Annotated in this window: 108 protein-coding genes, 2 tRNA genes and 2 pseudogenes (1 of these 112 running past the window's edge); 50 read left to right on the top strand and 62 right to left on the bottom strand. The window is 40.8% G+C overall.

The genetic code is table 11. The features are described 5' to 3' along the window. A protein-coding gene (locus Aba26S_RS05370) for a sulfate ABC transporter substrate-binding protein (RefSeq protein WP_005242651.1) crosses the window boundary here: on the bottom strand, nucleotides 1–161 show its beginning. The gene continues 847 nt to the left of window position 1, outside the view; only the first 161 of its 1,008 coding nucleotides appear in the window; the start codon lies at nucleotides 159–161; the stop codon falls past the left edge of the window. A 253-nt stretch (nucleotides 162–414) separates the two neighbouring features. On the opposite strand from Aba26S_RS05370, the gene pabC reads away from it, so the two are divergent. The 3 genes from pabC to tmk are packed head-to-tail and all read left to right on the top strand — an operon-like array spanning nucleotide 415 to nucleotide 2,907. Then, nucleotides 415–1,227: an aminodeoxychorismate lyase gene (gene pabC, locus Aba26S_RS05365; RefSeq protein ID WP_043970504.1), complete on the top strand. Its 813-nt coding sequence runs from the start codon at nucleotides 415–417 to the stop codon at nucleotides 1,225–1,227. A 1-nt stretch (nucleotide 1,228) separates the two neighbouring features. Further along, on the top strand, nucleotides 1,229–2,308 hold the full coding sequence (gene mltG / locus Aba26S_RS05360; protein ID WP_043970502.1) for an endolytic transglycosylase MltG: 1,080 nt from the start codon (nucleotides 1,229–1,231) through the stop codon (nucleotides 2,306–2,308). After that, nucleotides 2,308–2,907, top strand: coding sequence for a dTMP kinase (gene tmk / locus Aba26S_RS05355; protein WP_016652038.1), 600 nt, complete (start codon nucleotides 2,308–2,310; stop codon nucleotides 2,905–2,907). The genes mltG and tmk overlap by 1 nt, the downstream gene beginning before the upstream one ends. Nucleotides 2,908–3,160: 253 nt before the next feature. Here tmk and nadB read toward each other — a convergent pair whose 3' ends face one another. Further along, the gene (nadB, locus tag Aba26S_RS05350; protein ID WP_043970498.1) at nucleotides 3,161–4,792 is read right to left on the bottom strand and encodes an L-aspartate oxidase; all 1,632 of its coding nucleotides are present in this window, start codon (nucleotides 4,790–4,792) and stop codon (nucleotides 3,161–3,163) included. Nucleotides 4,793–5,173: 381 nt separating this feature from the next. Between nadB and Aba26S_RS05345 the strand changes: the two genes are divergently transcribed. The 11 genes from Aba26S_RS05345 to Aba26S_RS05295 all read left to right on the top strand — a co-directional run bounded on the left by Aba26S_RS05345 (nucleotide 5,174) and on the right by Aba26S_RS05295 (nucleotide 14,510). Beyond that, nucleotides 5,174–6,550 (top strand): Do family serine endopeptidase, encoded by a 1,377-nt coding sequence (locus Aba26S_RS05345; protein ID WP_043970496.1) that lies wholly within the window; start codon nucleotides 5,174–5,176, stop codon nucleotides 6,548–6,550. Between the two features lie 131 nt (nucleotides 6,551–6,681). After that, complete coding sequence (locus Aba26S_RS05340; protein WP_043970493.1) at nucleotides 6,682–7,137, top strand: thioesterase family protein; 456 nt, start codon at nucleotides 6,682–6,684, stop codon at nucleotides 7,135–7,137. A 163-nt stretch (nucleotides 7,138–7,300) separates the two neighbouring features. Next, complete coding sequence (lepA, locus tag Aba26S_RS05335) at nucleotides 7,301–9,118, top strand: translation elongation factor 4 (RefSeq protein ID WP_005242499.1); 1,818 nt, start codon at nucleotides 7,301–7,303, stop codon at nucleotides 9,116–9,118. Between the two features lie 74 nt (nucleotides 9,119–9,192). Beyond that, entirely contained in the window at nucleotides 9,193–10,056 is an 864-nt protein-coding gene (gene lepB, locus Aba26S_RS05330; RefSeq protein ID WP_005242498.1) for a signal peptidase I, read from the top strand. Nucleotides 10,057–10,080: 24 nt separating this feature from the next. After that, nucleotides 10,081–10,458 (top strand): DUF4845 domain-containing protein, encoded by a 378-nt coding sequence (locus tag Aba26S_RS05325; RefSeq protein WP_005242492.1) that lies wholly within the window; start codon nucleotides 10,081–10,083, stop codon nucleotides 10,456–10,458. Next, a complete protein-coding gene (gene rnc / locus Aba26S_RS05320) occupies nucleotides 10,427–11,122 on the top strand; it encodes a ribonuclease III (RefSeq protein ID WP_005242490.1) in 696 nt (231 codons plus the stop codon). Before Aba26S_RS05325 ends, rnc begins: the two co-directional genes overlap by 32 nt. A gap of 4 nt (nucleotides 11,123–11,126) precedes the next feature. Further along, nucleotides 11,127–12,152 (top strand): GTPase Era, encoded by a 1,026-nt coding sequence (era, locus tag Aba26S_RS05315; protein ID WP_005242488.1) that lies wholly within the window; start codon nucleotides 11,127–11,129, stop codon nucleotides 12,150–12,152. Nucleotides 12,153–12,163: 11 nt separating this feature from the next. Further along, entirely contained in the window at nucleotides 12,164–12,349 is a 186-nt protein-coding gene (locus tag Aba26S_RS05310) for an NF038104 family lipoprotein (RefSeq protein ID WP_005242486.1), read from the top strand. A 9-nt stretch (nucleotides 12,350–12,358) separates the two neighbouring features. Next, on the top strand, nucleotides 12,359–13,066 hold the full coding sequence (locus Aba26S_RS05305; RefSeq protein ID WP_005242484.1) for a DNA repair protein RecO: 708 nt from the start codon (nucleotides 12,359–12,361) through the stop codon (nucleotides 13,064–13,066). A gap of 54 nt (nucleotides 13,067–13,120) precedes the next feature. Further along, nucleotides 13,121–13,849 carry a pyridoxine 5'-phosphate synthase gene (gene pdxJ, locus Aba26S_RS05300; protein WP_043970491.1) on the top strand — a complete coding sequence of 243 codons (729 nt, stop codon included), beginning with the start codon at nucleotides 13,121–13,123 and terminating at the stop codon, nucleotides 13,847–13,849. Between the two features lie 4 nt (nucleotides 13,850–13,853). After that, nucleotides 13,854–14,510: a tRNA-(ms[2]io[6]A)-hydroxylase gene (locus Aba26S_RS05295; RefSeq protein WP_043970489.1), complete on the top strand. Its 657-nt coding sequence runs from the start codon at nucleotides 13,854–13,856 to the stop codon at nucleotides 14,508–14,510. Between the two features lie 105 nt (nucleotides 14,511–14,615). Here Aba26S_RS05295 and Aba26S_RS05290 read toward each other — a convergent pair. From Aba26S_RS05290 to gloB, 10 genes are all read right to left on the bottom strand, one after another. Continuing rightward, a tRNA-Asn gene (locus Aba26S_RS05290) sits at nucleotides 14,616–14,691 on the bottom strand. Between the two features lie 9 nt (nucleotides 14,692–14,700). Continuing rightward, a tRNA-Asn gene (locus Aba26S_RS05285) sits at nucleotides 14,701–14,776 on the bottom strand. 142 nt (nucleotides 14,777–14,918) lie between these two features. Continuing rightward, the gene (locus Aba26S_RS05280; protein ID WP_043970487.1) at nucleotides 14,919–16,145 is read right to left on the bottom strand and encodes a multifunctional CCA addition/repair protein; all 1,227 of its coding nucleotides are present in this window, start codon (nucleotides 16,143–16,145) and stop codon (nucleotides 14,919–14,921) included. Nucleotides 16,146–16,241: 96 nt separating this feature from the next. Next, entirely contained in the window at nucleotides 16,242–18,512 is a 2,271-nt protein-coding gene (locus tag Aba26S_RS05275; RefSeq protein ID WP_043970485.1) for an NADP-dependent malic enzyme, read from the bottom strand. A gap of 191 nt (nucleotides 18,513–18,703) precedes the next feature. After that, nucleotides 18,704–21,580 carry an EAL domain-containing protein gene (locus Aba26S_RS05270; RefSeq protein ID WP_043970483.1) on the bottom strand — a complete coding sequence of 959 codons (2,877 nt, stop codon included), beginning with the start codon at nucleotides 21,578–21,580 and terminating at the stop codon, nucleotides 18,704–18,706. A gap of 112 nt (nucleotides 21,581–21,692) precedes the next feature. After that, a complete protein-coding gene (locus Aba26S_RS05265) occupies nucleotides 21,693–22,412 on the bottom strand; it encodes a 16S rRNA (uracil(1498)-N(3))-methyltransferase (protein ID WP_043970481.1) in 720 nt (239 codons plus the stop codon). Between the two features lie 22 nt (nucleotides 22,413–22,434). Continuing rightward, the gene (gene metF, locus Aba26S_RS05260; RefSeq protein ID WP_043970480.1) at nucleotides 22,435–23,271 is read right to left on the bottom strand and encodes a methylenetetrahydrofolate reductase [NAD(P)H]; all 837 of its coding nucleotides are present in this window, start codon (nucleotides 23,269–23,271) and stop codon (nucleotides 22,435–22,437) included. Between the two features lie 73 nt (nucleotides 23,272–23,344). Further along, nucleotides 23,345–24,727, bottom strand: a complete 1,383-nt coding sequence (ahcY, locus tag Aba26S_RS05255; RefSeq protein ID WP_005242458.1) for an adenosylhomocysteinase — start codon at nucleotides 24,725–24,727, stop codon at nucleotides 23,345–23,347. 303 nt (nucleotides 24,728–25,030) lie between these two features. Beyond that, on the bottom strand, nucleotides 25,031–25,237 hold the full coding sequence (locus Aba26S_RS05250; RefSeq protein WP_004654498.1) for a hypothetical protein: 207 nt from the start codon (nucleotides 25,235–25,237) through the stop codon (nucleotides 25,031–25,033). 297 nt (nucleotides 25,238–25,534) lie between these two features. Then, nucleotides 25,535–26,266, bottom strand: coding sequence for a hydroxyacylglutathione hydrolase (gene gloB / locus Aba26S_RS05245; protein WP_043970479.1), 732 nt, complete (start codon nucleotides 26,264–26,266; stop codon nucleotides 25,535–25,537). A gap of 364 nt (nucleotides 26,267–26,630) precedes the next feature. On the opposite strand from gloB, the gene Aba26S_RS05240 reads away from it, so the two are divergent. Both Aba26S_RS05240 and Aba26S_RS05235 read left to right on the top strand, forming a co-directional pair. After that, nucleotides 26,631–27,617 carry a hypothetical protein gene (locus Aba26S_RS05240; protein ID WP_005242453.1) on the top strand — a complete coding sequence of 329 codons (987 nt, stop codon included), beginning with the start codon at nucleotides 26,631–26,633 and terminating at the stop codon, nucleotides 27,615–27,617. Next, a complete protein-coding gene (locus Aba26S_RS05235; protein ID WP_043970478.1) occupies nucleotides 27,611–28,498 on the top strand; it encodes a histone deacetylase in 888 nt (295 codons plus the stop codon). Before Aba26S_RS05240 ends, Aba26S_RS05235 begins: the two co-directional genes overlap by 7 nt. On the opposite strand, the gene Aba26S_RS05230 is transcribed toward Aba26S_RS05235, so the two are convergent. From Aba26S_RS05230 to Aba26S_RS05185, 10 genes and pseudogenes are all read right to left on the bottom strand, one after another. Next, nucleotides 28,484–29,110: a LysE family translocator gene (locus tag Aba26S_RS05230; protein ID WP_043970474.1), complete on the bottom strand. Its 627-nt coding sequence runs from the start codon at nucleotides 29,108–29,110 to the stop codon at nucleotides 28,484–28,486. The genes Aba26S_RS05235 and Aba26S_RS05230 overlap by 15 nt on opposite strands. 139 nt (nucleotides 29,111–29,249) lie before the next feature. Continuing rightward, nucleotides 29,250–29,945 (bottom strand): methionine ABC transporter permease, encoded by a 696-nt coding sequence (locus Aba26S_RS05225; RefSeq protein ID WP_005242445.1) that lies wholly within the window; start codon nucleotides 29,943–29,945, stop codon nucleotides 29,250–29,252. Continuing rightward, on the bottom strand, nucleotides 29,942–30,970 hold the full coding sequence (locus tag Aba26S_RS05220) for a methionine ABC transporter ATP-binding protein (protein WP_005242442.1): 1,029 nt from the start codon (nucleotides 30,968–30,970) through the stop codon (nucleotides 29,942–29,944). The genes Aba26S_RS05225 and Aba26S_RS05220 overlap by 4 nt, the downstream gene beginning before the upstream one ends. 72 nt (nucleotides 30,971–31,042) lie before the next feature. Then, the gene (locus Aba26S_RS05215; protein ID WP_043970472.1) at nucleotides 31,043–31,918 is read right to left on the bottom strand and encodes a MetQ/NlpA family ABC transporter substrate-binding protein; all 876 of its coding nucleotides are present in this window, start codon (nucleotides 31,916–31,918) and stop codon (nucleotides 31,043–31,045) included. Nucleotides 31,919–32,528: 610 nt separating this feature from the next. Next, a complete protein-coding gene (gene purD / locus Aba26S_RS05210; protein ID WP_043970470.1) occupies nucleotides 32,529–33,815 on the bottom strand; it encodes a phosphoribosylamine--glycine ligase in 1,287 nt (428 codons plus the stop codon). A 202-nt stretch (nucleotides 33,816–34,017) separates the two neighbouring features. Continuing rightward, nucleotides 34,018–35,592 (bottom strand): bifunctional phosphoribosylaminoimidazolecarboxamide formyltransferase/IMP cyclohydrolase, encoded by a 1,575-nt coding sequence (purH, locus tag Aba26S_RS05205; RefSeq protein WP_043970553.1) that lies wholly within the window; start codon nucleotides 35,590–35,592, stop codon nucleotides 34,018–34,020. Nucleotides 35,593–35,674: 82 nt separating this feature from the next. Next, a complete protein-coding gene (gene fis, locus Aba26S_RS05200) occupies nucleotides 35,675–35,944 on the bottom strand; it encodes a DNA-binding transcriptional regulator Fis (RefSeq protein WP_001086304.1) in 270 nt (89 codons plus the stop codon). Between the two features lie 374 nt (nucleotides 35,945–36,318). Beyond that, nucleotides 36,319–37,179, bottom strand: a complete 861-nt coding sequence (locus Aba26S_RS05195) for a DUF3426 domain-containing protein (protein WP_005242426.1) — start codon at nucleotides 37,177–37,179, stop codon at nucleotides 36,319–36,321. A 14-nt stretch (nucleotides 37,180–37,193) separates the two neighbouring features. After that, the gene (gene prmA, locus Aba26S_RS05190; protein ID WP_005242424.1) at nucleotides 37,194–38,099 is read right to left on the bottom strand and encodes a 50S ribosomal protein L11 methyltransferase; all 906 of its coding nucleotides are present in this window, start codon (nucleotides 38,097–38,099) and stop codon (nucleotides 37,194–37,196) included. 231 nt (nucleotides 38,100–38,330) lie between these two features. Further along, a pseudogene (locus Aba26S_RS05185) lies at nucleotides 38,331–38,627 on the bottom strand (hypothetical protein); the annotation flags it as partial. A 251-nt stretch (nucleotides 38,628–38,878) separates the two neighbouring features. Here Aba26S_RS05185 and mnmG point away from each other — a divergent pair. From mnmG to Aba26S_RS05170, 3 genes are all read left to right on the top strand, one after another. Continuing rightward, a complete protein-coding gene (mnmG, locus tag Aba26S_RS05180; RefSeq protein WP_043970467.1) occupies nucleotides 38,879–40,759 on the top strand; it encodes a tRNA uridine-5-carboxymethylaminomethyl(34) synthesis enzyme MnmG in 1,881 nt (626 codons plus the stop codon). Between the two features lie 111 nt (nucleotides 40,760–40,870). After that, on the top strand, nucleotides 40,871–41,203 hold the full coding sequence (locus tag Aba26S_RS05175) for a multidrug efflux SMR transporter (protein ID WP_043970466.1): 333 nt from the start codon (nucleotides 40,871–40,873) through the stop codon (nucleotides 41,201–41,203). Nucleotides 41,204–41,377: 174 nt separating this feature from the next. Continuing rightward, nucleotides 41,378–41,719: a DUF5713 family protein gene (locus tag Aba26S_RS05170; protein ID WP_043970464.1), complete on the top strand. Its 342-nt coding sequence runs from the start codon at nucleotides 41,378–41,380 to the stop codon at nucleotides 41,717–41,719. A gap of 67 nt (nucleotides 41,720–41,786) precedes the next feature. Here Aba26S_RS05170 and Aba26S_RS05165 read toward each other — a convergent pair whose 3' ends face one another. The 4 genes from Aba26S_RS05165 to Aba26S_RS05150 all read right to left on the bottom strand — a co-directional run bounded on the left by Aba26S_RS05165 (nucleotide 41,787) and on the right by Aba26S_RS05150 (nucleotide 46,132). Further along, complete coding sequence (locus Aba26S_RS05165; protein WP_043970462.1) at nucleotides 41,787–42,410, bottom strand: sterol desaturase family protein; 624 nt, start codon at nucleotides 42,408–42,410, stop codon at nucleotides 41,787–41,789. Between the two features lie 96 nt (nucleotides 42,411–42,506). Further along, entirely contained in the window at nucleotides 42,507–43,508 is a 1,002-nt protein-coding gene (locus Aba26S_RS05160) for an AraC family transcriptional regulator (RefSeq protein WP_043970460.1), read from the bottom strand. A gap of 168 nt (nucleotides 43,509–43,676) precedes the next feature. Continuing rightward, nucleotides 43,677–43,904 (bottom strand): DUF6500 family protein, encoded by a 228-nt coding sequence (locus tag Aba26S_RS05155; protein ID WP_005242407.1) that lies wholly within the window; start codon nucleotides 43,902–43,904, stop codon nucleotides 43,677–43,679. A 155-nt stretch (nucleotides 43,905–44,059) separates the two neighbouring features. Continuing rightward, a complete protein-coding gene (locus Aba26S_RS05150; RefSeq protein ID WP_043970458.1) occupies nucleotides 44,060–46,132 on the bottom strand; it encodes a TonB-dependent siderophore receptor in 2,073 nt (690 codons plus the stop codon). Nucleotides 46,133–46,416: 284 nt separating this feature from the next. Between Aba26S_RS05150 and Aba26S_RS05145 the strand changes: the two genes are divergently transcribed. The 4 genes from Aba26S_RS05145 to Aba26S_RS05130 all read left to right on the top strand — a co-directional run bounded on the left by Aba26S_RS05145 (nucleotide 46,417) and on the right by Aba26S_RS05130 (nucleotide 51,876). Next, complete coding sequence (locus tag Aba26S_RS05145) at nucleotides 46,417–48,618, top strand: TonB-dependent siderophore receptor (RefSeq protein ID WP_043970456.1); 2,202 nt, start codon at nucleotides 46,417–46,419, stop codon at nucleotides 48,616–48,618. Nucleotides 48,619–48,932: 314 nt separating this feature from the next. Beyond that, complete coding sequence (locus tag Aba26S_RS05140) at nucleotides 48,933–49,118, top strand: hypothetical protein (protein ID WP_005242401.1); 186 nt, start codon at nucleotides 48,933–48,935, stop codon at nucleotides 49,116–49,118. 326 nt (nucleotides 49,119–49,444) lie between these two features. Further along, nucleotides 49,445–50,764 (top strand): NCS2 family permease, encoded by a 1,320-nt coding sequence (locus tag Aba26S_RS05135; RefSeq protein ID WP_005242399.1) that lies wholly within the window; start codon nucleotides 49,445–49,447, stop codon nucleotides 50,762–50,764. Nucleotides 50,765–50,877: 113 nt separating this feature from the next. Then, entirely contained in the window at nucleotides 50,878–51,876 is a 999-nt protein-coding gene (locus Aba26S_RS05130; protein ID WP_043970455.1) for an adenosine deaminase, read from the top strand. Between the two features lie 44 nt (nucleotides 51,877–51,920). Here Aba26S_RS05130 and Aba26S_RS05125 read toward each other — a convergent pair whose 3' ends face one another. Next, a complete protein-coding gene (locus Aba26S_RS05125) occupies nucleotides 51,921–52,475 on the bottom strand; it encodes a cytochrome b (RefSeq protein WP_005242394.1) in 555 nt (184 codons plus the stop codon). 224 nt (nucleotides 52,476–52,699) lie between these two features. Here Aba26S_RS05125 and Aba26S_RS05120 point away from each other — a divergent pair, with 224 nt between their 5' ends. Continuing rightward, nucleotides 52,700–53,083: a hypothetical protein gene (locus tag Aba26S_RS05120; protein WP_005242392.1), complete on the top strand. Its 384-nt coding sequence runs from the start codon at nucleotides 52,700–52,702 to the stop codon at nucleotides 53,081–53,083. 388 nt (nucleotides 53,084–53,471) lie between these two features. Further along, complete coding sequence (gene rnhB, locus Aba26S_RS05115) at nucleotides 53,472–54,038, top strand: ribonuclease HII (protein WP_043970453.1); 567 nt, start codon at nucleotides 53,472–53,474, stop codon at nucleotides 54,036–54,038. A 57-nt stretch (nucleotides 54,039–54,095) separates the two neighbouring features. On the opposite strand, the gene csrA is transcribed toward rnhB, so the two are convergent. The 3 genes from csrA to alaS form a co-directional block, all read right to left on the bottom strand. Continuing rightward, nucleotides 54,096–54,359, bottom strand: a complete 264-nt coding sequence (csrA, locus tag Aba26S_RS05110; protein WP_043970450.1) for a carbon storage regulator CsrA — start codon at nucleotides 54,357–54,359, stop codon at nucleotides 54,096–54,098. Between the two features lie 236 nt (nucleotides 54,360–54,595). Beyond that, nucleotides 54,596–55,876, bottom strand: coding sequence for an aspartate kinase (locus Aba26S_RS05105; RefSeq protein ID WP_005242387.1), 1,281 nt, complete (start codon nucleotides 55,874–55,876; stop codon nucleotides 54,596–54,598). 66 nt (nucleotides 55,877–55,942) lie between these two features. Then, nucleotides 55,943–58,633 carry an alanine--tRNA ligase gene (alaS, locus tag Aba26S_RS05100; RefSeq protein WP_171248919.1) on the bottom strand — a complete coding sequence of 897 codons (2,691 nt, stop codon included), beginning with the start codon at nucleotides 58,631–58,633 and terminating at the stop codon, nucleotides 55,943–55,945. Nucleotides 58,634–58,890: 257 nt separating this feature from the next. On the opposite strand from alaS, the gene Aba26S_RS05095 reads away from it, so the two are divergent. The 6 genes from Aba26S_RS05095 (at nucleotide 58,891) to Aba26S_RS05070 (ending at nucleotide 64,332) form a co-directional block, all read left to right on the top strand. Continuing rightward, nucleotides 58,891–59,916, top strand: a complete 1,026-nt coding sequence (locus Aba26S_RS05095; RefSeq protein ID WP_043970447.1) for a type I glyceraldehyde-3-phosphate dehydrogenase — start codon at nucleotides 58,891–58,893, stop codon at nucleotides 59,914–59,916. A 39-nt stretch (nucleotides 59,917–59,955) separates the two neighbouring features. Beyond that, a complete protein-coding gene (locus Aba26S_RS05090; RefSeq protein ID WP_043970445.1) occupies nucleotides 59,956–60,279 on the top strand; it encodes a hypothetical protein in 324 nt (107 codons plus the stop codon). Between the two features lie 139 nt (nucleotides 60,280–60,418). Continuing rightward, nucleotides 60,419–61,222, top strand: a complete 804-nt coding sequence (locus Aba26S_RS05085; RefSeq protein WP_043970443.1) for a shikimate dehydrogenase — start codon at nucleotides 60,419–60,421, stop codon at nucleotides 61,220–61,222. 168 nt (nucleotides 61,223–61,390) lie between these two features. Then, the gene (locus Aba26S_RS05080) at nucleotides 61,391–62,557 is read left to right on the top strand and encodes an ATP phosphoribosyltransferase regulatory subunit (protein ID WP_043970442.1); all 1,167 of its coding nucleotides are present in this window, start codon (nucleotides 61,391–61,393) and stop codon (nucleotides 62,555–62,557) included. A 58-nt stretch (nucleotides 62,558–62,615) separates the two neighbouring features. Then, nucleotides 62,616–63,935 carry an adenylosuccinate synthase gene (locus Aba26S_RS05075; RefSeq protein WP_005242374.1) on the top strand — a complete coding sequence of 440 codons (1,320 nt, stop codon included), beginning with the start codon at nucleotides 62,616–62,618 and terminating at the stop codon, nucleotides 63,933–63,935. A 79-nt stretch (nucleotides 63,936–64,014) separates the two neighbouring features. Further along, on the top strand, nucleotides 64,015–64,332 hold the full coding sequence (locus Aba26S_RS05070; protein ID WP_005242372.1) for a putative quinol monooxygenase: 318 nt from the start codon (nucleotides 64,015–64,017) through the stop codon (nucleotides 64,330–64,332). A gap of 337 nt (nucleotides 64,333–64,669) precedes the next feature. Here the strand turns inward: Aba26S_RS05070 and Aba26S_RS21250 are convergent, their stop codons facing one another. Beyond that, a complete protein-coding gene (locus Aba26S_RS21250) occupies nucleotides 64,670–65,671 on the bottom strand; it encodes a YafY family protein (RefSeq protein WP_005242370.1) in 1,002 nt (333 codons plus the stop codon). A 213-nt stretch (nucleotides 65,672–65,884) separates the two neighbouring features. Here Aba26S_RS21250 and Aba26S_RS05060 point away from each other — a divergent pair, with 213 nt between their 5' ends. The 4 genes from Aba26S_RS05060 (at nucleotide 65,885) to Aba26S_RS05045 (ending at nucleotide 69,638) form a co-directional block, all read left to right on the top strand. Next, complete coding sequence (locus tag Aba26S_RS05060) at nucleotides 65,885–67,435, top strand: circularly permuted type 2 ATP-grasp protein (protein ID WP_043970439.1); 1,551 nt, start codon at nucleotides 65,885–65,887, stop codon at nucleotides 67,433–67,435. Between the two features lie 73 nt (nucleotides 67,436–67,508). Then, nucleotides 67,509–68,111: an alpha-E domain-containing protein gene (locus Aba26S_RS05055; RefSeq protein WP_043970436.1), complete on the top strand. Its 603-nt coding sequence runs from the start codon at nucleotides 67,509–67,511 to the stop codon at nucleotides 68,109–68,111. Further along, complete coding sequence (locus Aba26S_RS05050) at nucleotides 68,108–68,887, top strand: transglutaminase family protein (RefSeq protein ID WP_005242364.1); 780 nt, start codon at nucleotides 68,108–68,110, stop codon at nucleotides 68,885–68,887. The genes Aba26S_RS05055 and Aba26S_RS05050 overlap by 4 nt, the downstream gene beginning before the upstream one ends. A 16-nt stretch (nucleotides 68,888–68,903) precedes the next feature. Then, nucleotides 68,904–69,638 (top strand): proteasome-type protease, encoded by a 735-nt coding sequence (locus tag Aba26S_RS05045; protein WP_005242361.1) that lies wholly within the window; start codon nucleotides 68,904–68,906, stop codon nucleotides 69,636–69,638. Between the two features lie 51 nt (nucleotides 69,639–69,689). On the opposite strand, the gene Aba26S_RS05040 is transcribed toward Aba26S_RS05045, so the two are convergent. The 14 genes from Aba26S_RS05040 to ppsA all read right to left on the bottom strand — a co-directional run bounded on the left by Aba26S_RS05040 (nucleotide 69,690) and on the right by ppsA (nucleotide 83,225). Continuing rightward, on the bottom strand, nucleotides 69,690–70,160 hold the full coding sequence (locus Aba26S_RS05040) for a DoxX family protein (RefSeq protein ID WP_043970434.1): 471 nt from the start codon (nucleotides 70,158–70,160) through the stop codon (nucleotides 69,690–69,692). Nucleotides 70,161–70,221: 61 nt separating this feature from the next. Continuing rightward, the gene (gene alr / locus Aba26S_RS05035) at nucleotides 70,222–71,295 is read right to left on the bottom strand and encodes an alanine racemase (protein WP_043970432.1); all 1,074 of its coding nucleotides are present in this window, start codon (nucleotides 71,293–71,295) and stop codon (nucleotides 70,222–70,224) included. Between the two features lie 57 nt (nucleotides 71,296–71,352). Next, complete coding sequence (gene dnaB / locus Aba26S_RS05030; protein WP_005242346.1) at nucleotides 71,353–72,798, bottom strand: replicative DNA helicase; 1,446 nt, start codon at nucleotides 72,796–72,798, stop codon at nucleotides 71,353–71,355. A gap of 168 nt (nucleotides 72,799–72,966) precedes the next feature. Then, nucleotides 72,967–73,266 carry a TM2 domain-containing protein gene (locus tag Aba26S_RS05025; protein WP_005242342.1) on the bottom strand — a complete coding sequence of 100 codons (300 nt, stop codon included), beginning with the start codon at nucleotides 73,264–73,266 and terminating at the stop codon, nucleotides 72,967–72,969. Nucleotides 73,267–73,381: 115 nt separating this feature from the next. Continuing rightward, entirely contained in the window at nucleotides 73,382–73,828 is a 447-nt protein-coding gene (gene rplI, locus Aba26S_RS05020; RefSeq protein WP_004654410.1) for a 50S ribosomal protein L9, read from the bottom strand. Nucleotides 73,829–73,840: 12 nt separating this feature from the next. Next, entirely contained in the window at nucleotides 73,841–74,068 is a 228-nt protein-coding gene (gene rpsR / locus Aba26S_RS05015) for a 30S ribosomal protein S18 (RefSeq protein WP_000090661.1), read from the bottom strand. Nucleotides 74,069–74,079: 11 nt separating this feature from the next. After that, nucleotides 74,080–74,463, bottom strand: a complete 384-nt coding sequence (gene rpsF / locus Aba26S_RS05010) for a 30S ribosomal protein S6 (RefSeq protein WP_004638540.1) — start codon at nucleotides 74,461–74,463, stop codon at nucleotides 74,080–74,082. A 361-nt stretch (nucleotides 74,464–74,824) separates the two neighbouring features. Further along, nucleotides 74,825–75,703 (bottom strand): heme o synthase, encoded by an 879-nt coding sequence (gene cyoE / locus Aba26S_RS05005; protein WP_005242339.1) that lies wholly within the window; start codon nucleotides 75,701–75,703, stop codon nucleotides 74,825–74,827. A gap of 10 nt (nucleotides 75,704–75,713) precedes the next feature. Beyond that, nucleotides 75,714–76,043: a cytochrome o ubiquinol oxidase subunit IV gene (locus Aba26S_RS05000; protein WP_005242336.1), complete on the bottom strand. Its 330-nt coding sequence runs from the start codon at nucleotides 76,041–76,043 to the stop codon at nucleotides 75,714–75,716. Beyond that, complete coding sequence (cyoC, locus tag Aba26S_RS04995) at nucleotides 76,043–76,663, bottom strand: cytochrome o ubiquinol oxidase subunit III (RefSeq protein WP_005242334.1); 621 nt, start codon at nucleotides 76,661–76,663, stop codon at nucleotides 76,043–76,045. The genes Aba26S_RS05000 and cyoC overlap by 1 nt, the downstream gene beginning before the upstream one ends. Nucleotides 76,664–76,667: 4 nt before the next feature. Continuing rightward, nucleotides 76,668–78,659: a cytochrome o ubiquinol oxidase subunit I gene (cyoB, locus tag Aba26S_RS04990; RefSeq protein ID WP_043970428.1), complete on the bottom strand. Its 1,992-nt coding sequence runs from the start codon at nucleotides 78,657–78,659 to the stop codon at nucleotides 76,668–76,670. 3 nt (nucleotides 78,660–78,662) lie between these two features. After that, a complete protein-coding gene (gene cyoA / locus Aba26S_RS04985) occupies nucleotides 78,663–79,718 on the bottom strand; it encodes a ubiquinol oxidase subunit II (RefSeq protein WP_005242332.1) in 1,056 nt (351 codons plus the stop codon). Between the two features lie 298 nt (nucleotides 79,719–80,016). Further along, nucleotides 80,017–80,778 (bottom strand): RDD family protein, encoded by a 762-nt coding sequence (locus Aba26S_RS04980; RefSeq protein ID WP_043970426.1) that lies wholly within the window; start codon nucleotides 80,776–80,778, stop codon nucleotides 80,017–80,019. Between the two features lie 68 nt (nucleotides 80,779–80,846). After that, nucleotides 80,847–83,225 (bottom strand): phosphoenolpyruvate synthase, encoded by a 2,379-nt coding sequence (gene ppsA, locus Aba26S_RS04975; protein WP_043970423.1) that lies wholly within the window; start codon nucleotides 83,223–83,225, stop codon nucleotides 80,847–80,849. 158 nt (nucleotides 83,226–83,383) lie between these two features. Here ppsA and Aba26S_RS04970 point away from each other — a divergent pair, with 158 nt between their 5' ends. Beyond that, a complete protein-coding gene (locus tag Aba26S_RS04970) occupies nucleotides 83,384–84,220 on the top strand; it encodes a pyruvate, water dikinase regulatory protein (RefSeq protein WP_005242327.1) in 837 nt (278 codons plus the stop codon). Nucleotides 84,221–84,494: 274 nt separating this feature from the next. Then, complete coding sequence (locus Aba26S_RS04965) at nucleotides 84,495–86,573, top strand: GGDEF domain-containing phosphodiesterase (protein WP_043970550.1); 2,079 nt, start codon at nucleotides 84,495–84,497, stop codon at nucleotides 86,571–86,573. A 72-nt stretch (nucleotides 86,574–86,645) separates the two neighbouring features. On the opposite strand, the gene Aba26S_RS04960 is transcribed toward Aba26S_RS04965, so the two are convergent. After that, a complete protein-coding gene (locus tag Aba26S_RS04960) occupies nucleotides 86,646–87,647 on the bottom strand; it encodes an LLM class flavin-dependent oxidoreductase (protein WP_171248921.1) in 1,002 nt (333 codons plus the stop codon). A 138-nt stretch (nucleotides 87,648–87,785) separates the two neighbouring features. Continuing rightward, nucleotides 87,786–88,298 carry a hypothetical protein gene (locus Aba26S_RS04955; RefSeq protein WP_043970420.1) on the bottom strand — a complete coding sequence of 171 codons (513 nt, stop codon included), beginning with the start codon at nucleotides 88,296–88,298 and terminating at the stop codon, nucleotides 87,786–87,788. 245 nt (nucleotides 88,299–88,543) lie between these two features. On the opposite strand from Aba26S_RS04955, the gene Aba26S_RS04950 reads away from it, so the two are divergent. Continuing rightward, entirely contained in the window at nucleotides 88,544–89,257 is a 714-nt protein-coding gene (locus Aba26S_RS04950; protein ID WP_043970418.1) for a pseudouridine synthase, read from the top strand. Here Aba26S_RS04950 and Aba26S_RS04945 read toward each other — a convergent pair whose 3' ends face one another. From Aba26S_RS04945 to Aba26S_RS04935, 3 genes are all read right to left on the bottom strand, one after another. Beyond that, the gene (locus Aba26S_RS04945; RefSeq protein WP_005242317.1) at nucleotides 89,258–89,701 is read right to left on the bottom strand and encodes a GNAT family N-acetyltransferase; all 444 of its coding nucleotides are present in this window, start codon (nucleotides 89,699–89,701) and stop codon (nucleotides 89,258–89,260) included. 97 nt (nucleotides 89,702–89,798) lie between these two features. Further along, nucleotides 89,799–90,107 carry a type II toxin-antitoxin system RelB/DinJ family antitoxin gene (locus Aba26S_RS04940; RefSeq protein ID WP_043970416.1) on the bottom strand — a complete coding sequence of 103 codons (309 nt, stop codon included), beginning with the start codon at nucleotides 90,105–90,107 and terminating at the stop codon, nucleotides 89,799–89,801. A 61-nt stretch (nucleotides 90,108–90,168) separates the two neighbouring features. Beyond that, a complete protein-coding gene (locus tag Aba26S_RS04935; RefSeq protein WP_043970414.1) occupies nucleotides 90,169–91,125 on the bottom strand; it encodes a pseudouridine synthase in 957 nt (318 codons plus the stop codon). 115 nt (nucleotides 91,126–91,240) lie between these two features. On the opposite strand from Aba26S_RS04935, the gene tsaE reads away from it, so the two are divergent. From tsaE to Aba26S_RS04900, 7 genes and pseudogenes are all read left to right on the top strand, one after another. After that, nucleotides 91,241–91,717 carry a tRNA (adenosine(37)-N6)-threonylcarbamoyltransferase complex ATPase subunit type 1 TsaE gene (tsaE, locus tag Aba26S_RS04930; protein ID WP_005242311.1) on the top strand — a complete coding sequence of 159 codons (477 nt, stop codon included), beginning with the start codon at nucleotides 91,241–91,243 and terminating at the stop codon, nucleotides 91,715–91,717. Continuing rightward, nucleotides 91,707–93,677: a DNA mismatch repair endonuclease MutL gene (gene mutL, locus Aba26S_RS04925; RefSeq protein WP_043970412.1), complete on the top strand. Its 1,971-nt coding sequence runs from the start codon at nucleotides 91,707–91,709 to the stop codon at nucleotides 93,675–93,677. Before tsaE ends, mutL begins: the two co-directional genes overlap by 11 nt. A gap of 6 nt (nucleotides 93,678–93,683) precedes the next feature. Beyond that, nucleotides 93,684–94,628, top strand: coding sequence for a tRNA (adenosine(37)-N6)-dimethylallyltransferase MiaA (miaA, locus tag Aba26S_RS04920; protein ID WP_043970410.1), 945 nt, complete (start codon nucleotides 93,684–93,686; stop codon nucleotides 94,626–94,628). Between the two features lie 92 nt (nucleotides 94,629–94,720). Then, entirely contained in the window at nucleotides 94,721–95,233 is a 513-nt protein-coding gene (gene hfq, locus Aba26S_RS04915; protein WP_005242305.1) for an RNA chaperone Hfq, read from the top strand. 80 nt (nucleotides 95,234–95,313) lie between these two features. Then, nucleotides 95,314–96,171 carry an EamA family transporter gene (locus Aba26S_RS04910; protein WP_043970408.1) on the top strand — a complete coding sequence of 286 codons (858 nt, stop codon included), beginning with the start codon at nucleotides 95,314–95,316 and terminating at the stop codon, nucleotides 96,169–96,171. Between the two features lie 33 nt (nucleotides 96,172–96,204). After that, the gene (locus Aba26S_RS04905) at nucleotides 96,205–96,792 is read left to right on the top strand and encodes a TetR/AcrR family transcriptional regulator (RefSeq protein ID WP_043970405.1); all 588 of its coding nucleotides are present in this window, start codon (nucleotides 96,205–96,207) and stop codon (nucleotides 96,790–96,792) included. A 78-nt stretch (nucleotides 96,793–96,870) separates the two neighbouring features. Then, nucleotides 96,871–97,497 (top strand): annotated as a pseudogene (locus tag Aba26S_RS04900) (NAD(P)H-dependent oxidoreductase). A gap of 62 nt (nucleotides 97,498–97,559) precedes the next feature. On the opposite strand, the gene nfsB reads toward Aba26S_RS04900, so the two are convergent. The 6 genes from nfsB to Aba26S_RS04870 form a co-directional block, all read right to left on the bottom strand. After that, nucleotides 97,560–98,213 carry an oxygen-insensitive NAD(P)H nitroreductase gene (gene nfsB / locus Aba26S_RS04895; protein WP_043970404.1) on the bottom strand — a complete coding sequence of 218 codons (654 nt, stop codon included), beginning with the start codon at nucleotides 98,211–98,213 and terminating at the stop codon, nucleotides 97,560–97,562. A 219-nt stretch (nucleotides 98,214–98,432) separates the two neighbouring features. After that, nucleotides 98,433–98,768 (bottom strand): hypothetical protein, encoded by a 336-nt coding sequence (locus tag Aba26S_RS04890; protein ID WP_052500214.1) that lies wholly within the window; start codon nucleotides 98,766–98,768, stop codon nucleotides 98,433–98,435. A gap of 70 nt (nucleotides 98,769–98,838) precedes the next feature. Continuing rightward, nucleotides 98,839–99,675 carry a S1 family peptidase gene (locus tag Aba26S_RS21340; protein ID WP_228267634.1) on the bottom strand — a complete coding sequence of 279 codons (837 nt, stop codon included), beginning with the start codon at nucleotides 99,673–99,675 and terminating at the stop codon, nucleotides 98,839–98,841. A 32-nt stretch (nucleotides 99,676–99,707) separates the two neighbouring features. Continuing rightward, the gene (locus Aba26S_RS21335; protein ID WP_227541465.1) at nucleotides 99,708–100,250 is read right to left on the bottom strand and encodes a hypothetical protein; all 543 of its coding nucleotides are present in this window, start codon (nucleotides 100,248–100,250) and stop codon (nucleotides 99,708–99,710) included. 178 nt (nucleotides 100,251–100,428) lie between these two features. After that, complete coding sequence (locus tag Aba26S_RS04875; protein ID WP_005242295.1) at nucleotides 100,429–101,145, bottom strand: UDP-2,3-diacylglucosamine diphosphatase; 717 nt, start codon at nucleotides 101,143–101,145, stop codon at nucleotides 100,429–100,431. Nucleotides 101,146–101,233: 88 nt separating this feature from the next. Further along, a complete protein-coding gene (locus Aba26S_RS04870) occupies nucleotides 101,234–101,743 on the bottom strand; it encodes a peptidylprolyl isomerase (protein ID WP_004654349.1) in 510 nt (169 codons plus the stop codon). A gap of 167 nt (nucleotides 101,744–101,910) precedes the next feature. On the opposite strand from Aba26S_RS04870, the gene Aba26S_RS04865 reads away from it, so the two are divergent. After that, complete coding sequence (locus Aba26S_RS04865) at nucleotides 101,911–103,638, top strand: glutamine--tRNA ligase/YqeY domain fusion protein (protein ID WP_043970401.1); 1,728 nt, start codon at nucleotides 101,911–101,913, stop codon at nucleotides 103,636–103,638. 440 nt (nucleotides 103,639–104,078) lie between these two features. On the opposite strand, the gene Aba26S_RS04860 is transcribed toward Aba26S_RS04865, so the two are convergent. The 5 genes from Aba26S_RS04860 to Aba26S_RS04840 all read right to left on the bottom strand — a co-directional run bounded on the left by Aba26S_RS04860 (nucleotide 104,079) and on the right by Aba26S_RS04840 (nucleotide 110,288). Then, nucleotides 104,079–104,786 (bottom strand): glutamine amidotransferase, encoded by a 708-nt coding sequence (locus Aba26S_RS04860; protein WP_043970399.1) that lies wholly within the window; start codon nucleotides 104,784–104,786, stop codon nucleotides 104,079–104,081. Between the two features lie 116 nt (nucleotides 104,787–104,902). Then, nucleotides 104,903–105,715 (bottom strand): ethanolamine ammonia-lyase subunit EutC, encoded by an 813-nt coding sequence (gene eutC / locus Aba26S_RS04855; protein WP_043970398.1) that lies wholly within the window; start codon nucleotides 105,713–105,715, stop codon nucleotides 104,903–104,905. Between the two features lie 10 nt (nucleotides 105,716–105,725). Then, nucleotides 105,726–107,111, bottom strand: a complete 1,386-nt coding sequence (locus Aba26S_RS04850; RefSeq protein WP_043970396.1) for an ethanolamine ammonia-lyase subunit EutB — start codon at nucleotides 107,109–107,111, stop codon at nucleotides 105,726–105,728. 23 nt (nucleotides 107,112–107,134) lie between these two features. Further along, complete coding sequence (gene eat / locus Aba26S_RS04845) at nucleotides 107,135–108,565, bottom strand: ethanolamine permease (RefSeq protein ID WP_043970390.1); 1,431 nt, start codon at nucleotides 108,563–108,565, stop codon at nucleotides 107,135–107,137. A gap of 211 nt (nucleotides 108,566–108,776) precedes the next feature. Next, entirely contained in the window at nucleotides 108,777–110,288 is a 1,512-nt protein-coding gene (locus Aba26S_RS04840; RefSeq protein WP_043970388.1) for an aldehyde dehydrogenase family protein, read from the bottom strand. A 127-nt stretch (nucleotides 110,289–110,415) separates the two neighbouring features. Here Aba26S_RS04840 and Aba26S_RS04835 point away from each other — a divergent pair, with 127 nt between their 5' ends. Next, nucleotides 110,416–111,594 carry a transcriptional regulator gene (locus Aba26S_RS04835; protein WP_043970386.1) on the top strand — a complete coding sequence of 393 codons (1,179 nt, stop codon included), beginning with the start codon at nucleotides 110,416–110,418 and terminating at the stop codon, nucleotides 111,592–111,594. Nucleotides 111,595–111,624: 30 nt separating this feature from the next. On the opposite strand, the gene Aba26S_RS04830 is transcribed toward Aba26S_RS04835, so the two are convergent. Next, nucleotides 111,625–112,590 carry an alpha/beta hydrolase gene (locus Aba26S_RS04830; RefSeq protein ID WP_043970383.1) on the bottom strand — a complete coding sequence of 322 codons (966 nt, stop codon included), beginning with the start codon at nucleotides 112,588–112,590 and terminating at the stop codon, nucleotides 111,625–111,627. 194 nt (nucleotides 112,591–112,784) lie between these two features. Here Aba26S_RS04830 and Aba26S_RS04825 point away from each other — a divergent pair, with 194 nt between their 5' ends. The 3 genes from Aba26S_RS04825 to Aba26S_RS04815 all read left to right on the top strand — a co-directional run. Then, on the top strand, nucleotides 112,785–114,497 hold the full coding sequence (locus Aba26S_RS04825; RefSeq protein WP_043970381.1) for an AAA family ATPase: 1,713 nt from the start codon (nucleotides 112,785–112,787) through the stop codon (nucleotides 114,495–114,497). Nucleotides 114,498–114,510: 13 nt separating this feature from the next. After that, nucleotides 114,511–114,873, top strand: coding sequence for a 5-carboxymethyl-2-hydroxymuconate Delta-isomerase (locus Aba26S_RS04820; protein WP_043970378.1), 363 nt, complete (start codon nucleotides 114,511–114,513; stop codon nucleotides 114,871–114,873). 239 nt (nucleotides 114,874–115,112) lie between these two features. Further along, nucleotides 115,113–115,343 (top strand): hypothetical protein (locus tag Aba26S_RS04815; protein WP_043970375.1); only part of this gene is annotated, 231 nt, incomplete at its 3' end.

Raw genomic sequence — 115,343 nt, 5'->3', positions numbered from 1 at the left:
TGTCCTGTACGTTGTTTCCAGAATGTACCAAATTGTTTATTGAAATCTGTATAAAGTTCACGAGTTGGATCATAAGACACATTTAAAAATTCTTGTGCAGCAAATGAAGAAACTGAGAGTAGTGCGGCAATGATGCCAACTTTAACTTGAGATAAACGCATGAAAGACCCCTTAAAAACTAAATCACTGTTTGGAATATGTACGCAGCATAACGTCAGTTTTTTTGCAAAAAAAATAATTAAAATCGAATTTGATATGAAAAAAATGCAATTGCATAAAACAGCTAAGCTTTGCTGAATTATTGATATAGATTTGTTTTTTTTGGCGAAAATTAAATTAACATCCTTGTTTAAAATCAAGTGGTTATTTAGTATTTGTTATCAGGCTCACAGAAAGTGAATAGGTACTTAGGTCATGCAATGTTATAAAAATGGACAATTGATTGATTCCATTCCTTTATTAGATCGAGCTTTTCATTATGGCGATGGTTGTTTTACCACAGCACGTATTTTTCACGGAATTTTTGAACTAAAAGAATTACACTTTGCACGTTTGCAGTTGGCTTGTAAAAATTTAAGCCTTGAGGCTGATCTGAGTTTTATTGAAAGCTCTTTACAGCACTTAGCGCAACAGAATGAACGTCTCAATGGCACCATAAAAGTCGTGATCAGTCGAGGTATCGGAGATCGAGGCTATAGCCTTCCATTACATGCTGCTGATGTATATGTTTGGTATTACCCGCGTGCAACTCAAGTTTTTCAGCCTGAATGGATAGAAAGCGGGATGTTGCATCATGCCTTGGGCTTGAATATGCCACATTTGGTGGGTTTAAAAACCTTGAATAGATTAGAGCAGGTTTTACTCAAGCAAGAAGCGGATCAACATGGTTGGCTGGAAGCGTTGGTGAGTGATGTACAAGGTTATATTGTTGAAGGGGTGAGCAGTAATTGTTTTATTCGTATAAATGACCGATGGATTACGCCTGAACTTCGTTATAATGGCGTCCATGGTGTGATGAGAGCCAGAATCTTATCGAGAATGCAGCAATACCAGATTGAATGTGAGCAGCGATGTATCGATATCAATGAGATTGGGCACATCCAGAATCTATTTTTTTGTAATGCCTTACATCCCATGAAAGCGGTTGTTCGATTCAATGATCGGGCTTTAGAGCAACAACCCTATCTTGATTTATTTGAAACTTTAAAACTTAGCCAGATTGATTAATATGCCAAAGCAGCCTAATTCCAGCAAAAGTAAGAAAAAGCCTAAAGCGAAACCGAAAGCCAGATTTTCTTTTTTTAAAGCCTTTTTAATCGTCGTTATGATTGTGCTATTGGGGAGCTTTGGCGTTGTATGGTCAAGTTTATTTAAAAATTATCCTGTAGAAGGTAAGAAACAGCTTCTGGTGATTTCTTCTGGTGATACGTACTCACGATTTATCGATCGTTTAGCCAAAGAAAATAAAGTGAACTTTCCAATAGTTTTAAAGCTGTATCAGAAGTTTATGATTCATGACACCATGAAAGCAGGTGTCTATGAAGTGACAGCGGGAATGAGTATTCGTCAGGTCATGGATATGTTGGCCGATGCAGATAATGCGCAGATGAATCGTATTTTGGTGATTGAAGGAACGACTTTTTCACAGCTGATCCAGAGTCTGAAAAAAGATCCGAATGTCACTAATACCTTACTTGATCTTCCACACAGTGAGCTATTAAAGCAGTTAGATATTCCATATACACATCTAGAAGGTCTGTTTGCACCAGACACTTACTTCTTTGCCAAAGGTGAAACAGATAAAAAAATCTTAACCGATTTATACCGCCGTCAAATGAAATCGCTGGATGAAGCATGGGCAAAGAAAGCACCGAATTTACCGTACAAGGATAAGTATGAAGCGTTGATCATGGCTTCGATTATCGAGAAAGAAACCAGTTTAGACAGTGAGTTAGAACAGGTTTCAGGCGTATTTGTTCGTCGCTTAAAAATTGGAATGCGTTTGCAAACAGATCCAACCGTGATTTATGGCATGGGTGATAACTATAAAGGCAATATCACCCGTAATGACTTGCGTACCCCAACTGCATATAACACTTATACGATCAATGGTTTACCACCAACACCAATTGCTCTACCAGGCAAAAAAGCCATTGAAGCAGCGATGCATCCTGATGATGCCAAAAATATTTATTTTGTTGCGACAGGTAATGGTGGGCATAAATTTACAGCGTCGTTAGACGATCATAATCGGGCAGTGCAAGAATATTTAACTGTACTACGTTCAAAGAAAAAGCAGGGTGAATAATGTTTATTAGTTTTGAAGGGACGGAAGGTGTAGGCAAGACTACACTGATTCGAAAAATTCATCAGTACTTTGAACAGCAAGGTAAGGAGGTGGTATTGACCCGTGAACCGGGTGGAACACCCTTGGCTGAGCAGATCCGTTCGCTATTATTGGCTGTGAATCATGAAGAGCAAATGAGTCATGATACTGAGCTACTCTTGATTTATGCCGCACGTGCACAGCATTTACAGCAAGTGATTTTACCAGCATTGCAGGCAGGCAAGATTGTGTTGAGTGATCGCTTTACTGATGCCAGCTTTGCGTATCAATGTTCTGGACGTGGTTTGAGTCAGGAAAAGTTGCAACTGTTAAATCAAACCTTTGTCGCGAAAATGCCGAATATTACCTTTTGGCTGGATGCGCCGATTGAGTTGGGGATGACCCGTGCTCGGGAGCGCGGGGCATTGGATCGTTTTGAACAAGAGAAATTGAGTTTCTTTGCTAAAGTTCGTGCGGGTTATGAGACTTTATGGCAAGCAGAGCCTGAACGGATGAAGCGGCTGGATGCAACGCAGAATGCGGATGTTGTGTTTGAAGATGCTTTGCAATATTTGAGATAGGCCTTAAGCAATATCCAGTCCGAAAATAGCCTGATTTTTAGTATTTGAATTCAAGTTGTTATTTGCTATCGAGATCGGCGGCATGGATGCCGCCAAGTTGGGCAGGGGTAACAAGGATGTACCCTCTGTCCAACAAGGGATTTTGATTACTTTGATCCTTCAAAGTAATGTATTGCCCATACAAATAGTATTTAATTATTCTGACTATATAAGGCAGTGACAATTAAAAAATAATTGGTGAATAAATTGAAAGTTATTCATTCACCAACGGCTGTTCCACTTTAAAATTCGGTGGCGTTAACACCGTTTTGCGAATTTCATTGGAGAGTTCAGGATAATCCAGTGTGTAATGCAAACCGCGTGACTCCTTACGCTCCATTGCACAACGTACAATCATTTCTGAAACCAGCACTAGGTTACGCAATTCAATCAAGTTTTTGCTGACGCGATAATCCTGATAATACTCAGTGATTTCATGCTTCAACATTTCAATACGGTGTAAGGCACGCTGTAAACGCTTAGTGGTACGCACAATACCGACATAGTTCCACATGGTCGAACGTAGTTCGTCCCAGTTTTGTAAGATCACCACATCTTCATCAGCATCGGTGACTTGGGTTTCATCCCATGTTGGAACATCAGGGAATTTAAACTCAGTATCAAACTTCTGTTCAATATCTTCTGCTGCACTCATGCCATAAACGAAACATTCGAGCAATGAGTTACTCGCCATACGATTAGCACCATGTAGGCCTGTATAAGAGGTCTCACCAATGGCATACAAGCCATCTAAATCAGTCTGGCTATGTTCATCCACCACCACACCGCCACAGGTATAGTGTGCTGCAGGCACAACAGGGATCATATCTTTGGTGATATCAATACCGAGTTCAAGCAAACGGGCATACAGTGTCGGGAAGTGTTCGGTAATAAATTCGGGTGATTTATGGGTAATGTCTAACCAGACGTGACGAATACCTAAACGCTTGATTTCATGGTCGATGGTACGTGCCACAATATCACGCGGCGCCAGTTCAGCACGTTCATCAAAACGCAGCATAAAACGTTCGCCATCCGGTAAACGTAAATAAGCACCTTCGCCACGCATTGCTTCGGTAATCAGGAAAGAACGGGCTTTGGGGTGATATAAGCAAGTTGGATGGAATTGGTTAAATTCCATATTCGCTACACGACATCCTGCACGATAAGCCATGGCAATCCCGTCGCCTGTTGCGATGTCTGGGTTAGAGGTGTAGAGGTATGCTTTCATCGCACCGCCACAAGCCAAAGCGGTAAAAGGCGCTAAAAAGGTATGAACCTGTTCGTTGGATTCATCTAGAGCATAAAGGCCGATTGAACGATTGGCTTGGTTTTGGTGGCCAAGTTTATGCAAAGTAATTAAATCAATCGCAATATAATTTTCAAAAATCGTAATATTTTTTCGTTCTTTGGCACGTTCAACTAAGGTGGTTGAAATGGCTTTACCTGTGGCATCGGCAGAGTGAATGATGCGACGTTGTGAGTGACCACCTTCACGGGTGAGATGAAGTTGTTCATCTTCATCTAGCGTAAATTGCACACCTTGTTTAAGCAGGAAGTCAACCGAAGGTTTACCGCCTTCAACGGTATGTTTGACTGCATCCAACTCGCAAAGATGACCGCCTGCAATCATAGTGTCATTAATGTGTTGTTGAATAGAATCTGTTTCGTCTAAGACTGCAGCAACACCGCCTTGTGCATAGAAGGTGCTGGCCTCTGTCAATGCCGCCTTGGCTAAAATTGCAATGCTGTAATGACTTGGTAAAGAGAGTGCGAGGCTTAAACCTGCACCACCACTGCCCACAATAATCACATCAAAATGGTGAATTGTTTTTAAATCAGGCATGTCGTCGATCTGCTTCAGTTTTAAACGTTCGCTAATGACACCGCTTTTTGATCAAAAAGGCAAGGGCTAATCTGCCTAGAATTGAATGAATTTTTAGCGAATGCGATTTATTTGCTTATTAATTTTTGCCCCAACTGTATGAATGTGAAAATGATTACGTTTCAGTACATTGTTTTAATCTGTGATTAAGCTCCCCAAGATAAAACCATTCTTAGACAGTGGATCATGGCGTGTTTCTCCATAGTTTATTCACATTTCATCATTCTAGATCGTTGTATGCATTGAAAATATAAACATATTTTTACGAAAAGAATGGTAGGGTTATGCTAAAAACATAGACCTAAACCTTATTTTAATCATCAGTATGTGGGTTCTTGCTTCATGAAAAGTCGCTATTTACAACAAGGAATGTATGCTGCGGTATTTACGATAGCAGCATCTCAAGTCAATGCTGCATCGCCAGTAGATTTTTCAAATCTGGTTGAGCAGGTCAGCCCTGCAGTTGTGAGTGTCAATGTTGTCAAGAAAATGACTCAGGAAGAGTTATTGCAACAACAAGTCCCTGAAATTTTACGGCGCTTTTTTGGCAATCAAGTGATTATCCCACAACAGCAAGGGCCTCAAGAAAAAACTGGCTATGGCAGTGCGTTTTTTATTGGTAAGGACGGTTATTTATTAACGAATCGTCATGTGGTTGAAAATGCTTCCCGTATCAGTATTATCCTGAATGACCGTCGGGAGCTTGATGCGACACTTGTGGGAAGTGACGAGCGTACCGATATTGCGCTACTCAAAGTCACTGGAAATAACTTTCCAGAGTTAAAAATTGGTAATGTCGATCAACTCCGTGTGGGTGAACCTGTATTGGCAATTGGTTCACCATTTGGTTTTGACTACTCTGCTTCAGCGGGGATTGTCAGTGCGAAATCACGTAATATGAGTGGTGAAACGTCTGTTCCCTTCATTCAAACTGACGCTGCGCTGAATCCGGGTAACTCAGGTGGTCCATTGTTCAACCAACGTGGTGAAGTCGTTGGGGTGAATTCACGTATCTTCAGTGGTACGGGTGGCTATATGGGCTTATCCTTCTCAATTCCGATCGATGTGGCGATGGATGTTGTACAGCAGTTGAAAACAACAGGTAAGGTGACTCGCTCATATCTTGGTATTATGATGCAGGATATTGATCGTAATCTGGCTGAAGCCTATAAATTACCGAAACCAGAAGGTTCACTGATTACTCAGGTTGCACCGAAATCGCCAGCTGAAAAAGCAGGTCTAAAATCGGGTGATGTGATTTTGAAAGCCAATGGTGCTCCAATTTCACGTACTAGCGATTTACTTTATTCCCTTAACCGTATTGCGCCAAATCAAACGGTTCAGTTAGAAATTCTGCGTGATGATAAAACACGTACGATCTCAGCAACATTGGGTACTGCGCCAGATGATACGGCTGCGGATGCTGAGAAAAATAACCCGACTAGTGGTTTGGGTATGAGTATTCGTGATTTAAGCGCAACTGAACAAGCGCGCTTAGATGTGCGTGGTGGTATCTTAATTCAAGATGTGAAGCGTGGCGGTACGGCTTCATTATCCAATCTGGTTGCTGGTGATGTGATTGTACAAGTGAATGGTACAGCAATTACCAATAGCCAGCAGTTTGCAAGAACGGTTTCGGCCTTGCCGAAGAATAGTGTTGCGCGTGTAACGATTATTCGCCAAGGTCAACGTGCAATCCTTGGGTTGCGTTTACCTTAAGATTTAAATTTTATTGAATACTACTTAAATAAAAACCACTCTAGAATTAGGGTGGTTTTTATTTTGAAATCCTGTTGTGTTTAGACTAGTGTAGCTAGCGAAACGTTGGTCGTGATGAAATACGCAAAATTATGAGTACGATTTTTGATTTAAAAATACAAGTTCAGCCTAAACATATTGATGTATTGGGGCATGTCAATAACGTCATGTATATCCAGTGGATGCAAGATGTTGCTTCAGCGCATATCGAGACTTTGGGTTTAGGTCTAGCTCAATATCTAGATCTGAAACATGCCATGGTGGCAGTTGAACATCATGTGCAATATCGTAAGGCAGCACTGGAAGGTGAGGAAGTCATTTTACGGACATGGCTGGATGATATTAATGCCCTCTATTCATTCCGCCAGTATGCGTTCTATCGTCCTAAAGATCAGAGTATTGTATTTGTTGGTAATACCAAATGGGCCTGTATTGAAATCGAAACAGGTCGACCAAAACGAATGTCACCGAGTTTTACCCAAGCTTATCAGCCGATTGCTGTGGATTTAGATCCAATGGATTTCTCTATTTCATATGAAGCAGTTTGATTGACTTAAATGTGAGTAAATTGTTCAGTCTTCGCAATGAAAGCTTTTATTATTTTGAATACTTTGAAAAGCTGTTCTGTTATAATCCCGAGCAATTTTATTAAACCATTTGGCTCATTACTTTTCTTAAGTATAGAGCGTTCTATTTTTCTTAAGGTAACCCATGGCGCAAGCTAAAAAATCCGTAGATATCAAAAATATACGCAATTTCTCGATCATTGCTCATATTGACCATGGTAAGTCGACTTTGGCTGACCGTTTTATTCAAATGTGCGGTGGCTTACAAGATCGTGAGATGCAAGCTCAAGTATTAGACTCTATGGAGCTTGAGCGTGAACGTGGGATTACCATTAAGGCTGCATCGGTAACCTTGTACTACACGCATCCAAATGGCCAAGAATATCAGTTGAATTTTATTGATACTCCAGGGCACGTTGACTTCTCTTATGAAGTATCACGTTCTTTAGCAGCCTGTGAAGGTGCATTGTTGGTCGTAGATGCTGCGCAAGGTGTTGAAGCACAGTCTGTCGCAAACTGCTATACCGCAATTGAGCAAGGTCTGGAAGTTTTACCGATCTTAAACAAGATTGATTTACCGCAAGCAGAACCAGAGCGTGTAATTCACGAAATTGAAGAAATTATCGGAATTGAAGCGACTGATGCGCCAACGTGTTCAGCAAAAACAGGTTTGGGGGTTGAGGGTGTTTTAGAGCGTTTGGTAGATGTGATTCCTGCACCAGAAGGTGATCGTGATGCGCCTTTACAAGCATTGATTATCGACTCATGGTTCGATAATTACCTTGGGGTTGTATCGTTGGTTCGTATCAAACAAGGTCGTATCCGTAAGGGCGACAAGATGTTGGTGAAATCGACAGGCCAAACACATCCAGTAACTTCAGTGGGAGTATTCAATCCGAAGCATACCGAAACTGACATCCTTGAAGCGGGTGAAGTGGGCTTCGTGATTGCAGGGATTAAAGATATTTTTGGTGCGCCAGTGGGGGATACGATTACCCTTGCAGCAACACCAGAAGTTACAACTTTACCAGGTTTTAAAAAGGTTAAGCCACAGGTCTATGCGGGTCTGTTCCCGATTGATTCAAGTGACTTTGAGCCGTTCCGTGAAGCGCTGCAAAAATTACAGATCAATGACTCGGCTTTATTTTTCGAACCTGAAAGTTCGGATGCATTGGGCTTTGGTTTCCGTTGTGGCTTCTTGGGCATGCTGCACATGGAAATCGTACAAGAGCGATTAGAACGTGAATACGATCTTGATCTGATCAGTTCTGCGCCAACCGTTATTTATGAAGCATTGACCAAGAAGGGCGATATTATTTATATCGACAGTCCTTCAAAAATGCCAGATGGTTCAACAGTTGAAGATCTACGTGAACCAATTGCTGAATGTCATATTCTGGTGCCGCAAGAATATCTGGGTAATGTCATGACTTTGTGTATTGAGCGCCGTGGCGTGCAAAAAGATATGAAGTTCTTGGGTAATCAAGTGTCAATTACTTTTGAAATTCCAATGGCAGAAGTGGTCATGGATTTCTTTGATAAATTAAAATCGTGTTCACGTGGTTTTGCATCATTAGACTATAACTTTGTACGTTTTGAGAGTTCAGCTCTGGTTAAGGTTGATGTTCTAATCAATAGCGAAAAGGTCGATGCCTTGGCAATGATCTGTCACCGTCAAGATGCGCGCCATCGTGGTATCGCATTGGTTGAGAAGATGAAAGATCTTATCCCTCGCCAAATGTATGATGTTGCGATTCAGGCGGCGATTGGTGCGCAAATTATTGCCCGTTCTACCGTGAAAGCCATGCGTAAAAACGTATTGGCAAAATGTTATGGCGGTGATGTCTCACGTAAGAAGAAACTTCTCGCGAAGCAGAAAGAAGGTAAGAAGCGTATGAAGCAAGTGGGAAGTGTCGAGATCCCACAAGAGGCTTTCTTAGCTGTATTGAAAGTTGATCGATAAAGAAACATGAGGCTGGGGAGGCATACTGCTTTACCCAGTCGAACGACGAGCAGTGAAACTGCAAGAGAGGGTTTGTGGATTTTGATTTTAACTTGATTCTGGTACCAGCAACACTAATTTTCTTTTTGGTGTGGTTACTGGATAAGTTGGTATTGAAACAGCGTGCAACACGAGGGCGTAATCAAGAGAATTTTGTCATTACATGGGCATATGACTTTTGGCCTGTGTTAGCTGTTGTGCTGGTGCTACGTTCTTTCTTATATGAACCATTTAATATTCCATCAGATTCTATGGTTCCGACCTTAGAAACGGGTGATTTTATCTTGGTGAATAAGTTTGATTATGGTGTGCGTTTACCCATCGTGAACGCTAAAATCATTGATGTTAGTGAGCCAAAACGTGGAGAAGTGATCGTATTCCGTTATCCGCCACAACCAACGATTAGCTATATTAAACGCGTAGTTGGTGTGCCTGGTGACCATGTTCAATTCAGAAATGGGCAATTAATTATTAATGGTCAGCAAGTCGCAAAGGTAGAGACACAATACTCGCGTGAGAAAGACCAGCAAGATACGCCAACTGCACTTTACTTTAAAGAAACCTTAGGTGAGCATCAGCATTTAGTCCGTTACTTGGAAGGGCGAAATCCTTTGGTTGAGCAATTCCAGTTTGCACAATTGCGAGGTGCTGAAGCATTAATCCCATTTGTGGCCAAAGAAAATGATGTGTTTATTCAAAGTAATGGTCAAGATTGGGAAGTGACTGTACCAAAAGGGCAATACTTTGCCATGGGTGATAACCGTGATCAAAGTGCAGACAGTCGTTTCTGGGGCTTTGTACCTGAGGCGAATTTAACAGGTCGAGCTTTTTATGTATGGATGCATAAAGAACCTGGTTTTAATCTTCCAAGTTTTAACCGAAATGGTAAGATTGACTAATAAAAATAGATAGGAAATAGATAGATGCGTAAATCTCAACAAGGGACTTCGTATATTGCAATTTTATTTGGGGTGGTTTTATTTGCAGTTGCTGTTAAGGCAGCAATTGCGATTTGGCCAGCATACTGGGACGATAAACTGATTAATACTCAGATTGAGGGCTTATTAAAAGATAGCCCTCCGAATACTACGCCAAGTAAGTTCGCGTCTCAGATGGATCAGCGTTTTGATATGAACGGGATTCGTGATCTGCGTTTTAAAGATATTGCGCAAGTGACTTATAAAGATGATCTTGTGGTGATGAAGAAGTATGAAATACGTAAGCCTTTCATGCTGAATATCAGTTTAGTTATGACCTTTGAGAAGACTTTTGACCAAAAATCTGCAAAACAAGCTCAATGATACACGGCTGCAAGGGCGCATAGGTCACCAGTTTAAACAGTTTGACTTGTTAAAGCTGGCTTTGACCCATCGCTCGGTTAGCCATAAACATAATTATGAACGCCTAGAGTTTCTAGGCGATTCATTATTAGGGATGATCGTCGCAAATTATTTGTACAATGCCTATCCATTGGAAAATGAAGGTCGTTTAACGCGAATGCGTGCGACTTTGGTTCGACAGGAAGCGTTGGGAAAAATCGCAAATGATTTGCAATTAAGCCGGTCATTAATTTTAAGCACAGGCGAGTTAAAATCTGGTGGACATCACCGAGAGTCGATTTTGGCGGATACCGTAGAAGCCATTATTGGTGCTATTTATTTAGACAGTAATGATCTCAACTTGCTGGAACGCATTGTGCTAAAATGGTATGAACCATATCTGGATCATATCGAACCGACAGATCAACTGAAAGACCCGAAATCACGTTTGCAAGAGTATTTACAAGCACGTAAAAAACCTCTCCCAGTTTACGAGGTTGTAGATATTCAAGGTGATGCCCCGAACCAACATTTCAAAGTGGAATGTGATGTAACGGGATTGCCAAAAATTATAGGCGAGGGCTCAAGTCGTCGTTTTGCCGAACAAACGGCAGCGGCAGAGATTTTAAAATTATTGGAGCAATAACCTGATGTCTCAATCAAATGAAAATAAGCCAGAAGCAATTGAACAGCAAGATGGCAATAACTTAATTGATCAATTTTTTAGTTCTCAAGGAACTACCATTCCTTCAGATTTCAAAAGCGGTTTTGTTGCTATTGTCGGTCGCCCAAACGTAGGTAAATCTACGTTGATGAATCATTTACTGGGTCAAAAGTTATCGATTACTTCACGTAAGCCACAAACTACGCGTCACAAGATTGTGGGAATTGATTCACGCGAGAAATCTCAGGCAGTATTTGTTGATACGCCAGGGATGCACAAAAAAGAAGTACGTGCCATCAATAAGATGATGAACCGTGCTGCGCACTCAGCATTGCGTGATGTGAACTTGGTTTTATTTGTGGTGGATGCACAGAAGTGGACTCAAAACGATGAATTGGTTTTGGAAAAACTTAAAAATGCAGAAATGCCTGTTATTCTTGTGATCAATAAGTTAGATACTTTTGAAAATAAAAATGAAGCTTTACCACTGATTCGCGAGCGTGCAAAGTTAATGAACTTTGCTGAGATTGTTCCTGTTTCTGCACTACGTGGAGCGAATCTGGAACACCTGCGCGATACCATTGAGAAATATTTGCCGTATCAGCCGCCTTTGTATTCATTAGATCAGATTACCGATCGCTCTGAACGTTTCCTTGCGAGTGAAATCATTCGCGAGAAAATCATGCGTCAGTTGGGTGAAGAGCTTCCATATGATTTGACCGTACAAATCGAATCATTTAAAACTGAAGAAGCGACTGTGAACGAAAAAACAGGTCGTTTAAAACCACCTTGTACTTATATTGATGCAACGATTTTTGTAGAACGCCAAGGTCAAAAAGCGATTGTGATTGGTGACAAAGGTGCGAAGTTGAAAAGTATTGGAATGGATGCACGTGCAGACATGGAAAAAATGTTTGAACAGAAAATCATGCTTACACTTTGGGTGAAAGTCAAAGGTGGTTGGTCTGATGATGAGCGTGCTTTAAAAAGCTTGGGTTATAGCGATATTTAAAAGGATTCGGAATGATTAAAGCACTCATGGTTTTATCCTGCATCTTTTTGTTACAAGGATGTATTACTAAAGTTGTTACCGTCCCGGTCAAAGTGGCTTATAAGACCACGAAAGGGGTCGTAAAGGGAACAGCTGCGGTTGTGGGTGCTGTAATCCCAGACGGTGATGATAAAAAGGATGAAAAAGAAAAGGACTAGTATCGTTCTATGATGCGTAATGAAGTCCTGCATGGCTATTTGATTCATCATCGTAAATATCGTGAAAAAAGCCATATTGTGCATTTATACACACAAGAGTTTGGTCGGGTGGATGGAATTTTAAGACAAATTCCACCACCGCAATATCAGCCGATTCGTTTGCAGGCTACAGGAAAATCTGAACTGAAGAATTTCACCAAACTTGAAATTCTGAATCAGCCTGTGTTTTTTCATGGTGATGCTTTTTTTGCCGGTTTTTATTTAAATGAAATTTTATTGCGATTATGTCCTCTAGAAGAGGCCATGCCACAAAGCTTTGAACAATATCAATTGATATTATTACAATTACAGCAATTGGCTTCTCATGAGCAAGCGGCTTTATTTTTGCGGCAAATATTACGTCAGTTTGAGCATGTTTTGCTGCAAGAATTAGGTTATGCAATTGATTTTTCAGTGGATGCAAATCAGCAGGAAATCTTGCCGTTTCGGTACTATCAATTTCAGCTCAATGACGGTTTTTTACCAGTTTCACAAGCTTCGCGCTCTTCGCTTGCAGGGGCTTTGATTGCATCAATGCAATGTTATGAAGATGGTCAGAATTTTTCTCCCGAACAACTGCAATTATTAGGTAAACTATATCGCCAAATGATTAGCTCATTGTTAGGTGATCGGCCGTTGAAAAGCCGTCAACTCTGGATTCAAAATACGCAAACTTGATTTCTTTGATGCATTGATGATGTAAACAAAGAGATAAACGATAGGATATTTTTTATGGCTGCAATCTTAGGTGTAAACATTGATCATGTTGCGACGTTAAGACAGGCACGTGGTACAACTTACCCTGATCCTGTTCAGGCTGCTTTGGTTTGTGAAGAAGCGGGTGCTGAAGGGATTACTTTGCATTTACGTGAAGATCGCCGCCATATACAAGATGATGATGTACGTCGTATGCGTCCATTATTAAAAACACGAATGAATCTCGAATTGGCCGTGACGGATGAAATGGTTGAATTTGCCAAAGAGATACAGCCACAACATGTTTGTTTCGTGCCTGAGCGTCGTCAGGAAGTCACCACGGAAGGTGGTTTGGACGTGGTTGGTCATTTTGAAAAGGTCAAGGCTGCAACTGAAGCGCTCAAAGCGATTGGTAGTGATGTTTCTTTATTTATTGATGCAGATTTGGCTCAGATTGATGCCGCTGTGGCATGTGGTGCGCCGACCATTGAAATCCATACGGGCGCTTATGCTGATGCCGAGACAGATGAGCAGCAAAAAGCTGAATTGGCGCGTATTATCAAAGGTGTAGAATATGCTGCCGCTAAAGGTTTGGTGGTGAATGCTGGTCATGGTTTGAATTTGGACAATGTTGCTGCGATTGCTGCGATTCCACAAATTCATGAATTAAATATTGGTCATTCGATCATTGCAGATAGCGTATTTGTTGGTTTGACTCAAGCAGTAAAAGATATGAAAGCAGCAATTCAGGCTGCTGCGAGATAAGTTGATGAGTAGTGTAAATTATGATGAGTTGATGCAACCTGTCATCGCATTTTTGGGTTGTATGACTCCTCAGGCATGGTTGGATGAAGCCATTAATAATCTGGACATCTTAATGCAAGACCATGCCAACTGTGAGAAAAAAGCGGCGAGTACAGCAATGAACTTGATGTTCCGCTATAGTTTCTTTACAGACCTGCAAGTGAAATTGGCGCAATTGGTGCGTGAAGAAATGCTGCATTATGAGCAGGTTTTGGAATTCATGAACAAACGCGGCCAAGAGTGGAAGGGTTTGAGTGCAGGGCGCTATGCAGGTGGATTACGTAAAGAAATCCGTACTTATGAGCCTGAGGCTCTAATTGATGTGATGATTATTGGTGCATTTGTCGAAGCACGCTCGTGTGAGCGTTTCTATGCGTTGGCACCGATTGTGGATGATGAGCTGGGGCGCTACTACCGCTATTTACTGAAGTCTGAATCTCGTCATTTTGAGGACTATCTGGCTTTAGCTTTAGATGTTGCAAAAACGGCGAAACTTAAAGATCCAGAAGAGACGATCCAGCAACGTATTGAGCATATTCGTGAGGTGGAAAAAAATCTGATTTTAACTCCAGACAATACCTTCCGTTTCCACAGTGGTGTACCTGCAAAAGTTGCAGCTTAATTTACGATAAAAAGGACTCTGTGTCTCAGAGGTCTTTTTTATTGGCTTATATTTTTATTGGGAATAAAAAAAGCCCTGATCAATGATCAGGGCTTTTTAGAATCTTGGCTCTCCCACCTGGGCTCGAACCAGGGACCTGCGGATTAACAGTCCGTCGCTCTACCGACTGAGCTATGGGAGAATAGTAGATTGGCTCTCCAACCTGGGCTCGAACCAGGGACCTGCGGATTAACAGTCCGTCGCTCTACCGACTGAGCTATTGGAGAATCTGATGCGCATTTTAGGCATGAAAAGCGGATGCGTCAACAACAATAGTAAAGAAAATTAATCGTTTGCTTGATTAATAAGCTTTTCTGGCGAAACTAAAGTAAACTTGTTTAAAAATAACCTTATTTACTTAAAAATTAATCAGTTATTGTGCAGCTCCTTAAATTTGGCAAGTGCATCAATTCGATACTGAATCAGCATTTCACCAATTTCTGGACCTGTGACATGATCTGGTAAATCCTGAGCACGAATATTGCGCACAATTTCCATTGCATCTAAAACAAACTGTGCCTGAGGATAAGGACGCTGCTCTAAACCTAAACGGCCCTTGGCATCGCATTCACAGGCTTGTACAAAGGCGACAACTTTCTCGGGACGACGTAGTACATCTAAGCGCTGTAATAGCCGCCATAACGTGCCTGGTTTAAGGTTTTTGATTTGGTGGCATTTCAGATGCTCTTTGCAGACGATCAGCGCCAAATTTTTTAAATGTGTAGGAACTCTTAAGCGGTCACAGAGCACGGTCACAGGCTGGATACCACGCTCTTCATGCATAATGTGCCGTGGGAGTTCATCTACAGGGGTAAGTGCTTTACCTAGATCATGAACCAGTACTGCAAAACGGACATCCAATGCATATTTTGCTAAACAAGCTTGTTTGAGCGCCATCAATGTATGAATACCACAGTCGATTTCAGGATGATATTCTGGACGTTGCGGTACACCAAAAAGGGCATCAATCTCGGGGAATAAAATCTTTAAGGCGTGACAATCTCTTAAGGTTTGGAAGTAAATATCGGCGTGATCTTCCAGTAAAGCACGAGACGTTTCTTTCCAGACGCGTTCAGGCGTTAAGGCATTTAGCTCGCCAGATTGAGCAATATCTTGCATCAATTGTAGCGTTTCATCCGCAATTTTAAAGCCATAGGCTGCATAACGGGCAGCAAAACGAGCCACACGAAGAACACGTAAAGGATCTTCAGTAAATGCATCCGAAACATGACGCAGAATTTTCTGCTCTAAATCTTGTTGTCCGCCATAAGGATCATAAATGTTACCTGCTTCATCCATGGCCATAGCATTAATCGTCAAGTCACGACGAATCAGATCTTCTTCTAGTTTAACAGTCGTGTCCGTGAAAAATTGAAACCCATGATAACCAATGCCTGACTTACGCTCCGTGCGTGCAAGTGCATATTCTTCTTTTGTCATAGGATGTAGGAATACCGGGAAGTCTTTTCCCACGGGTTGATAACCTTCGGCAAGTAATTGCTCGGGCGTTGCTCCAACCACCACATAATCTTTTTCGTGATAGGGGTGGCCGAGTAAATGATCCCGAACAGCACCGCCTACTAAATAAACTTGCATGAAAAAACCTCTATTCTTCACACAATCATGCTACAGAATAGAGGTTTTCTCAAGAGTTAAGCGAAGCTTTTCAAGAAAAGCAGAGCTTAAATAGATTTAGTTTTGACTTTGCTGAATTTCCGCAACCGTTAAAGCTGTCATATTCACCAAGCGACGCGTTGTTGCTGTAGGTGTAAGAATATGAACAGGTTTTGCAGCACCTAATAAGATAGGGCCAATGGTTACATTATTACCAGAAGTTGCTTTTAACAAGTTGAATGAAATATTTGCTGAATCAAGATTTGGCATAATCAACAAGTTTGCAGAACCTTTGAAACGTGAATTTGGAAATGCAAAATGACGGATGTTTTCATCTAGGGCTGCATCACCGTGCATTTCGCCTTCGACTTCAAGTTCAGGTGCTTGTTCAGACAGTAAACGATAAACTTCACGCATTTTTTGAGCGCTTGGATCCGTTTGGTCACTACCAAAGCTTGAGTGAGAAAGTAGGGCAACACGTGGTGTAATACCAAAACGACGGACTTCTTCTGCTGCTAAAATGGTCATTTCAGCGAGCTGAGCAGCAGTTGGATTGGTGTTGACATACGTATCTGCAATAAATAGATTGCGATCTTCAAGCATCAATGCATTCAAGGTAAAGAATGTACTGCGACCTTCTTTTAAACCAATGACATTTTTCACGAAATCTAAGTGAATGTCATAGCTTGAATAGGTACCACATAACATACCGTCTGCTTTGCCAAGTTTAACTAGCATCGCTGCGATTAAAGTAGAGCGACGACGTGCTTCACGTTGTGCATATTCAACAGTGACACCTTTGCGCTGCATGATTTGATGGTATTCTTTCCAGAAATCATCATATAAAGGATTTTTTTCCTGATCGACGATCTCAATGTTCACACCATGCTGTAAACGTAAACCTAGCTTTCTGATGTTATCTTCAATGACTGCGGTACGACCAATCAGAATTGGTTTCGCTAAGCCTTCATCGACAACAATCTGAACAGCACGTAATACACGTTGATCTTCGCCCTCAGCATAAGCAATACGCTTTGGATCTGTTTTTGCTTGAGAGAAAATTGGCTTCATCAGGAATGCTGAGTTATAAACAAACTCAGAAAGTCGTTGGCGATATGCCGAAAAATCTTCAATTGGACGTGTGGCTACACCAGAGTCCATTGCTGCTTTTGCTACTGCCGGTGCAATTTCTAAAATCAATCGCTGATCAAGTGGACGAGGGATTAAATAGTCACGACCAAATGAAGCTGATTTTTCACCATAGGTTGCTGCATCTGCTTCAACATGTGCCATACGTGCAATAGCATGTACACAAGCAATTTTCATTTCTTCATTAATGGTGGTTGCACCTACATCAAGAGCACCACGGAAGATATAAGGGAAGCAAAGCGCATTGTTGACTTGGTTAGGATAGTCTGAGCGGCCTGTTGCCATGATGGCATCTGGACGTACTTCATGCGCATGTTCAGGCAAGATCTCAGGATCTGGGTTTGCGAGAGCAAAAATAATTGGATTTTCAGCCATTTCCTTAACCATTTCTTTGGTTAGGATGCCGGCTGCTGACAGCCCTAGGAACATGTCTGCACCAGCCATCACTTCATGGAGTTGGCTTGCTTGAATGTCTTGCACATAACGTTTTTTAGACTCATCCAATCCTTCACGAGAGGTGGTGAGAAGGCCGCGAGAGTCGGCAACAACGATATTGGCTTTATTTACACCTAAAGCACAAAGTAAATCTAAACAAGAAAGGGCAGCAGCGCCTGCGCCTGATGCAACGATTTTAATTTCATCAATCTTTTTATTGACCAGTTGCAAAGCATTGAGCAACGCAGAACCAACAATAATACTGGTACCATGTTGGTCATCATGGAAGACTGGAATTTTCATGCGCTCGCGAAGTTTCTTTTCAATGTAGAAACATTCTGGCGCTTTGATATCTTCAAGGTTAATACCACCAAATGTTGGTTCTAATGCAGCAACGATGTCCACGATTTTGTCTGGATCATTTTCATCAATTTCGATATCGAATACATCAACACCAGCAAACTTCTTGAACAGAACGCCTTTACCTTCCATTACAGGTTTAGATGCGAGTGGACCAATATTTCCTAAACCAAGCACGGCTGTACCATTACTCACAACCGCGACCAGATTTCCGCGTGCTGTATACTTTGCAGCGGCAGAAGGGTCTCGTTCGATTTCCAAACATGGAGCTGCAACGCCTGGAGAATATGCAAGCGCTAAATCTCGTTGGTTAACGAGCTGCTTGCTAGGTGTCACACTGATTTTTCCTGGTGTTGGAAATTCATGGTAATACAAAGCGGCTTGTTTTAAAGATTGATCGTCCATCTGAGTCTCGTTTGTTCCGATAATAATCAGACATCTAGCTGTCTAATTACGATATTAAGATAAGTGCACAAGAATATAGCACTAGTTCATGCTTTCGCCCAGTCAAAAAAGCTTATTTTCACTGAACCGTATGCTTATTGACTGGCGAGTTTGAAGGAAAAATAAATAGCTCAAAAGCTTAAAATTCATGTTTAAATGGAAGGTCTAGCCGTTGACTGCTGCATTTGTTTTTGCAGATATTCAGTTGCATGAGCTGGGCTTAGTGGTTGCGAAAATAGATAACCCTGTAATATGTCGCAATTTTGTCGTTTTAAATACTCATATTGTTGCTCTGTCTCAACACCTTCTGCTACAACTTTTAGGCCAATGGTCTTGCCCATTGCAATCATGGCATTAACGATTGCATCTTGTTTAGGGTTACCAATTTTTGAGATAAAAGCACGGTCAATTTTCAAAATATCAATTGGATATTCGGTGAGGTAGGCGAGTGAAGAATAGCCCGTGCCGAAGTCATCCAGCGCAATTGAAATTTGACGTTCTTTAATGGCGAGTAATACCGTTTTGACACTTTCAGTATTTTCAATGAATGCTGATTCGGTAATTTCTAATTCAAGATTTTTGCCTGAAATTGCATAACTGTTTAATACTGTATCAATGTCATGCAACAGTTGGCCGCGCAAAATTTGCTGTGCCACAATATTGACGGCAATATTGATATTGTTAAAACCAAGCTGTTGCCATGTCTGTAATTGCTTGGCTGCTTCATGTAAAACGAATTGTCCAATATCTGAAATCAAACTGGTACTTTCAGCTAAAGGAATAAAAATGCTTGGCATGATGAGCCCTTTGGTTGGATGTTTCCATCGAATCAAGGCTTCAAAGCTATTAATTTGATTATCTTGTGCATTAATTTTAGGTTGATAGTAAACCACCAATTCATTGTTCTGGATAGCTTTTCTAAGATCAAGCTCCAAGTCTGTATATTTGGCAACGAAATTGGCACGCTCATTGGAATAATAACGAATGGTATTGCCACCTAAACGTTTTGCTTCGGTTAATGCCTGTTCTGCATGTGTATTTAAGTTATCAACTTGGCGGCCATGCTCTGGGTAAATCGCGACTCCGATTGAAATACTGACTAAATGTTCTTGATCGGCGAGATAGAAGGGTTTGCTAAATGCTTCAACAATGTTGTTGCAGAGTTGATGAATTGGCGGATGTAACGGAGACATCTCATAGATAATTGCGAAGTCGTCTGCACTTAAATGCGCAACTAACAGTGCATCAATATTGCTAATGCGTAAGCGTTGCGCTACTTCTTTCAATAATTCATTCCCAGCTTGATTGCTGATGATTTCATTCAATGCCCGGAAGCGATCAATGTTGAGGCGGATGACAGCCAAGTGCTGAATTGATGTTTCATTGATTAAATATTGATGTAACTGCTGTTGGTAATAAAAACGATTCGGCAGATCGGTGAGCGTATCGTAATTGGTCAGATAAGATAAGCGTTGTTCTTGATGTTTACGCTCAGTTTGATCCGAAACAATACCAATATAATTGATCACCCGATCTTGCTCATCTTTCACTGCGTTAATATGCATCCATAAAAAACATGATTTTTCAGAACTATAGGTTTCTTGGAACTCGCCTTCATATTCTTGTTCTGCTCGAAGTGTGTCGAGTATGGATAAGTGAAAATTATGATGATGTTGTTTATTCTGTTTGGTAATTTCAAATAGATGTTTATCCACGATGTCTTGTTTATCAAGACCTGTGAGTTGCTCATATTTAGGATTTACTTCAACATAATTGAATTTCTCATCTAATATGAAAATACCTTCGGAGGCTTGTTCAAACACACTGGCAGCAAGTTTTAAACGCTCCTGATCTCTTTTTTCCTGATTGATATCACGATGGATACCGACCATACGTAATGGCGTATTGTCTTTTGGATCTCTTAGAATGACCTGGCCGACATCATGTATCCAAGACCATTCACCATTATGACGTTTGATTCTGAAGGTTTCTTCATAACGTTTAGTCTGACCACATAGATGATGATAAAGGGTATTTTTGACACGCTCGAGATCATCGGGATGGATGATTTTATGCAGCAGAGTATAATGGTTCTCAGAGTTACGTGTGACTGACTGGCTATGTGCATTGGTCACGCCAACAGTATGATTTTCAAGATTCCAATCCCAAGGGCGAATGCCCGCAGTTTCATGTGCAAAGCTCAAGTTTTGACGATGCTCTTGTAAGCTTTCATTCATCTGAGTCAGATCAAACGTACGCTCACGAACTTTTTGCTCTAAGAGATGATTATTAAATTGTAGTTGGGCTTCAATATCTTTAGATTTATTCACTTCACGTTGCAATTGTTGGCAAAGTTCTTCAGTCCATTGGTTGTGCTGCTCGGCGACATTAATCAATTGCTTGTTTTTATCCAGTACCAAGGCCAAACGTTTATGAATTTTAAACGTGGCTTGAGCACATAGAACTGTAGCAAAAAATGAAGAGTAATAAGCTAGATAGAAAAGGGTATGATCATGATCTTGGTGTAGCAGTTGAGAAACGATTAATGGTGTAATACTTGGAATAAAAAATAAAAAGAAATAACGAATATGCTGAGTTAAAAAAGTCAGTGCAATAATATGCGATGCTGTGAGTAGTAAAGCAGTAAGTGTTAAAACATGTGATCCAATTAAATGAGGAACATCAGTCACTAAGTAGTGGTTAATGACAATGGTATTCACACCAATCAGTAAACCAGTCAGGAAACAGACGGTCTGAAAAATAATATTGGTTTTACTACTATACTGAATTGAGGCGTTACGTTTTAATAAAAAATGACAAAGACCGAAAAAACTAAACAAAATGATGAGCGTAATACTCATCCAGGTTGTGAAAATATTAGATTCAAAAGAATAAAAAATACCAAAGAGTGTATAATCTAACAGGCAAATACAAAACACGCTTAATACAAATAAGCGGACATGATTTGGATAATTGATTTGATCTGTATAGATAAACTGTGGCAAATTTTTTTCCTGAGCTGCTAACATACAAAGAATAATCCTTTTCGTTTTTTATCTATATTTACAGTCTTTGTTTTTTTGTAAACAGAACAGCATTTTATTTTAAATTCATGTCAATCATAACTGAATTTAGGCTCTGTTATTTCAACGAAAAATGATAATTCAAGATAGATAAAGCAACTACAGGTGCTGTTTCTGTTCTTAACACACGGTCTCCGATACACCAGTTTTTAAATTGATGTTGATTTGCAGTAGTAATTTCTGCTTCACTGAGCCCGCCTTCAGGGCCAATCAACAATGCGATATCTGGACTGCTGTCAAGCAGTACATTGGCTTGATCTTTGTTGGGTGCAAGGACAAAGCGTGATGCAGGTAATTCAGAATTGACCCAATCATTTAAAGCGATCGGGGCAAGAATTTCAGGGACTCGGTTCAGACCACACTGTTCACATGCTGCAATTGCAACAGACTGCCAATGATCGATTTTCTTTTGATCACGATCGTATTTTAATCGCATTTCACAGCGTTCGCTGGTGAGTAGCTGAATCGTTGTAACACCGAGCTCAGTTGCTTTCTGGATCGCATAATCCATGCGATCACCTTTGCTCATCACTTGCCCTAGAATAACTTGAAAAGGTGCTGTGCGATCGGCTGCACCAAACTGATCCACTGAAACAAAAGCATTTTTCTTATTGATTTCAGTGAGTGTGACTATATATTCACCACCTTTTCCATTGAAAAAGATGGCTTGTTCTTGTTCTTTTGCACGGAGTACACGGACCCAATGGTGAAATACCGATTCAGTTAATTCAATGGTATTGCCAGTGTGTAATTCAGTTTCGATATAAAAACGATTCATGCTTGGGTCGTGCTCGTACAAATTAGTTTAAACCAAGATCAACAACGAGTTGTCGAGTCGGCTCTGTTTGATTCATTGAATAGAAATGCAGGGTAGGTGCGCCACCCGCAATCAAGCGTTCACAAAGCTTCACAATCACTTCATGACCAAAAGCTTTGATGCTCTCGCTGTCATCGCCATAAGCTGCCAGTTGCTTACGGATCCAACGCGGAATTTCTGCACCAGTGCCATCGGCAAAGCGGATCAGGTTACTTGCGTTGGTGATCGGCATAATACCTGGTGCGACTGGAATATTCACGCCAGCTTTGGCAATACGCTCGATAAAATAGAAATAGGCATCTGGATTGAAGAAAAATTGAGTAATACCAGCGTTCGCACCAGCATTCACCTTCTCAACAAAACGTTGAATGTCACCATCAAAGGTTTCAGCTTGGGGATGCATTTCAGGATAGGCTGCCACTTCGATATGGAAGTGATCACCTGAATGTTCACGGATAAAGCGAACCAGATCCTGTGCATAAGGTAATTCACCTAGACCGACTTGACCTGACGGTAAGTCTCCACGCAATGCCACAATGCGATCAATACCTTGAGATTTATATAAATCTAAAAGTTCAGCGATACGGAGCTTATCATCACCGATACAAGACAAATGCGGTGCGACAGGTGTGCCTTTGCCATTAAATTCATTAATCGCCGCTAAAGTCCGTTCACGAGTAGAGCCACCCGCGCCGTAAGTAATCGAGAAAAATTCTGGATTTAATAATTGTAATTCTTGATGAACAGTTTTTAATTTTTCCGCACCGGCATCAGTTTTGGGTGGGAAAAATTCAAAAGAAATAGGAACACGTTTTGTCATTTCAAATCCTTTTTAAAATCGCTCGGAAATTTTAGAAAAAAGGGCAGTCCGTAAAACGTCTGCCCTGATTTTCTTAGTATTTATAAGCGTCAGATTTGAACGGACCTTCGACAGGAACGCCGAGGTAATCTGCTTGTACTTGCGTCAATTGCGTTAATACACCGCCAAAGCCAACGACCATTGCAGCAGCAACTTCTTCATCTAATTTCTTAGGAAGCACTTCTACACGAATTGCAGCTTGTTTCTGATCAGCAGGTAAGTCAGCGAATTTCTCAGCAAATAAATGCATTTGACCTAATACTTGGTTGGCAAAAGAACCATCCATGACACGTGATGGGTGACCTGTTGCATTGCCAAGGTTTACTAAACGACCTTCAGAAAGAAGGATCAAGTAGTTATTTTCGTCTTCTGAACGATAGACTTGGTGGACTTGCGGTTTGACTTCAACCCACTTATAACCACGGAGGTAGGCAGTGTCAATTTCTGTATCGAAGTGACCGATGTTACACACCACAGCACCCGCTTTTAAGCTATCTAACATTGCAGAATCACATACGTGATAGTTACCGGTCGTCGTGACAACAAGATCAGTATTGCCTAATAAGTCTTGATTGATGTCTTCTTTCTTACCAGTTTGTACGCCATTTTTGTATGGAGAAACAACTTCATAACCATCCATGCATGCTTGCATTGCACAGATTGGATCAACTTCAGTTACACGTACAATCATGCCTTCTTGACGTAAAGATTGTGCAGAACCTTTACCTACGTCACCATAACCAATCACAAGCGCACGACGACCAGAAAGCAACATGTCAGTCGCACGTTTGATCGCATCGTTTAACGAGTGGCGGCAACCGTATTTGTTATCATTTTTCGATTTAGTAATCGAATCATTCACATTGATTGCAGGAACTTTAAGCGAGCCGTCTTTCCACATTTCTAACAGACGTTGTACACCTGTTGTGGTTTCTTCGGTAATACCGTGAATACGCTCTAAAAGCGCAGGATATTTGTCATGAACAAGTGCAGTTAAGTCGCCGCCATCGTCCAAGATCATGTTGGCATCCCAAGGTTGACCATTGACATTGATCTGTTGTTCTAGACACCAAACATATTCTTCTTCAGTTTCGCCTTTCCAAGCAAAAACAGGTACACCACTTGCAGCGATTGCAGCAGCAGCATGGTCCTGAGTAGAGAAGATGTTGCAAGATGTCCAACGCACTTCTGCGCCAAGTTCAACCAAGGTCTCAATGAGAACCGCAGTCTGGATTGTCATGTGAATACAACCCAAAATTTTTGCGCCAGCAAGTGGTTTAGCTGCTGAATAACGCTTACGTAAGCCAATCAAAGCTGGCATTTCTGCTTCAGCAAGTTTGATCTCTTTACGACCGTAGTCAGCAAGGGAAATATCAGCAACTTTGTAATCTGTAAATGAAGCATTCACCGCGTTCATCAGGATCTCCTAGAAAAAATAGTATGGATCATTCTGTTCGCGGATGCCGTTGTTGGTTAAAAACGAATGTCTAACCGATCGTCGAGCCTGGCAAATTGATCTTTAGTGCCGATCAATTGTCGCAGCATCCCTCGACTGGGCATTATGATACTTGGAAATTGCGTTGGTTCCAATAATATTTTGTATGAAATGCTTAGAAAATGAGGGATTAAATCGAAGGGGAGAAATGTTTAAATTTTTTAGACTTCATCTATCAGGATTGCAAAATCCCTTTGCAATCCTGATCTCTTAGAAATTTTGTCATTAAGCTTTTAAGTGGTCTTCGAATTCTTCGCCAAGCTGCATTGCCAAGGCATTACCAGATAAGTCACACGTCACTAGACCATATTCTTTTTTAAAGCTAAATGTAAAACCACGATTATCTGTCAGATTTTTAACTGAATAGCCTAATTTTTCTAACCAAATACGGAAAGCCAATACGTTTTTTGCTTTAACAACTCTGTTTTTCATGACAGATCTCCTTGTGAACATGTAAATATTAATAAGGGTCGGTTAAAATTTTTTAAAGGGGGATTGCATAGATTTATTTTTCCACATGTAAATAATGTAAGTTGAGCGTAATTTTTATAGAGAGAACGTTATCTGGTGTTTATTTATATTTTTGATTTTATTTGATTATTTGGTTTTGTTTTTTGGAAATTTAAGCTCGGATATTTTATAAATTGAACCAGATAAATGTAAAAAATAATTTCATTTTCCACTTTTAACAAAAAATGGAAAATGAATCGTTTAAATTTAATGCATTCATTAGAACTGATCTTTCAAACTACGGATACGTGCAAAATCTTCGGCACTTTCGGTACGCAAAAATGGATTGGTTTCGAGTTCTAATTCAATGGTACTTGGTAAGGTGATTTGATCTGCCGCTCTCAGTGCTCGAACCTGTTTGATGCGCTGTTGTAATGCCGCGTTATGCGGTTCAACCTTAACCGCAAATTCTGCATTGGCAAGTGTGTACTCATGTGTACAATAGACTTTGGTTTGAATAGGCAAGGCGGCCAGACGATTTAATGAGTGATACATTTGTTCAGCTGTACCTTCAAATAGGCGGCCACAACCCATTGCAAACAAGGTATCGCCACTAAACAGTGTCTCTATTTTTTCAATAAAATAAACAATATGACCTAGGGTATGACCTGGCGTTGCAATAATTTCAACTTTTAACTCATTAAAATGAAAATGATCGTCATTTTGCAAAGGGTTTGAAATTAGCGAAATTTTACTGAGTTCATCTCGTGGGCCATAGACCATAATATTTTGATCGGCGAGTAAACCTTTGACTCCACCTGTATGATCTTTATGCCAATGGGTCAACCAAATCTGTTTCAGCTTGAGCTGGTTTTTTTCACAAAATTCGATCACTAAATCTGCTTCGGTCGGGTCAATTGCAACCACCTCTTGCGCCTCGATATCTTCCAATAACCAAATATAGTTTTTTAAGGCATTTTTGACATCAATTGCGTGAATCTTATAATGCATAGCCGAATCCTAAATCTTTTGTTCCGGGTGGTTATTGCGAGTTGGCTACTGAATGTTAGTGCCTGATTCTAGTTTAAGTGTAAATGCTGCTGAGTGCAAAAAAGTAGAATAAAGTTGAAAGCAAAAGGCTGACGATTTCGGGCAAATCTTGACAGCAAAATTCAGTCGATATCTTTCTCGTTGACAAGCATCCTGTTTTCAATGAAGATGGAATTAAAGTTTTATAAGTTAATGATTTATATTCATCTTTGGTCGTATAAGAATAGTTAATTAAAGCTAAATAATGTGGATGATGAAGCAAGCATCGTACAGATCATTTGCGATAGATGAAAATTGATAAATCAGAATAACAAGAGAGGGAATTATGTCTGAGATGGTCGACCATGAAGTGGTCGTTATTTTTAAAAAATATTTATATCCGCTCTCTGCCAAACTTACAGAAATGCTGAATGAGCATTTTAGTCACCAAACTGAGCGACGCGGTTGTGGTTATACGCAAGCCACCCGTGTAATTGCAGAATTTGTTTCACAGGCACGTGATCCAATGGGGTTTCAGGATTTACGCATTTTTGAAGATTATGATACCAAGACGTTAAAAAATCTTCTCAATCAAAGTTCATCTTATGGTTTAGTGCTGCAGACATGGCGTAATCTGGATCTTAACGCTGATGTTCAGGAGTGTTTGCAACGTTTAAATCCACAAGAGGGATTTGCGCAGAATTTACAACAGGAAATTGAGTTTCAGTCCACACTGAGACATATACATCAATATGCCGAGCGAGAAGAAAGTAAACTGATTTGCCAGTTGCTGACGGATATTATTTTGCCTCAAGATGCAGCAGTGCAGGATATGATTGATTGCCAATCCTTAGCAGAAAAGCCTAAAGTCGGTTCTTGTCCCATGGCAGAAAAATTCTTCCTGCGTATCGCACATCATCGCTTACTCAGACAGGGGGAAATCAATATCTTTGTGGATGAGCACGAACAACCAATCATGATGGAAAAGCTCAATATGGGAGATAATCATTCCTGTATCAGCTTAGTGCCTTTGATGATGAATGGGGTGCGTTTACCTGCGGGTAGTTTATTTTCAGCTGACTATGAGATTGAGCAACTGGCTAAACACAAAAATAAGCAGTACAAAGGCTATGTGATCCCGATTGCTGAAATGAGTGGTTTTTGGTTTTTGCGTCTAACTACTTTGGCTGTGTCACCTGAAAATCGGGCACGTGCTTTTGGATATCATTTTAAACAACAGGTGGATAACGGATTGTTCCGACCAGATACTACTGAATTAAGTCAGTTGATGGACATTGCGCATGATCAAATTTACGTAGGACATCCATGCTAAAAGCTTGTTATTCGCCGCGTTATTTTGCCCAAACGCACACCAATAGTATGGAAAAACTCACCGCCGTTGCGGATGTATTAGCAGCGCAACATATAGCTGAGCTGATTGATCCTGGCATGATCGATGTCGAGTTGCTCAAAAAGTTGCATAATCCTCAGTATGTGGATGCTTTTTTATCTGGTCAGTCTGCGTTTGCCACCATACAAGGCTTTAAGCCATGGAATGAGCAGCTTCGGGATGCGATTCTGTCAGTACAGGCAGGGCAATTGGTGGGTGCAGAGATTGCTTTGAAAGAAGGCATTGCTGCCAATATTGCCCAAGGCTTTCATCACGCTAGCTATGAATCTGGTGCAGCCTATTGTACTTTTAATGGCTTAGCTCTGGTGGCTAAGCAGTATCCAGAAAAGCGCATTTTCGTTCTGGACTGTGATCAGCATGGTGGGGATGGGACAGCAGTGTTTACCAACCGTATGACAAACTTGGTCAATTTCGGAATTTTTGGGATTCGCTTTGGTTGTAAAGCCAGTGAACGTAGTTTGACCCGCTATATTCATCCTAAACAGGGGAATTTTGACTTATATCGTGAGGCGATCTATGAGGCTTTCCAATATGCATCAGGTTGGGAGGTAGATCTTATGATTTATCAGGCGGGCATGGATTGCCATCAACACGATAAATATGGTTCAAAGTGGTTTAGTACCGAATTGCTATTTGAGCGTGATCGGATTGTTTTTGAGATGGCGAAAAAAATGAAAATCCCGATGTTGTTTGTGTTGGCGGGGGGATATCAGGCACTGGATGATTTAGTGCCGTTACATGTGAATACTTTTAAAGCAGCGAATGAAGTTTATTTTCCATCAGCTCATTTAGTGTTGGCCTAAAACGAGAAATAAGCCCAAAGTAATGAAGATTGTCCCGCCTAATATGGACATAAATTTTTGGACACTTTGGGATTTATTGATTTTTGTCATGATGAATTCTGCAAGAAAAACGCATACCAGATCTGCAGAAATAAAAATCGTATTAACGATTAAACCTAAAAGGATAAATTGTAGCCAAATTGGTGACTCAGAAGAGTTATTGATAAATTGTGGTAAAAATGCGAGGTAAAAAATTGCAGTTTTAGGGTTTAATATCTCGACTAAAATGCTTTCTTTGAATGTTTTTTCTGCAATATTGTCAGGAGCATTTAGCATGCTCGATGGTGCAGTATCTTTAATAAGTTTTATTCCTAGCCAGATCAGCCAACATGCGCCTAGCACTTTAATTACTGTGTATAAAACGGGCAATAAATGAAACAGTGTCGTAAGTCCAACTGCGGCGGCTATGATATGAGCACATCCTCCGATAAAAAGTCCTAAAGTTGCCATGAAACCAGATTTTGGCCCTTTTGCTAAAGTTTGTGCGGCGGTATATAGCATTGCTGGACCAGGAATATAAGCAAAAATAAATGTAGTAATTAAAAAGGAGGTTAGTATTTCAAGCGATGCCATATTGTTCTCATTGATGGATTTTTTACTTTATTTTAATAGCGCATTATTTTATATCAATTGGTCAGTTTTTGAGAACAAAATAAAAGGAATATATTGAGTTTTCAATATATTCCTTGATAACACATCGATAGAGTATAAGTTAGCGTAATTTTGCTAACCAGTCCCCGAGCATTTGTACCATTTGTACCAGCAGCAATAATACGATTACGGTCAAAATCACGACACTGGTGTCAAAACGTTGGTAACCATACGAAATGGCCAAGTCACCAATACCGCCTGCACCCACTGCGCCGGCCATTGCTGTTGCACCGATCAGGGAAATTGTACCTGTGGTTAGGTTTAAAATCAGCGAGCTACGTGCTTCTGGAATAATAAACTTAAAAATAATTTGCCAAGGCGAAGCACCCATTGCCTGAGCGGATTCCACAATCCCTTCATTTACTTCAAGTAATGAAGTTTCGATCAAACGACCGAGGTATGGGCCGACATAAATGGTTAAAGGCACAATTGCAGCCCATGTCCCAATTGACGTTCCAACCAACATTTTGGTTAATGGAATAACTGCAATCAGCAAAATAATAAAGGGCAGGGAACGCAGTGCATTCACAATTGGGTTCAGAAAATAATAAATCGCACGATTTTGTAAAATGCCGCCAGTACGTGTCACCACTAAGGTGATGCCTTGAATCAAGCCCCAAATACAACCAAACAGTAGCGAGAAAAACACCATTTGGAAGGTTTCTTGCAAGGCTGTGACAAACTGGTCAATTGATAGCGAGCTATGCCAAAATGGTGCTGTGACTTCGGTCAGCCATTGTACAATTAAATCTCTCATTGGCTTACCACTCCAGACTGTTCAACTTTCACCCCTTGACGCTCAAGAAACGCTACAGTTTCTTGAATCATGAGCGGATCACCCAGTAGCTGGATAAACATTTGACCAATGACCGTACCGTTAATTTCAGTCATATTGGCAAACAAAATATTCAAACTGATATCAAATTGCTTGATTGCAGCTTGGATCACGGTTTCCTGCGCCGATGTTCCTAAAAACTGTAAGCTATAAATACTATTATGATGCTGATGCTCAAGATTATTCAGAATGTTAATTGGTAATTGTTGTTGCAAAACTGTTTGAATAAAGGTTTTTGTGGTGGGGTGTTGAGGCTGGCTGAAGATATCCAGTGTTGGGCCAGTTTCAATCACATGACCTGCTTCCATTACAGCAACATAATCACAAACAGATTCAATCACATCCATTTCATGGGTCACCATCACAATAGTGATATTTTGTTCCTGATTGATCTTTTTTAACAAAGCTAAAACTGATTTTGTCGTTTGTGGGTCAAGTGCAGAGGTGGCTTCGTCACACAATAAGATTTTAGGGTGATTGGCCAATGCACGTGCAATCCCGACACGTTGTTTTTGACCGCCTGAAAGTTCATCAGGATAAGCATCTTTTTTATGTTTGAGATCGATAAAATCTAGCAGTTCCGCCAGACGTTTTTCACGCTCAGCTTTACTATGGCCGAGTAATTTAAGTGGCATTTCAATATTTTCAGATACAGTTTTGCTCTGAAGCAGGTTGAAGTGCTGGAAGATCATGCCGATATTTGCACGTTCTTGACGAAGGGTACGCGCATCCATTGCGGTAAAGTCTTTTTGATTAATAATGACCTGTCCCTGAGTTGGGCGCTCAAGTAAATTAATCAAACGGATAAGCGTACTTTTACCTGCACCACTATAGCCGATAATGCCAAAGATACTACCGTCTGGGATCTCTAAATTGATCTGATCCAACGCATTGATCGTTTGACCTTTCAACTGATAGTGTTTCGAAATGTTTTTAAATTGGATCATGTTCGTCAGTACTATGGCAGAAAAGAAAAAACAGGCAAAATCACTTTGCCTGTTTTATTTGAGGTTATTATATTACGAATTTGCTTCAGTGAGGTAGCTTGTCGGTTTGTTTACATCAACTTTAGTACCAGCGAAGTGTTCTTGAACATATTTCTTCACGGCTTCAGTATGATAAAGCGTACCAACTTTTTGCAATACAGGATCATCTTTACGAGATTCAGCTGTTGCCAATACGTTTACGTTTAACTTAGTGCTTTGATCTACTGGCTCATAGAAGATCGCATCTTTAAGGACGTTTAAACCGCCTTCCATTGCCAAGGTATTACCCAATAAAATTGCATCAACTTCGTCTTTGACACGGACTGCTGTTGCCATTTGAATTGGCTTGATGACGATTTTCTTGCTGTTTTCAATAATATCAGCAGGGGTGCCTTTGACAGGGTCAAAGTCAGCTTTTAACTTGATTAAACCTGCACTTTGTAAAAGTAATAAAGCACGGGATTCGTTTGCACCGTCATTTGGAATGGCAATGGTTGCACCTTCAGCAAACTCTTCAACTTTCTTGACTTTGCTTGAGTAGATCCCCATTGGCTCTAAGTAAGTTGTTGAAACAGGCGCAATCTTGTCTTTATTTGCTGCATTGAAAGCAACAAGGTAAGCGTAAGATTGGAATGCATTTAAATCGACTTCTTTATTCGCTGCAGCGGTATTCATGGCAACGTAGTCAGTGAAGTTTTTAATTTCGAGTTTAACACCAGCAGCTTTGGTTTCAGGCAAAGTCGCAATATAACGCCAGATGTCAGCGTCTGAACCTGTGGAAGCGATTACAACAGTTTGTAATGCAGCAGCATCACCTTTTTTTTCGGTCGATGCGGTATCTGGTTGTTTACTGCATGCAGCAAGTAATAACACCGATACACTTAAAAAAAGACTAATCAGCTTTTTCATGTATAAATCCTAATCGGAATAATGTCGAGAAAATCAGCATTTCTCTAGCATTAATGATTGCAATAGGTTTGTATGTTGTAAATTGGCATCGGCATCAAACCATCACGTGAATTATTCTTGAAGTTTGAACAAGAGTCCTTTCCACAACATCAGAAAAATAGATGAATATTCATGTGCCCATTCTATATCTCAAAATAGGAGACATGCGTTGTCCATCTTATGTTTCTAATCGAATTTGGATTTAGCTGCAATTTGTTTTGTTAGAGTGAGTATTCTAACCATTTGAAAATAATGGAAGAAGAATATCAAGTTAACATAAAAACAACATCTAAAATTTCGGCAATCATACCAACAAATTACAGCAGGTGACAGTGCAGAAAATGCTGTTAAAGCGTATAAGGGTATGATTATTTAAGGGAAATTAGGTATAGGGTAAATGTAAATAGATGATAGTTTTATGAATTTTTCTAAAAAGATATTGAGACAGATCAATTGAATAATAAATATATATTTTTCTGAATTTTATATTTAAATAATGAATATAGAAATTGTATTTATGCTGTTTAAGGAATAAAAAGCCTTCCGAAGAAGGCTTTTTATTGACAAGTCCTTACTCAGCTTTTTCACGCGCAATGGCACGGTAGCCGATGTCACTGCGGTATTGCATCCCCGTAAAGGTGACTTGACCACAGACTTCTAATGCATTGATTTGTGCTTCAAGTACAGTATCACCTAATGCCGTTACGCAAAGTACGCGACCGCCTGCAGTAATGACATGACCATCTGCACTCATTGCAGTACCAGCATGGAAAATCTTGGTGTCTTCTGGAGATTGCCCTAAACCTGAAATCACATCGCCTTTGCGCACAGTTTCAGGATAGCCTTCAGCTGCAAGTACGATACCGATCGATTTACGTTCATCCCATTCAGCTTCGCTTGGTAAGTTACCGTCGATACCAGCTTCAACCAAATCGACCAATGATGATTTTAAACGCATCATGATTGGTTGGGTTTCAGGATCGCCAAAGCGGCAATTGAACTCGATCACACGTGGTTGACCTTGTTCATCAATCATTAAGCCCGCGTACAGGAAACCAGTATAAACATGACCATCTGCTGCCATACCATCTACAGTTGGGCGCATCACTTCGTTCATTACACGTTCAAAGACTTCTGCAGTCACCACTGGCGCAGGAGAGTAAGCCCCCATACCACCTGTGTTTGGACCTTCATCACCTTCGAAAATACGTTTGTGATCTTGTGAAGTTGCCATTGGCAAAATGTTGTTGCCATCGATCATGCAAATGAAGCTGGCTTCTTCACCAGCAAGGAATTGCTCAATCACCACGCGTGAACCAGCATCACCAAATTTGTTGCCTGCAAGCATATCGTCGATGGCAGCAAATGCTTCTTCGTTGCTCATTGCCACGATCACGCCTTTACCTGCAGCCAGACCATCTGCCTTAATCACGATTGGTGCGCCATTTTGTTCAACATAGGCTTTTGCTGCATCAACTTCTGTAAATACGTCGTAAAAAGCTGTTGGGATGTTATGACGCTTCAAGAAGTGTTTGGCAAATGCTTTAGAGCCTTCCAACTGTGCCGCATACTGCGTTGGGCCCCAGATTTTTAAACCTGCTTCACGAGCAGCATCAACTACACCATTCACTAATGGTGCTTCTGGACCCACAATGACTAAAGCAACATCATTTGCCTTAGCAAATTCAATAATCGCTGGATTGTCTAAAATATCGAGGTCAACGTTTTGACATTTGTCTTCAGTTGCTGTCCCTGCATTACCCGGTGCAACGAATACTTGAGTGACTTTTGCATCTTGTGCGATTTTCCATGCAAGTGCATGTTCACGGCCACCGCTACCCAAAACTAAAATATTCATTATTAAGTTATTTCCTTTTTCCGTATTTAAGAATATACCTGTTCAGAATAAAAAAGTCCCTCTTAACCTCTCCCTTGCGGAACTACAATCGTTCCCCATCTCCTAAGAGGAGAGGGAACCCATATTGATATTGGTGTAGTCTCCCTCCTTTTAGGAGGGAGATTTAGAGGGAGGTAAATAAGACGGAATTTTTAAAGTAGTATTAATGACGGAAGTGACGCATGCCTGTGAAGACCATTGCAATACCAGCTTCGTCTGCAGCAGCAATTGTTTCTTCATCACGCATTGAACCACCCGGCTGGATAATGCATTTAATGCCGGCTTTGGCCGCATTATCGATACCATCACGGAATGGGAAGAATGCATCAGATGCCATAACTGCACCTTCAACCACTAAACCTGCATGTTCAGCTTTAATTGCAGCAATACGTGCTGAGTTGACACGACTCATCTGACCAGCACCGACACCAATCGTTTGACGGTTTTTCGCATACACGATTGCATTTGATTTCACGTATTTTGCAACTTTCCAAGCAAAGATTAGATCATCAATCTCTTGTTCGGTTGGTGCACGCTTGGTCACAACTTTAAGATCATCCTTGGTGATCATACCTAAGTCTTGGTCTTGAACCAATAAACCGCCATTTACACGTTTATAGTCAAGTTGTGCTGCACGTGCATCAATTGCTGGAAGTTCATCACACACCAGCACACGGACATTCTTTTTCGCGCCTGTGATTTCGAGCACGCCATCGGCGATGCTTGGGGCGATAATCACTTCAACGAATTGGCGATCTACAATCGCTTGCGCAGTTGCAGTGTCTAATTCACGGTTGAATGCAATGATGCCACCAAATGCAGATTCAGGATCGGTTGCATAAGCAAGATCATAAGCTGCCTTGATACCATCTAATGAAACCGCAACGCCACAAGGGTTAGCATGTTTCACGATGACGCAAGCAGGTTTTGCAAATGATTTCACACATTCAAGTGCCGCATCGGTATCTGCAATATTATTATAAGAAAGCTCTTTACCTTGTAATTGCTTCGCAGTTGAAACCGACGCTTCTTTGGCATTGGCTTCTACATAGAATGCTGCGTTTTGGTGTGGATTTTCACCATAACGTAAATCTTGTGCTTTATTCAGTTGAGTATTGAAGGTGCGCGGGAATAAATCAGCTTCGCCTTCAGTTTTGCCAACACGCGCACCTAAATAAGATGCGATCATACCATCGTATTGTGCTGTATGCTCAAACGCTTTTACCGCCAAGTCAAAACGTGTTTCATAAGACAATGCACCATTGGCTTTTAATTCAGCGATGACTGAATCATAGTCAGTGGCATTCACGATAATACCGACTGAAGCATGGTTTTTTGCAGCCGCACGAACCATTGTTGGACCACCGATGTCGATATTTTCTATGGCATCGGCAAGTGAACAGTTCGGTTTTGCAACTGTCGCAGCAAAAGGGTAGAGGTTAACAATAACAAGATCGATAGGATCAATATTGTGTTCTTGCATCACTGCTTCGTCCAGACCACGACGCGCTAAGATGCCTCCATGAATTTTAGGATGCAGTGTTTTGACACGACCATCCATCATTTCAGGAAAACCTGTATGTTCAGAAACCTCTACTACGGCGATATTGTTGTCTTTAAGCAACTTATATGTACCGCCCGTAGATAAAATTTCTACCCCTAGAGCTGCAAGATTTTGAGCAAATTCAACGATTCCAGTTTTATCGGAAACAGAGATTAAAGCACGTTTGATAGTCATGATTTTAGTCAACAGTTTGAAGTCTACAGATTGAAAATAAAAGGCAAAAAAAATGCCCACGAGAACGTGAGCATTTTATCAATTATTCACTCATTAAACCGTGAGCTTTTAACTTTTTGCGTAAAGTTCCGCGGTTAAGGCCTAAAATCTCAGCGGCACGTGTTTGATTACCGCGAGTATATTCTAAGACCACAGATAAAAGAGGTTTCTCCATTTCTGCTAAAACCATGTCATAAACTTGAGATGGTTGCTCACCTTGCAATTGTGCAAAATAATGACGAACTGCGCGATCTACATGGATGCGAAGAGCGACATCAGATTGAGCCGTAAAAATAGGAGATTTGCTATTCATGCGTTTTAATCCGAAAAATCAAAATATCACTTGGGTAAAGTGATATAAATGTGGTCTAAATTACTGAGTCCTGTTTTAGATCCTAAAACAGTGACTCTAAAACAATGGGACTATTAGCTTGCCACAAATCCTCGAATTGTGTAAAAAATAAGCGTAACAATAGTTAAATATTTGTTACTGCCTACTTTTAAAAACAAAAAAACCAACAATGCGCTTATGGGATAGAAGCACAGTTCGTTTAACGATTTTATTGTCTGTAAATTACGAGGTGTAAGTAGGTCAAAGCATTCGTGGCGCGTATCATACCACTGTCAGCGAAAAAGTGAGCAAATTAACTGCACTTTTTTTTGTTTTTTTGTCACTTTTTTGATCTTTTAGGGCTGTACAAATTCTAAACTATAGTCATTGAAGCTATTTTTGCTTTTGGGAACCGTAAATTCGAAGCGAAATGGGCTATTTGATGGAATACGTTGAATGGTTTTTAAACTGTCTACCAAATAGTCTTGCGGTTTTAAGACGACATTAAAAACAGCATCATCATTCTGTTTGAGCATCACCTTTATAGCAGGCAGCATGACACTGTTCTCGTGATGATTTAAAAGTACACCTGAAAAAACTGTACTATCTTTTTCTGCACGCTTTAATTTTACTTTTTCAAAGCTGAGATACTTATATTGGTCATTGGTGGTTTTACACGAGAAAATGCCGCAAGCATAGTTAAAGATTTGATTGAGCGCAGGGCTCTCATGCATCAGTTTTGGGTTGAACCATAAAATCTGAAAAGCAAACACCAAAATCAAGGCAATATTACCAATGCCCCAAAGCGTGTAATACATCCAGCCATGTTGTTTGTCGTTATTTTCATGATCAATCAGCAAGCTATCTTCTGATAGATTTAGATTGGGTAATGCGGTGACAGGTTCTGTATTGAAGTAATTCAGGTTGTTGAGATAGGTCAGTAAATCAATGTTTGAGTTTTCAATTTTCTGATCAAAGATGCTCAAAATCTGCATTTGTTTTTCTGCAAACGAGCTGTCAGGTTGAATCGAAGAAAAAAGAGAGCGATTGACAGGTGTCGGTATCGCTTCATTATCTGTTTCTAATAAGTTGGTTAATGCGTTAAAGTTGATAACGCATTTTGGACAACAAACCATGCCCTGTGCAACACTGAGTTGTGAAAGGGTCACTTTGTACACAGTTGAACATTTAGGGCAGCGGGTTTGTTTTTCACTCATAAGTAACAATGTTCTCAAATTGTTGTTTTACGTTTTCCTGAAATGCGACACCAGTTTTCTTCACGCTTTTCAATCTCTAATATATCAAAAAATTGTGAGTAAACACTAGAAACATCAGCAACTTGCTCTTCGATTACACCAGCAAGTGCGAACTCACCCTCATTTTTCAATAAAGTTGAGAATTCAGGCGCAAGAGCCATCAAAGGTGCCGCCAAGATATTTGCGACAAGGACATCTGCTTGTTGTGGTTTGAATTCTTGATCAAACTCTTCTGGTAATCCTACATAAAGGCGATCGAGTACACCATTCAATTCTGCGTTTTGTTTTGTAGCAAGGACGGCCTGAGGGTCAATATCTGTCGAATATACTTTTTTAGCACCGAGTAACAAGGCAGCGACACCGAGAATTCCTGAACCACAACCATAATCAATCACAACTTTATCTTTAACGTCAGTTTTACCCAGCCATTGAAGGCAAAGGAAGGTGCTGGCATGATTTCCTGTACCAAACGCCAGACCAGGGTCAAGCTTGATGTTGGTTGCATCTGCTTCAGGAGGTTCTAGCCATTCTGGTACGATCCAGTATTTTTCACCAATTTGAATTGGTTCATAATAGTCCATCCAGGCGCGTTCCCAGACTTGGTTTTCCAGATATTCATGGCGCATAGGCACATCAGGAAGTTGTACTTTTAAAAAGGCTTCTAAAGTATCAACATCAATTGGATCACTTTCTTCTTGTTGGTAAATACCTGTAACGATGACCTTATTCCAAAGTGGGGTTTCACCTGGTAATGGCTCAAGCAAGGCTTGGTCTTCTGCATCATCTAAAGTAACACTGACAGCACCTAGTGATAGGAGTAATGTTTCGGTCAGTTCAACTTGATTTTGATCAACAGTAATATGAATTTGTAGCCAGTTCACAGGAAAACCTAAATAAATGTATTTGTGAGTATTGTAATGGATTCGGGTCGATTAAAGGGATTATAAAATAGACAGATTACAATTTTAAGATGAAATATTGTGGACACATGCACGCTATTATATTGTTTTTTATATTTTATGGAAAAGAAAAAGAAGGTCTTCACGACCTTCTTTTATAGTTTGTATCAAGAAAACATATCGTTGTGTGGCCAAATAAGGCAGGACTTACTGACTAACGGGACGAGGTGCCGATTGTGTTTCTGAGATACGGCTTTGTGTATCTACTGCGGCATTTGAAGCAGGCATTGGTGGCTGGAATACTAATTTACCTGCTGCATTGGGCTCGCATGACCCATTGAAAACAACGCCTTTATATGCGAATGACACAGGTGTACCTTGTTTTTTACCTTTACAAACCTGTTCATATTTTTTTGCCTGCTGGTCTTGGGTTGCCTTAGTCCCTGCATGTGCAGCTACGCTAAAACAAAGACTACAAATAAGAGATGACAATAAAAGCTTGGTGTTCATATCATTTTCCTAAAGTATTTGTTATTCACTATTAGGATAAAAAATTGACCAAATAAAACAGTGGTGTTCCAGTTAATAGTGATGAATGGCTGTGTGGAGTCTAAGAGAAAAATGCAACATAAGGTTTCTTTTTGTATATTTTGTAGTCAGAACAGTCGCTTGTAATCAATAACAATCTTGACTGTTTTTTCCAAATTAATTGAAAACTCCTGTATAATGCTCTGTCATTTTTTGAATACACATTTACCACTATGCACTATCCTAAAGTTTACGACGTTATCGTAATTGGCGGCGGACACGCAGGTACGGAAGCAGCGCTTGCTGCGGCACGTATGGGAAGACAAACATTATTGTTAACGCATAATATTGAAACTTTGGGGCAGATGAGCTGTAACCCAGCGATTGGTGGTATTGGTAAATCACATCTTGTCCGTGAAATCGATGCGCTCGGTGGTGCCATGGCACTTGCAGCGGATAAAGGTGGTATTCAATTCCGTATTCTAAATTCCCGTAAAGGGGCGGCTGTGCGTGCAACACGTGCCCAAGCGGACCGTGTTCGTTATAAAGCTGCGATTCGCGATACGCTAGAAAATCAGGCCAATCTGGACATCTTCCAACAAGCTGCTGATGACCTAATTGTTGAAGGCGATACCGTTAAGGGTGTTGTGACGCAAATGGGGATTCGTTTCGACACTAAAACAGTGGTGTTGACGACAGGTACGTTCTTGGGTGGAGTGATCCATGTTGGTTTACAAAACTCTAGTGGTGGCCGTGCAGGCGATCCACCATCGATTGCTTTGGCGCACCGTTTGCGCGAGCTTAAACTTCCTGTTGGGCGCTTAAAGACCGGGACACCACCACGTATTGATGCTCGCACTGTCGACTTTTCGGTGATGACCCCTCAACCGGGTGATTTCCCATCTCCTGTCATGTCATTTATGGGTGATGCGTCAATGCACCCTGAGCAAGTGAATTGCTATATCACGCATACCAGTGAAAAAACCCATGAAATTATTCGTGGCGGACTTGATCGTTCACCAATGTATACTGGTGTGATCGAAGGTGTAGGGCCACGCTATTGCCCATCGATTGAAGATAAGATTCATCGTTTTGCTGATAAAGATTCACATCAAGTGTTCTTGGAACCAGAAGGTTTGGATACGCATGAACTATATCCAAACGGGATTTCGACCTCTTTGCCATTTGACGTACAGTTCAATTTGGTTCGTTCGATCCGTGGTATGGAAAATGCACATATCTTGCGTCCAGGCTATGCAATTGAATATGACTATTTTAATCCACAGGCATTGAAATTCACACTTGAAACCAAGGCGATTCAAAATCTGTACTTTGCTGGTCAAATCAACGGGACTACCGGTTATGAGGAAGCAGGTGCACAAGGTTTGCTTGCGGGCTTAAACGCGGCACGCCGTGCGTGGGAACAAGAAGAATGGACACCAAAACGTGATCAAGCTTATATGGGTGTATTGGTTGATGACCTTATTACTTTAGGGACAAAAGAACCGTACCGTATGTTCACCTCACGTGCGGAATACCGTTTGATGTTGCGTGAAGACAATGCTGATCAGCGTTTAACGTCTATTGGTCGTGAACTGGGTCTGGTTGATGATGAGCGTTGGGCTGCTTATAGCGAAAAAATGGAAGCAGTTGAGCGTGAAACCTCTCGCTTACAACATCTATGGGCTGCACCAAACAATCCAATGGGAAAAAAGTTCATTGAAATGACAGGTGCTGATCTTAGTAAAGAATGTAGTGCGATCGATTTATTAAAACGCCCAAATATCAACTTTGCTCAAATTGCCGAATTAACGGGTTCAGACGTGTCTGAACATGTGGGTGAGCAAATTGAAATTGCAGTGAAATACCAAGGTTATATTAATCGTCAACATGAAGATGTTGCACAATTAAAGCGCCTTGAAGAAACCAAAATTCCAGCTGATTTTGAATATGAGGGTATTTCAGGTTTGTCACGTGAAATTACCTTAAAATTGAAAACAGTTCGTCCAGAAACACTGGCGCAGGCAAGCCGTATTCCGGGTGTAACACCAGCAGCTGTACAGTTATTGATGATCACGATCCGTAAAAATAATATGGCAAAGAAGTCAGCTTAATTTTGTTTTAAACTTGTTGACATCAATATTAAAAAACACCCTTTATCATAAGGGTGTTTTTTTCTTGTATATATCATTGGGTCGGCTGTATTGATGGTGGGAGATAGGTAAATGAGCAATTGGGTTATTTTATTCATTGCTATTACTGCGGAAGTGATTGCAACATCAGCCTTAAAAAGCAGTGAGGGTTTTACCAAACCACTTGCTTCAATTGTTGTCGTGGTGGGCTATATCATCGCATTTTATTGTTTGTCATTAACATTGAAAACCATTCCTGTGGGCGTTGCTTATGCGATCTGGTCTGGGGTGGGTATCGTTTTGATTACTACTGTTGCGTGGTTTGTATTTGATCAAAAACTAGATGTTTGGGGCATTATTGGTATTGTGTTGATTATGAGTGGCGTATTGATCTTAAATTTATTGTCTAAAACGAGTTCGCATTAGACCCTAATTTACATGGAATTTTAATTTTCTTTACTCAATTCCCCTCAGCCAGAATCTTAAATTTTTTTGAACAGGATGAGGCTGAGGCTATTCAATTAGCTTATTTAAAAATTGAGCTTTGATAAAAATATATGTTAATTTTATTAAACAATATTAAGAAAAGGATCAAAATAAATGCAGCTTGGTAATCAGAAAATGGCGAACTATTCTTTTTTAGTAGATATGTATGCCGATTCATATTTTCCTAATGATTTAGTCAAGAAAGGTGAGCGAATCCTAATTTCACTATGTCAGCAGATTGAGCTAACGCAACCTAAGACATTAGCTGAGCTATATAAGCTAACGCATGCGGCCACTGAGCAATTCAATGAATTACAAGAAGAGTTTTGGGAGCAGGAGAGTGAAATAGAAACGGCTGCCAGAGAGGCTATTGGTCATGACTTTGATGTTATTGCTGCTGCCTATGGTTTTGAGAATGCTGATAAAGAGGAAATTATTGCAACTCGAGATTGGTAAAGTTGAATAAAACAAGAGAAAAACCGAGTGATTGAGATACTCGGTTTTTTTCTACTCCGCGAACTATCTACAAGCTAACTTCAATCCCATGTTTTAAATTTTGTTGATCAAATTGCGTATTGGCATCAATTTGAGCATACGCTTTAGGCAATAAGCGGCGAGCAGCACGGTTCACCCTTTGCTCTAACCACTTTGGCATGTTGATTGCCAATGGATTGGTTTCTGTCTCTGACGCATCCGTCATCACTCGCGTTCCCATAATATAATCAAACCATGGCTTAGTCACACACCAGTTGGCGTTTTGGTTGCTGGTGATGTGATGATCGTAGTGCCAAGGGATTCTTTTTTTCGCATACTCTGGATCTAGGTGTGATTTGGCATGCACCTTCCAATAATTCCAGATACCATAGTACAACCCTGCGGTAAAGAATGGTGCAACAGGCAGAAAAATCGTAGATGCAGCAGCTAAGCCGATAAGTGCTGATTTTTCATTATACATTTCCGAGTTTTTAAACATCGATTCGGCATAACCTTCATCATAAAAGCGATTTAAACGAGCACGTTTATGGTGAGCAATATGGGTAAAGAATGGACTATTTCTATTTTTGCTTGGAAATTCATGTAACCATACTTTGTGAAAATACCATTCCATACCATTAGCAATAAAAATACCGACTGGAAAACCGATCATGAGAGATTACCTTGTAATACATGGTTCGGATTTTAAGACGGTTTGAAGGAATTATTTTGACCCATCTGGCAGCTTTTATCAGCCTGTTAAATCAATTCAAACTTGTTTGCGTTGACGATACGCCGTAGGTGTTTCACCAGTCCAGCGTTTAAATGCTCTGGAAAATGCTGATGGTTCAGAAAAGCCAGTGAGATAAACAATCTGGTCGATGCTTTCTTCGGTTTGAGAAAGTAATCGTCGTGCCAGACGTTCCCGATAATGCGCGATGACTTTTTCATAGCTGGTATTTAACAGTTGTAAATCAGCCCTTAAACTACGCCCACTGCGTCCTAAATACTCAGCAATGATGTTCTGATCAAATTCACCAGATTCTAGTAAACCACTGGCCAAGATTTTTTCGATTTCGTTTATAAGCTGGTGTTTGTTTAGTAACTCAAGCTGTGCGGCAGCATGGTGTTCATGTACTTTTAACAGTTCAGGTTCATGTGCAGCAGAGGGGGTTGCTAATTGAGTCTGATCAAAGCAAATGTAGCCATTACTTTGGCCGAGCCTGACTGGACATCCCCATACTTTTTGATATTCCTCTTGATGCGCACCATTAGGGTAAGGGAGACCAATTTCAGTGGGTGTAAAAGTTCCTTCGCTGATGTATTTAAAAAAATTGAGTAAAATCCCAATCGCACATTCCAAGTAATGCCGTACAGGGTGATTGAGACCTGAGATCGTCGCTGTTGTTTCGCTAATGAGGTCGAGTTGGAAGGACATCGCGTCGGTAAGTAAGGCTTGATAACGGATGGTACGTTTTAAACCTTCACCAAACGTGGGGCTGCTCAAAAAAAGATATTCAATCACTTGTCCGCGAAATGGTGGAATATTCGCACCAATATGTAAGCCAATATCAGAGTCTTGACTGATCTGTTGCGCTGCTTGCCAAAAACGCTGTTGGGTGGCGTTGTCCCGTCGAACAAATTTATCAGGGGACTGATCAGGTAAATGAACACGAGCAAAAATAGCGGCGGCATCCAGATCCATTTTTTGCATGGTTTGATAGACCATCCATAAAAAGATACCTGCATCACTGGTTTTTCTTGAAGTCATAAAACAGGATAAAGATGTGTTTTGAAATAATATACGCTGTTCTTTTTAATATAGAAATAGAGCGAGTTTAAATTCGAGCAAGGAAGGTACTTATGTGAAGATAAATACTTTGTTAATTATGCTTACTCAGTCATTTCAACAGTGTTATCAAAGTGTCGTGTATGAGCCTTAGAGGCAATCGGATTTAGCTAAAACCAATGTTTTAATCTTGCTGGCTTTTTCAAAATGGTCCAGTCGATGTTCCATGATCCACCAGTGGGCAGCTTCCATCAGACGTTCAGGATCATCATTTTTATTGGCGAAAAATGCATAAAAAGAAAGCCCGACGTTTTCGCCTTTTTTTGCTATTTTTTCATCGCAGACTTCGATGATTTTGGCTTTTAATTCAGCTCTCATATTGCTCTAGATTCTGAAGGATAAATTTGGCAGAAGAGCGTAACATTTTTAATACAAGTGATTGTTATCATTTGGTTTAAGCGTTCCGCTGGAATTAAAAAAGCCAGTGTGGATCAACTGGCTTTAAGTATTTGAATCATTTTAAGAGAGTTGGCTTAAAACTTTTTCTCTAAGGTCAACTGGAAGGACGGAATACTCTCATTGATTCGCGCTTGATAGAGGCTACCATCGACTTGGTTGGTTAAGCGCTCTTTATAGTGAGTACTTAATAGGTTATTGAGATTGAGGCTGGCTGCCCAGCCATGAGTAAAACGTTTGGTTGCACTGAGGTCTAAACTGAAACGCTGATTGGTGGTTCTATCATAGGGCTGACCATCCAAAGCTCGCGTAAATTCAGGGGTATAACTGACATTCATACTGGATGATAGTTGCCATGGCTTATAGCTATAGGATAAGCCTGCACTGGTATTATAAGGTGCTACATCGCTGACCAGACGCTCATTATGCTGCCCATCTTCAATTTTGGCGCGAATCGTCGATAGTTGTCCATTAAGCATAAATGAATGCCCAGTTTCGGTTTGTTTTAGCGCATAGCGTCCAGAGAGTTCAACCCCATAAGTCGTGGCCTGATCTTGGTTTTGTGGTCGTTCCACAAAACGTGTACCTTCCAGTGCGATGACTTTCTCGATGTAATCTTTAATTTCACGATGATACGCGGTTAGGCTGATACCACCACTGGCGGAGTCATAGGCAAGGGTTGATTCGGCTGCACGAATTTTTTCTGGTCTTAGATTTGGATTACCACCACGATCAGGATTATTCAGGCTACCTGCATCACTATCGGTTGAGACAGTAACATTCGGGACAAGCCGATCTGTATTGGGGCTTTTAAATGCTTGGCTTAAGTTGGTCTGAATTGACCATTGTTCAGTCAGGTCAAAACGGTATGCCAAAACAGGACTGAGATGCTGATCTTGATAATCGACCAAGCCAGAACGGTTGAGCCATTCTTGACGGGCCCCTAAAGTCAAGGTTTGACGCTCGGTGAAACGCCAACTGCCTTCAGCATAAACAGCATAACGTTGCTCATCTAGGCTTTTACTGACATTGCTGTCCAGTTCATTACTACGGGTATCAAAACCAAATTTGACTTGGCGATCTTTATCTAACTTTCGTACACCATCATAAGCAAACCCATACTGGTTCACGGTTTCATCTGTATAGATAGTGCTGGCTAGAGAGCGAGTCCGTTGTGTCTCCGTTTGACGCTCGACAGAGAGTCGAATCTTATCACTCAGGTCTTTATCTTTACGTTCATAACGGGTGTTTAAACGAATACTATCATTCTTGTCATCCTGAGTTTGATTGGCCGAATAGCCATCCATTTTGATATTGCGATAGAACAATTCTGCAATCAGTTTTTGTTGGTCATCCAGATCATATTGCAAACGGGGAGAGAACATTTGCATGGTACGGTTAGTGGTACGAAGTTGCTCACGCGTTCCTGCTGCCGTTTCTGTCTTGGTGACCGAGGTGTTATCCATCCACATTTGATTGGCTGAAACACTGTATGACCACTGGTTTTCACGCCCATCCGCTTGAATGTTAATTTGTTTGCGTTCAGCTTGTTGTTCACCGCTATCACGTAAACCATAGCCTATTTTTACTGTGCCGTTTAAACGGGTATCTAGCGGTTCTTTCAAAATAATATTGATCACGGCAGAGGAGGCGACCGAAGCCTGTGCGACACTCGGCTGTTTGATGACTTCGATTCGTTCGATCATTTCCGGAGTGATGGTATCAATGACAGACATACCGCCACGTGGGCCACCTTGAACAGGTTCGCCGTTGACTAAAAAAGTGGGCGCGCCACCACCACGAAAGCGCATTCCCGAAGCGCCACTGCCACCGCGAGGACCTTGTCCAAAAGCGGGAATCTGAAAGCCAGCAGCGCGTCGTAATGCATCCATAACTGATTGATCCCCATATTGAAGCATTTCTTCACGGGTAATAACCGTTTTAGGTACGGCACTAATGTCATCATCTTTTACTTTTTTAGGCTCTGCTGAAGCTTTGAATGAAAGTGTTGGCAAAACTTGTGTATTTGATTCTGAGGGGGTGGAAGAGGGAGCCTCAGGCTGAGGCTCAGATGCAAAAATTGAAGCACTGATACTCAATAACGCTGTACTCAGCACACTGAGCTTTCCACAATAAACAGAATATTTCATTCTAAAACCCCAAAAAAAGATCAAATTATTTTGGCTGTAGCCTAATGTAAAATTGTGTAGAAAAATGGAATTTATAAGGACTAACTCAAAGATTTAAAAAATATTTTTAGAATTTTTCAGAAGACTAAAAAAGCAAGCCTTTATTTTAAATGAATAATAAATGGCCTGTTTAGTTAAAATTTAATGTAAAAAATGATGAAAATGAGAATGATTTTTATTAAAATTGTAATTGTTTTTTATTTTTAATCTTTTTTTAATTTTTGTCTGAATTTTTTGAGAATTTTATGCGTTATTTTTATCCAACTTTGATGGGCAAGCCTGCTTTTAAATTTAGCTTGCTTAGCTTGATGCTCCTCCAGGCCCAATATGCTGCTGCAAATGAGGCCACGTCATCAACTGCCGTGATGCCAACCATTAAAATTGAAGCAATGAGTGAGCTTGATCCGATCAAAAGCTATATCGATTATGATCAGGCAAGTGTCACCCGTAATGGCCTCAAGAAAAAAGACATTCCGCAAACCATCGATACGATCGATGTGCAAAAATATAAAATTTATGGGTCTAATGATCTGAGTGTCATGCTACAGGGGACGCCAGGGGTATCAACCAGTTATGACATGCGTGGTGATGGAATTAATCTAAGAGGCTTTAATGCGGATAGTGGCGATATTTATCGTGATGGTATCCGTGAAAGTGGTCAGGTTCGCCGTAGTACTGCAAATATTGAACGTATTGAAATATTAAAAGGCCCTGCATCTGTACTTTATGGCCGTAGTTCAGGTGGTGGAGTCATCAATATGGTTAGTAAGTTCGCCAATTTTGATTCAAAAAGCTCAGTGGGGATTTATGCTGGTTCATATGATAACTATGGAACAACAGTTGATTTAAACCAAGTGCTCACAGATAACGTTGCTGTTCGCTTAACTGGCGAATATGGCGAATCGAATAGCTTCCGTTCGGGTATCGAAAATAAGATTGAGATGCTTTCACCAAGTTTTACCTATAAAAATGATGAAGGTCTAACTTGGACCATGCAGTATACCTACGACAAATTGCATCGCGTGCCAGATCGTGGCCCCTCTTATACGGCACTTCCAAAAGGAACTTCGATTAAAACAGGTTTTGCTCAAGACGGCGACTATGTGAATGATGTTTTACAAGTTGCACGTTCTGACCTGAATTACGAGTTTGCACCCAACTGGAATTTTCATTGGGCACTCAGTTATCGCCAAGCAGAGCAAAACTTTGACCACTTCTATGCGGGTGGTTTATGTAAGACAGACGGTACAGCAATAACAAATGCGGGTACATGCAAAGGCCATGTTGGTGATATTTCGCAAATTTATTATTGGCAGAAAACTGATAATAAAACCACCAGCAATACTTTTGATATTCGTGGCGAATTTGGTACAGGCCGTATTAAGCATAATCTATTGGTCGGTGCAGACTGGACTTATGAACAGCGGGAACCACTTTTAGCCAATAAGAAAGATGGTGCTGCTATTTATGGTTATGTTAATCCGCTAACAGGTGAAAGAAGTAGTTCAAGAGGTTCTGGCAACTTAATCTTAAATACACATAATTATAATCAAGGCGAAGGTTATGGCGTGTTTATTCAAGACCTTATCAGTTTTAATGATTATTTTAAAATGATGTTGGGCGGTCGTTATGACTACTATCAGTCTGAAACAACCAATCGTTTAAAATCAAGTGAAGCTCTGGATTATTATCGTAGTATTGAGGGTGAAAGTTTTAGCCCAAATATCGGTTTTATTTGGCAACCCGTAGAGAGTCAGAGTTTTTATGCATCTTATAGCAAGAGCTTTGCGCCATTTGGTGGGAGAGTAGGAGTAAATGTTGTCTCTGCAAATACAGATGTAGATACATTTGATGCGAAACCACAATACAATGAGCAATATGAGGTGGGTGTAAAAAGTGATTGGCTAAATGATCGTTTAAATACCCAGTTTTCTGTGTTTGACATTCGTAAGAACAATATCCGCTATCAACCAAATCCTGACAATATGCCAAATGAATGGGCTGTGGGTGGTCAGCATCAATCTAAGGGGATTGAATTTAGCTTTATTGGACGTGCTTTAGACAATCTTTTTGTGCGTGGTGGTTATAGCTATATGGATACCGAGGTTACTAAAGATCCTAAACAGCAAAATGTTGGGAAAGAATTAAATAACACACCTCGTCATACAGGGAATCTTTTTGTTCGTTATCTTCCAATCGATAAAGTTTATGGTGAGGTGGGAGCAACCTATGTTGGAGATGCCAAAATCTATCCAAATGGTAACTTGGATCGACAACCAACCGATTTTGCAGGTTTTACACGTTTAGATGCGGCAATTGGGTATAGCGCTAATCCTTGGAACATTACTTTAGCTGTGAATAATTTGACCAATAAAGAGTATTGGCGTTCAGAATCTATGCCAGGCACGCCACGTAACTTTTTAGTGCGTTTGAACTACCAGTTCTAAGCTAAATAGTTGTTGTGACGTTGAGCACTTTTCTAAGGGAAAGTGCTCTTTTGTTTTTACATACTGAAAATAAACTATTTTTTCTACAAGAAAGATGTGATTTATATCTATCTTATTGAATTATATAAAATGTAATTGCTAAAAAAACTGGAATATTCTAATATTTGATTGAGCGAAAATTAAGCGGAAAAATTATTAAAATAGCTATATAATTGTGATGTAGTTATCATTTGTGATTTTAATATGCGTTTTTGTTCTCGTTTACCTTCTTTTTTGTTAGCATTAAAGAAAACTTTATAATAGAGATAATAATAATGAAGATTAAAATTGCGATTGCTTTGGCCTTTTTTGTGTTCATTTTGGGTTATGTTGCTTATGTGGATGCCCAAGCGAAGAAACGTCAAGAGCTACTAAAAATTGTTCAAGATGCTGAAAACAGCTTGAACACAATACAACATAATCCGCATACGCATTTATCCTCATATCAGCGTAGTCATTAGTTTTGGTACGGTATATGAGACTATTCTTAACTCAATGAACCGAGATTGAGCATGAAATGCGCTTTTTTTGTATTGAGCTACTCAAGTTTTGAATAGAATCTGTTAAAATATTTGCCATTCAATAAAAAGCTGCATCTTGTTATGCGGCTTTTTACGTTTTGATATCGGAATCGGATTTATACATATTCTCTGCGTAGCAAGTGCAAAGCTGGCATATAGATTGCTTCTCGCCTTGCGTACCTTTTTGTGTACATTCAAAAAAGATTGCAAACACAAACGTATAGATTTCACATTCTACGATCTTAGATTTCAACAGGTGCTATGTTATGACAACGCCTAATGCTTCGGCTGGTTTGCTAGAACGCTTATTTAAATTGAGCGATAACAAAACCAACTTTAGAACAGAAGTTCTAGCAGGTGTAACTACATTTCTAACGATGTGTTACATCATCATTGTAAACCCACTCATTCTCTCTGAAACAGGCATGGATCATGGTGCTGTGTTTGTTGCGACCTGTTTGGCTGCAGCAATTGGGTGTTTGGTCATGGGGATTATTGCGAATTATCCAATCGCACTTGCACCTGGTATGGGCTTAAATGCCTATTTTACCTATTCTGTCTGTTTGGGCATGGGCGTGCCTTGGCAAACTGCATTAGCTGCTGTTTTTGTCTCAGGGATTATCTTCCTTGCGATCAGCTTCTTCAAAATTCGTGAAGCAATCGTCAATGCAATTCCAATGTCACTTAAATTTGCCATTGGTGGTGGTATTGGTTTGTTCTTGGCATTGGTTGCCTTGAAAAACTCGGGCATTATCGTGGCAAACCAAGCGACTTTGGTTGGCCTTGGCGATATTAAACAACCAACCGTATTGCTTGCTTTATTTGGTTTCCTGCTCATTGTGATGCTGCATCAGTTTAAAGTACGAGGTGCGATTATCATCAGTATCTTGGCTGTGACAGCAATTGCAACAATGATGGGATTAAATGACTTTAAAGGTGTGGTTGGGGAGATTCCTTCGATTGCACCAACATTCATGCAAATGGATTTTGAAGGTCTATTTACTGCCAGTATGGTCGGCGTGATTTTTGTATTCTTTATTGTCGATTTATTTGATAGTACGGGTACTTTGGTTGGGGTGTCGCACCGTGCAGGATTACTGCAAGATGGTAAGTTACCACGTTTGAAGAAAGCACTTTTTGCTGATTCAACCGCAATTGTTGCTGGCGCAGCATTAGGAACTTCATCAACAACGCCTTATATTGAGTCGGCTTCGGGCGTTGCCGCTGGTGGTCGTACAGGTTTAACGGCTGTGGTGGTTGCTTTCCTGTTTATTGGCTGTTTGTTCTTGGCACCTTTGGCGCAATCTGTACCTGGTTTTGCAACAGCACCTGCATTATTGTTCATTGGCGTGCTAATGATCCAAGGGATTACCAACATTGATTGGGATGATATCACTGAAGCAGTTCCAGCATTTTTAACCATCGTATTTATGCCATTTGCTTATTCAATTGCAGATGGTATTGCAATGGGCTTTATTAGCTATGCTCTAGTGAAATTGTTAACAGGCAAGGCCAAGACAGTACCGTATATGGTTTGGATCATTGCTGCGCTTTGGGTATTTAAATTTGCTGCATTTGGCGGTTAATCCAATCTTTATTATTCTTTAATAATTCTTTGCTTGAATTGCTGTTTAAGCAAAGAACCCGAAAAGGGTGTCCATATTGGTTACACCCTTTTTTCTTTAGACGTGGAGTTACTATGAATCAAATCGAGCTGATTCGTGCTTTACCCAAAGCCGAATTGCATGTGCATATTGAAGGGACATTTGAACCAGAACTGATGTTTGCTATTGCACAGCGTAATCAGATTCAGATTCCTTATCAATCTGTGGAAGAAGTGAAGCAAGCCTATAACTTCCATAATCTTCAATCATTTCTTGATATCTACTACGCTGGTGCAAACGTGCTGGTACATGAACAAGATTTTTATGATCTTGCTTGGGCATATTTCGAAAAATGTGCTGAAGATCGTGTGGTACATACCGAAATGTTCTTTGATCCGCAAACGCATACTGAGCGTGGGGTTGAGTTTGCAACCGTGTTGGCGGGGTTAAAACGTGCGTGTAAGGATGCTCAGGACAGATTAGGGATTAGTTCTCAGTTGATCATGTGTTTCTTGCGTCATTTAAGCGAAGAAAAGGCCTTTGAAACGCTTGAGCAAGCTTTGCCATTCAAAGATGACATTATTGCAATTGGTCTGGACTCAAGTGAAGTCGGGCATCCACCATCGAAATTTGAACGTGTTTTTGCCAAAGCGCGTGAGGCAGGATTCTTGATTGTGGCGCATGCCGGTGAAGAAGGCCCACCAGAATATATCTGGGAAGCGTTAGATTTGCTGAAAGTGAATCGTATTGACCATGGCGTACGTTCAGAAGAGGACGAGCGTTTGATGACACGTTTAATTGCTGAAAAAATGCCTTTGACCGTGTGTCCTTTAAGTAATTTAAAACTCTGTGTCGTAAATGATATGGCTGATCACAACATCCGTCGTTTATTGCAGAAGGGTGTGCATGTCACTGTGAACTCGGATGATCCTTCGTATTTCGGTGGTTATATGAATGATAACTTTGTTGCAATTCAGCAGGCTCTGGATTTGAGCAATGATGAATTAAAACAATTGGCAATTAATTCTTTTGAGGCTTCATTCATTTCTGATGATGAAAAACAAAAGTGGATTGCAGAAGTGAAAAAGATCTAAATTAAAAAAAACCGCGTTAAGCGGTTTTTTTTAAAGCCTAAAATTTATTTAGGCTGGCGTAACATGCTAAGTAACACATTATCTTTATCAATCAGGTGATGTTTAATGGCAGCTAAAGCATGTCCAGCCACCAGTAAACCCGCAAACCAAGAGAGGTAGATGTGTAAAGGTTTTACAATGGCGAGCAAGTCTGGATTGTCTTGCACTAAGCGTGGAATTTCGAATAAGTACAAGACTGGTGCGGGATGCCCGGCACTCCAGCTAAATAAACAGCCTGTAATTGGAAGTGCAAGCAGCATTAAATAAAGCAAGAAATGTCCAACATGTGCCAAGGTTTTCATCATTGGTGACATGGTATCGGGAAGTTGTGGGACAGGGTGGGTATAGCGCCAAAAAATACGGATAACGACCAGAAAGATAATGGTGGTGGCGATATTTTTATGTAGGGTAATCACATTGCCCTTAAGGCTTCCATCAACGTCATAACTGAGGAAGTTACCACTATAGAAACCAATCAACCAGGCGACAATGAAAATAGCAGCCATGAGCCAATGAATAACTTGTGCCGTGCGAGTGTAATATTGTGCTGAGCTTGACATTGCAACATCCTGGCTTTGTTATAGGTAATTATTTTTAATAATAGATATCCCGTTGAGGTTCTCCTACAGTGTAAATGTAACGGAGCGTTTTATGCTTGGAACGGTCAAAAGGGTAATCTTAAGTTATAATTGTTATATTATGTAAAGATTAGCTAGAGTCATATCATAAAATGTGCCGTTTAGGCACAATACGCCTGCCAAAATTTAGATACAGGTTAGAAATCATGAAAAAGTTGGTGCTTATTGTTGCCCCTGTTGTTTTAGCTTTAACAGGATGCGTTACGCCAAATGGCAGTAACTCTGCAGGAACAACTTCTCAGCAGCTTGGTATGGCTGCACTAAAAGTTGCTGTAAATGCAAAATGTATTAATGAAATCAATACTCTTCCAGCATGGAAGACAGCGACACGTTTGATGACAACCGAACAACGTGACAATATCCAGACTGAAGTATGTGGTTGTGTCAGCGAAAAAGCGCCAAATAGCGTTACAGCTGTTGAATTGGCTACTGCTGCAATTGATCCGACTGCACGTGCAACGATTGTGACTCAAGTAGTTTCACAGACCGTAAATGCTTGTGTTGCAGAGACGTTAAAGAAAGCAAGTTAAGCGGAAAAGGCTGAGTTATCAGCCTGCTTCTTGAAAATCACACATTGCGTAGAATGGATGTGTGAGAATGCTATGAGTACACCGAATAAAAGACCTGAAAATTGGTCAAATTTAATGTGCTCCAGCGCATATTTCAAAACCATATCTACAACGATAAGATTGACCAAGACTGAGTTAATTGGTTGGGCAGCATGTCTCTACCCAAGCTTATAGTGTATTTAATCACTTTGAATGTAGTTCAACAGCACTAGTCAGGGTATGTATGGCTTTGTCATTTGATTTAAGGCCGGATAAAAATCTGAATAAGATGGAGATGGAGATGGAGATGGAGATGGAGATGGAGATGGCTATGAGATATGTGAATTGAAGATGTGAATGGAAAGATGAAATGAGAGTTGCTGGTGTGGATGAGGCGGGACGAGGCCCTTTGGTGGGTTCTGTTGTCGCTGCCGCAGTTATTTTAGACCCAAATAATCCGATTGAAGGTTTGAATGATTCTAAAAAGTTGACCGAAAAAAAACGGGAAAAGCTTTTTGTTGAAATTCAGGAAAAAGCACTTGCTTGGTCAATTGCCGAAGCAACTCATGCTGAAATTGATGAGCTCAATATTTTACAAGCCACTTTTCTGGCAATGCGTCGTGCAGTTGAAGCATTGGATACTCCACCCGTAAAAGTGATCGTGGATGGTAATCAAATTCCAAAAGGAATAACGATTCCATGTGAAGCGATTGTAGGAGGGGATGCCAGTCATGCAGAGATCAGTGCTGCAAGTATTTTGGCTAAAGTGACACGTGATCGTCAGATGCAAGAACTTGATCAGCAATTTCCAGATTATGGTTTTGCTAAACACAAAGGATACCCAACTAAAGCACACTTTGAAGCGATTGCGGCCCATGGTGTGATTGAGCAACATCGTCGTAGCTATGGTCCAGTGAAGAAAGCTTTGGGATTGTAAAAATAATTAAAGCGACTAAGGATAGTCGCTTTAATTATTTGAGAAGAATTCTGCGCATTAACGATTGAAGTTATTATGACGAGGGAACTCGTTATTCTCTTCTTCATAAGAATGTTGATAATCTTGATCAAGATGTTGCAGATGCTCATGCATGGCACGTTCATGGTGGATGCGTTGGTAAATTTCCTCACGATGTACAGAGACTTCTTTTGGAGCATTTACACCAATACGCACTTGATTGCCTTTTACGCCAAGCACAGTAACACTGACTTGATCCCCAATCATTAATGTTTCTCCGACACGACGGGTCAGAATCAGCATGTTTATCTCCTTGCTAAACGCTTAAACTTGCGACAGGGAATTCATTGTTTGAAAGCACAGCCTAATATACAGAAAATTCTAACAGAAATATGTAAAAAACATTCTTTTTCGTAAGTTCTGTGAGAATTTTCTTAAAACCTCAGAGCTAATATAACAGAGCCACTATAAAAAAAACTATAGTGGCTCTGTTTTTTTTCTTATTTACTTGCGAGTAAATATGTTTAAGCAGCTAATAATTAAGCACGAGCGCTACTTTCACCGTGTTCACGATCTAGGCCAAAAGCTGTATGTAAACAACGAACTGCTAGCTCTAAATAGTTTTCTTCGATGATGACAGACACTTTGATTTCTGATGTAGAAATCATGAGAATATTAATGCTTTCTTCGGCTAAAGCAGTGAACATTTTACTCGCGACACCAGCATGAGAGCGCATACCTACACCGACGATTGACACTTTTACAATGTCGTCACGGGTCACAACTTCACAACCTTCAATGCTATTTGCTGTTTGTTCTAAAATCGCTTTTGCTTTCGCTAAGTCGTTGCGATTTACAGTAAAAGTAAAATCAGTTGTACCATCTTCTTCAACATTTTGGATAATCATATCCACTTCAATGTTGGCATCACTAATTGGTGACAAGATTTTAGACGCAATACCCGGTTCGTCTGGAACACCCAAAATTGTTAATTTTGCTTCGTCACGGTTAAATGCAATGCCTGCAATGATTGGTTGTTCCATGTCGTCTTCTGCCTCAGTGGTAATTAGTGTGCCTACATTTTGTTTGAAATCTTCGTCAAATGCACCATCGTTTTCATTATCAAAACTCGATAATACACGTAATGGAACTTGATATTTGCCTGCGAATTCAACAGAGCGAATTTGTAACACTTTTGAGCCTAAAGATGCCATTTCCAGCATTTCTTCAAAAGAGATACGGTCAACTTTTTTTGCTTTTGGTGCAACTCGTGGGTCAGTAGTGTAAACACCATCTACATCGGTATAGATTTGGCATTCATCTGCTTTCAAGGCTGCTGCAAGTGCAACACCAGAAGTATCAGAACCACCACGACCTAAAGTGGTGATATTGCCATTGGCATCATAACCTTGGAAACCAGCAACGACGATGACACGACCTGCATCTAAATCAGCCGTCATAACATCAGTATCAATTGATTCAATACGTGCTTTAGTAAACGCGCTGTCGGTTTTAATCCCAACTTGACGACCTGTATATGACTTCGCTTCTACGCCAATTGAATTCAGTGCCATTGCTAACATGGAAATCGTTACTTGTTCACCCGTTGACACCATTTGATCTAATTCACGTGGGTCAGGGGTGCTGGTAATGGCCTTGGCAAGCGCAAGTAGGCGGTTGGTTTCACCACTCATTGCTGAAACAACCACGACCACTTTGTGACCATGATCATGCCAACGCTTGACACGACGAGCAACATTTAAAATGCGCTCAGGAGTACCCATAGAAGTACCGCCATATTTCTGTACGATTAATGCCATAGTTGTTCCATATAAGCCATGACCCTGAGAGGCATCAGGGTCAGTTACACAAAAGTGAAGTCTTGATTATTGTTCAAGCCAAGCAGGTAATGCTGCAATCACTTGATCAAACTTCTCGTTTAGTGGCGCGCCACCTTGTGCTAAGTCAGGTTTGCCACCACCTTTACCACCTAGCTCTTGAGCCAAGTGTTTGATGATGTCACCTGCTTTTAGAGTTGCAGTATATTGTTTAGCGACAGAGGCGATTAAACTCACTTTATCACCTTCAACGCCAGCTAAAATAATGACTGCATCTTCCAATTTTGATTTCACGCTATCGTGCAAATTGCGTAATGATTTGGCATCTAAACCTTGTACCGTGGTAATCAACGTTTGACGACCGGCAATGTCTTTCACTTGATCCAGGAGTTCTGCTGCTTGGAAGCTGGCTAACTTTTGATTCAGTTGTTCGATTTGCTTTTGTAAGCTAGAAGCAGTTTCAACAATTGCTTCAACTTTTTCTACTGTTTGATCTTTCTGTGCTTTTAATAAGCCATTGATCGTTTGGATATCTGTTTCAGCTTTTTGAACGACTTCAAGTGCTTTAGTACCCGTCACGGCTTCAATACGACGAACGCCCGCAGCAACACCACCTTCAGAAGTGATTTTGAACAGGCCGATGTCACCTGTACGCTTCACGTGAATACCACCACACAGTTCGATTGAGAAGTTTTTCTCGTCAATTACTGAACCCATAGACAGTACGCGAACTTCTTCACCATACTTTTCACCGAACAGCATCATCGCACCTTTGGCTTTGGCTGTTTCGATATCAAGCAACTCAGTACTTACCGCAGTATTGGCAATAACTTCGGCATTGACTAAGCGCTCAATTTGTTGCAATTGTTCAAATGAAACAGGTTGGTCATTGGCAAAGTCAAAACGTAAAATATCGCTCGCAACCAAAGAACCTTTCTGCTGCACATGCGCACCTAGAATCTGGCGTAAAGCAGCGTGTAAGAGGTGAGTTGCAGAGTGGTTGCGTGCTGTTGCTGCACGAATATCCGCTTTAACCGTCGCGTCTACGTTCTGAGTCGCTTTGAGGTTACCCATAGTCACGATACCTTGGTGTACAAAAGCGCCACCAGATTTTTTAGTATCTTGAACTTCAAAGATACCAGTATCATTTTTGAATAGACCTGTGTCACCGATTTGACCGCCACTTTCTGCATAGAAAGGGGTTTGGTTCAATACGATAAGCGCTTCGTCGCCTTCATTGATTTCATCAACTTGAACGCCATCTTTATAGATTGCAACAATTTGACCTTGACCCTGAGTCGAATCATAGCCATCAAATTGAGTTTCGCCTTCAACTTTGACAATGCTGTTATAGTCAACTGCGAATTTACCTGCATCACGCGCACGTTGACGTTGTGCTGCCATCTCTACTTCGAAACCGGCTTCATCAATGGTCAGATCACGTTCACGTGCGATATCAGCTGTTAAGTCTGTCGGAAAACCATAAGTATCGTAGAGTTTGAATACAGTTTCACCTGGAATGACATTACCTTTCAGTTGAGCCAATTCACCTTCGAGCAATTTTAAGCCTTGCTCAAGTGTTTTCGCGAATTGTTCTTCTTCTTTTAGCAATTGTGCTTCGATACGCGCTTGCTGTGCAGCAAGTTCTGGATAGGCATCGCCCATCACTTCAATCAGCGGTTGCAACATCTTATAGAAGAATGAACCGGTTGCGCCTAGCTTGTTACCATGACGGACCGCACGACGAATGATACGACGCAATACATAACCACGACCTTCGTTTGAAGGGTTAACACCATCAGCAATCAAGAATGAACATGAGCGAGCATGGTCAGCAATGACTTTTAATGAAGCTGGGTATTCAACTGGTTTATTTTGAGCTTTCGCTTCTGCTTCAATTGCAGTGGTATCTAGACCAATGATGTCAGCCGCAGCTTTTAATAAGTGTTGGAACAGGTCAATTTCATAATTTGAATTGACATGTTGCAGTACAGCCGAAATACGCTCCAAGCCCATACCTGTATCAACAGAAGGTGCTGGAAGAGGGTGCATGACACCATCTGCAGTACGGTTGAACTGCATGAAAACGTTGTTCCAGATTTCGATGAAACGGTCGCCATCTTCTTCAGGCGTGCCTGGTAAGCCACCCCAGATATGGTCTCCATGATCAAAGAAAATTTCAGAACATGGACCACATGGACCGGTGTCACCCATAGCCCAGAAGTTGTCTGATGCGTATTGACCACCTTTATTGTCACCAATACGGATAATACGTTCAGCATCGATTCCGATTTCTTTATTCCAGATATCAAATGCTTCATCATCGGTGTGATAAACCGTGACATATAAGCGATCTTTCGGTAAGCCTAACCACTGTTCGCTGGTCAAAAATTCCCAAGCAAATTTCAGCGCATTTTGTTTGAAATAATCACCGAAAGAGAAGTTACCTAACATTTCAAAAAAGGTATGGTGACGTGCGGTATAACCGACATTGTCGAGGTCATTGTGTTTCCCGCCGGCGCGGACACACTTTTGTGATGAAACAGCACGTACATAATCGCGCTTTTCTAAACCTAAGAAGCAATCTTTAAACTGGTTCATACCAGCATTGGTAAACAGCAAAGTTGGGTCGTTGGCGGGAACCAGAGAACTCGAAGCGACACGTGTATGCCCTTGCGATTCGAAATAACGCAAAAATGCTTCACGGATTTCAGCTGATGTCATAAAGCGAGTACTCACAACCAAGACACTCCATAATTTTGAATTTGGCTATTTGCAACAAGGTACGTTGTGTCTAATGTTCTACAATCGAACCCAGTGCGTGGCATAGATTTTAAAAGTGCTAAATTATAACGGAAAATACCCGCCTCACCAACGATTTTACAAGCAATATCATATAAAACTGTGTTTAAGCTAAAAATCTATATTCAACAATGCGCTTGATGTTTTACCATATAGCATAGAAAAGATGATGTTTTGATGAAGAAGGACGCTACATGCAACGTATCGCTATCAATGGATTTGGTCGAATTGGTCGGAATGTATTACGTGCGTGGTTTGAGAGTCCTAAGCAATTTCAGTTTGATATCGTTGCCATTAATGATATTGCTGATGTGCAGACCTTGGTGCATTTATTCAAATATGACACCACGCATGGGCGTTTTGCCGGAAAAATTGAGATTCAGATTGAAAACCAGCATATTTTTCTGAATATTCAGTCCAACCAACGCCAGTTAAAGCTACAGGTTTTTAAACAGGCCCAGCCTGAATTATTACCGTGGGCAAACTTAGATATTGATGTAGTACTTGAATGTACAGGTTTATTCCGCTCACGGGTTGATGCCACTCGTCATGTTGAAGCGGGTGCGAAGCGAGTGATTATTGGTGCTGCACCTTTTGATTCGGTCGATGCGGCGATTGTCTATGGTGTCAATCACAACGAGGTTAAAGCCTCAGATCAAATTATTTCTAGTGTTTCATGTACTACACAGGCATTGGTACCATTGGTCAAAATTATTGATGATGCCTTTGGTATTGATACGGCATTAATGACAGAAATCCATGCAGTTACGGCAGATCAATCGGTATTGGATCATGCGCATCGGGATTTACGTCGTGCACGTGCGTCTGGGCAAAATATTATTCCAACCACATCAAGTGCCTTGGGTGCATTGAAGCAGGTCATGCCGAAAATGGAAGATCGGATCAATGGTTATTCCATTCGTGTACCGACCATTAATGTGGCAGCGATTGATCTTACTTTTGTTTCACATTCGCCGATTACCGTGCATAAAATCAATGAAGTTTTGAGCAAAGCTGCACAATTTGATTATGCGCAGATTATGCAAGTGACAGATGAAGATCTGGTTTCGAGTGACTTTAATCATTCACCGTATTCTCTAATTGTTGATTTAACCCAGACCATGGTGGTGGGGCATCAAGCAAAAGTTTTTGCGTGGTATGATAATGAATGGGGATATGCAAATCGCTTGCTGGATTTGTGTGAATCTTTTTGTAATTAATATTTTAAATAAGATATAAATAATAATGTGGGGTATTGCATGACATTGATGTTTGTTTGGGGATTTATTGCTGTTTTATTGTTGGCGGTGGCTTTTTTATTCTGGTTTCAGTATAAAAATGTAGAAGCACCAAACCAAGATATTCAGGTGTTACACCTAGAAGAAAAAGTGCTGCATCTGGAATTACACCTGAAAAAGAGTCTGGAAATCATGCAGGATCTCGCTAAAAAGATGCATGTACAACAAGAAGTTTTGGATCGAACTGTGGCAAATATTGCTGCATTGGAAAAGCAGAATGTTGAGCTGGTGAATGTTTTGGAGGTGTTGATACAGACACCTAAAAATCTTAAAGATGATAGCTAAGTTTAAAATTTGAATCTTGAGACTTAGTATTTAGTAGTAAAAATAAGCTCATTTGTAAGATTATGTGGAGCGAAACCCAAGGTGGAACTTAAGTAGGTTCTATTTTTAATATAATACTAATAAAAATAAGGGGATTAAATTGATCAATATAAATGGGAAAACAAAGTTAATCGTTTTAATTGGTGATCCGATTGAAAAAGCTAAAACGCCAGAGTTGATGAATCAATTATTAGCAAATAGAGGATTGCTGGGAGAATATATTGCAATTGGTTTTCACATCTCTCCAGAACATTTAAAGGATGCAATAGAAGGCATCAAAAAAATTCATAACTTTGTTGGAGCAGTTGTGACCATGCCATATAAACAGCAGATTATTTCTTTAATTGATTCATATGAAAGTGAAGTAAAGTTTATCGAAGCATGCAATCTAATCTACCGTCAGCCAGATGCAAGTTTGCATGGATATAACTTTGATGGAGTTGGTTTTGTTGCAGGTCTGAAAAGCAACGGATATGTATTGAAAAATAAGCGCTGCGTTTTGATGGGTGCTGGTGGAGCTGCTTCAGCAATTGCATATGCCTTATTGGCTGAAGAATGTTTGGAACTCAATATTTTGAATCGCTCTCATGAACGGGCTGAAAAATTAAAACATCATCTACAGGCGAAATTTAAAAATATTAAGATCAAAATTAATGAAAAAGTGGTTGAGCATTTTGATTTGCTTATTAATGCAACTCCGCTTGGCATGAATGAAGCAGATCCATTGCCAACGACAGAAGATATAATTAAAAAAGCAAAAATGGTGGCAGAATGTGTTGTAACAGTTGAAAAAACAAAGTTATTAACGCTGGCTGAGCAACACACCCAAATACATTTTGGAAAAGCCATGCTTGAGGGACAGCTCAGTTTAATGCTTGAATTATTTATGCAGAAAAGATGTTGAAAATATGATTTTAAAATTTATACAGCTAAATCCAGATTAGTCTAAATTTTTTGTGCATGGTATTCACTAACGTGTTAGACTTAGAGAAATCGGGCGTACTCCCGATTTTTTTATGTGGTTGCTTTTTGTGTGGATGCTTCCACATTGAACAGATTTTAGGTTTGGAACATGGCCATTTCAGAGACATGGTTGCTCCCTGACGGGGTAGCAGATGTATTGCCAGAACAAGCGCAAGTGGTTGAAACCTTGCGTCGAGAAGCGTTAGATTTCCTCGCAGTTCGAGGTTATCAATTGGTGTATACACCATTTATTGAGTATATCGAATCGCTCTCGTTACTTTCAGAATCTAATCAAGATTTGGATTTAGTTACATTCAAAGTCATTGATCAGCTTTCAGGTCGTCTACTTGGTGTTCGTGCGGATATGACACCGCAAGTGGCACGTATCGATGCTCACGTACGCCCAGTTGAAGGCGTAGCGCGTTATTGCTATGCAGGTTCAGTCTTGCATACCAAACCACAGAATTTTAATGCAACGCGTGCACCATTACAGTTAGGTGCAGAGTTGTATGGTCATGACAGCATTGAGGCCGATGTTGAAATGATCAATGTCATGCTCGCATTAATTGAGCACACTCACACTTTAGAAGGGGCTCACTTAGACCTCGGTCATGTCGGTTTATTCCGTAGTTTGGTGAAACGTGCTGGTTTAAATAAAAATACGGAAAGTGAACTTTCTGATTTATATCAGCGTAAAGCATTGCCAGAGCTTGAGGCGTTTACCCAAGATTTAGCAATGGGTACGGATTTTTATGCATTAGGTCGTTATGCAAGTGACCTTGATGCATTACAGGCGCATTTAAGCCAAGATATTTTAAGCGATGTTGATTTTAAAACTGCATTGGATGCATTGAAATCGACATTGGCGCAAATTCAGTCACGTTGGTCAAATCTGAATATTGGTGTGGATGTCGTTGAATTACGCAGTTATCACTACCATACAGGCTTGATGTATGCCATCTATGCACCCAATCGAGCAGCACCACTGGCTCAAGGTGGGCGTTATGATGGTATTGGTGAGCACTTTGGTCGTGCCCGTCCAGCAACTGGTTTTAGTTGTGATTTATATGCTTTAGGTGCAACTCAGTTTGTTGAAATTGAAACTGTGGTTGCCCCAAAAGGCCAAGACCAAGATTTATTAAATGCAATTGTAGATGCGCGTAGCCAAGGCTTACGTGTGGTGCAATTGTTAGGTAATGATGATTTAAGCTCAGTGCCTTATGCGACCCATCAGTTGGTGTCTCAAAACGGGCAATGGGTGATTGAAAAAATTTAATTGCCAAGTTATTCAGACTTGGTTTCCAATTTTAACAGCATGATGTAATGAGGCTATTATGGGCAAAAATGTTGTGGTACTTGGTACCCAATGGGGCGACGAAGGAAAAGGTAAAATCGTCGACCTGCTCACAGATCAAGCGGCTGCGGTAGTTCGCTATCAAGGCGGACACAACGCAGGACATACTCTTGTCGTAGGTGGTAAGAAGACTGTATTACACCTCATTCCATCAGGTATTTTACGTGAAAACGTATTGTGCTTAATTGGCAATGGTGTCGTTCTTTCTCCTGAAGCATTAATTAAAGAAATGGCGATTTTGGAACAAGAAGGCGTACCTGTTAAGGAGCGTTTACGTGTTTCTCCAAACTGTCCATTAATCTTGCCAAACCACATCGCGCTTGACCAAGCACGTGAGAAAAAACGTGGCAATGCCAAAATTGGTACGACAGGTCGTGGTATCGGCCCTGCATATGAAGACAAAGTTGCACGTCGTGCAGTACGTGTCGCAGATTTGATTCGTGGCGGTGCATTGCTTGAAGAAAAACTCAAGGAAATGCTTGAGCTTCATAACTTCCAGCTTTCTCAATTCTATGGTGTTGACGAAGTTAAGTTTGAAGATGTTCTTGCACTTTGTAATGAATGGCGTGAAGTGCTTGCACCATTAGTCATTGACGTGACTAAAGTGTTACATGATTACCGTAAAGAAGGTAAGGCAATCATGTTTGAGGGCGCACAAGGTTCATTGCTTGACATCGATCATGGTACTTATCCATTTGTAACCAGTTCAAATACCACTGCGGGTGGTGTAAGCTCTGGTTCAGGTATGGGGCCATTGCATTTAGACTATGTATTGGGTATCACTAAAGCCTATACAACACGTGTCGGTGCAGGTCCATTCCCAACTGAGTTGCACTATGATGCGGCAACAGATACTGGCGATGCGATTGGCCGTCACTTAGGTACGGTTGGTCATGAATTTGGTGCATCTACTGGCCGTCAACGTCGTTGTGGTTGGTTCGATGCTGAGATCCTACGTCGTTCAGTTGAAGTGAACTCATTGTCTGGTATTTGCTTAACTAAACTTGATGTACTAGATGGTTTGGAAGAAGTAAAAATCTGTGTCGGTTATGAAGATGTGGATTCAGGTTGTGCAGGTTCTTCTGATGCGATTTCATTCGAAAGCTTGAAACCTATCTATGAAACCATGCCAGGCTGGAGCGAGTCGACTGTTGGCTTGACTCAAATCGAGCAACTTCCTGCAAATGCATTGGCATATGTGCGCCGTATCGAAACTTTAATTGGTTGCCCAATTGATATCGTTTCTACAGGCCCTGACCGTGCAGAAACAATCGTATTACGTCATCCGTTTTCAGCATAAGCTGAGTCGATGATAAAAAAAGCTCTCATCATTTTGAGGGCTTTTTTTATGGGAAAAATTTCAAGTGAGAGGTTAGGGTGTGACTCTGAAACTGATTGCTGAAGACTTTATTCAACCAGAACATATTGATAGGGTTTTACCGCTTTATCAGGAACTGATTGAGAAAACTAGAACCGAAGCAGGATGCATTGCTTATGATCTTTATCATGATCATAAGCAAAGAGGACATTTTGTTTTTATTGAAGAATGGATAAATCGTGAAGCACTGGATTTACATGTGCAATCTGAACATTTCCAAAGATTAGTGCCGCAAATTGATCAATATCAAGTACAGATAGGGCGTTTTACCCATCTACATCGTTTTGAGGTTTTATTGCCCCATAAAGAAACTAAGTAATTTAATTGAGTTCTTGATCCCAAACCAGCAATAGCAAAAAAACAGCTTTGAATTCCCATCTTTATTATTTCACAGCCTGAAAAATCCTCGTTATATTAGCTTTACGTTCAAACAAAGAGGGTTTTAATAATGACCAAAAAGAGAATTCGCTACAATGGCTATGAATTGGCGTGCCGATGTTGATTTAAATCTAAGCGCTTAAAAAGGTACAAACCAATTTTGATCAAGGCGGGGAGAGAGGTTGGTTTGAACATTTAAACAATAATAATACTGAGTGTTTGATAATAAAATTTATAAAAAATCGAAGAGAACCGAAAGGTTCTCTTTTTTATTAGGATTATTGTTCAATCTCTTTCACTGCATTGTAGACCGCTGCAGGTTCAATATTGAGGATTTTTTTACCGAAGCTTCTGAGCCACCACACCAGTTGCGAGGTGAACGGGACTGTTGCGGAAACCTCAACAATATTCTCCTCTAGGGATTGAATGATTTGATCTCTGCTCAGTTGGCTTTCGTAGAAGCTTTTGGCCGTACTTTCGCTCATGGTCAGCTTTAACTGGATCTGTTCGGTTGGTTTATTGTAGTCAACGCGGAAACCGAGTGCACCCGATTCGATATAGCTATCAAGCTCAAAATTGACAGGGTGCAAGGCGCGGCTTTCCAATACAGTTGCAGCCTTAAAACGATGTAATGCAAAAGTTTGCACTTCAGTTTTATCGTTTCGGGTACAAATCAAATAAATCACTGCACCTTTTTGAACTAAAGCCAATGGATTCAAAATATAAGTTTTATCTTCACCTTGATGAGTTCGTGCACGATAAATACATTCGATCTGTTTGTCTTGCAATAAGCCTTCATAAATTGCCTGTTGCGCATGTTTATCGACCACAGGCGGGATTAAAGGTTGTGTCGCCGGTACAATACGGACACGGTTGATCCATTGTCTAACATTGTTTTGCGTTGATAGGCTACGTTTGGCCAGATCGAACCAAGGTGTCATTTCTTCTAATAAACTGGGGGGAAGCAAGTGGCGCAAATGTTCTTCGACCATCATAAAAGTGACGGCTTGTGAGCTGGTCATATGTGGCAAGCTCTGAATTGGTGCATCGGAGCGCCAACGCCAGCCTTGTGGTACGGTTTTATTGCTTTCAATAGGGAATCGTTGAGCAATTTGGTTTAAATCACGCTGAATGGTACGCAAGCTGATATCAATGCCTTCACGTTCTAATATTTCTTGTAATTCACGTGTGCCCATCCATTTCCCTGTCGAAAGACGAGATAAAATTTGCCATTGGCGATATAGGCTATTGGAGGTTTCTTTTTCTTGTACGGATGACATAAGCGTAATACGTAATTTAATGATCTAAAGCAGACACAATAAAAAAACTCTCCCTATTTATCAAGTCTATCGGATACGGATTACGTATTTACGACTGAAATGGGTATGCTTTTGCATAAATATTCTAAGTCTGGTTGAAAATTGATCGTTTTATATAAGTGGCATTGAAATTGCTTTTACTAAATATAGATAAATGATGAGACGAGGTTTTTTATGTCAGAACAAGAACACAACCTACATGTCAGCACAGATTATTATGCACCAGAACAGAATGCAGCGGTCGCCGTTGACAGGTCTACATTTATTCCAAAATTCAATGTGACCAGTAATTTATTTGAACAGCTCAAATCACAATTTTTTAATGAAATGTTGGATGACAAAAGCTTTAACGGTGAAGCATCGAAAAAAATTGAACAGTGGTTGAGTATTCGTAGTCTTGAAGACTTAAAAACGTTAGAGGCACAGGCAAAGCAGCATTTTCTCTACCAAGGAATCACTTTTAATGTTTACGGTGATCAAGCAGGTGCAGAACGAACCATTCCATATGATCTGATTCCTCGTGTGATTGAAAAGAAGCAATGGGAACAGATTGCCGCAGGTTGTGAGCAACGAGTGAAAGCGCTGAACTTGTTTTTAGATGATATTTATCATGGCCAGCATATTCTAAAAGAAGGATTGATTCCTGCACAGCAAGTCATTGCCCATGAAGCTTTTCAACCGCATATGTTAAAACACCAGCTTAAAGGAAAGATCTATTCACAAATCAGTGGTATTGACATTATTCGCGATGGTCAGGGTGATTTCTTTGTCTTGGAGGATAATTTACGGACGCCCTCAGGAGTGTCTTATATGCTGGAAAGCCGAAAAATCAGCCAGAAATTGATGCCAGATCTATGTAGCAGCAATAATTTGCAGGGCATTGAGCAATATCCAAGTTTGTTAAAAGCGGTTCTGGAAGAAAATGCTTATGTTGATCAGCCTATGATTGTCGTGCTCACCCCAGGTCGTTTTAACAGTGCCTATTACGAGCATTCATTTTTAGCCCGTGAAATGGATGTGCCATTGGTGACCAGTCGAGATCTGTTCGTCGAGGATGAGAAAGTTTTTGTCAAAACCATCCGTGGCCGTCAGCAAGTCGATGTGATTTATCGCCGTGTTGATGATGATTTTCTTGATCCACTGAGTTTTAGACCTGATAGCAGTTTGGGGGTTGCAGGTTTGATGTCTGCATACCTACAACATAATGTAGTGATTGCTAATGCGCCGGGAACTGGGGTGGCAGATGATAAATCGATCTATCCTTATGTTGATCAAATGATTCAATTTTACTTAGGTGAAACATCGATTTTAAATAATGTACCCACCTATCAATGTCGAGATGCTGACCAGCTGGATTATGTATTGGCCAATATCGAAAAATTGGTGATTAAAGAGGCGCAAGGTTCGGGTGGCTATGGCATGTTGATTGGCCCTCAAGCAGATCAAGAGCAAATTGACGGATTTAGACAAAAACTCATCGAGACGCCACATTTATATATAGCACAACCGACTTTGGCACTTTCTGTTGCGCCAACGCTAACTACTGAAGGGGTTGCAGAGCGGCATATTGATTTGCGTCCATTTGTTTTAAGTTCACCTTATCGAACCGAAATTGTACCTGGTGGATTAACAAGGGTCGCTATGCAGGCAGGTTCACTTGTTGTTAACTCCTCACAGGGGGGAGGCATTAAAGATACATGGGTGGTTGAAACCTTACGTTCCTAAATGATATGCCATCGTCTGAATGATGAAATAAGACAGTGTTGTGGCGTTATAACAAATATACAGGAGGAGATGTATGCTTTTACTGAGTTCAAGTGCTCAACATATTTATTGGTTAGGACGTTATTTGTTTCGTATCGGTCATGTGGCTGGGCAATTGCCTTTTGTTGATAATCTTCAGGCTACAGATTTTGCACAGGCACTTTGTTTGCATATTGCTGATGCCGAGAGCTTGAATTATTTTATGTTGGATCGGCAGCAACCCTACTCTTTATTAAGCCAACTTGAGATTGCGCGTGACAATATTCAAGAATTGAGGGGGTTGTTATCTGCTCAGGCCTATGCTGAGTTGAATTATCTGCTTAAAAATACAGTAGCGGATGGCTTGGCGATTCAAAGTGTCGTGCAAAGCTGCTGTGATATTCTAAGCAGGGAGCAAGAAGAAATCTTTTTATTCTTTCATATTGGGCAAAGTATTGAGCAAATAGATATACATTTCAGATTTCAATACAATGTGCCTGAAGTATTTGAAGCTATTGATCCTGAAATAGAGCAGTTATTTCAGTTGGGATGGCAGGATTTACAACCAAGTTGGGAGATATTGAAAGATCAGCCTTATTTGAATCAGTTTTATGCATTTACTTATAAGTTGGAAAATCAATTTGAGGCATCCTCATGAAACTTATGGTCAATCATCAGACACATTATCGTTATACGGAGGTTGCGAGGAATAGTGTCCAGTCGATTAAAATGATGCCGCAGAGTTCACGGCATCAGCATATTGAAAACTGGCAGATCAGCGTGCCTGGGCAATATTCCTGTCAGCGCGATGCATTTAATAATTTGTGGATTACGGCAACGCAGCGCCATGATTATCGTTATTTAACCATCATGGCACAGGGGGTAGTTGATCTACACCCAACTGAGTTGGGTCATGCAGAAACGAATGTATCGCCGATGCTATTTCTACAGCGTACAATGATGACATGTTGTGATTTGACCATGTCGGACTTTGCTCATTCGTTTGTTAAGCTAAAAGATCGCCAGCATTTGATTGTGTTAGCAGAAAAGATTTTGCAGCAAGTCCCATATCAACCAGAAACGACTTCGGTAACCACCTCGGCGATTGATGCTTTTTATGCAGGGCAGGGAGTGTGTCAGGATCATACGCATATCTTCATTGCCATGTGTCGTGCTTTACAGTTGCCAGCACGTTATATATCGGGTTATATCTATGATGAAAACCAACCGCACCTTGCCAGTCATGCATGGGCTGAGGTTTTTGTGGAGAATGAATGGTATTGTTTTGATATCAGTAACCAGATATTTACACCCCAAAATCATATTTATGTTGCGGTCGGGCGCGACTATTTAGATGTAGCACCAGTGCGAGGTATTCGCGAGCAAGGTGGGGTGGAAAGTATGATGTCTGTGGTACAAGTTTTGGCATGTTAAGTATAAAGAGAGAAAGATGACCTATTGTTGTGCATTAAGATTAGAGCAAGGTTTGGTATTGATTAGCGATACTCGAACCAATGCCGGGGTCGATCATATTTCTGTATTTCGTAAGTTGCATACTTTTGGGGTAGAAGGTGAGCGTTTTATTGCGCTACAAACATCGGGCAATCTGGCAACGACTCAGGCTGTGATTGGACATTTGCAAAATGCTTTGGCCTTGCATCAAGAACCAAACTTATATAGTGCCAATACCATGTTTGAGGTGACTGAGCTAGTTGGTAAAACCTTACGTAAGGTGCTAGAGGATATTACCACTGATACTCAGGAGCAAATGAATTACTCATGCAGTATTTTGGTAGGGGGGCAGATTAAAGGCGAAGAGATGCAGCTATATAATGTCTATCCACAAGGGAATTTTATTTGTGCAACCACGGATACACCTTATTTTCAAATTGGTGAAAGTAAATATGGTAAGCCTATTCTGGATCGTGCCTTGTACTATGATATGCCGCTGGATGATGCGTTACGTTGTTCATTGATTTCTTTTGATTCGACATTACGTTCCAATGTATCGGTTGGTTTACCCCTAGATGCTTTGGTTTACCATAAAGACAGTTTTAAAATTCCAGAGGGTAAGCGCATAGGGGAAGATGACCCATACTTTACGCAGATCAGTAAACAATGGTCAGAGACTTTACGCCGTGGTTTGCAAGAGCTGCCCAAGCCAACTGCCGATTATGGTTTGTAAATCATGACTCGCTCTCAGACTGATAACGATGTTTGTTTGAGAGGGAGTTATTTAAACCCTTGAAATGTTCTTGCTTAGAAGACGATCCAGTGACAGGATGGTGGGCCGAGTTGTGATCAGTATGGCAAGAACAAACATATACAACAGGTCGTGCACATAGAAGAACCAACTCAGCCAGCTCATAGCATCTAAGCCATTAGGAATGGTATGTATGCCAACGGTGTATAAAGCGGTCATGCAGATCACAAACAGTAAAATGCTGCTGATTTGAGTCAATAAACCGATAATCAACAATAAACCTGCAAGCATTTCTGTGGCAGAAACAAAGCTACTCATGATTTCTGGAAAAGGAATGCCAGCTCCGGTGATGGTTTCCAGCATAATCAATCGGTTTTTCTCTACGAAAAGCTTATTGAATCCCGTGCTAAAGAAAAAAATGCCGATTGAAATTCGTATTAGAAATAGCACGAATTGCTGAATCGGCATTTTATAGAGCGGATTATCGTAAACCAGTTTGAGCATTCGATTCTGGAATGGTTAAAACCATATTAGAGATAAAACACAGAAAATGATCAAGTGGTATTTAGTGATCTAGTTGCCGTATAGGGCGGGCAGTTAGGCGGCAAAGCAGCTCGTAGCCTAAAGTTCCATTCGCTGCTGCAACCTCATCAACCAAGCGAGATTGCCCCCAGAGTTCAACTTTTGTGCCAATTTCGGCATCCACATTGCTGATATCAATGGCGATCATGTCCATACTGACACGGCCAACAACAGGGACAAGTTGTTGATTGATCGCAACAAAGTTTTGTTTGATATAAGTCCGTGGATAGCCATCCCCATAGCCAATTGAAACAATCGCAATTTTTGTTGGGCATGTGGCTGAATAGGTCGAACCATAACCGACAAATTCCCCTTGTTGAATCTGATTCAGTGCAATGATTTCGGCACTAAAGGTCATGACGGGCTTTAGATCAAGCTCATGCACATTTTTATCGGCAAAGGGAGACGCGCCGTAAAGCATAATACCCGGGCGTACAAAATCAAAATGTAGTTCGGGATATTTATAAATTGCAGCTGAATTACAACAAGATACCAAGATGGGTTCGCAGGCCTGCTTTACCTGTAAGAACTGTTGTTTCTGTTGCTCGTTTAAAGGATGCTCTACATCGGCATTGGCAAAATGCATGGCCAGTACACAAGTAAAACCTTCAGTTTTTAAGCGATGAATGACTTTAATAATTTCATCTACTTTAAAACCTAAACGGTTCATTCCGCTGTTTAGCTTGACCCAAACTTTTAGGCCTAATGCATTGTAAGCCGTTTTATGTTGAATCAACCATTCAACTTGTTGAGTGTGATGAACGATACATTCGAGTTTCTGTTCAATGACTTGTGCCATTTCATCTTCAGAGAATACACCCTCAATCAGGGTAATGGGTTGAGTATATCCCAGTTGCCTGATTTCCAAGGCTTCTTCTAAGCAGGCGACACCAAAAGCGTCCGTGCCCTCAAGGGCGGCTAAACAGTTTTTAACTCCATGTCCGTAGGCATTGGCTTTGACCATACTGACAATTTTTGAATGTGGAGCAAGTTGTTTAACACGGTTTAAATTATATTGCAGTGCGTTACTGTCAATATAAACTGTAGCTTGGCGCACCCTGAGTTCTCCTTTGGGTCGACTTGAAACATATATAAAGCAGGAATCGTTTAGATATTATTCGTCATCTTCATACTGAGCATAGAACTCAGGCGAGAGGTTACTAAAACGGGTATATTGGCCTTCGAAGGCCAGACGAACGCTACCAATAGGGCCGTTACGCTGTTTGCCGATAATGATTTCAGCTGTGCCTGCTTCCTTCGACTCTTTGTTATAGACTTCATCACGGTAAATAAACATGATTAAGTCGGCATCCTGCTCGATCGCACCCGATTCACGTAGGTCTGACATGACAGGACGTTTGTTTGGTCGGTTCTCCAAACTACGGTTTAACTGAGAAAGTGCAATCACAGGACATTGCATTTCTTTGGCAAGCGCTTTTAAGCTTCGCGAAATTTCCGAGATCTCACCCACACGGTTATCACCCATACCAGGAACTTTCATCAGCTGTAAATAGTCGACCATGATACAGCCGATTTTACCATCATGCATTTTAGCCACACGACGTGCACGCGCACGAAGTTCGGTAGGTGGGAGGGCAGATGAGTCATCGATGTAAAGATGCATTTCTTGTAGCTGAAGAATGGTTCCGGTGACTTTGGTCCATTCATCGGCATCCAGATTACCTGAACGTAAATGTCCTTGATGGACTTTACCCATGGCAGAAATCAAACGCATCGCAATCGAGTCTGCTGGCATCTCCATGGAGAATACTAATGCAGGTAGGCGGTTATATTGCAGTACACTTTCGACAAGGTTCATGGCGAATGTGGTTTTACCCATCGATGGACGTGCCGCGACAATAATTAAGTCGCCGGGTTGCATGCCTGAAGTTTTATTGTCCAGCTCTAGGAACCCAGTGGTTAAACCGGTAATGTTACCATCGAGTTTAGATAGTTCATCTAATTTGGTAATCACATCAGCAGTCACAGAGCTGATGGATTTTGGTCCAGAATCTTTTTTATTGTTGTTGTGCTGTTCCGCCAAAGAGAAAATACTGGTTTCTGCTAAATCAAGAATTTCGCTGACTGGACGACCTTTAGTGTCATAGGCATTTTGTAAAATATCACTGCTGATCTTGATCATGTTACGCAGCGTTGAGAACTCTTTGATTTTATTTGCATAAATTTCAAGATTGTAGAAGCTTGAAGGAGAGTCTGCCATCAATTGCATCAGGTATTCCTCACCGCCAATAGCATCGAGCAAATTCTGTTTGAGTAACCAGTCATTCACTAAAACTGCATCATAAGGCGAGTTCTCTTGTGCTAGTTTCTCAATGGCACGATAGATATATTTGTGACGTGTGGCATAAAAATCATTTTCTTTGAGTAAGTCACTGACTTGTTCGAATGATTCGGCAACTGTCATCAAAGCAGCTAAAACAGCTTGCTCAATGGCAAGATTATGCGGTGGGGTGCGGAATTCTTTTAGTTGACCAGAGTCATTCACTTTACTCTCTGTGTTTGGAGCATTTTTGGAAAAATTGGCATTCGCCTGTGACATAACAAGACCTAATAAAAAGATGAAACCCTAACGACTGACTATCTTAATCCAAATGGAAGCTATCGGGACAATTTAATTCAGGGAAAATTGTGTAAGCGATGCAATAGCACAATAGATAGTCATATATGTGATTGCATCGACGCTTGTGATTTTGAGGATGGTCTTGAATTAAGGTTTTACAAACCAGTCTTGTTCAAAGCGTCCGTTTTTAAAACGGTATGCTGAAAGACCATAGCGAAGATTATTTTTTTGTGCATCTTTAACAAAGCCCGTGTCTTTGCCTAAAGAATAGAGGAAAGCATCAAGCAAGAGTAGGGTAGCATCGATAAACCACCAGAAACCTAAGCCGCCAAAGGTGATCAATTTTAGAATACCACTGGTTTTCTTGCCGAGATAGAAACGATCTATTCCGAAGAAACCTAAAAACATGGCGAGTATTAAAGCAATGATACGATTTTTCTTTTGCATATAGGGCCCTATTAGAGAAAAATAATTATATAAATTTAATTTAGAGTTAGATTTTCTGTATTTAATTAGACATAAAAAAAGAGCATGTAAAACATGCTCTTTTTCTTTGCAGAAATTACTCAGATACGATAGTAACGAGAACTTCAGCAACAACATCATGATGCAATTGGATTGCGATGTTGAATTCACCAGTGTGACGAAGCGCACCGTTTGGTAAACGAACTTCTGCACGGTCAACAACAAGACCAGCATTCGTTAAAGCATCAGCGATGTCACGAGTACCGATAGAACCGAATAGTTTACCTTCGTCACCAGCTTTCGCAGTGATTACGATGTTAACTTCGTTCAATTGTTCAGCACGTGCATTCGCAGCAGCTAATACTTCAGCTTCTTGCTTCTCAAGTTCAGCACGACGAGCTTCAAAAGCAGCAGTGTTTGCTTCAGTTGCAGCTACAGCTTTACCTTGAGGGATCAAGAAGTTACGACCGTAACCAGCTTTAACTGATACTTTGTCGCCTAATTTACCAAGGTTCTTAATGCGTTGTAATAAGATAACGTCCACAGCTCACCTCACTTACTTATGGTTGTCAGTGTACGGAATCAAAGACAAATAGCGAGCTTGTTTAATAGCTAACGCTAATTGACGTTGATAACGAGCTTTAGTACCTGTAATACGGCTAGGAACAATCTTGCCGTTTTCAGTGATGTACTGTTTTAAAGTGTCGATATCTTTGTAGTCGATGTACGCAACATTCTCAGCTGTAAAGCGGCAGAACTTGCGACGACGGTAAAAACGTGCCATTGATGTTCTCCTTATTCAGCTTCTTGAACTGCTTGTTGTGCTTCTTCACGTTGAGCTTTACGCGCACGTTTTTCTTCAGCACTCTTAGCAAGTAAAGATTCTTCAGTAATTGCGTGTTCACGACGGATGATGATGTTACGAATGATTGCATCGTTATAACGGAACAATTCTTCTAATTCATCAAGAGTCGTTTGACCACATTCAACATTCATAAGAATGTAGTGTGCTTTGTGAATTTTGTTAATCGGGTAAGCCAATTGGCGGCGGCCCCAATCTTCTAAACGGTGAATTTGACCTTCAGCTTCTTTGATCTGAGAGATATAGCGTTCAACCATACCTACAACTTGATCGCTTTGGTCTGGATGTACCAATAGTACGATTTCGTAGTGACGCATTGTCAGCTCCTTACGGTTTAAGCAGCCCCTGATTATAAAAATCAGAAGCAAGGAGTCATAACTTAAAAGTTATGTCGCAAATTGCGAAGCGGCGATTATATGCAAATCAGCGCGATAAAGCAAATCTGGCGTGGTCTCGATTTTTAGTTTTTGGGTATAGCCGTGAAAAAAGCGAGGTAGGTTGGATCGGATTGAAAACAAAATGATCTTGTGGTGAGTAACCACCGATTTTAATGTGAGAAAATAAAAATCACGAGGAAGGGGGGAGAGATTTCATTTAGGCAATAAAGAAGCGAATGTTTTTATTGCACGAAATGATTACAGCGAGGGAGAATAAAAAGATAGAGCATTCTCTATCTTTTTAAAAAAGAGGGAGGAATGGTGCAGGGCTTTTAAAGGTAAAACTAAAGCTTAGACTGATAACAGTAACGAGAATTACTGAGAAAAGGAAAAAGCGTTTTGCCCAAAGCTGATCATCTTTAGCTTTGAATCCTAAAATACCGATATAGAGCCAATAAATACATAGTGCATTACAGATGACCAGGAAAATGATGTTGGTATATCCATAAACATACAGTGCATTCATTGCAACGCTAAATAAAATCACATAAATCACGGATTCGATTTTCGTTCTCAAAATAGAGCGCGCTACAGGTAAAATTGGAATTCCTGCATTTTTGTAATCATCAAAACGATAAATTGCAATGGCCCAGGAATGTGGCATTTGCCATAAAGCATATGCAACAAAGATCAGGAGTGCCGCAACATCGAACTGATGACTTACAGCCGTATAACCAATAACAGGAGGACTCGCTCCAGAAATACTACCAATGACGGTCTGATGGATGGTGGTGCGTTTGCTCCACAAACTATAAAAACCGACATAGACGACAAAACCAATGACAGCAAATAAAAAAGCATAGCCATTCACATAGAACCAAAGAATGCTAAAACCAATTACGCCTAAAACCCATGCATAAGACATGGCAACAGTCGGAGAAATCGTTTTTTGCACAAGGGCACGGTTCATGGTGCGTTGCATTTTTTGATCGATGTCTTGATCAATTACATTATTGACCACACAACCTGAGGCAACCACAAAAGTTGTTCCGAGTAGGGTCAGTAATAATAAGAGGCAGTCTATAGAGCCTTGGGCGGCTAAGAAGAAGCCGCCCAAGGTGGTAATAAAATTACCGAAGAGAATTCCTGGTTTAGTCAGGAATAAGTACTTTTTCCACATGACAATCAGTTTAGATCATCATGTTGTAGTGTAGGTAATTCATAATCCACACAGAGCCGACCAAGAGTACGGCAATACATAAAATTGTGTAGATAAATGCAATAAGGTTCCAACGTTGTTCAGATGATGTATTCATGTGTAAGAAGTACACAAGTTGTACAAGTACCTGAGCAACAGCAGTAATTGCAATTACTGTAACTAAAACGCCACGGCTGAAACCACCCGACATCACCATCCCGAAGGGGATGATGGTGAGGATAACAGAAAGGATAAATCCAACAGTGTATTGTTTAAAGTTACCGTGTGACGCACCTGCAGCATTATGGTCATGACTACTCATTAGAGAACTCCCAGTAAGTAAACGACGCTGAATACACAGATCCAAACGATGTCAAGGAAGTGCCAGAACAAGCTTAAGCAAGCAAGACGACGTGTATTCGGTAAGGTCAAACCATTCTTTTTGATTTGATACATCAATACCAACATCCACACTAAACCAGAAGTTACGTGGATACCGTGTGTACCAACCAAAGTAAAGAACGATGATAAGAATGCACTGTGAGTAGGGCCATGACCTTCATGTACAAGGTGACGGAACTCATAGATTTCCATACCAATGAACGATGCACCGAAAAGGAATGTAATGAATAACCAAGTGATGACTTGATTTACATTCTTTTTATAAGATGCAAGTACAGCAAAACCAAATGTTACCGATGAGATCAATAAGGCAAATGTTTCAGTTAAGACGAAGCCTAATGAATCATGGAACAGGTCATATGCACTTGGGGTTCCTGGCGGGATATGACTGCTTAATACAGCGAACGCAATGAAGAGTGATCCGAAAAGAATCAAGTCACTCATCAAGTATGTCCAGAAACCAAAGACCGTTAAGTCCGTATCATCATGTTCATGATGACCATCGTGGCCGTGGTTGTCGTGATGAAGTACTTCAGCCATTTCCTTAGTCCTTCTTCAAGTGTTTTTCAAGTAAAGCATAGCGTTCGTTTTCAATACGCTCAACTTCAGCAGCAGGAACGTAGTAGTCAACATTCTTGGTGAATGAACTCACGATCAAGCTAACAACAGCTGAAACGAATGAAACAACAACAAGCCACCAAATATGCCAGATAAGTGCAAAGCCAAGTAATGTAATGAACATTGCAATGACAAAACCAGCAGCACGATCAGTCGGCATGTGGATGTCTTCATATTTAGTGTTACGTGCGTATGCTACACCATTTTCTTTGTCAGTCCAGAAACGATCAACACCGCTAGCTTCCGGTACATGTGCAAAGTTATAGAATGGGGCAGGAGATGACGTTGCCCATTCAAGGGTACGGCTATCCCACGGATCGCCAGTATGGTCCATGTTGTCCTTACGTTGTAAGAAACCAACGATGATTTGCATCAAGAAGCAGGCAATACCAATCGCAACAAGAACAGCACCAAACAATGCAATTGCCAAGTACGGATCCCATTCTGGGTTGTCATATGTATTCAAACGACGTGTCATACCCATGAAACCAAGGATATAAAGTGGCATGAATGCAAAGTAAAAACCGAAGAACCAGAACCAGAATGCAACTTTACCCCATGCTTCATTGAGCTTCCAACCAAACATTTTTGGCCAGTAGAAGATGATGCCGGCAAACATACCAAACACCACACCACCGATAATTACGTTATGGAAGTGAGCGATCAAGAACAATGAGTTGTGTACAAGGAAGTCCGCAGGTGGAACAGCCATAAGTACGCCAGTTAAACCACCAATACCAAATGTTACCAGGAAGCCAAGCGTCCATAACATAGGAGTAGTAAAGGTGATGCGACCTTTATACATTGTGAATAACCAAGAGAAGATTTTCACACCTGTTGGAATCGCAATAACCATGGTCATGATACCGAAGAACGCATTAACGTTCGCACCAGCACCCATGGTGAAGAAGTGGTGAAGCCATACAACGAACGCAAGAACAGTAATCGCAATCGTTGCATACACCATAGATTTATAACCGAACAACGCTTTACGAGAGAAGGTTGCAACGATTTCTGAGTATAGACCAAATGCTGGCAATACCAAGATATATACTTCAGGGTGACCCCATGTCCAGATCAAGTTCACGTAAAGCATTGGGCTACCGCCAAGCTCATTGGTGAAGAAATGGAAACCGAAGTAACGGTCAAGTGTAAGCATTGCAAGCGTACCTGTTAATACAGGGAATGATGCAATGATTAATACAGCCGTACACAGTGAAGTCCACGTGAAAATAGGCATGTCCATCAATTTCATGCCAGGCGCACGCATCTTGATGATGGTAACAAAGAAGTTAACACCAGATAAAAGCGTACCTAGACCAGAAACCTGAAGTGCCCAGATATAGTAGTCAACACCTACACCAGGAGAATATTGAATGCCAGATAGAGGAGGGTAAGCCATCCAACCAGTCGCAGCAAATTCACCCAATACAAGTGAAAGCATCATCAAACCAGCAGCGCCTGCGAATAACCAGAAGCTTAAAGAGTTTAATAATGGGAAAGCAACGTCACGAGCACCAATCTGTAAAGGTACAGAGATGTTCATCATACCTACAACGAGACCCATGGCCACGAAGAAGATCATGATTACACCGTGCGCGGTGAAGATCTGGTCGTAGTGGTCAGGATGTAAGTAACCTTCGCCGCCGCCTTTCGCGAGGAAAAGTTGTAGACGCATCATGATCGCATCGGCGAAACCACGCAGAAGCATGACCACAGATACGATGATATACATGATACCAATCTTTTTATGGTCTACAGTGATAAACCACTCATTCCACAAATATCCCCATTTCTTGAAATAGGTGATACCGCCCAAAACAGCAATTGCACCAAGTGCCATAAAGACCATGGTGACAAGTACAAGGGGTTCAGTCGGGATAGAATCCCACCCCAATTTACCAAAAATCATATCCATGTCTTATTCCCCTTGAGCAGCGTGTTCTGCTGCAGCATGAGTTTCTGCTGTTGCATTATGTCCAGCAGAATGGTCAGCACCGTGATAGTTACTCATATAATGGTTGATGATTGTTTCAAACAATTTTGGCTCAACTGATGAGTAATAAGTCACTGGGTGTGGCTTAGTCGGGAACGGTTTCATCGCTTCAGCTTTAGCAAGTGCTTCTTGATCACCAGCAGCTTTAGCACGATTCACTAAATGTTCGATCTGATGCTTAGAACGATCGCCATCTTTAAGCGTTGCTAACTCAGCTTGGTCAAGTGTGCCTTTTTGAATTGCTTCAGGGTTGATACTTGTACCATTACCAGCTTTAACTGCTTCTACCCATTGTGCAAATTCTGGCTCAGTCACGCTATGTGCTTTAAAGCGCATTTGTGAGAAACCGTAACCTGAATAGTTTGCTGAGAAACCACGGAAAACTCCTGGCTCATCGGCTAATAGATGAAGGTGAGTTTGCATACCAGCCATTGCGTAAATCTGACCGCCTAACTGTGGGATGAAGAACGAGTTCATCGTAAAGTTAGAAGTGATTTTAAAGCTTACTGGTGTTTGTTCTGGGAAGCGTACTTCGTTTACCGTTGCAATGTTTTGCTCAGGATAGATAAAAATCCATTTGAACTGTTCAGCGACAGCTTGAATAGTCAATGGTGCTTTATCTGATTCTAACGGACGGTAAGGGTCGTACTTGTGGGAACCCCACCAAGTTAACCAAGCTAAAATACCAATAATAATGACAGGTACGCCCCATACAACAATTTCAATTGCCGTAGAGTGTGCCCAAGTAGGTTTATAGTCTGCATCTTTATTCGACGCGCGATATTTCCAACCAAACCATAATGCCATGACGATTGATGGAATGACCACCAATAGCATTAGATAGATCGCAGTCATCATCAAGTTACTTTGACCTTGACCAACTGGACCTTTATTGTTTAGAAGTACCATATCACCACCGCACCCAGTTAAGAGTGCAGCCATCGTTGATAAAGACAATACAGCTAAAATCGTTTGTCTCATTTTACAACCTCGGTGAAGAGTCCCATTCCCTAATTAAATTATGGGATAGCGATTAAAGTGTCGCGTGATTGATAAGAATTGTATAAAAAATGCTTAGCAATCACGCGACACCGCTACGTTGTTGGGCATTATGCCTCATATTGAAAAACTAAGCTACTGATAAAGTGGTCTGAACTGCTTGTTTTAAAACCCGATTTATCTTGTAGGGATTGTTGTTTCGGTACATTTTTTTTCTATAGATATCAATTTAATATATAAAAAAAGAGGAATAAATCCTCTTTTGTTTATTGATTTGTGATTACTGCTTAATTACCTTGGTTTTTGCCAATTTATCGTGCAAAGTTTGACGATTTTTAGTAAATGCGAATAAAGCATAATCAATCACGGTAATGATTGGGATTAGAAGAAGGTTAAGAATAATGAAGAGCACACTTCTTACCCAGAAGGCCCGAATTGTGCTGACTGGCGCAGCGGTTTCTACATCTACAATTTTAATCTTGGCGATTTTTTTACCTAGGCTCTGGCCTGATTTTGCAATGAAAAATGCTTGGATCATGAGCATAATAATCAGGTAAGTAAAGATCATTATCCATGCTTCACTTGGAATTAACTGCATCAGTTGGTGCTGTAATTCTACTGCTTTATCCGATGCAATTTGGGTTGCTTGCATCTGTTTTTGAATCTCGAATAATTCTTGATATTGGCTTTCATTAAAAAAGAAAGATGGAATTGAGGCCATTGGTAGCCATAAGATTAAATCAAAAACCTTTGCCAATGCACGAGAGTGAAAAGGGGCTAGTTCAGGTGCTTTCTGTTCGACTTTGATTTTGTAAGTTGGTTCATTCGTTTCAGTTTTAACTTGAGCACTAAAAGGAGAGTAACCTACAGGTTCGTAGACAAGTTTGCCTTGTGTTAGTTCGCCAAGTGTTTTCCATTCGGCCATGCCTTCATGCCAAGCTAAATCGGTCAATAAAACTTGTTGACTAGCAAGCATCTGGTTCACTTGTTCTAAACTATAAGGTCCTGCTTGTTGATTGTTACGAGCCAAGTAAATTTGCATAATTTAAAAATCTCAATTACGAAAGATGAAAAAAGACCCTGCAAAGGAGGGTCTTTTTCTAAAAAAGACTAGGCTTGCTTGATTTGTTCTTCAGCAAGGAAGAACCATGTATCAAGTACTGAGTCAGGGTTAAGTGACACAGATTCAATCCCTTGTTCCATAAGCCATTTAGCAAGGTCAGGGTGATCCGAAGGACCTTGACCACAAATACCGACATATTTGCCTGCTTTACGGCAAGCATGAATGGCCATAGAAAGCAGCGCTTTAACTGCTGGATCACGCTCATCGAATAAGTGAGACACGATACCAGAGTCGCGGTCTAGACCTAGTGTTAATTGTGTTAAGTCATTTGAGCCGATAGAGAAGCCATCGAAATGTTCAAGAAATTGCTCAGCCAATAATGCATTGGTTGGAAGTTCACACATCATAATGACTTTAAGACCATTTTCACCACGTTTTAAACCATTTAGAGCAAGCAACTCAATCACACGTTTTGCTTCAGAAACAGTACGAACAAATGGGATCATGATTTGAATGTTAGTTAAGCCCATTTCATCACGTGCTTTTTTCAAGGCACGGCATTCAAGCTCAAAACAATCACGGAAGTTGTCAGAAACATAACGACTTGCTCCGCGGAAGCCCAACATTGGGTTTTCTTCTTCAGGTTCGTATAACTTACCACCGATCAAATTCGCATATTCATTCGATTTGAAGTCCGACATACGTACAATCACCGGCTTGTCTGCAAATGCAGCTGCAAGTGTAGAGATACCTTCAACCAACTTTTCAACATAGAATTCAACTGGTGAAGAGTAACCCGCTGTACGTGCCATAACAGCAGCACGTGTTTCACGTGGCAAGCTTTCAATATTCAATAATGCTTTTGGATGTACGCCGATCATACGGTTAATGATGAACTCAAGACGTGCTAGACCAATCCCTTCATTTGGAATTTGAGCAAAGTCAAATGCGCGGTCAGGGTTACCGACGTTCATCATAATCTTGAATGGTAGTGATGGCATTGAGTGAATCGAGTTACGTTGAACTTCGAAATCTAATGCACCTTCATAGATGAAACCTGTATCACCCTCAGCACAAGAAACAGTCACTTCTTGACCGTCTGAAAGGACTTCGGTGGCATTACCACAACCTACGATTGCTGGAACACCTAATTCACGTGCAATAATGGCAGCGTGACACGTACGACCACCACGGTTAGTGACAATCGCAGCAGCACGTTTCATGACGGGTTCCCAGTCTGGGTCAGTCATGTCAGAGACAAGTACATCACCGTCTTGAACCTTATCCATTTCTTTAATTGAAGTCACAACGCGAACTTTACCAGAACCAATACGTTGGCCAATTGAACGACCTTCACAAATCACGGTGCCGCGTTGTTTTAACAGGTAGCGTTCCATTGTGCCGACATTTTGACGGCTTTTTACAGTTTCAGGACGTGCTTGAACGATATAGATTTGACCATCATCGCCATCTTTTGCCCATTCAATGTCCATTGGCGAGCCATAATGTTGCTCAATGATCAAGGCTTGTTTAGCCAATTCATGTAATTCATGATCATTGAGTGCAAATTGTTGACGTTCTTGCTTTTCAACATCAACCACAACCACAGATTTACCTGCCGCACCTTCTTCACCATAAATCATTTTTTGGTGTTTAGAACCGAGGTTACGACGTAAAACAGAGTGTTTACCTGCATTTAAGAGCGGTTTAGATAAATAGAATTCGTCAGGGTTAACTGCACCTTGCACCACCATTTCACCTAGACCGTAAGATGCGGTGATAAATACCACATCACGGAAACCTGATTCTGTATCTAGCGTGAACATAACACCCGCAGCGCCAGTTTCTGAGCGAACCATACGTTGTACGCCAGCAGAAAGAGCGACAACACTATGTTCAAAGCCTTGGTGTACACGGTAAGCAATGGCGCGGTCATTATAAAGAGAAGCAAAAACCTCTTTAATCGCGATCAGAATATTATCGATCCCACGAATGTTGAGGAAAGTTTCTTGCTGACCTGCGAAAGACGCATCGGGTAAATCTTCAGCAGTCGCAGAAGAACGAACTGCAACGGCAATGTCTGGGTTACCGTTTGAAAGTGCTGCAAATGCATCACGAATTTCTTGTTCTAAAGTTGCAGTGAGCGGAGTATCAACAATCCATTGACGGATTTTTGCACCGGTTTCAGCAAGTGTAATTACATCATCAACATTAAGCTGAGAAAGTTCAGCTTGAATACGAGCGTTTAAGCCGCTTTGATCTAAGAACTCACGATAGGCAGCAGCAGTTGTTGCAAAGCCACCCGGTACCGATACACCAGCATTGGATAAATGACTGATCATTTCACCCAGAGATGAGTTTTTCCCACCTACGAGTTCGACATCGTGTTTTCCTAATTTTTCCAGACCGATTACGCGCGCTTCCAAAGTATTTACTCCACTTTTTTTGCAGTATGAATGACCATCATTGGTATGAAATTATACAAAAGTGCTTAGATTTAGTATTTTACTAAGCGACAGTCATGTTAGATGAGTTTACTATAAAGATTATAGAGCACTAAGACAAATGTTTAAGGAGAATTTTGATGCCCGTAAGTAAAGAAATTAAACGGAGCGTTTTTTTTATTTCAGATGGTACCGCAATTACCGCAGAAACCCTTGGACATTCACTACTTGCGCAATTTCCGAATGTTGATTTTGACATTCATATTATGCCTTATATCACCACAGAAGAAGCCGCAATGAATGTGGTGGTGGAGATCAATGCTTGTCAATCTCGAGATGGCTCTTTACCACTGGTTTTTGATACGTTGGTTGATCCGCATGTCCGTGAAATTATTAACACGGCCAAGGCTGTAAATCTTGATGTATTTGAAGGATTAATTAGTAAACTAGAACAGGAAATCGGGATCCCGCCAACAACTCTAGTTGGACAAACCCACGCAGTAACTGATTCAGAATATTATAAAGCACGTATCGATGCCGTTCATTTCGCACTGGATAATGATGATGGAGCAAGAACGCGCCATTATGATAAAGCCGATATCATTTTAATTGGCGTGTCTCGTTCGGGGAAGACACCAACTTCGATTTATTTGTCACTGCAATTTGGTGTGCGTGTTGCGAACTATCCTTTGACCGAGGAAGACTTGGATGATAACCGCTTGCCTAAAGTACTACGCGAACATAAAAATAAACTTTTTGGTTTAATGATTGATGCCGAACGTTTGGTGGCAATTCGTAATGAGCGTAAGGCGAATAGTCGTTATGCTAGCTTTAGCCAATGCCAAATGGAGTTGCGCGCCATTGAGGGGATTTACATCTCTGAGGGAATTAAATATTTAAATGTAACTGAAATGTCGATTGAAGAAATTTCAACACGTGTTTTACAAATGACGGGTTTAAAGCGTCGTATTGGTTAAGTGGATCAGGCAGTCTAAAAATGTCTGTTAGACTGCCTCAAAACTATCTTAGTCAGATTTAAAATTTGTATGGAAATACTATTTACTAATAAATTTTTGATATTAAACAATAAATAAAAATGGTTGGCCAGTCATATAGCAGGTGATAATTTGACTGCATTTCTGCTATAATATTGTGACTTATATCTCATTTTATTTCTTGTTGTTGGTGCTCTATGGCTTTTATTGCGACTGAATATCTTGATCGAAAGAGTTCTGTTTGGAACAGAAGTCTGTGAATCTCGCGTTCCCTTTTCACTCCAACCACCAAATGAGTGAAGTTCAGCAAAACATTTATAACAGTATTCCGAGTCTGGTCTGGTTGCTTTCAGAGCAAGGTGATGCCTATTTTTTTAATAGTGTCAGCCAAGAATATATCGGCTTTAACAATCTAGCGCATTTTGCAGAAAATTGGGTGGATTTAATTCATTCTGATGATATTTCACTGCTCCGTAATGAATGGGAGCATGCTTTTTGTTCGCGCTTACCTTTTCAACTCGAATGCCGCCTGAAACATCGATCAGGTTCGTACCGCTGGTTCTCATTGTCTGCAAAGTTTTTGAACGCTGAAGTTGAGGGTCAAGGCTATTGGTTTGTTAACAGTGTTGATATTCATGAAACCAAACAATATCAACAAAATCTTGTGAAGTGTATTAATGCGCAAACCAGTATGCTGGATAATAGTATTGACTGTATCAAATTATTAGAAGCAGATGGCTCATTATTACATGTCAATAAAACAGGCTGTATCGCACTTAATATCCAAGAAAATAATCATCGATTTGGCATGAAATGGGCTGAACTTTTGCCTTTAGAAATGCGTTCTAAAGCAACTTATGCCTTGAAAACAGCACTCAAAGGAAAAACGGCTCGCTTTCGTGGAATGAGTGGCGAGAGCACAGAGCGGCAATATTGGGATAATTTGCTGACACCTATATTAAATGATCAGGGGCAGATTGAGCAGGTCTTATGTTTGTCGCGGGATATAACGACACAGAGGCAAACGGAAATACAGCTCCGCTTGTCTAGTGAACTAGATGAATTAACGGGGCTTTATAATCGTCGTTTTTTGAAACGCCAGTTGAAACGTGCCCTACATCGACATAAAAAAGATGAAAAACTGGTTGGCTTGATGTTACTGGATCTGGATTACTTCAAGCACATCAATGATACGCTGGGGCACTCAGCAGGTGATCATTTACTGCGTATTCTATCTAAACGTATCGAAAATATTTTGCCAGAAAATACCTTTGTTGCCCGTTTGGGCGGAGATGAGTTCGCAATTGTCGTGAATGGTATTGATACCGAAGCAGAACTTGAAAAAGTGGCTATAGATGTGAGTCGACAGCTAGATGCACCCATTACTTATGCGGGAAGTTTAATTAACGGTAGCATGAGTATCGGTTGTGCGATTTATCCGCGTGATGCCAAAGACTCTTCAAATTTAATGAAGTGTGCGGATACAGCTTTAAATGATTTGAAAGCTGCCGGTCGTGGTGGTTTCCGTATGTTTAATCCGCAAATGCAGATCGCGGCACAGAATATTGCCATTCAATTGAATGAGGCACGACATATTATCCGTGATGGCCTAATGGTTCCCTATTACCAACCTAAGGTGCGGTTATCAGATGCGAAAGTTGTGGGTTTTGAAGCATTACTGCGTTGGCAAACAGAGGATCAATGTATTCATTCGCCTCATAAAATAGAACAGGCTTTTCAAGACTATTCATTAGCGACGAAAATTAGTGATGCAATTCAAAATAAAGTGTTTAAAGACATTGCCATGTGGATTGAACAAGGATTAGATGTTGTTCCTGTGTCAATCAATGCAGCACCAGTCGAATTCTTGAAAGATAATTATGCTGAGCGTTTATTGCAGCGTTTGAATTTATATAAAATTCCGCACCATCTGGTAGAAATTGAAATTACTGAACATATCTTGGATGACCGTGGTTCTGATTATGTGATTCGGGCATTAAATTTATTAAAACAGCAAGGTGTTAAAATTGCGTTAGATGATTTTGGTACAGGTCACTCATCTTTAACTCGCTTACGTGATTATCCAGTGGACTGTCTGAAAATTGATTGTGATTTTATTCGTCAAATGAACGAAGATGATGCAATTTTAGCAATCGTTCAGGCCATTATTGCCTTAGGGCCGAAGTTGTCTTTGGATATTGTTGCTGAAGGTATTGAAAATATTAAACAGCTTGAATTACTCAAATCGTCTGGATGCTCGATTGGGCAGGGGTATTTATTTAGTGCTGCGGTGAATATACAACAAGCCACAGCAATGCTTCAACATGGCGTATGAGTGGTATCACTTCAATAATAAAAATTAAATAACAAGGCTTATCATATTAAGCCTTGTATTTAGGTGAGGTGCTTAGTGAGCTTTAAGATCCATCAAGAGACTAAAATTTTCTAAACGTTTTTCTGTATCGTAAATATCACAGGTAAAAATAAACTCATCAACATCATATTGTGCTGCAATTTTATTTAAACCCGCTTGTACTGTAGCTTGAGAGCCAATTTGTGCCATGGCATAAAAATTCTGAATAGCCAATTGCTCAGCACTTGTTGCAAGCCCTTGAGTTGAGTCAATCGGTGGTTTGAGCTTTAAACTATGACCACGAATCAGATTTAAAATACGTTGATAAGAACTGGTCGCTAAATATTGAGCCTCCGCATCTGTTGCCGCGACTACGGTTGGCACTCCCATGGAAACATAAGGTTTGTCCAGATATTCAGACGCCTGGAAATTATCACGATAAATTTCGATTGCTTGGCCTAACATTCTTGGGGCAAAGTGTGAGGCAAAAGAATAGGGCAGCCCGAGCCTAGCTGCCAGTTGTGCGCTAAATAAACTTGAACCGAGTAGCCAAACTGGGACATGGGTGTTTTGACCTGGTGTCGCAATAATTCTTTGGTTGGCCTGTGGTGCTTTAAAGTATTGCAAAATTTCCGCTACATCCTGAGGAAATTGATCTTCAGTTTCCTGATGGCCACGTCGCAGGGCACGCATGGTCATTTGATCTGTTCCGGGTGCACGACCTAAACCGAGTTCAAAACGGTTTGGATAAAGTGTTGCCAAGGTTCCGAATTGCTCTGCTACAACCAGAGGAGCGTGATTTGGAAGCATGATACCGCCTGAACCTAGACGGATGTGCTGCGTATTTGCGGCAATAAAGCCCAATAAAACAGCAGTTGCAGAACTGGCAATCCCATCCATATTATGATGTTCAGCCAGCCAGAATCGCTCATAGCCTAATTTTTCAGCATGTTGTGCGAGTTCTAGTGCATGTCGCAGTGAAAACTCGATACTTTTGTCATCCCGAACTGGTGCAAGTTCAAGTATAGAGAATTTTATATCTTGTAGTGATTTCATCATTGATTCTCAAAACCATATATCGAAATAATACGATATAAGTTGAGTTTTGTATATCGTTTTTGATCGATATATTGTGTTGTTGCTATAAAAAAAGCGCCCGAAGGCGCTAAAAGGGTAACTTGTTGTTCTGTTAATTTAGCGATCTTTATACCAACCACGGTGGCGACCATTATCATGGCGATCCTCATAGCGGGAATTGTAATAACGGCGGTCATCATAATGGCGGCGGTTTTCATAACGGCGATCATAGCGACGGTCATCATAACGGCGGTCAGCATCACGATCCTGACCAACTTTTTGGCCTAAAGCTGAACCACCTGCAGCACCTAAAGCGGCGCCAATATAACCACCATTTGTGCCTCCCATATTACGGCCAACAGTATAGCCCCCAACACCACCTAAGCCGCCACCAATCGCGGCTTCTGTGCGGTCACGTCGGTTACTGGATGCGGCTGCACCACCTGCACCACCCAAAGCAGAACCAATCATGGCGCCTGTATTACCACCTAGTTGTTTACCTAACGCGGTACCCACTACACTGCCTAAAGCGGAAGTTGCGGCTACACGAGCTGTATTATCTGCATGTGCCACAGTCATCATCGATGATGCTGCAAGAACCACGCTACATAACCACAGATTTGATTTCATGGTGAAACTCCTTGTCCATTCTTTTGGACAGTATTCTTTTGCTTGCGATAAATGTAACAAGAGATTTGAGTGAAAATATGGAGTGCAATCTCTGGATTGAGAGAGTTTGAGGAGGTTTTTGTATGGCTTATATTACAAGTGTAGAAATTGTGAATAAATTATAAAAATAAAGAATGAATACGCAACAAACAACGGTGCACGTGCGAATCGAGTACAATAGCTGCAGTTTAAATTGGGGTACATATATGCTGCTGGAAAAAATTTTGCAATCACAAGGCTTTGGTTCACGTAAGTATTGCCAGCAGTTAATAAAAAATGGGTCTGTCCAGATCGATCAGCAGGTTTGTAATAATCCGAAGCAGAATATTGCGACAGATCAACTTTGTTTTCAGGTCTTTGGTGAAGAATATCAATATCGCGAACACGTTTATATTGTCTTAAATAAACCTCAAGGGTATGAGTGTTCGCATCAAGCCACACATCATAAGAGTGTATTCAGTTTATTGCCAGAGATTCTGATTCATCGTGGTATTCAATGTGTAGGACGCTTGGATCAAGATACTACAGGGCTATTATTGCTGACGGATGATGGTCAATATTTACAGGCATTGACTCATCCACGTAAACATGTACCTAAGGTTTATCATGTCAGCACTGCTGATCCTGTCACAGCTGAACAGCAAATGAGACTAGAGCGGGGAGTTGAGCTGCGGAATGAAAAAGGTATTTACGCGGCAACAGATGTGCAGCTTTTTTCAACCCATCAACTGGCGATGACCATTCATCAAGGCGTCTACCACCAAGTCAAAAGAATGCTTGCCGCTGTTGGTAATAAAGTTGAAGCTTTACATCGTCACCAGATAGGCTCACTCGAATTGCCTGAATTGTTACAAGGTGAATGGATGTATTTAAGCGATGAGCAAAAGCAGCTGAGCCAAAATATCTTGGGAGAAGATTAATTACTTAAGGAAGCAGTGATAGGTCTTGAATTCACTGTCCTGAATAAATCCCATTTGTTCATAAAGACGATGGGATTGATAGTTATTTTTCTGGGTTTCTAGACTGATGCGTTGAGCATTTTCATGCCGCGCAAATAGAATTGCAGTATCAATGAGTTGTTTGGCGGCGCCTTGTTTACGGTAGGATGGTGTCACATAGACATCATCAAGGATGTAATAGGTTTCACAAGCAACAGAAGAAAAGGCGAGATAAAGCAAGACAAAGCCCGTAAAGACGTCATCTTTTACATGAATGAAAATGACACTGTCTTTATTGTCAAAGCGGTGCTTTAAAAACTGATAAGATTGTTCAATATTTGATGATGCTCCGTAGAACTGACGATATTCGTCAAACAAGACAGCAAGTTGATGTAGATCTTCTTTTGTGGCTCGCTTAACAATCATTCCTACACATCCTTACACTTATAATTTTATTCGGACTGTCAGAATAACCAAAAAAATTCAGCTGAAAAATAAAAACTTGTTTGTAAATGCAACATTGTTAAGTTTTGTCACTTTCACCGAGCAGTGCATTCAATTCTTCAAACAAATCTTCATGATCATCTTCAATCTCGGTCGCTGATAGATTTTCAGTATTAGCCACGGCCTTGGATTTACGCAGTTTGAGTAACTGTTCCATGTTGATGTTTTGGTTTTCGATCGTAAAAGGGATCGACTTGGTCAATACCACTTGTTTGAAGAAAAGGCGAACAGCCTGAGCAGGGGAGATCCCCAACTGTTTAAATACAGCAAAGGCTTGCTTCTTTTCCTGTGAATCGAGGCGAACCTGATAAACTTCTGTTTTTCGCATGAAGAATGTAACCACATATTTTTAGTTATCGTCATGTATTTTAAACCATTGCAATGTAATTTCAATATTTTTGAAGCGAAAAAATAGATTTTTTGTCATTACGTTGTGGTGGCAATGCAAGTTCAAAGTGAGAACTAAAATGCATTTGCCGTTTGAAAACCGGATCAAAAAATTGAATTTCTTTGGCAAGTAATTGTAAAGGATGACTAAAATCATCTTCTGTTTTATGTTCAATATTTGGATAAAATGAATCATTAAGTATTGGAATACCTAGATAATTTAAATGAACACGTAATTGATGTTGTTTGCCCGTTTTAGGCATTAGTTGATATTTGGCGTAGTCTTGATTATGTTCCAATAGTTCGATCAAGGTTTCTGTATTATTTGCTTTTTCTTGATTAATTTGCATGGTGTAAAAAGGCTGGCCTTTTTCTAAATGCAGCTGCAAATTTTTGGGAAAATCTAGTTCAGGGCGATAGGCAGCAATTGCGTGATAGATTTTTTGTACTTTTCTTTCGGCAAAAAGTTGTTGATAGGTGCCTCTTGAGCTTGCTTTTTTACAGAATAGAACCACACCTGCTGTTTCGCGATCCAGTCGATGAATGGGGGTAAGATCTGCATAGCCCGTCTGTTTTTTAAGTCGGACTAACAGGGTTTCTTGTACATATTGTCCTGTTGGACTCATGGTCAAAAAATGCGGTTTATCGACTACAAGTAGTTCATCATTTTCAAATAAAATTTTATGCTGAAACGGTACATGAATTTCATGGGCCAGAAAACGATAATAAAAAATATGAGTATTGGGTGTGTAAAGACTATCTAACTGGAGTTTGAGTCCATCTGCCGCATAAATCAGCCCATCGGCAAAACGCTGTTGCCATTCATTGATCTGAATATGTGGAAACTGCTGGCAGAGATAATCAAAAACGGTATGTGCAGCAACATCATTGGGTAAAAAGACTTTACTGGCACTGACGCCATTGAGTAGCGGTGGCGTAAATTCAATGATTGATGACATACAGCGATATCGACTCGGTAAACGGTGTAAAAAAAGTCAGTCTAAAAGGACTTTATTAGGCTTTAAAGCAGGGCAATGTTATCATAGCTGCCATTCCAATTTTGTTTTATTTGCCATGTCGTATTCAGTGAAATTTACTCTAAATCATGAACAAGACACTCAGCGTTTTGCGCAGATCCTCTCTGAACAGGTGCACTCAGGCATTATTTATTTAATTGGTGATCTAGGAGCTGGGAAAACTACATTTACCCGTTATTTTCTACAAAACTTAGGACATCAAGGTTCGGTAAAAAGTCCAACTTATACCTTGGTTGAACCTTATACCATCCATGGCAAAGAAATTTTTCATTTTGACCTGTATCGTTTGAATGATCCTTATGAATTAGAATTGATGGGAATCCGTGATTACTTAGATGTAGCAGATGCGCTATTTTTATTTGAATGGCCATCGAAAGGTGGTGATGAAATTCCAAAACCCGATATTGTGATTGATATGCAAAAATCGGAAGATGAACTGACTCGATTCGTGACTTTAACTACCCAGTCTGAATCTTTATCTCAAAGTTTGCAGGAACAATTGAATGGCGCATGATTCAACCCGTCGTATTCATACCCTTGATGCTGCTTTAGCCAACCAGATCGCTGCGGGTGAAGTAATTGAACGTCCATCATCAGTCGTTAAAGAGTTATTAGAAAACTCAATTGATGCGGGTGCAACCGAACTGATTATTCGTGTGGCACAAGGCGGTTCGACCTTGATAGAAATCATTGATAACGGTAATGGTATTCATCCGGATGATTTATCTTTGGCCGTGATGCGCCATGCCACCAGTAAAATTCAAACAGCAGATGATTTACATGCGATTGTAAGTTTGGGATTCCGTGGAGAGGCTTTGGCTTCGATTGCAGCGGTATCACGCTTGACTCTCACGAGTAGTCAAGACGAGCAGGGCGTGGGCTACCAGGTGGAAGTGAATGGTACCGCATTTGATCATCAGCAGATTCAAGCGGTGGCTGCACAAAAAGGCACACATATTCGTGTCCAAGATCTATTTTTTAATGTACCCGCACGCCGTAAATTCTTAAAAAAACCGACGACAGAATTTAATCATATTGAAGAAATTGTACGTCGTTTGGCTTTAACACATTTCGATATTCGTTTTGTATTGGAGCATAATGACAATATCCGTTTAAATCTGCCAGTGGCGGACAGTGGCGAACTACGCTATCAGCGCGTACAACAATTGTTGGGTCAAGCATTCATCCAAAATGCCTACTGGATTGATGCTGAAAGTATCAATATGCGTTTATCTGGCTGGTTGGGGCATCCTTCTGATGCCCGTGCGCAGGCAGACTTGCAGTATGTCTATGTGAATGGTCGTATTGTCAAAGACAAAACCATTTCGCATGCGTTACGTATGGCCTATGAGGGAATCTTGCATGGGCACCAGCATTCCTCTTATTTATTGTTTTTAGAAGTTGATCCTGAAAATATTGATGTCAATGTGCATCCGACCAAGCATGAAATTCGGTTTTTGAACCAGCGTGAAGTGCATGAGTTTGTACGCCATTATGCCAAAGCTACTCTATCGCAATTTCAGACAGCAACTGCAGATCTGGCACAAGCCATGAAAACAGATGAGGCCACAACAGAAAATTTTAATTATCAGCCTCAACCCAAATACCAAGAACAATTCAGTTTACATCGTGCGGCAGTCGAAGCAGAACCAGAATTAAATGAACAGGTTGCTGTGTCGACAGATTTATTGACTGAGTTTAATCAAAGTCGTCCACAAGCGGTGCAGTATAATTCAGCACCACAAGAGCCGCGTTATAATGGCTCTGCGCAGTTGAATAATGCACTCAAAACCTATCTGGCGCCTTTGCGTGAAGAGCAAATCCCCTCAGCTCCCTTTGATAAAGGAGAAGCTATAGATGATCAAACGATGCCTTCTCGTGTGGATGAGTTCCCGTTGGGGATTGCGATTGCACAACTGCATGGTATCTATATTTTGGCGCAAAATACCGAAGGCTTGATCATTGTGGATATGCATGCCGCACATGAACGTATTTTGTTGCAACAAATGAAGTCGGCATGGGATAAACCGGAATTTTGGATCTCACAGCAGTTGCTGATTCCAAAAGTGGTTTCCATTACCCGTATGCAGGCCACCCGTGTAGAAGATTTACAACCACAATTGCAGCGTTTGGGTTTGGAGATTGACCAGTATGGCGATGAGCAGGTGATTGTGCGTGGTGTACCTGCGATTTTGCATAAAGCTGATTTTGGAAACTTAGTTCCTGAATTATTAAATGATCTTGATCCAAATGATGAGGCACGAGGTTTATTACAAAAACGTGATGAATTGCTTGCAGGTATGGCCTGTCATGGTGCTGTGCGCGCCCATCGCCAGTTAAGCCTTTCTGAAATGAATGCTTTATTGCGTCAAATGGAACAGACAGAATTTGCCAGCCAATGTAATCATGGGCGTCCAACTTGGCGAGCATTTCCACTTCATCAATTAGATAAATTATTTGCTCGAGGAGAGTAGTTTTACATGTCAAATCAATTGCCCGTCATCAATTTAATGGGGCCTACCGCAAGTGGTAAAACAGCATTGGCATGTGAGCTGTATGAGCGCGGTAATTTTGAACTGATTTCGGTTGATTCCGCTTTGGTGTATAAAGATATGGATATTGGTACGGCAAAGCCAACCAAAGCAGAGCAGCAACAATATCCGCATCATTTGATTGATATTATTACGCCTTTAGAGGTGTATTCAGCAGCACAATTTGTGGAAGACGTATGCCCACTGATTGATGATATGCATGCACGCGGCAAAACCCCGATTTTAGTGGGGGGAACTATGCTGTATTTTAAAGCCTTGCTTGAAGGTTTAGCGAGTAATTTACCCAATGCTGATCAAGGTATACGGGATGAGATTATTGCTAAAGCTGATCTTGAGGGGTGGCAAGCGGTTTATGATGAGTTGGCTGCAGTTGATCCTGTGGCAGGGCTAAAATTTAAAGTGTCGGACAAACAACGCATTATTCGTGCACTTGAAGTTTATCGAATTACCGGTCAGCCGATAACAAAACTACAAGCTGAGCAGCCTAAAAATCAACCATATCGTTACACATTTCATAACTACGCTTTGATGCCTGATCGTTTAGAATTACATCAACGCATTGAGCAAAGATTGAGCAAAATGTGGAGTATTGGTTTTTTAAATGAAGTAGAGGAATTAATTAAAAAATACGATTTAAATGATAATTTACCGTCTATGCGGTCTGTTGGTTATCGTCAAGCATTGGATTTTTTATTAAAAAGTGATTTAAGTCTCGAAAATAAACTAGAAATGGAGAATAAAGCCCTTTTTGCGACGAGGCAATTAGCCAAACGTCAATACACATGGTTACGTTCTTTGCAAGAATTACACGATTTTAAAACTTACGTGACGATAAAGCAGGCGAAAGAAGACTTGCGAAACTTCTTTGGATAAAGCAAAATTCGCAGGCTGTCTTTTTATAATTTTTAGTTGAAAAATAAAGATAGTTTTTTTGCGCTGATTTAAAAATTTTTTTGGAGTTAAAAATGTCTAAAGGTCAAACTTTACAAGATCCGTTCTTAAATTCTCTCCGTAAAGAACGTATTCCAGTTTCTATTTTCCTTGTAAACGGTATCAAATTGCAGGGTCATATTGAGTCATTTGACCAATATGTTGTTTTATTAAAAAACACTGTAAGTCAAATGGTTTATAAACACGCAATTTCTACAGTTGTTCCTGCGCGTAATCCACGCCCAGCTGGTGCTCAAGGTGCTGCAGGTGGCTTCCCAGCTCAAGGTGCAGCAGGCGGCTTTGGCGGTCAAGGTTCTACTGGTGGCTTCGGTGGTCAAGGTGGCTTTGGTGGTCAAGGTGGCGGCTTCGGTGGTCAAGGTGGTTTCGGTGGTCAAGGTGGCTTCGGCGGTCAAGGTGGCTTCGGCGGTCAAGGTGGTGGCTTCGGTGGTCAAGGTGGCTTCGGTGGTCAAGGTGGCTTTGGTCATCAAGGTGGCTTCGACGGCGAAACTAAATTTGAAGATGGTCAAGAAGACGAAAATAATCGTTAATTGATCAATGATCTTTAATCAAATGCCAGTCTCTGCGTAGACTGGCATTTTTTTGTCTTTAAAAAGCTAGAATAAATATTATGGAAATGATTGTTGCTGCGGCATGTTGTAGTGTACTTGTCTCGATCTTGCTGAAATATTTGAAAGCGAAAGGATTTGATGTTTTTCAAATGATCGCGTGGAACTATTTGAGCGCCAGTCTTTTATGTTTTTATTGGTTTAAACCTGATATCACGCATATATCTTTAAATAATACCCCATGGTGGTTGATCCTTATTCTTGCGGTGTTATTGCCCAGTATATTTTTATGTTTAGCCAAATCTTTGCAATTTGCAGGCATCCTCAAAACTGAAATTGCGCAACGCTTAGCCGAGATACTGTCGTTATTAGCGGCCTATTTTATTTTTGGCGAACAGTTTAGCCAGTTAAAATTAATAGGTGTAGCACTCGGGATTATTGCGATTTTAGCGATCATTATTGGACAGGCCACAGAGCAAGCAAGTAAAGGCATAAATTTAAAATCAGCCTTGTTTTTGTTGAGTGTCTGGGCCGGTTATGCTGCAGTTGATGTACTACTCAAATATAGCAGTAGCTTAGGTTTGCAGTTCGCAGTCACGCTGAATTTAACATTTATTGTGGCTTTCGTTTTTTCGATTGCGTATATCGCAATTACTCAGCCGAACTGGCAGCCTAAAAACATTTTTATGGGTTTGTTTTTGGGTGTGCTAAATTTCGCCAATATCGCTTTATATGTCAAGGCCCATATGGTTTTTAAAGAAACGCCAGCGATTGTTTTTGCAGGTATGAATATTCTTGTCGTGGTACTTGGCGTTCTTAGTGGCGTAGTAGTATTTAAAGAACGCTTAAAAGCCTATACCTGGATTGGATTGATCTGTGGTGTGGTTGCAGTCCTGTGTTTAGCCAAAGCAATGATGTAAAGCGATTTGGTTGAATTTGATGGAAGTAAAATTATGACTGGTAAGAGACTAAGTAAGGAAGAGCGCAGACAACAATTGTTGCAGGTGGCCCGTTCAATTATTCGAACTCAGGGTGTAGAAGCCCTAACTCTGGGGTATTTAGCAGAGCAAGCTGGTATTACTAAGCCAATTGCATATCGACATTTTATTGACCGCGAAGGGTTACTGATTTCGATTTATCAGGAGTTTGATGATAAACAAACTGCAGAGCTTAATCGGTCTTTAGCTACTGAAGCAAAAACCTTACAGCAAACCATTCATATTTTTTGCGACGCTTATTTAAGTTGTTTTATCTCAACGGGTCCAGAGGTTGGATTGGTGATTGCGGCTTTGTCTGGTAGTGATATCTTGCAAAACTATTTTCAGCACTGTCAGCAAAAATTCACAGAAATTTTTAAACAAAGTATGCATCCATTTATTCAATTGGATGGAAAAGAGGGTGAGGCGATCGTGATCGCGATCATGGGTCTGATTGAAACGGTATCGACAGCAGCAAGTAAAAATCAAATTGATGCACTGACTGCACAGCAGGTGATGGAAAATTCACTTTTAGTTATTTTACAAGATTATTCAGCGACCTAAATACAGGCATTAAAAACCGAGTTGACAGTATAAGTTACTATTGGTAACTTGTGTGAATCATCTATTCGGAATAGATTTATGTCTAATTCAAATAAACTCCAGCATGCTTTGATTGTCATAACGCATCCAGATACACAATCACTTTCTCATCAGATTGCATAGTATATTTCTCATGATTTAACTGATAAGGGAGTTTCAGTAGAAATTGCCGATTTATATAAGGAAGGTTTTCAAGCTTTGATGACGCTTTCTGATATTGAAGCTTATCGTGGTCGTCAAGCTTTGGATGCAGATGTTCAATTTGAACAAGCACGATTTGATCGCGCGGATGTTGTCTATTTTATTTTTCCTGTGTATTGGTGGTCGGTTCCTGCTTTCTTAAAGGGCTGGTTTGAACGTGTATTTAGTCAGGACTGGGCCTATAAATACGATGAACAGGGAAATCTATTGGGTACTCTAAAAAATATTCCAGTTAAACTGATTGGGACTGCGACAGGGACGCAATCTGGATATGATCGGCACGGTTATACGCAAGCGATTCACAAACAAATCGTGGAAGGTATTTTTGCCTATTGTGGGATTGATGATGTCCAAACCTCGATGCTATTTAAAGCAGATTTTATTCAGGCCGATGATCTGAAGGTCTTCTTTGAAGAATTAGACCAGACTGTTTTAAGTCAATCTCAAATCAATACGAATGCGTAATGCTAAGCCCTAATAATAAGGTTTAACTAGTTATTATTAGGGCGTTCATTCAATAAGTTCTGTTATAGGCGAGTAAAAACCACTTCATCTGGTAGTCGTGATTTTGGCAGTTTGGCATTGAAATCACTGTCGCTGCGATAACCGAGTGCAACAATTACAGAGGCTTTTAAGCCTTTTTCAGCCAAACCAAATTCTTTATTTATGAGTTCTCTATCAAACCCTTCCATAGGTGTTGCATCGATTCCTTCTAGACCCGCAGCAAAAAGCAGTTGTCCAAGTGCAAGGTAGGTCTGGTTTTCCATCCATGCCGGAAGATTTTTCAGTTCATTACGATAGAATTCAACATAACCAGAACGGGTAGCACGTTGTCCTTGTTTGGCAGTTTCATCTTTAAAGCGACCACTGGCATCATCTTGCTGTAATAATTGTTCTAAGTATTCAGCAGAAATATCGGTACGCGTGCAAAATACTAAGGTATGTGAAGAATTGAGAACTTTGGCCGCGTTATACACATAGTTGCCAGTCAATGCCGATGTAATACGCTGCTTTGCTTGATCAGATTCAGCAACCAAGAAGTGCCAAGGTTGAATATTTACCGAAGAAGGGCTGAAACGTAAAATTTCGAGTAGTTTTTCAAATTGTGCCTGAGGAATTTTTTTCTCTGCATCATAAGCTTTTGTGGCGTAACGTGTTTTTGCCGTAGCTAAAGTATCCATCCGTCATTTACTCGATTTTAAAATTTAATTTATTTTACTTGATCTCACTGTCGCTGAAAGTAGCTAAATGTGATTTTGATATCGATTTAAGTCGTATGTGGGTTTTATCAGATTGGTTAACGTTCTGATGAGTTGTAAGAAAATAAAGTAGAGCCTGATCACAAGTCTCAGCGATCAGGCTTTTGTATGGAGGTATCTATCAATAGGAATGTGAATGTATTATTGAATATAAAACAAAGCTCGACTCACTCCATTTAGGCAATGATTATTTGATATATGGTAAGAGGCAATTATTTTATTGTTTAATTCCAGCATATCACCATTCATTCTCACCTCTTGCTCAGGCTTTAGTTGAATATTTCCATCGGTAATTATTCCATTTTTCCATCGGAATTCATTTGGGAAAATAAGTGGAAGATTATTGTTCGCTGTTGAGAGGTAAACACAGTTGTTAATGACTTTAATGGTTCCTCCTGCGATACCCAGTCTTGAGCCCGTACCCATTTTTTTATAAGTCACTAGCTCAATTTCAGGTTTAAGCTGAGATATGTTCATAATGTCCTCTTTTGAATGACATCCACTTAACATGGCGAAAGTTAGGAGCATAATAAAAAGGTTATGGTGTTTATTGAGTAACAATGCTGGCACCTATCGAATTTAAATAATCGAGACTGGTATAGATTGAGATATCTACTGGACTCGTTGAATCTTGGCCTTTCCAAAAACAGGCATGCATAATTCCATATCCAGTAGTTAATGCAAACCAAGGGCCACCGCTGTCTCCAGGATAACAACGTAAAGAACCTTGCCCAGTTGTATGGTCATGTCCTGCATTCCCGTTGGTATTTTTAACAATAACAAAGGTATTACCATTGTTTTCTGCATTTCCTCCACTTATGCTTTCAACTTCACCGCAACTCTGTGTCAGAGTTGTAACATATTGACCTGTTTTACCAAGATGACAAATATATGCTCCATTTACTGTACCATTATCATATGGAGTTCCTGCACGAGTTTTTGTTGCTGTTAATTTTCTAAAGTTGACGCTTGAATCTGCATAAAATTCGGCTTTAGCCGCTTGAGTTGAAGCTGTTCCCGCTGGAAGGAATCCAAGGTCAGCAACACTATCATCTCTCCAGCCACTTGAAATGGGTTGAGATGCGGGTAGAAGTGGGATGATATATTTTGTTCCATCCCGATCTGAATATTGATATTCAGAAAATTGGCCTACCGATGCACAGTGTCCTGCAGTTATAATTCCTAATACATTGTTTCTTTTGCCAATAAATCCACTAAAACAAGCAATTTGGCCTTTTACAGAATCTGGTGCAGTTGCTAGTAGGGGTGATCCTCCTCGAGTAGCCACTCTTCCCCCAAAAGGAACAACACTAATTTCAACAGGAACAGCCAAAAGGACTTCTGCTATTTGTTTTGCATTGCCTTTATCCGATTTAACATACACTTTCGCATTTCCTGTTTTCTCATCGTCATAGACTAACTGTAGTTCTGGGAGTGATTTTTTAGCTGCTCTCGTTTAGATTCAATATTCTTTAAACGTTGTTCTTTTGTTTTATAATTTTGTTGACTAAAATTAATAGGAGCGGACAATGGTTGTGAATATTGTGTAGCCACTGTTCTGATGTCTGCATCGCTAATATTAAATTGTTTTCTTAAATTAGAATTTCCTTTACTTGAGATAATGCTTTGGACTGCTTGTGAAGTCTTAGGTTTAACCGTTAATGACGTTGGTAAATTTTTAGCATAATTCGCGACATTCACTTTTAAAGCAAAGTCATTTTTACTGTTGTCAAAATACATTCCTTGTAGATCACCTTTTACATTGTTTCTAATATTGGAAATATCAGAAGATGTCCCATGCATAATCAATAATCTTCGTATGGCCTCATCATAAGGTACATCATATGAAGCTGCATAGAATTTTGCATCAATTGCTAAAGCTTCTGCCTCATTTATGAGATTTGAGTCATCTGCGAAAGCAGAGTTGGTCGAAATAATTAACAAAGTGAGAAAAGACACTCTTTTTAGGATCGAAAATTCATCCTGAATTGTGTTGTGTAAATTCAATATAGATGAAAATTGTTAAGTTTTTCTAAAATAAAATGAAACTAAAAATTACAGCTATATGATATTGGGAGTAAATTTTATTTAAAGAAATTTATATTAATTTATTGATTTTACTTATATGTCTTGAGTGTTAATAATTCCACTGTTTAAACTCTAATTGATAATTTTCTTGCTCGTTGAGCTCTAAAATCCAAGCTGAATCTGCTCGCCAGTCTCCCAAAACAATACGCTGTTTATTCAGGACATGATGAATCTCTGGACGATGGGTATGACCGTGAATTAAATAATCAACATGTTCAATCACGGATTCGACTGCTTGAGCATTGACATCCATGATGTCATAGCTTTTCAGCTGTTTGGTTTCGCTACTTTTTTTCCGGAAACCATTGGCCAGTTTTTGTCTAAAGCTCAATGGGGTGCGTTTTAATAACCCTAATATTAATGGGTTACGGATCACTTTGCGAAAACGTTGATAAGCAACATCATCGGTACAGAGCGCATCACCATGCTCCAGTCGGAAGGTATGCTGCTGAATCTGTAGGCTATAAACGTCTGGCAATAGAATGCCGTTAAATCGAGATAGGAATTTTTGACCCAAAGCAAAATCCCGGTTACCGACCTGAAAGTAAACTTGGTTGCCTGCATCGGTAAACGCTTGTAAGGCATTGACAATTTCATCTAACCACGGTGCAGTATAATCATCGCCAATCCATGCATTAAACCAGTCTCCTAAGATATAGAGCTGGGTATTTTTATTGTGATATTCATTTAATAAAGCCAAAAACCCTCGAATGAGTCGAGGGTGATCGGGTGACAAGTGTAAATCTGAAATAAACAGGTAGGTCACACTTTTATCCTATTTTATAATCCCTCCCAACCTCCCTTTATAAAGGGAGGAGTTCCCCTCTTTTTTAAAGAGGGGTTAGGGGAGATTTTTATTCAGAGATAATTTTAGCAGACTCAATTACAACGTTTTCTAAAGGAACATCTGCATGATAACCACGGTTACCTGTACGAACGCCTTTGATTGCTTCTACAATGTCCATACCTTCAACAACTTTACCAAACACGGCATAACCCCAACCTTGCGCTGTTTTACCAGTGTGGTTTAAGAAAGAGTTATTTTTAACGTTGATAAAGAATTGTGCAGATGCTGAGTGAGGAGCTTGAGTACGCGCCATTGCAATCGTGCCTTCATCGTTGCTTAAGCCGTTGTCAGCTTCGTTTTCGATAGAGTCACGAGTTGCTTTCTCTTTGAAGTTTTCATCCATGCCACCGCCTTGGATCATAAAACCATCAATCACGCGGTGAAAAATTACGCCGTCATAGAAACCGTCACGTACATATTCTAAGAAATTTGCAACCGTTTTTGGTGCTTTTTCAGCGTTAAGCTCAAGAACAATACGACCTTTATTGGTATTTAATTCGACTTGAGGAAAACTCATTACATTAATCTCCTAAACATGGGCAAATTGACCATGGGTTTTTGGTTGAGAGAAGCATAAGCAAACTGTAAACTACAAGGCAAGTAAAAAACGTTAAAATCTTTCATAAAAAGCAAAGATTGCGTTTTTATTTCCCATTTTTAACTGTAAGAAGTGATTTACACCCTATGAAGCCAAATGATGTTGTTTCTGAACTGCCGAAGACCCCGACACCGAATACTCATGCCTCTGTCGATGCTGCGCAGCAAGAACAACAGGCAGGCTTAGACTTTGTACGTCAAGTGATTACAGATGACTTAAAAGAAGGCCGTACCCAAAAAGTGGTGACACGTTTCCCACCTGAGCCAAATGGTTATCTACATATTGGTCACGTGAAAGCGATTTGTCTCAACTTTGGTATTGCTGAAGAATTCGAAGGTTTATGTAATTTACGATTCGACGACACAAATCCGGATGCCGAAGAACAAGAGTACGTTGATGGTATTGCCAATGATGTGAAATGGTTAGGTTTTAACTGGAATGGTGAGCCACGTTATGCATCAGGTTATTTCGATCAACTTTATGCATGGGCTGTCCAATTGATTGAACAAGGTGATGCTTATGTTGATTTGCAAACACCAGAAGAAATTAAGTTGAACCGTGGTAATTTCGTTGAGCCGGGTAAAAACTCACCTTATCGTGATGCGACTGTTGCAGAAAATCTTGCGCGTTTTGAACAAATGCGTAATGGTGAAATTCAAGAGGGTGGCGCTGTACTTCGTGCCAAAATTGATATGACCAGCCCGAATGTACATATGCGTGATCCGATTCTTTATCGCGTCCTGCATTCAGAGCATCACCAAACTGGTGATAAGTGGAAAATGTACCCAATGTATGACTATGCGCATCCATTGTCAGATGCGATTGAAGGCATTACGCATTCTTTATGTACACTGGAATTCCAGGATCATCGTCCATTCTATGACTGGATTGTCGAGAAAGTTCACTCGCAAGCCGTTCCGCGTCAGTACGAGTCTTCGCGTTTAAATGTTGATTATACGATTACTTCTAAACGTAAATTGCGTAAATTGGTTGAAGGCAATTATGTACAAGGCTGGGATGATCCACGTATGCCAACTGTTGTTGGTATGCGCCGTCGTGGTTTTACTGCGGAAGGCCTACGTGATTTCTGTAAGCGTGTTGGTGTTTCTAAAACAGATGGTATTGTTGATGTGGCAATGCTTGAGTTCTGTATTCGTCAATCTTTGGAAAATACTGCTGCACGCGGGATGGCGGTACTTAATCCACTTAAAGTAACGCTAACGAACTTGCCAGAAGAAATGGATCTCACGCATGCGCGTCATCCAAACGTGGATATGGGCGAACGTATCATTCCTTTGACACGTGAACTTTATATTGATCGTAAAGATTTTGAAGAAGTACCACCAAAAGGTTTCAAGCGCTTGATTCCTGAGGGTGAAGTGCGTTTACGCCATGCTTATGTGATCAAATGTGATGAAGTGATTAAAGATGCCAATGGTGAAGTGATCGAGCTTAAATGTTCAATCGACCCTGAAACTTTGGGTAAAAATCCCGAAGGCCGTAAGGTAAAAGGCGTGATTCATTGGGTATCAGCTAGTCAAGGTGTACCTGCAGAAGTTCGTATTTATGATCGTTTATTTACCGAAGCGGCACCAGATGCGGATGATGATTTCTTGGCACATCTAAATCCTGAATCCTTAAAAGTAGTACAAGCGGTGATTGAACCTGCTTTAGCACAAGCGAAATCCGAGGATCGTTTCCAGTTTGAACGTGAAGGTTACTTTGTTGCGGATCAATATGATCATCAAGCTGACAAACCCGTGTTTAACCGTATCCTTGATTTAAAGGATAGTTTTAAAGCAGATAAAAAGTAATTAAAAAAAGGGCCTAATACTTTATTAGGCCCTTTCAATTTAGATCTGCGTAGAACTGTAATGATTGAGTTACTTAAAACCTAAAGTAAAGTTCTATGCAGTTGGATTAATATGATAAAAGTAAATTATCATCGCAATTAATAAAAAAATAGCAGCCATGAGATAAGTGTTAACTGTATGAAAACTTTTAATAAACTTTAAAATATCCATTTTCCCGACTCAAAAAATATAACTAAGTACTGTATTAATTAATATACATTTCATTAAATATTGTAACTAACTGCACTTTTTTTTCAATATTTTAGTCATCAAAATTTAATATTTATTTCTTTTAAGAATAATTATTGTTTTTTTAAAGATTTGTTTCTTCAGGTTTTTCTACCGTCTCAATTTATTGAGTCGGTAGAATGAATTACGGGTTTGGCATGCAGATTTTAGCCTCAATCTAGATGAGAAAGAAAATGGCTCATAATTTGGGCAATTTTATTCTCTAACTGTGCCGCATAGGCCTGATTATCTTGTCTTAATTGAGGAATTGATAAACCTGCATGGCGTATTTCACAGGTATGTCCAATCAGCCATTTCTCAAAACTTTGCCCAACCACCTCAAGATGAAATTGTAAGGCGAGAATATTATTGCCAACAGAAAAGGCCTGATTTGGATAAATTGCAGAACTTGCCAATAAAGTTGCATTTGGGGGCAAATCAAAAGTGTCCCCATGCCAGTGCAATACTTCCACATTTTCCAGTGCGGCTAAAGGATTCTGCTCAACAGCCTTAATTTCCAATTGGCTCCAACCGATTTCTTTCTGATGTCCTGCATAGACTTTTGCACCCAATGCATGTGCGATGAGTTGTGCACCTAAGCAAATGCCAATGGTCGGCTTGTTGGCTTTTAAGCGTTGTTTTAAGCCTTCAATTTCATTGACTAGAAAAGGATAGTCCTCGGTTTCATAGACGCCGATGGGGCCGCCAAGAATTACCGTTAGCCCTTCATAGTTTAGTGCAGGACTCAGGTCATCGACACCCGCTTCGAAATAACGGACACGGAAGCCGAACTGATAAAAAACATCTTCTAAAGAGCCGAGATCTTCAAAAGCAAGATGTTGAATGGCATAAACAGTTTTGAGATGAGCGGCGAGGGTCATGACCGAGTACCGATGAATAAAAATTATTTTGTATCTTAAATCATTTTTAAGACCGATGTCTTGATCTTATGTACTTTGGACAGCACTGAAAATAAGGCTGCCCAAGTGTTGTATCGTTAAAAAAGCAATTTGCGTTGATGATGTTCCTCAACTACTGGTACCACATGTTCATCCTTTAAATCAACGCCAGACAGCCCCAGCCGTTTGGAGTTATGCATTAAGGCCAGTAAGCGTTGGGTAGCAATCGGAATACTTAATCCTGCGGGACGAATATTGGAAATACAGTTGCGTTGCGAATCCAGGCAGCCACTGAAGGCATCGAATGTGTAATAGAGGCCCATGCTGTCAGGCGAACTGAGACCCGGACGCTCACCAATCAGCATAATCAACATACGTGCCTGAAAAATTTCAGCAATTTCATCACCTAACGCAACACGACTGCCTGTAGCAATCACAATAGGCGCTAAAGACCACTGTTGTTCTGCAAAAGGTTGGATCAGTGCCTGTATGAAAGGCAGCGCATTTTCTTCAATGGCGCGAGCCGATAAACCATCACCAATCACGATGCAGACATCATAATCCTGCTGATCTTGTTGCATCTGCTGAAGCTGTTGCGTCGAATCGGTTGAAAGTAATCGTCCTAAATCAGGCCGCTTCAAATACAGCTCTTTATGTTCTGCCTGACTTTGTACATGGATAGGATTAAGCCCCAATTGTTGTAATTGCTCAGTGAGTAATTCAACATTTAAGCACTGGAAAACCGCATCTTTGGCCTGAGCATGGCTGAGTTGAAAATCTAGTAAAGCGCGGGTTGGGATGCTGCAACCAGTGCGCCCAATGGCAATCCGCGCATCAGTAAACTGTTTCAGGGTTTCCCATTGGTCGTGATGTGTTTGGGCTGGAAATTGAATGTCTTTTGAAAGTTTCATCAAACTCTCCTCAATGCATCAATAATCTAGAGAATTGAGCAGGCATCTGTTTTGCCCAATGAATATGCTGTTGTTGCTGTTTTAAAATCCCTTGCTGTTCTAACCAAGATGCAAACTCAGGCGCAGGCTGTAGTCCGAGTAATTGTCTGAGATAAAGTGCATCATGAAAGGAAGTGGTTTGATAATTCAGCATCACATCATCTGAACCCGGAATGCCCATAATAAAATTAATGCCTGCTGTACCAAATAGGGTCAGCAGCACATCCATATCGTTTTGGTCGGCATCGGCATGATTGGTATAGCAAATATCACAGCCCATTGGCAGACCGAGCAGTTTGCCACAGAAATGATCTTCCAGACCTGCCCGGATAATTTGTTTGCCATCATAGAGATATTCAGGGCCAATGAAACCGACCACGGTATTGACCAATAAGGGATTGTATTTGCGTGCCACTGCATAGGCGCGCGCTTCAATGGTCTGCTGATCAACGCCATGATGCGCATTGCTGGATAGGGCGCTGCCTTGACCTGTTTCAAAGTACATCACATTGTTGCCAAGCGTACCTCGGTTTAAAGCCAGCGTCGCTTCATAGCCTTCTTGCAGCATGGCAAGCGAAATACCGAAACCTTCATTGGCTTTCTGTGTGCCTGCGATGGATTGAAACATCAGGTCAATTGGAACATTTTTTTCTGCCAGTTGAATGCCTGAACTGATATGGGTCAGAACGCAAGACTGGGTCGGGATTTGATATTCCTGAATGACATGATCGATCAGTTTTAACAGTTCAGATAAATTATGCAGATTGTCAGTTGCAGGATTAATTCCGATCACGGCATCTCCATTGCCATACATTAAACCATCCAAAATACTGGCGGAAATACCAAGTACATCATCGGTGGGATGATTGGGTTGTAAACGCGTGGATAAATGTCCTTTTAAACCGATGGTATTGCGAAATTGGGTAATGACCTCACATTTGCTTGCGACATAAATCAGATCTTGATTGCGCATGATTTTACTCACAGCGGCAACCATTTCAGGGGTTAATCCTGCTGCAAGCTGTTCCAGTTTTTCGGTGGTAGCATCCTCGCTGAGCAACCAATTACGGAAATCGCCAACCGTAAAATGCGCAATCGGCGCAAACAGATCAGCGCGATGTTCATCAATAATCAGACGGGTAATTTCATCGCTTTCGTAATCGACCACGGTTTCATTTAAAAAGTTTTTTAAAGGCACATCTGCCAGGGTGATTTGTGCTGCAACTCGTTCAGTTGCATCCTGTGCCGCAACACCTGCCAGTTGATCGCCAGAACGTAAAGGGGTGGCTTTTGCCATCAAGGTTTTAAGATCAGCAAATTGATAGTGTTGTTGGGCCACGATTTGACGGTAACGCATGCGCTTCTCCTTAATCTTCCTGATTATTGCTTTTCATCTGCGGTGATCTGTGCAAATTCTTCTTCTGGCGTTCCTTGGATGAGTTGATGACGGCTATAAAATATAAAATAAGCAATAAAGACCATATAAATGCCTGCTGCAATACACCACACTTTAGAATTGACCAGAAAGCCTGCGACAACTGCAATCGCTGCCAGAATCAAGGCAATACTTGAAGTGAAAATACCGCCAGGTGTTTTATAGGGACGGTGCATTAAAGGTCGAGATACGCGCAGTTTAATATGCGAGAGCATCATCAATACATAAGAAATGGTTGCACCGAAGACTGCAATTAAAATCAGTAGGTCACCTTCTTTAGTTAAGGACAACAAGAATCCGATTATGCCGGGAATAATGATGGCTAAATAAGGGGCGTGATTTTTATTGGTCAATGACAGCGAGGTAGGTAAATAGCCAGCACGGGAGAGGGCAAAAATTTGACGTGAATACGCATAGATAATTGAAAAGAAACTGGCGATGAGCCCAGCAAGACCGACAAAATTAACAAAGTTGGCCAACCAAGTACCTTGTCCATAGACTTTGACAAGGGCATCGACCAAAGGCGCACTGGAGTGTTGCAAGGTACTGGCACCTGCTGCACCTGCGCCTAAAAATAGAATTAATAGGGCAAAGGCGGTTAAAATCAGCATGGCACCAATCAATCCGCGTGGCAGTGATTTGGCAGGATCTTTGGCTTCTTCTGCGGCTAAGGGTACACCTTCAACAGCCAAGAAAAACCAGATCGCATAGGGAACAGCGGCCCAAATACCTAAATAGCCATAAGGTAAAAAGTGGCTTGCGCCAAATTGTTGCCCCGCAGCAATATCAAACAGATTTTGCGAATTAAAATGCGGCAACATCGCAACAATAAAAACAGCCAGTGCGATTGCCGCAACTAAGGTGATGGCAAACATAATTTTAAGGGCTTCACCTGCACCTTTCAGGTGGATGCCCATAAAAATGAGATAACAGGCTAAATAAACCTGCCAGCCACCTATACCGAATAACGATTCACAATAGGCCCCAATGAAGGTCGCGATGGCGGCAGGAGCAATCGCATATTCAATCAGAATTGCGGTACCTGTTAAATAGCCACCGAGTGGGCCAAATGCGATACGGGCAAAACTATAACCGCCACCTGCTGTTGGCAGCATGGTCGCCATTTCGGACATAGCAAGGCATAGGCACAGATACATCACGGCAACGACTGCGGTGGCAACAAACATGCCACCCCAACCACCTTGTGCAATACCGAAATTCCAGCCAGCAAAGTCACCTGAAATAACATAGGCGACACCTAGACCGATCAGCAATAACCAGCCCACGGCACCTTGTTTAAGTTTTCTCTGGGCAAAATAATCTTCGGAAGAGGTTGTCGATGCTGAAAGTACAGAAAGTGGTTCTTGATTGTTCATACAAAGCTCCGTGTATGGTTCTCATCAGCAAGATGCAAAAGCAATGCCGATGTTGCACATCTTGTGCCAAAATTTAATTTTTATTTGCTTTGGTGATTCAGTTTGAGTGAAAAATAGAGGTTTTGTTTATAAACCAACAGCTGCCGATTTAAAACCGGTATAAGTCTTTAAAGATAAGGCTTATACCGGTCAGCAAACCGATTTGAATCACCTAGAAAAAGCCCATGGCTTTGGTTGAATAACTCACCAACAAGTTTTTGGTTTGTTGATAATGATCGAGCATCATTTTATGGTTTTCACGGCCAACCCCAGACTTTTTATAGCCCCCAAATGCAGCATGAGCAGGGTAGATGTGATAACAATTGGTCCATACCCGACCCGCCTCAATGGCACGGCCTGCACGATAAGCGGTATGGGTTGAACGTGACCAGACCCCAGCACCTAAACCATACATGGTGTCATTGGCGATCTGGATGGCTTCATCAAAGTCCTTGAATGTGGTTACCGATAGCACAGGGCCAAAGATCTCTTCCTGAAATACTTGCATCTGGTTATGACCTTTAAAGATGGTTGGTTCGATGTAATAACCATTACCGACTTCTTGGCGACCATGGCCACCCAAAAGTACCTCGGCACCTTCTTGTCGGCCTGTATCGATACAACGCAGGATTTTCTCTTGTTGTTCTAAGGAGGCTTGTGCACCGACCATGGTGTCGGTATCGAGTGGATGTCCAAGTTTGATGCGCTTGACCCGTTCGATGGCTTTTTCCATAAATTGATCGGCGATACTTTCTTGAATCAAAGCACGAGATGGGCAGGTGCAGACTTCACCTTGATTCAGCGCAAACATCGCGAAACCTTCAAGAGTTTTATCAAGAAAATCATCATCATGATCCATCACATCGGCAAAGAATACATTCGGTGATTTTCCGCCGAGTTCCAATGTCACAGGAATAATGTTTTCAGTGGCATATTGCATGATCAATTGCCCAACTTGGGTTGAACCGGTAAACGCAATTTTGGCAATGCGTGGACTGGTGGCCAGTGGTCGGCCCACTTCGGCGCCGTAACCATTGACGATATTGAGGACACCTGCTGGGAGGAGGTCCTGTATCAGTTCCGCCACCAATAAAATACCAACTGGGGTCTGTTCGGCAGGTTTAATCACCACACAGTTCCCCGCAGCCAATGCTGGGGCCAGTTTCCATGCCGCCATCAAGATCGGGAAGTTCCACGGGATGATTTGTCCCACCACACCGAGTGGCTCATGAAAATGGTAGGCGATGGTATCTTCATCAATTTCGGAGATGCCACCTTCCTGAGCACGAATACAGCCAGCAAAATAACGGAAATGGTCAATGGCTAACGGGATATCTGCCGCCAGTGTTTCGCGGACTGGCTTACCGTTATCCCAGGTTTCAGCAACCGCCAACATTTCCAAATTGGCTTCCATTCGGTCAGCAATTTTAAGCAATAAATTAGAACGCGTGGTTGGAGAGGATTTGTTCCATTCTTGCTTGGCTTTATGGGCAGCATCCAGTGCCAGTTCAATATCTTCGGCACTGGAGCGAGGAATACGAGTAAAACTTTTGCCATCGACAGGGGAAATATTGTCAAAGTAAACTCCTTTGACTGGCGCAACCCATTGCCCACCAATAAAGTTTTCATACTGGTCTTTGAAATGGATTTTTGAACCAGATTGATTGGGATCAACATAGCGCATATACATACTCCTTTATGTGTTTTGATATTTTTAAATAAAGTACCCAGTACGTTATTAACACTGAACATATCGCGCTAAAGGTTGGAAAAAGGTTGGAATTGCATGTCAAGGATGTAGGGAATTACAAATGCATACAAAAAAGGAATTATTGCAACAGCGCAAGCAGGTTGAACAACTGAGGACGCAAAGCAGCCTCAATCCGCAACATGCTGAAAAAATGGAACAGAGTATCGCCAGTTCATGGGAGCGTTCTACACTCGCTGATATTCCTAAAGAACGTTTAGCTGCGCCTTTGCTCAATCAAGTTTCGGCTCAAACAGGTTCTTTGGCTTTGGCATTACAGGTTTGCCAACAAGACCTCAAGCATGTGGCAGAACAGTCTTCAATGGTGCTTGCGGTCGGCGATGTCGGCAGTACTATTATTTGGACAGCATCCTGTACCCAAATGCGCAATGCTGCCGAACGTGTCCATTTTGTTGCAGGGGGGCAGTGGCAGGAAGAACTGGTCGGCACCAATGCCTTGGCGCTTTCACTCAAGACCCGTAAATCCAGTTGTGTATTTTCCAATGAACACTATATGGCGTCGGTACATGATTGGGTTTGTTACGCTGCGCCGATTATTGACCCTTATTCCAAGCAGCTTTTAGGTGTGGTGGATTTATCCACCACATGGGAACACCACAATAGTTTAGGGTTATTGGCCGTCGAGCGTTGTGCCGCAATTTTGCAAATGGCAGTACAGCAATTACAGCAGCAACAATTGTATTTACGTACCTTTAATACGGCACAGGTCTTGCTGAACGGGCAGAATTTGACTTTAACCCCAAGACAAATTGAAATTCTGGTGATTTTAGCCTTGTGCCCGCAGGGATTGAATTTAGAGAATTTACATCAGGCTCTCTATGGTGAGCGTAAAGTCAGTCTTGGGACATTAAAAGCAGAGATGTCGCATTTGAGAGACCGTTTAGGCGATGCGCTCGGCTCACGACCTTATCGTCTCAACGTTGCCGTCGAGGCAGATTTCTTGCAACTGGAACAGGCATTGGATGCGGGTTATATCAGTACCGCTCTACAAGGCTATACCGGTATTTTCTTAGCGAAAACCGAAAGTCCATTTTTATGTGCATGGCGAGATGGTTTGGAATCCCGTTTGAGTCATGCGATTTTTCAGACACAGGGTAGTGACGCTTTATTAAAGCATTTGGCCTATTCGCCTGAAGCAATTGATGCCGCTGAACGTTTACTGGAATTACTGCCAGCTTCGCATCCTGCTAAAAATATGCTCAGTAAGTACCAAGACCACTGAGCATTCAGATATTTAAAAGGGGCGTCAGTATTACTGGATTTTTTCTGCTAACCAAGCAAACAGATCTTTATAAACCTGTGCACGCACAGGCGGTGCAGATAAAACCAAATCATGCAGACCATTTTGAATGGACAGCGTTTGTACATCACCTTTCATTTTCTTGGCATTCTGAGTCATGTCTTTGACATCGAGAATCACATCGCTTTGTTGAGCGTCGATTCCCCATTTTCTTGGATTGTTAGATTGATGTGAATGCATGATCAAAGTCGGTACATTTAAAGTCACGCCTTGATGAATTTCCTTTTGCGCTTCGTGAATCGCCGTGACAAAAGACAAGTGCACAAAAGGCATGCTTTTCGGTTTCCAATCGAGGTTGAAATCCCACTCACCAAAAAAATTTTTATGTAAGCTTGGGGTATACCATTGATTTAGACCACTTGGAAATTTGCCATTCGGCAGGCGTTTACCTACTTTACTCAAGAGTGGAATGCCCACTTTTTTCTCAAGCACACTTTTATAGAAATCATAGAATGGACTATTGTTCCAGACCGCTTTGATTAAGCGATGATCTGGATAATGTGCGGCATATAAGGTGGCAATTAAACCGCCTGTTGAATGGCCTGCCAATACAACTTGATTGTGATTTTCTTGACCAATAATTTCCAGTGCTTTGCTGATCTCGGCATCGTATTCACGTAAATCAAGCACATAGTAGAATTTTTGGTGAGGGAGGCGAGAGCGACCATATTTTCTTAGGTCAAGGGCATAAAAATCGTAGCCATGCTGATTAAATTGTTCAGCCATTTCTTTTTGGAAAAAATAGTCTGCAAAACCATGAATATATAAAACCGCTTTTTTGGTCGCTTCAGCAGCCTTCTTGCGAACCAAAGTAGCAACAACTTTTCCATCATAATCATCAGCGAAATTTAAGGTCAGTTGCTGATAATCTTCGCCCAATATATCTGGTTGATATGTATAGAGATTTGAAGTAGTCATTTTTATAGATCAAGTCTGAATTCATTAACAACCACATTAAATGAAATCATCTGTATGTCAATGCAATTATGCGATAGCTATCGTTCACAAAAAGTGGCGATTCAGTGAGGAAATACGGCGAGATTTCGTATTGCATTTTTATTTTAGGCAAAAAATCGTTAAGCTATGCGCTGTTGTTTTTGACTGAAGAAATTATGAAACAAGAGACTGCACTGAAGTTACTCAAAGCTGGGGAAAATGTTTTTTTAACGGGCTCAGCTGGTGCAGGTAAAACCTATACGCTTAATCAATACATCCATTATTTAAAAGCCCGTAAAGTACCTGTGGCAATTACCGCTTCGACAGGAATTGCAGCAACCCATATGAATGGCATGACCATTCATACTTGGGCAGGGATTGGGATTAAAGATCGTTTGAGTGATGATGACCTCAAGCGAATGAAAGAACGTAAATATTTAAAAGAGCATTTAGAAAATGCCCAAGTGCTGATTATTGATGAAATTTCCATGTTGCATGCCAAGCAACTGAATCTGGTCAATCAAGTCCTGAAATACTTTAAAGAAAGTGATGAGGCCTTTGGTGGGATTCAGGTGATTGTAGCAGGTGACTTCTTTCAGTTACCGCCCGTTGGTAAAAAGGATGAAAGCAATCGCGATAAATTCTGTTTTATGTCGGATGCTTGGGTCGAAGCCAAATTCCGTGTCTGTTATTTAACGGAACAGCATCGTCAGGATGATGAAATCCTCAATCAGATTTTAAATGCGATTCGTGCCCAGAATATTCAAAGCAATCACATTACCGCCTTACAACAATCCCGCCAGCATGATATTGGCGAGACCTTTACTCGTTTATATACGCACAATATGGATGTCGATAATATTAATTATCAGCACCTCAATGAAATCGACAATGAGAGCCATCAATTCAATGCGGTTGTCGATGGCAATGAAAAGTTGATGGAAACCCTAAAATCATCGGTGCGTGCGCCTGAAGAACTGACCTTGAAGAAAAATGCCAAGGTGATGTTTGTCAAAAACAACTTTGATATGGGCTATATCAACGGCAGTTTGGGCGAAGTGATCGGCTTTGAAGAAGATGACAAGCAGGGCATTCTGCCAAAAGTAAAATTGACTGATGGTACAACCTTCTTGGTTGAACCAGAAACATGGTCGATTGAAAATGAAGCGGGTAAGGCGATTGCCAGTTTCCAACAGATTCCTTTGCGTTTGGCATGGGCAATCACCATTCATAAAAGCCAAGGGATGACGTTGGAAGCTGCAGAAATCAATCTCACCCATACCTTTGAAAAAGGTCAGGGCTATGTGGCTTTATCACGTTTAAAATCACTGACAGGGCTGAAGCTGCTCGGCTTTAATGAACAGGCGCTTGAACTGGATAGCTTAGCCATTAAAGCGGATCGCCGTTTTCAGGAGTTATCGAGTGAAGCAGAAGCCAACTTTGAAAATATTGATTTAACCACCCAGCATAATGCTTTTATTCGTCATTGTGGTGGCACATTGAATGCCACTGAAATTGCCCGTAATGAAAAGAAAATCGCCAAAGGTGCGAAACAGAATTATGCCGCAGCAACTTTGGATGAAACCCGTACTTTATTTGAAGAGGGTTATGAAATTGAAGATATTGCACATGAGCGTGGTTTAACGCCTGCAACGATCATCAATCATCTGGCGCGTTTGCATAAAGAGCAGGGCTTGGATATTTCAGTCGCCAGCCCAGGCGAAGAAGTGATTGAAGAAGTGCGCAAGATTTATAAACGCCTGCATAAACGTAAAAATCCTGAACATTTTACTGATGATGGTGCAATTAAATTACGTCCTATCGTGGAAGCCACCAGTCCGCGAATGGCGTATGATCAAGTCCGTTTAGCCTTATTATTTATTGAATAGGAATGATAAAAAAATGCCGCATTTGATTGCCCACTATTCAGCCAATTTAACTGAATTAAATCCGCATCAATTATTAAAAGATGCGAATATTGCATTGGTTGAAACGGATTTATTTGTCGCACATGATATTAAATCCCGTGCATTTAAAGATGAGGTGTTTTTAATTGGTTTGAATGAAACAGAAGAGGCCTATATTCATTTAAAGCTGTATATATTGAGTGGACGAACGCAGGTACAGAAGCAAGCCGCGGGTGCAGCATTGTTGCGTCAACTAGAGCAAAAAAGCTATATGCAAGCTGAGGTCAGCTATCCCGTTCAGCTCTGTGTTGAAGTGATTGATATGCCCAAAGAGGATTATTTTAAAGCAATAATTTAGTTTAAAGTAAACGCTGTTTTATCAAATAAGGACAATTGGCCTTATTTGATAAAATATACTGATTAATATGTATTTTGATTTGATAGTCTTAAAAAAATTATTGCTAGTCATTCTAGTCACTTATATTAAAATAAAATCTTTATTCCTAAATTCGTTGCAGAATATAACATTAAAAATATAGACAGATTTGTATGCTGTTTATAGAATAGCGTAAATTTAAGTTGATTTTTTATAAAATAATGTTGAGTAATATATTTCAGGCCTTGGAAAGTTTGGGCCTTACCGCACAGAGACGTGCAATCCATATTCAGTTTTCCAATCAAAATTTAAATACTCAAGTGTTCCTGCAACGGATTGATGGGCAGCATCAACTGAATGCAGGCTTTAAAGCAGAATTAATTTGTCTGTCGACCAATGCTACTATTCCGCTGAAACAATTTATTGGTAGCCAAGCCGCAATTGATACTGTC

This window comes from Acinetobacter sp. NBRC 110496 (genome assembly GCF_000876115.1).
In the GTDB taxonomy this organism is placed as follows: Bacteria; Pseudomonadota; Gammaproteobacteria; order Pseudomonadales; family Moraxellaceae; genus Acinetobacter.
This window is presented reverse-complemented; position numbering and strand designations above follow the sequence as displayed.

Excerpts from the sequence above, each read along its gene's own strand:
- Aba26S_RS05340 (WP_043970493.1), top strand. The coding sequence starts at position 6,682 with ATGAGTACGATTTTTGATTTAAAAATACAAGTTCAGCCTAAACATATT.
- Aba26S_RS04940 (WP_043970416.1), bottom strand. The coding sequence starts at position 90,107 with ATGCGAAAAACAGAAGTTTATCAGGTTCGCCTCGATTCACAGGAAAAG.
- Aba26S_RS05325 (WP_005242492.1), top strand. The coding sequence starts at position 10,081 with ATGCGTAAATCTCAACAAGGGACTTCGTATATTGCAATTTTATTTGGG.
- Aba26S_RS05055 (WP_043970436.1), top strand. The coding sequence starts at position 67,509 with ATGCTTTTACTGAGTTCAAGTGCTCAACATATTTATTGGTTAGGACGT.
- Aba26S_RS04935 (WP_043970414.1), bottom strand. The coding sequence starts at position 91,125 with ATGTCATCAATCATTGAATTTACGCCACCGCTACTCAATGGCGTCAGT.
- Aba26S_RS05155 (WP_005242407.1), bottom strand. The coding sequence starts at position 43,904 with ATGAGAGCTGAATTAAAAGCCAAAATCATCGAAGTCTGCGATGAAAAA.
- Aba26S_RS05045 (WP_005242361.1), top strand. The coding sequence starts at position 68,904 with ATGACCTATTGTTGTGCATTAAGATTAGAGCAAGGTTTGGTATTGATT.
- Aba26S_RS04830 (WP_043970383.1), bottom strand. The coding sequence starts at position 112,590 with ATGACTACTTCAAATCTCTATACATATCAACCAGATATATTGGGCGAA.
- metF (WP_043970480.1), bottom strand. The coding sequence starts at position 23,271 with ATGACAAAACGTGTTCCTATTTCTTTTGAATTTTTCCCACCCAAAACT.
- csrA (WP_043970450.1), bottom strand. The coding sequence starts at position 54,359 with ATGCTGATTCTGACCCGTCGTGTCGGAGAAACATTAATGATTGGGGAT.
- Aba26S_RS05120 (WP_005242392.1), top strand. The coding sequence starts at position 52,700 with ATGAAAAAGTTGGTGCTTATTGTTGCCCCTGTTGTTTTAGCTTTAACA.
- era (WP_005242488.1), top strand. The coding sequence starts at position 11,127 with ATGTCTCAATCAAATGAAAATAAGCCAGAAGCAATTGAACAGCAAGAT.
- Aba26S_RS05270 (WP_043970483.1), bottom strand. The coding sequence starts at position 21,580 with ATGTTAGCAGCTCAGGAAAAAAATTTGCCACAGTTTATCTATACAGAT.
- Aba26S_RS04950 (WP_043970418.1), top strand. The coding sequence starts at position 88,544 with ATGCTGCTGGAAAAAATTTTGCAATCACAAGGCTTTGGTTCACGTAAG.
- Aba26S_RS05050 (WP_005242364.1), top strand. The coding sequence starts at position 68,108 with ATGAAACTTATGGTCAATCATCAGACACATTATCGTTATACGGAGGTT.
- cyoC (WP_005242334.1), bottom strand. The coding sequence starts at position 76,663 with ATGGCTGAAGTACTTCATCACGACAACCACGGCCACGATGGTCATCAT.
- Aba26S_RS04970 (WP_005242327.1), top strand. The coding sequence starts at position 83,384 with ATGCCCGTAAGTAAAGAAATTAAACGGAGCGTTTTTTTTATTTCAGAT.
- ahcY (WP_005242458.1), bottom strand. The coding sequence starts at position 24,727 with ATGAACGCGGTGAATGCTTCATTTACAGATTACAAAGTTGCTGATATT.
- Aba26S_RS05175 (WP_043970466.1), top strand. The coding sequence starts at position 40,871 with ATGAGCAATTGGGTTATTTTATTCATTGCTATTACTGCGGAAGTGATT.
- Aba26S_RS05140 (WP_005242401.1), top strand. The coding sequence starts at position 48,933 with ATGAAGATTAAAATTGCGATTGCTTTGGCCTTTTTTGTGTTCATTTTG.
- purD (WP_043970470.1), bottom strand. The coding sequence starts at position 33,815 with ATGAATATTTTAGTTTTGGGTAGCGGTGGCCGTGAACATGCACTTGCA.
- Aba26S_RS05220 (WP_005242442.1), bottom strand. The coding sequence starts at position 30,970 with ATGATCCAATTTAAAAACATTTCGAAACACTATCAGTTGAAAGGTCAA.
- Aba26S_RS05195 (WP_005242426.1), bottom strand. The coding sequence starts at position 37,179 with ATGAGTGAAAAACAAACCCGCTGCCCTAAATGTTCAACTGTGTACAAA.
- Aba26S_RS05075 (WP_005242374.1), top strand. The coding sequence starts at position 62,616 with ATGGGCAAAAATGTTGTGGTACTTGGTACCCAATGGGGCGACGAAGGA.
- Aba26S_RS04955 (WP_043970420.1), bottom strand. The coding sequence starts at position 88,298 with ATGAAATCAAATCTGTGGTTATGTAGCGTGGTTCTTGCAGCATCATCG.
- Aba26S_RS05105 (WP_005242387.1), bottom strand. The coding sequence starts at position 55,876 with ATGGCATTAATCGTACAGAAATATGGCGGTACTTCTATGGGTACTCCT.
- cyoE (WP_005242339.1), bottom strand. The coding sequence starts at position 75,703 with ATGTGGAAAAAGTACTTATTCCTGACTAAACCAGGAATTCTCTTCGGT.
- Aba26S_RS05275 (WP_043970485.1), bottom strand. The coding sequence starts at position 18,512 with ATGGACGATCAATCTTTAAAACAAGCCGCTTTGTATTACCATGAATTT.
- lepA (WP_005242499.1), top strand. The coding sequence starts at position 7,301 with ATGGCGCAAGCTAAAAAATCCGTAGATATCAAAAATATACGCAATTTC.
- cyoB (WP_043970428.1), bottom strand. The coding sequence starts at position 78,659 with ATGGATATGATTTTTGGTAAATTGGGGTGGGATTCTATCCCGACTGAA.
- Aba26S_RS05080 (WP_043970442.1), top strand. The coding sequence starts at position 61,391 with ATGGCCATTTCAGAGACATGGTTGCTCCCTGACGGGGTAGCAGATGTA.
- nfsB (WP_043970404.1), bottom strand. The coding sequence starts at position 98,213 with ATGGATACTTTAGCTACGGCAAAAACACGTTACGCCACAAAAGCTTAT.
- gloB (WP_043970479.1), bottom strand. The coding sequence starts at position 26,266 with ATGCATTATAAGATTCACGCAATTGATGTCAAAAATGCCTTAAAAAAC.
- eutC (WP_043970398.1), bottom strand. The coding sequence starts at position 105,715 with ATGAAACTTTCAAAAGACATTCAATTTCCAGCCCAAACACATCACGAC.
- Aba26S_RS05090 (WP_043970445.1), top strand. The coding sequence starts at position 59,956 with ATGACATTGATGTTTGTTTGGGGATTTATTGCTGTTTTATTGTTGGCG.
- Aba26S_RS04825 (WP_043970381.1), top strand. The coding sequence starts at position 112,785 with ATGAAACAAGAGACTGCACTGAAGTTACTCAAAGCTGGGGAAAATGTT.
- Aba26S_RS04890 (WP_052500214.1), bottom strand. The coding sequence starts at position 98,768 with ATGAACATATCTCAGCTTAAACCTGAAATTGAGCTAGTGACTTATAAA.
- rpsR (WP_000090661.1), bottom strand. The coding sequence starts at position 74,068 with ATGGCACGTTTTTACCGTCGTCGCAAGTTCTGCCGCTTTACAGCTGAG.
- hfq (WP_005242305.1), top strand. The coding sequence starts at position 94,721 with ATGTCTAAAGGTCAAACTTTACAAGATCCGTTCTTAAATTCTCTCCGT.
- Aba26S_RS04860 (WP_043970399.1), bottom strand. The coding sequence starts at position 104,786 with ATGACCCTCGCCGCTCATCTCAAAACTGTTTATGCCATTCAACATCTT.
- purH (WP_043970553.1), bottom strand. The coding sequence starts at position 35,592 with ATGACTATCAAACGTGCTTTAATCTCTGTTTCCGATAAAACTGGAATC.
- tmk (WP_016652038.1), top strand. The coding sequence starts at position 2,308 with ATGTTTATTAGTTTTGAAGGGACGGAAGGTGTAGGCAAGACTACACTG.
- Aba26S_RS04945 (WP_005242317.1), bottom strand. The coding sequence starts at position 89,701 with ATGATTGTTAAGCGAGCCACAAAAGAAGATCTACATCAACTTGCTGTC.
- pdxJ (WP_043970491.1), top strand. The coding sequence starts at position 13,121 with ATGGCTGCAATCTTAGGTGTAAACATTGATCATGTTGCGACGTTAAGA.
- mltG (WP_043970502.1), top strand. The coding sequence starts at position 1,229 with ATGCCAAAGCAGCCTAATTCCAGCAAAAGTAAGAAAAAGCCTAAAGCG.
- Aba26S_RS21250 (WP_005242370.1), bottom strand. The coding sequence starts at position 65,671 with ATGTCATCCGTACAAGAAAAAGAAACCTCCAATAGCCTATATCGCCAA.
- pabC (WP_043970504.1), top strand. The coding sequence starts at position 415 with ATGCAATGTTATAAAAATGGACAATTGATTGATTCCATTCCTTTATTA.
- Aba26S_RS05145 (WP_043970456.1), top strand. The coding sequence starts at position 46,417 with ATGCGTTATTTTTATCCAACTTTGATGGGCAAGCCTGCTTTTAAATTT.
- Aba26S_RS05310 (WP_005242486.1), top strand. The coding sequence starts at position 12,164 with ATGATTAAAGCACTCATGGTTTTATCCTGCATCTTTTTGTTACAAGGA.
- Aba26S_RS05240 (WP_005242453.1), top strand. The coding sequence starts at position 26,631 with ATGTCTGAGATGGTCGACCATGAAGTGGTCGTTATTTTTAAAAAATAT.
- Aba26S_RS05130 (WP_043970455.1), top strand. The coding sequence starts at position 50,878 with ATGAATCAAATCGAGCTGATTCGTGCTTTACCCAAAGCCGAATTGCAT.
- Aba26S_RS05150 (WP_043970458.1), bottom strand. The coding sequence starts at position 46,132 with ATGAAATATTCTGTTTATTGTGGAAAGCTCAGTGTGCTGAGTACAGCG.
- Aba26S_RS05215 (WP_043970472.1), bottom strand. The coding sequence starts at position 31,918 with ATGAAAAAGCTGATTAGTCTTTTTTTAAGTGTATCGGTGTTATTACTT.
- Aba26S_RS04835 (WP_043970386.1), top strand. The coding sequence starts at position 110,416 with ATGCATACAAAAAAGGAATTATTGCAACAGCGCAAGCAGGTTGAACAA.
- Aba26S_RS04820 (WP_043970378.1), top strand. The coding sequence starts at position 114,511 with ATGCCGCATTTGATTGCCCACTATTCAGCCAATTTAACTGAATTAAAT.
- Aba26S_RS05295 (WP_043970489.1), top strand. The coding sequence starts at position 13,854 with ATGAGTAGTGTAAATTATGATGAGTTGATGCAACCTGTCATCGCATTT.
- cyoA (WP_005242332.1), bottom strand. The coding sequence starts at position 79,718 with ATGAGACAAACGATTTTAGCTGTATTGTCTTTATCAACGATGGCTGCA.
- Aba26S_RS05170 (WP_043970464.1), top strand. The coding sequence starts at position 41,378 with ATGCAGCTTGGTAATCAGAAAATGGCGAACTATTCTTTTTTAGTAGAT.
- Aba26S_RS04980 (WP_043970426.1), bottom strand. The coding sequence starts at position 80,778 with ATGCAAATTTACTTGGCTCGTAACAATCAACAAGCAGGACCTTATAGT.
- Aba26S_RS05135 (WP_005242399.1), top strand. The coding sequence starts at position 49,445 with ATGACAACGCCTAATGCTTCGGCTGGTTTGCTAGAACGCTTATTTAAA.
- Aba26S_RS04905 (WP_043970405.1), top strand. The coding sequence starts at position 96,205 with ATGACTGGTAAGAGACTAAGTAAGGAAGAGCGCAGACAACAATTGTTG.
- rnhB (WP_043970453.1), top strand. The coding sequence starts at position 53,472 with ATGAGAGTTGCTGGTGTGGATGAGGCGGGACGAGGCCCTTTGGTGGGT.
- tsaE (WP_005242311.1), top strand. The coding sequence starts at position 91,241 with ATGTCGTATTCAGTGAAATTTACTCTAAATCATGAACAAGACACTCAG.
- Aba26S_RS05025 (WP_005242342.1), bottom strand. The coding sequence starts at position 73,266 with ATGCAAAAGAAAAATCGTATCATTGCTTTAATACTCGCCATGTTTTTA.
- Aba26S_RS04840 (WP_043970388.1), bottom strand. The coding sequence starts at position 110,288 with ATGCGCTATGTTGATCCCAATCAATCTGGTTCAAAAATCCATTTCAAA.
- Aba26S_RS05225 (WP_005242445.1), bottom strand. The coding sequence starts at position 29,945 with ATGAGAGATTTAATTGTACAATGGCTGACCGAAGTCACAGCACCATTT.
- Aba26S_RS05000 (WP_005242336.1), bottom strand. The coding sequence starts at position 76,043 with ATGAGTAGTCATGACCATAATGCTGCAGGTGCGTCACACGGTAACTTT.
- Aba26S_RS05060 (WP_043970439.1), top strand. The coding sequence starts at position 65,885 with ATGTCAGAACAAGAACACAACCTACATGTCAGCACAGATTATTATGCA.
- rpsF (WP_004638540.1), bottom strand. The coding sequence starts at position 74,463 with ATGCGTCACTACGAAATCGTACTATTGGTACATCCAGACCAAAGCGAT.
- Aba26S_RS05165 (WP_043970462.1), bottom strand. The coding sequence starts at position 42,410 with ATGATCGGTTTTCCAGTCGGTATTTTTATTGCTAATGGTATGGAATGG.
- Aba26S_RS04910 (WP_043970408.1), top strand. The coding sequence starts at position 95,314 with ATGGAAATGATTGTTGCTGCGGCATGTTGTAGTGTACTTGTCTCGATC.
- Aba26S_RS05345 (WP_043970496.1), top strand. The coding sequence starts at position 5,174 with ATGAAAAGTCGCTATTTACAACAAGGAATGTATGCTGCGGTATTTACG.
- mutL (WP_043970412.1), top strand. The coding sequence starts at position 91,707 with ATGGCGCATGATTCAACCCGTCGTATTCATACCCTTGATGCTGCTTTA.
- Aba26S_RS04870 (WP_004654349.1), bottom strand. The coding sequence starts at position 101,743 with ATGAGTTTTCCTCAAGTCGAATTAAATACCAATAAAGGTCGTATTGTT.
- mnmG (WP_043970467.1), top strand. The coding sequence starts at position 38,879 with ATGCACTATCCTAAAGTTTACGACGTTATCGTAATTGGCGGCGGACAC.
- Aba26S_RS05125 (WP_005242394.1), bottom strand. The coding sequence starts at position 52,475 with ATGTCAAGCTCAGCACAATATTACACTCGCACGGCACAAGTTATTCAT.
- miaA (WP_043970410.1), top strand. The coding sequence starts at position 93,684 with ATGTCAAATCAATTGCCCGTCATCAATTTAATGGGGCCTACCGCAAGT.
- dnaB (WP_005242346.1), bottom strand. The coding sequence starts at position 72,798 with ATGTCACAGGCGAATGCCAATTTTTCCAAAAATGCTCCAAACACAGAG.
- Aba26S_RS05305 (WP_005242484.1), top strand. The coding sequence starts at position 12,359 with ATGATGCGTAATGAAGTCCTGCATGGCTATTTGATTCATCATCGTAAA.
- Aba26S_RS05250 (WP_004654498.1), bottom strand. The coding sequence starts at position 25,237 with ATGAAAAACAGAGTTGTTAAAGCAAAAAACGTATTGGCTTTCCGTATT.
- Aba26S_RS04960 (WP_171248921.1), bottom strand. The coding sequence starts at position 87,647 with ATGAAATCACTACAAGATATAAAATTCTCTATACTTGAACTTGCACCA.
- Aba26S_RS05265 (WP_043970481.1), bottom strand. The coding sequence starts at position 22,412 with ATGAATCGTTTTTATATCGAAACTGAATTACACACTGGCAATACCATT.
- Aba26S_RS05040 (WP_043970434.1), bottom strand. The coding sequence starts at position 70,160 with ATGCTCAAACTGGTTTACGATAATCCGCTCTATAAAATGCCGATTCAG.
- Aba26S_RS05230 (WP_043970474.1), bottom strand. The coding sequence starts at position 29,110 with ATGGCATCGCTTGAAATACTAACCTCCTTTTTAATTACTACATTTATT.
- Aba26S_RS04850 (WP_043970396.1), bottom strand. The coding sequence starts at position 107,111 with ATGCGTTACCGTCAAATCGTGGCCCAACAACACTATCAATTTGCTGAT.
- Aba26S_RS04865 (WP_043970401.1), top strand. The coding sequence starts at position 101,911 with ATGAAGCCAAATGATGTTGTTTCTGAACTGCCGAAGACCCCGACACCG.
- eat (WP_043970390.1), bottom strand. The coding sequence starts at position 108,565 with ATGAACAATCAAGAACCACTTTCTGTACTTTCAGCATCGACAACCTCT.
- Aba26S_RS05235 (WP_043970478.1), top strand. The coding sequence starts at position 27,611 with ATGCTAAAAGCTTGTTATTCGCCGCGTTATTTTGCCCAAACGCACACC.
- Aba26S_RS05280 (WP_043970487.1), bottom strand. The coding sequence starts at position 16,145 with ATGCAAGTTTATTTAGTAGGCGGTGCTGTTCGGGATCATTTACTCGGC.
- fis (WP_001086304.1), bottom strand. The coding sequence starts at position 35,944 with ATGAATAGCAAATCTCCTATTTTTACGGCTCAATCTGATGTCGCTCTT.
- nadB (WP_043970498.1), bottom strand. The coding sequence starts at position 4,792 with ATGCCTGATTTAAAAACAATTCACCATTTTGATGTGATTATTGTGGGC.
- Aba26S_RS05160 (WP_043970460.1), bottom strand. The coding sequence starts at position 43,508 with ATGACTTCAAGAAAAACCAGTGATGCAGGTATCTTTTTATGGATGGTC.
- Aba26S_RS05095 (WP_043970447.1), top strand. The coding sequence starts at position 58,891 with ATGCAACGTATCGCTATCAATGGATTTGGTCGAATTGGTCGGAATGTA.